Annotated in this window: 107 protein-coding genes, 1 tRNA gene, 1 other RNA gene and 1 pseudogene (2 of these 110 cut by a window edge); 61 read left to right on the forward strand and 49 right to left on the reverse strand. The window is 64.0% G+C overall.

Going from position 1 to position 113,227, the window contains the following annotated elements:
* On the reverse strand, positions 1-505 hold the start of the coding sequence (locus tag LB547_RS14305) for a PLP-dependent aminotransferase family protein (protein ID WP_140759382.1). The gene continues 989 nt to the left of window position 1, outside the view; the window shows 505 of its 1,494 coding nt (coding positions 1-505); the start codon lies at positions 503-505; its stop codon lies off the left edge, out of view.
* 251 nt (positions 506-756) lie between these two features.
* Between LB547_RS14305 and pgi the strand changes: the two genes are divergently transcribed.
* A complete protein-coding gene (gene pgi / locus LB547_RS14310) occupies positions 757-2,400 on the forward strand; it encodes a glucose-6-phosphate isomerase (RefSeq protein WP_140559713.1) in 1,644 nt (547 codons plus the stop codon).
* A gap of 5 nt (positions 2,401-2,405) precedes the next feature.
* The gene (locus LB547_RS14315) at positions 2,406-3,128 is read left to right on the forward strand and encodes an HAD family hydrolase (protein ID WP_140497010.1); all 723 of its coding nucleotides are present in this window, start codon (positions 2,406-2,408) and stop codon (positions 3,126-3,128) included.
* Here LB547_RS14315 and LB547_RS14320 read toward each other — a convergent pair.
* Both LB547_RS14320 and LB547_RS14325 read right to left on the reverse strand, forming a co-directional pair.
* Positions 3,102-3,851 carry a class I SAM-dependent methyltransferase gene (locus tag LB547_RS14320; RefSeq protein ID WP_181177963.1) on the reverse strand — a complete coding sequence of 250 codons (750 nt, stop codon included), beginning with the start codon at positions 3,849-3,851 and terminating at the stop codon, positions 3,102-3,104. The two genes, LB547_RS14315 and LB547_RS14320, sit on opposite strands and share 27 nt — an antisense overlap.
* An 8-nt stretch (positions 3,852-3,859) precedes the next feature.
* The gene (locus LB547_RS14325) at positions 3,860-5,953 is read right to left on the reverse strand and encodes a long-chain fatty acid--CoA ligase (protein WP_140759384.1); all 2,094 of its coding nucleotides are present in this window, start codon (positions 5,951-5,953) and stop codon (positions 3,860-3,862) included.
* 447 nt (positions 5,954-6,400) lie between these two features.
* Here LB547_RS14325 and LB547_RS14330 point away from each other — a divergent pair, with 447 nt between their 5' ends.
* The 5 genes from LB547_RS14330 to LB547_RS14350 all read left to right on the forward strand — a co-directional run bounded on the left by LB547_RS14330 (position 6,401) and on the right by LB547_RS14350 (position 11,661).
* Positions 6,401-7,993 carry an ABC transporter substrate-binding protein gene (locus LB547_RS14330; protein WP_140497006.1) on the forward strand — a complete coding sequence of 531 codons (1,593 nt, stop codon included), beginning with the start codon at positions 6,401-6,403 and terminating at the stop codon, positions 7,991-7,993.
* A 48-nt stretch (positions 7,994-8,041) separates the two neighbouring features.
* A complete protein-coding gene (locus LB547_RS14335; protein ID WP_140497004.1) occupies positions 8,042-9,049 on the forward strand; it encodes an ABC transporter permease subunit in 1,008 nt (335 codons plus the stop codon).
* 70 nt (positions 9,050-9,119) lie between these two features.
* Positions 9,120-9,974 carry an ABC transporter permease subunit gene (locus tag LB547_RS14340; protein WP_181169874.1) on the forward strand — a complete coding sequence of 285 codons (855 nt, stop codon included), beginning with the start codon at positions 9,120-9,122 and terminating at the stop codon, positions 9,972-9,974.
* Positions 9,975-9,976: 2 nt separating this feature from the next.
* Positions 9,977-10,834 (forward strand): ABC transporter ATP-binding protein, encoded by an 858-nt coding sequence (locus tag LB547_RS14345; RefSeq protein ID WP_140497000.1) that lies wholly within the window; start codon positions 9,977-9,979, stop codon positions 10,832-10,834.
* Positions 10,831-11,661: a dipeptide ABC transporter ATP-binding protein gene (locus LB547_RS14350; protein WP_140496998.1), complete on the forward strand. Its 831-nt coding sequence runs from the start codon at positions 10,831-10,833 to the stop codon at positions 11,659-11,661. The genes LB547_RS14345 and LB547_RS14350 overlap by 4 nt, the downstream gene beginning before the upstream one ends.
* A 234-nt stretch (positions 11,662-11,895) precedes the next feature.
* Here the strand turns inward: LB547_RS14350 and LB547_RS14355 are convergent, their stop codons facing one another.
* The 4 genes from LB547_RS14355 to LB547_RS14370 form a co-directional block, all read right to left on the reverse strand.
* Positions 11,896-13,176 (reverse strand): cysteine desulfurase-like protein, encoded by a 1,281-nt coding sequence (locus LB547_RS14355; RefSeq protein WP_140496995.1) that lies wholly within the window; start codon positions 13,174-13,176, stop codon positions 11,896-11,898.
* A gap of 47 nt (positions 13,177-13,223) precedes the next feature.
* Positions 13,224-13,898, reverse strand: coding sequence for an amino acid ABC transporter permease (locus LB547_RS14360; RefSeq protein ID WP_140496993.1), 675 nt, complete (start codon positions 13,896-13,898; stop codon positions 13,224-13,226).
* Between the two features lie 158 nt (positions 13,899-14,056).
* Positions 14,057-14,854: an ABC transporter substrate-binding protein gene (locus LB547_RS14365; RefSeq protein WP_140496991.1), complete on the reverse strand. Its 798-nt coding sequence runs from the start codon at positions 14,852-14,854 to the stop codon at positions 14,057-14,059.
* A gap of 437 nt (positions 14,855-15,291) precedes the next feature.
* On the reverse strand, positions 15,292-16,068 hold the full coding sequence (locus tag LB547_RS14370) for an HpcH/HpaI aldolase family protein (protein WP_140759386.1): 777 nt from the start codon (positions 16,066-16,068) through the stop codon (positions 15,292-15,294).
* Positions 16,069-16,193: 125 nt separating this feature from the next.
* Between LB547_RS14370 and LB547_RS14375 the strand changes: the two genes are divergently transcribed.
* A complete protein-coding gene (locus LB547_RS14375) occupies positions 16,194-17,288 on the forward strand; it encodes an LLM class flavin-dependent oxidoreductase (protein WP_140649417.1) in 1,095 nt (364 codons plus the stop codon).
* A gap of 91 nt (positions 17,289-17,379) precedes the next feature.
* Here LB547_RS14375 and LB547_RS14380 read toward each other — a convergent pair whose 3' ends face one another.
* The 13 genes from LB547_RS14380 to LB547_RS14440 form a co-directional block, all read right to left on the reverse strand.
* Entirely contained in the window at positions 17,380-17,775 is a 396-nt protein-coding gene (locus tag LB547_RS14380; protein ID WP_140496985.1) for a RidA family protein, read from the reverse strand.
* A gap of 57 nt (positions 17,776-17,832) precedes the next feature.
* Positions 17,833-18,981 carry an acyl-CoA dehydrogenase family protein gene (locus LB547_RS14385; protein WP_140496983.1) on the reverse strand — a complete coding sequence of 383 codons (1,149 nt, stop codon included), beginning with the start codon at positions 18,979-18,981 and terminating at the stop codon, positions 17,833-17,835.
* 210 nt (positions 18,982-19,191) lie between these two features.
* Positions 19,192-20,004, reverse strand: a complete 813-nt coding sequence (locus LB547_RS14390) for an enoyl-CoA hydratase family protein (RefSeq protein WP_140759388.1) — start codon at positions 20,002-20,004, stop codon at positions 19,192-19,194.
* Positions 20,001-20,471: a MarR family winged helix-turn-helix transcriptional regulator gene (locus LB547_RS14395; RefSeq protein ID WP_140513060.1), complete on the reverse strand. Its 471-nt coding sequence runs from the start codon at positions 20,469-20,471 to the stop codon at positions 20,001-20,003. Before LB547_RS14395 ends, LB547_RS14390 begins: the two co-directional genes overlap by 4 nt.
* On the reverse strand, positions 20,465-21,238 hold the full coding sequence (locus LB547_RS14400) for an SDR family NAD(P)-dependent oxidoreductase (protein WP_140759390.1): 774 nt from the start codon (positions 21,236-21,238) through the stop codon (positions 20,465-20,467). The genes LB547_RS14395 and LB547_RS14400 overlap by 7 nt, the downstream gene beginning before the upstream one ends.
* Entirely contained in the window at positions 21,235-23,529 is a 2,295-nt protein-coding gene (locus LB547_RS14405) for a bifunctional salicylyl-CoA 5-hydroxylase/oxidoreductase (RefSeq protein WP_140759392.1), read from the reverse strand. Before LB547_RS14405 ends, LB547_RS14400 begins: the two co-directional genes overlap by 4 nt.
* 139 nt (positions 23,530-23,668) lie before the next feature.
* Positions 23,669-24,268 (reverse strand): VOC family protein, encoded by a 600-nt coding sequence (locus LB547_RS14410; RefSeq protein ID WP_140496973.1) that lies wholly within the window; start codon positions 24,266-24,268, stop codon positions 23,669-23,671.
* A gap of 80 nt (positions 24,269-24,348) precedes the next feature.
* Positions 24,349-25,185 (reverse strand): ATP-binding cassette domain-containing protein, encoded by an 837-nt coding sequence (locus LB547_RS14415; protein WP_140556782.1) that lies wholly within the window; start codon positions 25,183-25,185, stop codon positions 24,349-24,351.
* Positions 25,178-26,056 (reverse strand): ABC transporter ATP-binding protein, encoded by an 879-nt coding sequence (locus tag LB547_RS14420; protein WP_140759394.1) that lies wholly within the window; start codon positions 26,054-26,056, stop codon positions 25,178-25,180. Before LB547_RS14420 ends, LB547_RS14415 begins: the two co-directional genes overlap by 8 nt.
* Positions 26,053-26,901, reverse strand: coding sequence for an ABC transporter permease (locus LB547_RS14425; RefSeq protein ID WP_140759396.1), 849 nt, complete (start codon positions 26,899-26,901; stop codon positions 26,053-26,055). Before LB547_RS14425 ends, LB547_RS14420 begins: the two co-directional genes overlap by 4 nt.
* Positions 26,894-27,901, reverse strand: a complete 1,008-nt coding sequence (locus LB547_RS14430) for an ABC transporter permease (RefSeq protein WP_140523763.1) — start codon at positions 27,899-27,901, stop codon at positions 26,894-26,896. The genes LB547_RS14425 and LB547_RS14430 overlap by 8 nt, the downstream gene beginning before the upstream one ends.
* A gap of 88 nt (positions 27,902-27,989) precedes the next feature.
* The gene (locus tag LB547_RS14435; protein WP_140556779.1) at positions 27,990-29,519 is read right to left on the reverse strand and encodes an ABC transporter substrate-binding protein; all 1,530 of its coding nucleotides are present in this window, start codon (positions 29,517-29,519) and stop codon (positions 27,990-27,992) included.
* A gap of 112 nt (positions 29,520-29,631) precedes the next feature.
* Positions 29,632-31,206 carry a phytoene desaturase family protein gene (locus LB547_RS14440; protein WP_140759398.1) on the reverse strand — a complete coding sequence of 525 codons (1,575 nt, stop codon included), beginning with the start codon at positions 31,204-31,206 and terminating at the stop codon, positions 29,632-29,634.
* Between the two features lie 118 nt (positions 31,207-31,324).
* Here LB547_RS14440 and LB547_RS14445 point away from each other — a divergent pair, with 118 nt between their 5' ends.
* The 5 genes from LB547_RS14445 to LB547_RS14465 all read left to right on the forward strand — a co-directional run bounded on the left by LB547_RS14445 (position 31,325) and on the right by LB547_RS14465 (position 38,250).
* Complete coding sequence (locus tag LB547_RS14445) at positions 31,325-32,116, forward strand: cyclase family protein (protein ID WP_140496959.1); 792 nt, start codon at positions 31,325-31,327, stop codon at positions 32,114-32,116.
* 305 nt (positions 32,117-32,421) lie between these two features.
* Positions 32,422-33,993 carry a phytoene desaturase family protein gene (locus LB547_RS14450; protein ID WP_140759400.1) on the forward strand — a complete coding sequence of 524 codons (1,572 nt, stop codon included), beginning with the start codon at positions 32,422-32,424 and terminating at the stop codon, positions 33,991-33,993.
* Positions 33,993-34,475, forward strand: coding sequence for a MarR family winged helix-turn-helix transcriptional regulator (locus tag LB547_RS14455; protein WP_140496955.1), 483 nt, complete (start codon positions 33,993-33,995; stop codon positions 34,473-34,475). Before LB547_RS14450 ends, LB547_RS14455 begins: the two co-directional genes overlap by 1 nt.
* Positions 34,476-34,520: 45 nt before the next feature.
* Complete coding sequence (locus LB547_RS14460) at positions 34,521-36,674, forward strand: indolepyruvate ferredoxin oxidoreductase subunit alpha (RefSeq protein WP_140759402.1); 2,154 nt, start codon at positions 34,521-34,523, stop codon at positions 36,672-36,674.
* Positions 36,667-38,250 carry an indolepyruvate oxidoreductase subunit beta family protein gene (locus tag LB547_RS14465; protein ID WP_140759404.1) on the forward strand — a complete coding sequence of 528 codons (1,584 nt, stop codon included), beginning with the start codon at positions 36,667-36,669 and terminating at the stop codon, positions 38,248-38,250. The genes LB547_RS14460 and LB547_RS14465 overlap by 8 nt, the downstream gene beginning before the upstream one ends.
* Positions 38,251-38,265: 15 nt before the next feature.
* Here LB547_RS14465 and LB547_RS14470 read toward each other — a convergent pair whose 3' ends face one another.
* The 9 genes and pseudogenes from LB547_RS14470 to LB547_RS14510 form a co-directional block, all read right to left on the reverse strand.
* Positions 38,266-40,005 carry a sulfatase-like hydrolase/transferase gene (locus LB547_RS14470; RefSeq protein WP_224655871.1) on the reverse strand — a complete coding sequence of 580 codons (1,740 nt, stop codon included), beginning with the start codon at positions 40,003-40,005 and terminating at the stop codon, positions 38,266-38,268.
* Between the two features lie 95 nt (positions 40,006-40,100).
* A pseudogene (locus LB547_RS14475) lies at positions 40,101-40,334 on the reverse strand (hypothetical protein); the annotation flags it as partial.
* Between the two features lie 169 nt (positions 40,335-40,503).
* A complete protein-coding gene (locus tag LB547_RS14480) occupies positions 40,504-40,800 on the reverse strand; it encodes a GCG_CRPN prefix-to-repeats domain-containing protein (protein WP_140496949.1) in 297 nt (98 codons plus the stop codon).
* Positions 40,801-40,907: 107 nt separating this feature from the next.
* Positions 40,908-41,357 carry a periplasmic heavy metal sensor gene (locus LB547_RS14485; RefSeq protein WP_140496947.1) on the reverse strand — a complete coding sequence of 150 codons (450 nt, stop codon included), beginning with the start codon at positions 41,355-41,357 and terminating at the stop codon, positions 40,908-40,910.
* Complete coding sequence (locus LB547_RS14490) at positions 41,354-41,803, reverse strand: hypothetical protein (RefSeq protein WP_140759406.1); 450 nt, start codon at positions 41,801-41,803, stop codon at positions 41,354-41,356. Before LB547_RS14490 ends, LB547_RS14485 begins: the two co-directional genes overlap by 4 nt.
* Positions 41,796-41,942 (reverse strand): hypothetical protein, encoded by a 147-nt coding sequence (locus LB547_RS14495; protein WP_181165287.1) that lies wholly within the window; start codon positions 41,940-41,942, stop codon positions 41,796-41,798. The genes LB547_RS14490 and LB547_RS14495 overlap by 8 nt, the downstream gene beginning before the upstream one ends.
* On the reverse strand, positions 41,935-42,477 hold the full coding sequence (locus LB547_RS14500) for an RNA polymerase sigma factor (RefSeq protein ID WP_140496943.1): 543 nt from the start codon (positions 42,475-42,477) through the stop codon (positions 41,935-41,937). The genes LB547_RS14495 and LB547_RS14500 overlap by 8 nt, the downstream gene beginning before the upstream one ends.
* 44 nt (positions 42,478-42,521) lie before the next feature.
* Complete coding sequence (locus LB547_RS14505; protein ID WP_140759408.1) at positions 42,522-42,965, reverse strand: EF-hand domain-containing protein; 444 nt, start codon at positions 42,963-42,965, stop codon at positions 42,522-42,524.
* A gap of 305 nt (positions 42,966-43,270) precedes the next feature.
* Entirely contained in the window at positions 43,271-43,459 is a 189-nt protein-coding gene (locus LB547_RS14510; RefSeq protein ID WP_140496939.1) for a YodC family protein, read from the reverse strand.
* A 543-nt stretch (positions 43,460-44,002) separates the two neighbouring features.
* On the opposite strand from LB547_RS14510, the gene LB547_RS14515 reads away from it, so the two are divergent.
* The 3 genes from LB547_RS14515 (at position 44,003) to LB547_RS14530 (ending at position 46,517) form a co-directional block, all read left to right on the forward strand.
* A complete protein-coding gene (locus LB547_RS14515) occupies positions 44,003-44,824 on the forward strand; it encodes a membrane-anchored protein (protein ID WP_224618237.1) in 822 nt (273 codons plus the stop codon).
* 389 nt (positions 44,825-45,213) lie between these two features.
* Positions 45,214-45,822 carry a hypothetical protein gene (locus tag LB547_RS14525; protein WP_224518983.1) on the forward strand — a complete coding sequence of 203 codons (609 nt, stop codon included), beginning with the start codon at positions 45,214-45,216 and terminating at the stop codon, positions 45,820-45,822.
* Positions 45,819-46,517: a hypothetical protein gene (locus tag LB547_RS14530; protein ID WP_140759410.1), complete on the forward strand. Its 699-nt coding sequence runs from the start codon at positions 45,819-45,821 to the stop codon at positions 46,515-46,517. The genes LB547_RS14525 and LB547_RS14530 overlap by 4 nt, the downstream gene beginning before the upstream one ends.
* 24 nt (positions 46,518-46,541) lie before the next feature.
* On the opposite strand, the gene LB547_RS14535 is transcribed toward LB547_RS14530, so the two are convergent.
* A tRNA-Thr gene (locus LB547_RS14535) sits at positions 46,542-46,617 on the reverse strand.
* Between the two features lie 362 nt (positions 46,618-46,979).
* Here LB547_RS14535 and LB547_RS14540 point away from each other — a divergent pair.
* Positions 46,980-48,131: a hypothetical protein gene (locus LB547_RS14540; protein ID WP_140496901.1), complete on the forward strand. Its 1,152-nt coding sequence runs from the start codon at positions 46,980-46,982 to the stop codon at positions 48,129-48,131.
* 24 nt (positions 48,132-48,155) lie between these two features.
* Here LB547_RS14540 and LB547_RS14545 read toward each other — a convergent pair whose 3' ends face one another.
* Complete coding sequence (locus LB547_RS14545) at positions 48,156-49,757, reverse strand: cisplatin damage response ATP-dependent DNA ligase (protein WP_140759412.1); 1,602 nt, start codon at positions 49,755-49,757, stop codon at positions 48,156-48,158.
* A 4-nt stretch (positions 49,758-49,761) separates the two neighbouring features.
* Positions 49,762-50,772 (reverse strand): ligase-associated DNA damage response exonuclease, encoded by a 1,011-nt coding sequence (locus LB547_RS14550; RefSeq protein WP_140523790.1) that lies wholly within the window; start codon positions 50,770-50,772, stop codon positions 49,762-49,764.
* A 249-nt stretch (positions 50,773-51,021) separates the two neighbouring features.
* Between LB547_RS14550 and LB547_RS14555 the strand changes: the two genes are divergently transcribed.
* On the forward strand, positions 51,022-51,318 hold the full coding sequence (locus LB547_RS14555) for a hypothetical protein (protein WP_224655872.1): 297 nt from the start codon (positions 51,022-51,024) through the stop codon (positions 51,316-51,318).
* 43 nt (positions 51,319-51,361) lie between these two features.
* On the opposite strand, the gene LB547_RS14560 is transcribed toward LB547_RS14555, so the two are convergent.
* From LB547_RS14560 to LB547_RS14590, 7 genes are all read right to left on the reverse strand, one after another.
* Positions 51,362-52,303 (reverse strand): 2-hydroxyacid dehydrogenase, encoded by a 942-nt coding sequence (locus LB547_RS14560; protein WP_140496893.1) that lies wholly within the window; start codon positions 52,301-52,303, stop codon positions 51,362-51,364.
* Positions 52,304-52,388: 85 nt separating this feature from the next.
* A complete protein-coding gene (locus LB547_RS14565; RefSeq protein ID WP_140759414.1) occupies positions 52,389-54,020 on the reverse strand; it encodes an ABC transporter ATP-binding protein in 1,632 nt (543 codons plus the stop codon).
* A complete protein-coding gene (locus LB547_RS14570) occupies positions 54,017-55,162 on the reverse strand; it encodes an ABC transporter permease (RefSeq protein WP_140657889.1) in 1,146 nt (381 codons plus the stop codon). Before LB547_RS14570 ends, LB547_RS14565 begins: the two co-directional genes overlap by 4 nt.
* On the reverse strand, positions 55,162-56,256 hold the full coding sequence (locus LB547_RS14575; protein ID WP_140496886.1) for a microcin C ABC transporter permease YejB: 1,095 nt from the start codon (positions 56,254-56,256) through the stop codon (positions 55,162-55,164). The genes LB547_RS14570 and LB547_RS14575 overlap by 1 nt, the downstream gene beginning before the upstream one ends.
* Before the next feature lie 126 nt (positions 56,257-56,382).
* A complete protein-coding gene (locus LB547_RS14580) occupies positions 56,383-58,251 on the reverse strand; it encodes an extracellular solute-binding protein (protein ID WP_140759416.1) in 1,869 nt (622 codons plus the stop codon).
* A complete protein-coding gene (locus LB547_RS14585; protein ID WP_140556752.1) occupies positions 58,251-60,128 on the reverse strand; it encodes an extracellular solute-binding protein in 1,878 nt (625 codons plus the stop codon). Before LB547_RS14585 ends, LB547_RS14580 begins: the two co-directional genes overlap by 1 nt.
* Before the next feature lie 165 nt (positions 60,129-60,293).
* Positions 60,294-60,995, reverse strand: a complete 702-nt coding sequence (locus LB547_RS14590) for a c-type cytochrome (protein ID WP_140496880.1) — start codon at positions 60,993-60,995, stop codon at positions 60,294-60,296.
* A 191-nt stretch (positions 60,996-61,186) separates the two neighbouring features.
* Here LB547_RS14590 and LB547_RS14595 point away from each other — a divergent pair, with 191 nt between their 5' ends.
* Together LB547_RS14595 and LB547_RS14600 are read left to right on the forward strand one after the other, a co-directional pair.
* Positions 61,187-61,915: a 3-deoxy-manno-octulosonate cytidylyltransferase gene (locus tag LB547_RS14595; RefSeq protein WP_140523806.1), complete on the forward strand. Its 729-nt coding sequence runs from the start codon at positions 61,187-61,189 to the stop codon at positions 61,913-61,915.
* Positions 61,916-61,950: 35 nt separating this feature from the next.
* Positions 61,951-62,814 (forward strand): prephenate dehydratase, encoded by an 864-nt coding sequence (locus tag LB547_RS14600; protein WP_140759418.1) that lies wholly within the window; start codon positions 61,951-61,953, stop codon positions 62,812-62,814.
* 1 nt (position 62,815) lies between these two features.
* Here LB547_RS14600 and LB547_RS14605 read toward each other — a convergent pair whose 3' ends face one another.
* The 3 genes from LB547_RS14605 to LB547_RS14615 are packed head-to-tail and all read right to left on the reverse strand — an operon-like array spanning position 62,816 to position 64,547.
* On the reverse strand, positions 62,816-63,115 hold the full coding sequence (locus tag LB547_RS14605) for a Dabb family protein (protein ID WP_140496873.1): 300 nt from the start codon (positions 63,113-63,115) through the stop codon (positions 62,816-62,818).
* Between the two features lie 19 nt (positions 63,116-63,134).
* Positions 63,135-64,076, reverse strand: a complete 942-nt coding sequence (gene nudC, locus LB547_RS14610) for an NAD(+) diphosphatase (RefSeq protein WP_140496871.1) — start codon at positions 64,074-64,076, stop codon at positions 63,135-63,137.
* Positions 64,077-64,127: 51 nt separating this feature from the next.
* Positions 64,128-64,547: an HIT family protein gene (locus tag LB547_RS14615; RefSeq protein ID WP_140556749.1), complete on the reverse strand. Its 420-nt coding sequence runs from the start codon at positions 64,545-64,547 to the stop codon at positions 64,128-64,130.
* 145 nt (positions 64,548-64,692) lie between these two features.
* On the opposite strand from LB547_RS14615, the gene ffs reads away from it, so the two are divergent.
* From ffs to LB547_RS14675, 12 genes are all read left to right on the forward strand, one after another.
* An RNA gene (gene ffs, locus LB547_RS14620) (signal recognition particle sRNA small type) lies at positions 64,693-64,789 on the forward strand.
* 105 nt (positions 64,790-64,894) lie between these two features.
* Positions 64,895-66,727, forward strand: a complete 1,833-nt coding sequence (locus LB547_RS14625) for a DNA polymerase III subunit gamma/tau (RefSeq protein ID WP_140759420.1) — start codon at positions 64,895-64,897, stop codon at positions 66,725-66,727.
* 30 nt (positions 66,728-66,757) lie between these two features.
* A complete protein-coding gene (locus LB547_RS14630; RefSeq protein ID WP_140496865.1) occupies positions 66,758-67,081 on the forward strand; it encodes a YbaB/EbfC family nucleoid-associated protein in 324 nt (107 codons plus the stop codon).
* A gap of 71 nt (positions 67,082-67,152) precedes the next feature.
* On the forward strand, positions 67,153-67,560 hold the full coding sequence (locus tag LB547_RS14635; RefSeq protein WP_140670846.1) for a hypothetical protein: 408 nt from the start codon (positions 67,153-67,155) through the stop codon (positions 67,558-67,560).
* A 196-nt stretch (positions 67,561-67,756) separates the two neighbouring features.
* Positions 67,757-68,716 carry a cell wall hydrolase gene (locus tag LB547_RS14640; RefSeq protein WP_140759422.1) on the forward strand — a complete coding sequence of 320 codons (960 nt, stop codon included), beginning with the start codon at positions 67,757-67,759 and terminating at the stop codon, positions 68,714-68,716.
* Positions 68,717-68,814: 98 nt separating this feature from the next.
* Complete coding sequence (gene recR, locus LB547_RS14645) at positions 68,815-69,420, forward strand: recombination mediator RecR (RefSeq protein ID WP_140513120.1); 606 nt, start codon at positions 68,815-68,817, stop codon at positions 69,418-69,420.
* A gap of 197 nt (positions 69,421-69,617) precedes the next feature.
* Entirely contained in the window at positions 69,618-70,895 is a 1,278-nt protein-coding gene (locus LB547_RS14650) for a lytic murein transglycosylase (protein ID WP_140759424.1), read from the forward strand.
* A gap of 253 nt (positions 70,896-71,148) precedes the next feature.
* Positions 71,149-72,792, forward strand: a complete 1,644-nt coding sequence (locus LB547_RS14655) for an ABC transporter substrate-binding protein (RefSeq protein ID WP_140496855.1) — start codon at positions 71,149-71,151, stop codon at positions 72,790-72,792.
* A 9-nt stretch (positions 72,793-72,801) separates the two neighbouring features.
* Complete coding sequence (locus tag LB547_RS14660; protein WP_140564874.1) at positions 72,802-73,869, forward strand: ABC transporter permease; 1,068 nt, start codon at positions 72,802-72,804, stop codon at positions 73,867-73,869.
* Positions 73,870-74,008: 139 nt separating this feature from the next.
* Positions 74,009-74,935, forward strand: a complete 927-nt coding sequence (gene nikC, locus LB547_RS14665) for a nickel transporter permease (RefSeq protein WP_140496850.1) — start codon at positions 74,009-74,011, stop codon at positions 74,933-74,935.
* Positions 74,932-75,792, forward strand: coding sequence for an ABC transporter ATP-binding protein (locus tag LB547_RS14670; RefSeq protein ID WP_140759425.1), 861 nt, complete (start codon positions 74,932-74,934; stop codon positions 75,790-75,792). Before nikC ends, LB547_RS14670 begins: the two co-directional genes overlap by 4 nt.
* Positions 75,789-76,535 (forward strand): ABC transporter ATP-binding protein, encoded by a 747-nt coding sequence (locus tag LB547_RS14675; RefSeq protein WP_140663997.1) that lies wholly within the window; start codon positions 75,789-75,791, stop codon positions 76,533-76,535. The genes LB547_RS14670 and LB547_RS14675 overlap by 4 nt, the downstream gene beginning before the upstream one ends.
* 36 nt (positions 76,536-76,571) lie before the next feature.
* Here LB547_RS14675 and LB547_RS14680 read toward each other — a convergent pair whose 3' ends face one another.
* Genes LB547_RS14680 through LB547_RS14690 form a run of 3 tightly spaced genes read right to left on the reverse strand, consistent with a single transcriptional unit; the run spans position 76,572 to position 81,729 of the window.
* Positions 76,572-79,673 carry an efflux RND transporter permease subunit gene (locus LB547_RS14680; protein ID WP_140759427.1) on the reverse strand — a complete coding sequence of 1,034 codons (3,102 nt, stop codon included), beginning with the start codon at positions 79,671-79,673 and terminating at the stop codon, positions 76,572-76,574.
* Complete coding sequence (locus tag LB547_RS14685; protein ID WP_140556731.1) at positions 79,670-80,749, reverse strand: efflux RND transporter periplasmic adaptor subunit; 1,080 nt, start codon at positions 80,747-80,749, stop codon at positions 79,670-79,672. The genes LB547_RS14680 and LB547_RS14685 overlap by 4 nt, the downstream gene beginning before the upstream one ends.
* Positions 80,746-81,729: an efflux RND transporter periplasmic adaptor subunit gene (locus LB547_RS14690; RefSeq protein WP_224655873.1), complete on the reverse strand. Its 984-nt coding sequence runs from the start codon at positions 81,727-81,729 to the stop codon at positions 80,746-80,748. The genes LB547_RS14685 and LB547_RS14690 overlap by 4 nt, the downstream gene beginning before the upstream one ends.
* Between LB547_RS14690 and LB547_RS14695 the strand changes: the two genes are divergently transcribed.
* Both LB547_RS14695 and LB547_RS14700 read left to right on the forward strand, forming a co-directional pair.
* Entirely contained in the window at positions 81,728-81,946 is a 219-nt protein-coding gene (locus LB547_RS14695; protein ID WP_224655874.1) for a hypothetical protein, read from the forward strand. The genes LB547_RS14690 and LB547_RS14695 overlap by 2 nt on opposite strands.
* Positions 81,947-82,348: 402 nt before the next feature.
* Complete coding sequence (locus tag LB547_RS14700; protein WP_140496838.1) at positions 82,349-83,626, forward strand: 4-aminobutyrate--2-oxoglutarate transaminase; 1,278 nt, start codon at positions 82,349-82,351, stop codon at positions 83,624-83,626.
* A gap of 54 nt (positions 83,627-83,680) precedes the next feature.
* On the opposite strand, the gene LB547_RS14705 is transcribed toward LB547_RS14700, so the two are convergent.
* From LB547_RS14705 to LB547_RS14715, 3 genes are read right to left on the reverse strand one after another with little or no spacing between them, the layout of a single operon-like run.
* Positions 83,681-84,001, reverse strand: coding sequence for a type II toxin-antitoxin system RelE/ParE family toxin (locus LB547_RS14705; RefSeq protein WP_181167355.1), 321 nt, complete (start codon positions 83,999-84,001; stop codon positions 83,681-83,683).
* An 11-nt stretch (positions 84,002-84,012) separates the two neighbouring features.
* Positions 84,013-84,243 (reverse strand): type II toxin-antitoxin system ParD family antitoxin, encoded by a 231-nt coding sequence (locus tag LB547_RS14710; RefSeq protein ID WP_140496834.1) that lies wholly within the window; start codon positions 84,241-84,243, stop codon positions 84,013-84,015.
* 37 nt (positions 84,244-84,280) lie between these two features.
* Positions 84,281-85,534: an NAD(P)/FAD-dependent oxidoreductase gene (locus LB547_RS14715; RefSeq protein ID WP_140663989.1), complete on the reverse strand. Its 1,254-nt coding sequence runs from the start codon at positions 85,532-85,534 to the stop codon at positions 84,281-84,283.
* 438 nt (positions 85,535-85,972) lie between these two features.
* Between LB547_RS14715 and LB547_RS14720 the strand changes: the two genes are divergently transcribed.
* The 18 genes from LB547_RS14720 to trmB all read left to right on the forward strand — a co-directional run bounded on the left by LB547_RS14720 (position 85,973) and on the right by trmB (position 103,222).
* On the forward strand, positions 85,973-87,262 hold the full coding sequence (locus LB547_RS14720; protein WP_140759433.1) for an imelysin family protein: 1,290 nt from the start codon (positions 85,973-85,975) through the stop codon (positions 87,260-87,262).
* Positions 87,263-87,370: 108 nt separating this feature from the next.
* On the forward strand, positions 87,371-87,682 hold the full coding sequence (locus LB547_RS14725; protein WP_140496828.1) for a (2Fe-2S)-binding protein: 312 nt from the start codon (positions 87,371-87,373) through the stop codon (positions 87,680-87,682).
* Positions 87,648-88,133: a bacterioferritin gene (gene bfr, locus LB547_RS14730; RefSeq protein WP_140496826.1), complete on the forward strand. Its 486-nt coding sequence runs from the start codon at positions 87,648-87,650 to the stop codon at positions 88,131-88,133. The genes LB547_RS14725 and bfr overlap by 35 nt, the downstream gene beginning before the upstream one ends.
* A 12-nt stretch (positions 88,134-88,145) precedes the next feature.
* Positions 88,146-89,741 (forward strand): di-heme oxidoredictase family protein, encoded by a 1,596-nt coding sequence (locus LB547_RS14735; RefSeq protein WP_140759436.1) that lies wholly within the window; start codon positions 88,146-88,148, stop codon positions 89,739-89,741.
* The gene (locus LB547_RS14740; protein WP_140759439.1) at positions 89,741-90,820 is read left to right on the forward strand and encodes an imelysin family protein; all 1,080 of its coding nucleotides are present in this window, start codon (positions 89,741-89,743) and stop codon (positions 90,818-90,820) included. Before LB547_RS14735 ends, LB547_RS14740 begins: the two co-directional genes overlap by 1 nt.
* A gap of 2 nt (positions 90,821-90,822) precedes the next feature.
* Complete coding sequence (locus LB547_RS14745) at positions 90,823-91,929, forward strand: DUF1513 domain-containing protein (protein ID WP_140759443.1); 1,107 nt, start codon at positions 90,823-90,825, stop codon at positions 91,927-91,929.
* Between the two features lie 109 nt (positions 91,930-92,038).
* Positions 92,039-92,716 carry a tRNA (adenosine(37)-N6)-threonylcarbamoyltransferase complex dimerization subunit type 1 TsaB gene (gene tsaB / locus LB547_RS14750; RefSeq protein ID WP_140759446.1) on the forward strand — a complete coding sequence of 226 codons (678 nt, stop codon included), beginning with the start codon at positions 92,039-92,041 and terminating at the stop codon, positions 92,714-92,716.
* A complete protein-coding gene (gene rimI / locus LB547_RS14755) occupies positions 92,716-93,210 on the forward strand; it encodes a ribosomal protein S18-alanine N-acetyltransferase (protein ID WP_140496816.1) in 495 nt (164 codons plus the stop codon). The genes tsaB and rimI overlap by 1 nt, the downstream gene beginning before the upstream one ends.
* Positions 93,211-93,231: 21 nt before the next feature.
* The gene (locus LB547_RS14760) at positions 93,232-94,032 is read left to right on the forward strand and encodes a lysophospholipid acyltransferase family protein (protein WP_140759449.1); all 801 of its coding nucleotides are present in this window, start codon (positions 93,232-93,234) and stop codon (positions 94,030-94,032) included.
* Positions 94,033-94,096: 64 nt separating this feature from the next.
* A complete protein-coding gene (gene miaB, locus LB547_RS14765) occupies positions 94,097-95,506 on the forward strand; it encodes a tRNA (N6-isopentenyl adenosine(37)-C2)-methylthiotransferase MiaB (RefSeq protein WP_140559676.1) in 1,410 nt (469 codons plus the stop codon).
* Positions 95,507-95,589: 83 nt separating this feature from the next.
* Complete coding sequence (locus LB547_RS14770; protein WP_224518987.1) at positions 95,590-96,582, forward strand: PhoH family protein; 993 nt, start codon at positions 95,590-95,592, stop codon at positions 96,580-96,582.
* 17 nt (positions 96,583-96,599) lie between these two features.
* Entirely contained in the window at positions 96,600-97,106 is a 507-nt protein-coding gene (gene ybeY, locus LB547_RS14775; RefSeq protein ID WP_140759452.1) for an rRNA maturation RNase YbeY, read from the forward strand.
* 27 nt (positions 97,107-97,133) lie between these two features.
* Positions 97,134-98,228 carry a hemolysin family protein gene (locus LB547_RS14780; RefSeq protein ID WP_140513164.1) on the forward strand — a complete coding sequence of 365 codons (1,095 nt, stop codon included), beginning with the start codon at positions 97,134-97,136 and terminating at the stop codon, positions 98,226-98,228.
* A 10-nt stretch (positions 98,229-98,238) separates the two neighbouring features.
* A complete protein-coding gene (locus LB547_RS14785) occupies positions 98,239-98,706 on the forward strand; it encodes a VOC family protein (protein ID WP_140523867.1) in 468 nt (155 codons plus the stop codon).
* Positions 98,707-98,906: 200 nt separating this feature from the next.
* Positions 98,907-100,499, forward strand: a complete 1,593-nt coding sequence (gene lnt, locus LB547_RS14790) for an apolipoprotein N-acyltransferase (protein WP_140496802.1) — start codon at positions 98,907-98,909, stop codon at positions 100,497-100,499.
* 139 nt (positions 100,500-100,638) lie between these two features.
* Positions 100,639-101,058, forward strand: a complete 420-nt coding sequence (locus LB547_RS14795) for a helix-turn-helix domain-containing protein (protein WP_140496800.1) — start codon at positions 100,639-100,641, stop codon at positions 101,056-101,058.
* Between the two features lie 169 nt (positions 101,059-101,227).
* Positions 101,228-102,493, forward strand: a complete 1,266-nt coding sequence (gene metK / locus LB547_RS14800; protein ID WP_140496798.1) for a methionine adenosyltransferase — start codon at positions 101,228-101,230, stop codon at positions 102,491-102,493.
* Positions 102,494-102,520: 27 nt separating this feature from the next.
* Positions 102,521-103,222, forward strand: a complete 702-nt coding sequence (gene trmB / locus LB547_RS14805; RefSeq protein ID WP_140523870.1) for a tRNA (guanine(46)-N(7))-methyltransferase TrmB — start codon at positions 102,521-102,523, stop codon at positions 103,220-103,222.
* 113 nt (positions 103,223-103,335) lie between these two features.
* On the opposite strand, the gene LB547_RS14810 is transcribed toward trmB, so the two are convergent.
* Complete coding sequence (locus tag LB547_RS14810) at positions 103,336-103,500, reverse strand: hypothetical protein (protein ID WP_140496794.1); 165 nt, start codon at positions 103,498-103,500, stop codon at positions 103,336-103,338.
* 294 nt (positions 103,501-103,794) lie between these two features.
* On the opposite strand from LB547_RS14810, the gene rimP reads away from it, so the two are divergent.
* From rimP to pnp, 9 genes are all read left to right on the forward strand, one after another.
* On the forward strand, positions 103,795-104,442 hold the full coding sequence (rimP, locus tag LB547_RS14815; RefSeq protein WP_140557592.1) for a ribosome maturation factor RimP: 648 nt from the start codon (positions 103,795-103,797) through the stop codon (positions 104,440-104,442).
* A 49-nt stretch (positions 104,443-104,491) separates the two neighbouring features.
* A complete protein-coding gene (nusA, locus tag LB547_RS14820; RefSeq protein ID WP_140496790.1) occupies positions 104,492-106,087 on the forward strand; it encodes a transcription termination factor NusA in 1,596 nt (531 codons plus the stop codon).
* Between the two features lie 38 nt (positions 106,088-106,125).
* Entirely contained in the window at positions 106,126-106,776 is a 651-nt protein-coding gene (locus tag LB547_RS14825) for an RNA-binding protein (RefSeq protein WP_140497289.1), read from the forward strand.
* Positions 106,773-109,346, forward strand: a complete 2,574-nt coding sequence (gene infB, locus LB547_RS14830) for a translation initiation factor IF-2 (protein ID WP_140523875.1) — start codon at positions 106,773-106,775, stop codon at positions 109,344-109,346. Before LB547_RS14825 ends, infB begins: the two co-directional genes overlap by 4 nt.
* Positions 109,347-109,460: 114 nt before the next feature.
* Complete coding sequence (gene rbfA, locus LB547_RS14835) at positions 109,461-109,871, forward strand: 30S ribosome-binding factor RbfA (RefSeq protein ID WP_140759455.1); 411 nt, start codon at positions 109,461-109,463, stop codon at positions 109,869-109,871.
* Positions 109,871-110,842 (forward strand): tRNA pseudouridine(55) synthase TruB, encoded by a 972-nt coding sequence (gene truB / locus LB547_RS14840; RefSeq protein WP_140759457.1) that lies wholly within the window; start codon positions 109,871-109,873, stop codon positions 110,840-110,842. Before rbfA ends, truB begins: the two co-directional genes overlap by 1 nt.
* A gap of 44 nt (positions 110,843-110,886) precedes the next feature.
* Entirely contained in the window at positions 110,887-111,981 is a 1,095-nt protein-coding gene (gene corA / locus LB547_RS14845) for a magnesium/cobalt transporter CorA (protein ID WP_140513174.1), read from the forward strand.
* 139 nt (positions 111,982-112,120) lie between these two features.
* Positions 112,121-112,432 (forward strand): 30S ribosomal protein S15, encoded by a 312-nt coding sequence (gene rpsO, locus LB547_RS14850; protein ID WP_281405124.1) that lies wholly within the window; start codon positions 112,121-112,123, stop codon positions 112,430-112,432.
* A gap of 413 nt (positions 112,433-112,845) precedes the next feature.
* Positions 112,846-113,227, forward strand: the 5' end (the start) of a protein-coding gene (gene pnp, locus LB547_RS14855) for a polyribonucleotide nucleotidyltransferase (protein WP_140564849.1). Its footprint extends 1,766 nt past the window's final position; only the first 382 of its 2,148 coding nucleotides appear in the window; its start codon is at positions 112,846-112,848; its stop codon lies off the right edge, out of view.

The following is a 113,227-nucleotide window of genomic DNA, read 5'->3' on the forward strand; positions in this document are numbered from 1 at the left end:
AGTTGCGGATCTCCAGCACGGCAAGCGCCATGCGGTTGCACTCGCGCCACTCGGCGGTCGGGAACAGCGCCGGATCGAACTGGCCATAGACGAAGGGGTAGGACGACTTGATCCAGTTCTCGTGCTTGGCTGGCGGCGGCATGTCGCTGGCCGCGATCTGCCGGCGTGCCTTCCAGTCGATCTCGTTGGCCTGGTCGGGCGCCTTCTGGTGCGGCTTGGCCGGCGTCGCCAAAACGTCGGGATTGACGAAATGGCCGCGCCGCTCGCGCGCCACCAGGAAGCCCTGGTCGACCAGTTGCTGGAAGGCCAGCACCACGGTTCCGCGCGCCACGCCGAGTTTTTCGGCCAATATCCGGCATGACGGAAGCGGCATCGAAGCGGCGATCTGGCGGTCGAGAATAGCGGCCACGATCGCCTGGCGGATCTGTGCCTGCAAAGTCTGGCCGGATTCGGCCGAAATCCGGAACAGGCCGGACCATATGGCCGTGTCGTTGCGCTGTGGCATGGGAAATGTTCCTCGATGGCCAGCTTTTTTCGTTTGGCTGGACCAGTCGAATGTAACGGTGGCACAAGGGGTTGCGCCAATCAATTTTTCTGATCTTTGGGATTTATGCCAGTGATCTTTCGGCCTTCGCATCCCAGTGCGTCATCGCCGCGTATTGACCGGACGGAATTCGGCTCAATAGTTTGGCGCGACGACACGCGCCGGAAACATCCGGTCTGCTAAGATAATTTAACAGTCCCAGGAGCCCGCCGGTGGATCAGTCAGCCTTCCAAAAACAGCTTGCCGCCTTGCGCGACCATCGCGCCGCGGCAGCCGGCGATATGCGCCAGGCCTTCGCCGCCGATCCGCAGCGGTTCAAGACGTTCTCCGCCAGCTACGGCGACCTGTTGCTCGACTGGTCGAAATGCGCCGTCGATGCGCGCACGATGGACCTGCTGGAGAATCTGGCTGACGCCGCCGATCTCGAAGGCCGCCGCGCCGCCATGTTCGCCGGCAAGAAGATCAACGTTACAGAGGGCCGCGCTGTTCTGCACACCGCCCTGCGCAACCTGACCGGCAAGGGCATCGTGCTCGACGGGCAGGATGTGAAGGCGGAGGTCATTGCCGTATTGGACGCGATGGGCGCCTTCGCCGACGCGGTGCGTTCCGGCAAGGCGACGGGCGCCACCGGCAAGAAGATCACCGACATCGTCAATATCGGCATCGGCGGCTCCGATCTCGGCCCGGCCATGGCGACGTTGGCGCTGGCGCCCTATCATGACGGTCCGCGCGCGCACTATGTCTCCAACATCGACGGCGCCCATATCCACGACACGCTGAAGGGCCTTTCCGCCGAGAGCACGCTTTTTATCGTCGCCTCCAAGACCTTCACCACGGTCGAAACGATGACCAATGCGCAGACGGCGCGCGACTGGGTCCAGAAGGCGCTCGGCAAGGAAGCGATCGGCAAGCACTTCGCCGCTGTCTCGACGGCACTCGACCTGGTGGCGAAGTTCGGCATCGAGCCGGACCGCGTCTTCGGCTTCTGGGATTGGGTCGGCGGCCGCTATTCTGTGTGGGGCGCCATCGGCCTTCCCGTGATGATCGCCATTGGTCCACGCGATTTCCGCGCCTTCCTCGATGGCGCGCACGAAATGGACGAACACTTCCGCACAGCGCCGCTGGCCAAAAACCTGCCGGTGCTGCTTGGCCTTTTCGGCTGGTGGCATCGCGTCGTTTGCAAATACCCGGCCCGCGCGGTCATCCCCTATGACCAGCGCCTGTCCAGGCTGCCGGCCTATCTCCAGCAGCTCGACATGGAATCGAACGGCAAGAGCGTCACCCTGGACGGCGGCCCCGTGGCGACGCCGACCGGGCCGCTGGTCTGGGGCGAGCCCGGCACCAATGGCCAGCACGCCTTCTTCCAGCTCCTGCACCAGGGAACCGATTTCATTCCGGTCGAATTCCTCGCCGCGGCGAACGGCCACGAGCCGGAGCTGAAGCACCATCACGACCTGCTGCTCGCCAACTGCCTGGCGCAGTCGGAAGCCTTCATGAGGGGCCGCACGCTGGAGGAAGCGCGCGCGCAGATGCTGGCCAAGGGCATGAAGCCGGCCGATGTCGATCGTATTGCCCCGCACCGCGTCTTCTCCGGCAACCGGCCCTCGGTGACCATTCTTTATCGCAAGCTTGACCCGCGCACGCTCGGCCGCCTGATCGCTCTCTACGAACACCGCGTCTTCGTCGAGGGAACGCTGTTCGACATCAACTCCTTCGACCAATGGGGCGTCGAGCTCGGCAAGGAACTGGCCACCGGCCTTCTGCCAGTCGTGGAAGGCAAGGAAAGTGCCGCAAAGCGGGATGCCTCGACCGCCGGCCTGGTGGAACACATCCACCATTTGCGTGGTTCGGAGTGACTGAGTTGGCAGACATCAAGGGAATATTGTTCGACAAGGACGGAACGCTTGTCGACTTCAATGCGACCTGGCTCGGGGTTGCCGACTTCATGGCCATGGACGCCTCCGAAGGCGACCGCTGGAAGGCCGACAGGCTGCTTGCGGCCGCGGGCTTCGATTTCGCCAACAGGCGCTTCAAGCCCGATTCCATCTTTGCCTCCGGCACCAATCTCGACGTCGTTGAATTGTGGTTTCCGCGCCTGTCCGACGAAGACCAGATGCTGGCCGTCGCCCGCTTCAACCAGATCACCTCGGTGCAGGGCTCGGCGATGGCGGTGGCTCTGCCGGGCATCGTCGAAACGCTCGGCACCTTGCACGCAAGGTCCTATCGGCTCGGCGTCGCCACCAACGATTCGACCAGCGGCGCGGAAAAAACGCTGGTAACGCTCGGCGTCGCGCAGCTGTTCGACGCCGCCTACGGCTATGACGCGGTGGCCAATCCCAAGCCGGCGCCGGATACGATCCAGGCCTTCTGCGATCTCACCGGCCTGAAGCCGACGCAGGTCGCCATGATCGGCGATAACCGCCACGATCTCGAAATGGCGCGTGCCGGCGGCTGCGGCCTGGCGGTCGGCGTGCTTTCGGGCACCGGCACCCGTGAATCTCTGGCCGGAATTGCCGACGTGATCCTGGATTCGGTTGTCGACCTGCCGGATTTCCTTTCAGCGCGGGTCAAGGAGACGATCTGATCTCGTCGCTAGCGGCGTCTCGGCTTCGAAGGAAAAGACGCCGCTCGGCCTGCTTGCGGCGCCCTTCGCGTCGCCGAAATCCGGCACCTGATATTCGGCGAGCAGCCTGAGCCGCGACAATGGTAGATCGGCGCGGCGCGGGTCGCCGATCAGGACCTCGACGCCAGCGGCAAGGCAGCGGTCGAGGAAGGGGATCATGCGTTGGGTGACATCGGGTCCGTAGAACACGTCGCCAGCCAGCACAAGGTCGACCGCCGGTGGCGGACCGGTGGTAATGTCTTTGCAGATCACCGAGATCGTGACGCCGTTGTCTTTTGCATTGAGACCGAGCGCGGCGACGCCGTTTCGGTCGATCTCGGCGGCGATCACTTCGCGGGCCCCGGCCTTCGCGGCAGCGATGCCGACAATGCCGGAGCCGGCACCAAGATCGAGCACGCGGCGTCCCGCCACGGTCATCGGATGGTCGAGGACATAGCGCGCGAGCACGGTGCCGCCGGCCCATGCATAGGCCCAATAGGGCGGTTGTGGCTCCGGCGCATCCTCGTCGGCTTCGTCGTGCGGCTCCACAAGCCGCCTCAATCCTGTGCCTGGATGGGGTGCGTAAAGCCAGATCTCGGGAAGCGCGGGAACAGGCACGAGGCGCATGTTGGCCTTGATGAACTCGGCCGGGTCGAGGCGCTGGCGCCGGTCTGGCGCATCGTCGCCGGCAAGATCGTGGTCCAAGCCGGCTCCTATTCGCGCAATGCGCGCCGCAGGATCTTTCCGACCGGCGTCTTCGGCAGTTCTGTCCTGAATTCGATGTATCTGGGCCGCTTGTACCCGGTCAGGTTCTCACGGCAATAGGCGGTGATGGCCTCGGCGGTCAGCGCCTGGTCCTTCTTGACGATGAACAGTTTCGGCACTTCGCCCGAATGCTCGTCCGGCACGCCGATTGCCGCCACTTCGAGCACGCCGGGATGCAGCGCCACGACTTCCTCGAGCTCGGTCGGATAGACGTTGAAGCCGGAAACGAGGATCATGTCCTTCTTGCGGTCGACGATCTTGGTGTAGCCGCGCTCGTCCATGAAGCCCATGTCGCCCGACTTGAAGAAGCCGTCCTTGGTCATCACCTTGGCGGTCTCGTCAGGCCGGTTCCAGTAGCCCGCCATCACCTGCGGCCCCTTGATGCAGATTTCGCCGACCTCGCCGAGCGGCAAATTGTTGTCCTCCTCGTCGCGGATGGCGATCTCGGTAGACGGCAGCGGCAGGCCGATCGTGCCGGTGAATTCGCCGGAGCTGAACTTGTTGGCCGTTGCCACGGGCGACGTCTCCGACAGGCCGTAGCCTTCACTGACCGGGCAGCCCGTCAGCGCCTTCCAGCGCTCGGCGACGCCCTTTTGCACCGCCATGCCGCCGCCCAGCGTCAGGAGCAGCGGCTTGAAGTCGAGCTTGCGGAAATCCTCATTGTTGAGCAGCGCGTTGAACAGCGTGTTGAGGCCTGGAAAGATATGGATCGGATACTTGCCCATTTCCTTGACGAAGCCGGGGATGTCGCGCGGATTGGGGATCAGTATGTTCTGTCCACCCATTTGCATGCCCATCAGCGCATTCACGGTCAGCGCGAAGATATGATAGAGCGGCAGTGCGCAGATGAGGTTGAGATGGGCGGGTTTTGGCTTGACCGTGTAGGCGTCCTGCAGCCACAGCGAATTCTGCGCGACATTGGCCAGCACGTTGCTGTGCAGCAGGATAGCACCCTTCGAGATTCCCGTGGTGCCGCCGGTATATTGCAGGAACGCGATATCGTCGGCCGCTACCTTGGCCGGCTTGAAACCCATGCCGCTGCCCACCTTCAGCGCCGCGTTGAACTTGACATGGCCGGGCAATGACCAGGCCGGCACCATCTTCTTGACGCGGCGCACCACCAGATTGACGATGCTTCCCTTGAGCCCGCCGAGCATGTCGCCCATGGCCGCGACGACGACGTGCTTGACCGACGTCCTGGCGATCACCGCTTGCAAGGTGCTGGCGAAGTTCTCCAGGATGATGATCGCTTGTGCCCCGGAATCCTTGAGCTGGTGTTCCAGCTCGCGCGGCGTGTAGAGAGGGTTGACATTGACCACCGTGTAGCCGGCGCGCGCCACCGCCATCATCGCCACCGGATATTGCAGCACGTTCGGCATCATCAGGGCGACGCGTGCGCCTTTGGGCAACCCGGTCGATTGCAGGTAGGCGCCGAACGCCGCCGAAAGCCGTTCGAGTTCCGCATAGGTGATCGACTTGCCCATGCAGGTGAAGGCCGGCTGGCCGGCAAATTGCTTGCAGGCGGCAACGAGGAAATCGCCGATGGAGCTGTAGGGCAGGGCGCCGATCTCGGCCGGCATGTTCTTCGGGTAGCTTTCCAGCCAGGGCTTTTCCGGCAAGCCTGCGGCAAGGGCGGTGAGCGCTTTCGGCAATCGCTTGGCGGCCGCCGGTCTCGAGGCCGCCGGTGCCGGCTTGGCCACGGATGCGGCTTGTGCGGCCCCAGTCTTGCTAGTCCGGGTCGCCCCGGTCTTGCTCGCGCCAGTCTTCGTCGTCCTGGCCTTGGTCGAACTGGTCTTTGTCGTCCCGGTTTTAGCAGTTCCGGCCTTCGCCGACGTCTTTGCGGGGACGGCTTTGGCCGCCGGCTTCGCGGCCGGTTTGACAACAGCGTCCGCCTTGCCGGCGGAAGGTTTCCCTGCGGCCTTTGCCTTTGTGCTCTTTGCGTTCTTGGCGGAGGGCGTTGGCTGCTTGTCGGCGCCCGCGGCCGGCTTCAGGGTCGCCTTGGCCGTCTTCGGCGGAGCCGTCCTGTTCGATGCTTTTGCCAACCGTCCCTCCCTGTTTTGTTCGCCCCTGCCGCGCTCGCCTCCTGCTAAGAGAGGCGTCCCCCGCTGCCGACGGTGCCTTGTCTATGTATGGCCTCTATCGGCGGGCGTGCAAGCCTTGCCCCAGCGGCAAGCCGTCGAAAGATTTGCCGCCGAAAATCTTTCCCGCCACGGGCGCAGCGGCCCTGCATCTCCGGCATCCCCGGTCATATGAAAGCGGGCGCGACGTTGATCTCGTAAGATTGGTGATCAATAAAAAAATGCGGTCGTTAATAATGTCGTGAATAGAAAAAAATACTGAATTTTTCCATTTTTTTGCGGAGAGGAGGATTTTTTTCCCGCTTACCATGGGGTAGGCAAACTGGGTGTTCCAAAGCCGGAGAAACGGTGCTTATATGCGCGCTTCGCGAGCCTGATAGAGGGGCTTGGAAAAACATCAGGGAGTGCTCAATGAGGAAGAAACTGACTTTTGCAGCCGCGTTGCTGGCTGCAAGCGTCCTGGGCGGCGTGGCCAACGCAAAAACCTTGGTCTACTGCGCCGAAGCTTCGCCGGAAGGCTTTGACCCGGCGCCCTACACCGCGGGACAGACGTTCGATGCGTCTTCGCGTACGGTCTTCAACCGCCTCGTCGAATTCGATCATGGCAAGACAACGGTCTCGCCGGGCCTGGCCGAAAGCTGGTCCATTTCCGACGATGGCAAGGAATACACGTTCAAGCTTCGCAAGGGCGTGAAGTTCGCCGCTACCGACTATTTCACCCCGACGCGCGACTTCAACGCCGACGACGTGGTGTTCTCGTTCCAGCGTCAGGTCGACAAGAACGGCCCCTGGTTCCAGTACATACCGGGCATTGCCTACCAGTATTACAATGACCAGTTCGGCGACAACATCACCAAGGTCGAGAAGGTCGACGACCTGACGGTGAAGTTCACCCTCAAGGAGCCGGCGATCACTTTGATCCCGACGCTGGGCATGGACTTCGCCTCAATCGTTTCCAAGGAATATGCCGACAAGCTGCAGGCGGACAAGACGCCTGAACTGTTCAACCAGAAGCCGATTGGCACCGGCCCGTTCATCTTCGTCGATTACCAGACCGACGCTGCCATCCGCTACAAGGCCAACCCCGACTATTGGGGCGGCAAGCAGAAGATCGACGACCTTGTCTTCGCCATCACCACCGATCCGGCGGTCCGTGCGCAGAAGCTGAAGGCCGGCGAATGCAACATCATGTCCTACCCGGCGCCGGCCGACATCGCCGGCCTGCAGGCCGATCCGAACCTGAAGGTTGACGAGCAGGAAGGCCTCAATGTCGGCGCGCTGATGTACAACACCCAGCAGAAGCCGTTCGACGACGTGCGCGTGCGCAAGGCGCTCAACATGGCCATCAACAAGAAGGCTATCATCGACGCGGTCTTCCAGGGCGCCGGCCAGGTGGCCGTCAACCCGATCCCGCCGACCATGTGGTCCTACAACAAGGACGTGAAGGACGATCCGTACGATCCGGATGCGGCCAAGAAGATGCTCGAAGAGGCCGGCGTCAAGGACCTCAAGATGAATGTCTGGGCCATGCCTGTGTCGCGCCCCTACATGCCGAACGCGCGCCGCACCGCCGAGCTGATCCAGGCCGACTTCGCCAAGGTCGGCGTCACAGTCAACATCGTCAGCTACGATTGGGGTGAATACCTCAAGCGCGCTTCGGCGGTCGATCACGACGGCGCCGTCATCGTCGGCTGGACCGGTGACAATGGCGATCCGGACAACTTCCTCGGTGTGCTCTTGAGCTGCGCTTCCGTCGGTTCGAACAACCGCGCGGAATGGTGCAACAAGGACTTCGATGCGCTCATCAACAAGGCCAAGACGGTTTCCGACCAGGCCGAGCGCACCAAGCTCTACGAACAGGCGCAGGTCATCTTCAAGGAACAGGCACCGTGGGCGACGCTCGCACACTCCAAGGTGTTCATGCCGATGCAGAAGACCGTCTCCGGCTTTGCGATGGATCCGCTCGGCATCCATCGCTTCGACGGCGTCGATATCGCCGAATAAGGTTCGCGAAACGGGGCGGCGCCACAGCGCCGTCCCACCTCGCCCGCCATGCTGCGTTATATCCTCGGCAAGCTCGCCCTCATCGTCCCGACCTTCATCGGGATAACCATCCTCGCCTTCGGCTTCGTGCGCATCCTGCCCGGTGATCCGGTGCTGGTGCTCGCGGGCGAACGCGGCCTGTCGCCCGAACGTCACGCTGCGCTGATGCACCAGTTCGGCTTCGACCTGCCGATCTGGCGACAGTACCTGACCTATCTGGCCAATATCCTCAGCGGTGATTTCGGCACCTCGTTTTCCACCAAGACGCCGGTGCTCAAGGATTTCCTGGTGCGGTTCCCGGCGACGGTCGAACTTGCCATCTTCGCCATGATCTTCGCCATCGTCATCGGCGTCGCCTTCGGCATCTTCGCCGCGATCCGCCGCGGCTCCTGGTTCGACCAACTGACCATGGGAACGGCGCTGGCAGGCTATTCCATGCCGATCTTCTGGTGGGGGCTGCTGCTGATCATCGTGTTCTCCGGCATGCTGCACTGGACACCGGTTTCCGGCCGCATCGACCTTCTCTATTTCTTCAAGCCGGTAACCGGCTTCATGACCATCGATTCCCTGATCTCCGGACAGAAGGGTGCATTCCGCTCGGCCCTGTCGCACCTCGTCCTGCCCACCATCGTGCTCGGCACCATTCCGCTTGCCGTCATCGCCAGGCAGACGCGGTCGGCCATGCTCGAGGTCCTCGGCGAGGACTATGTGCGCACCGCGCGCGCCAAGGGCCTGGCGCCTCGCCGCGTCATCGGGCTGCACGCTTTCCGCAATGCGCTGATCCCGGTCGTCACCACCATTGGCCTGCAGGTCGGCACGCTCCTGACCGGCGCCATCCTGACCGAGAGCATTTTTTCGTGGCCAGGCATCGGCAAATGGATGATCGACGCTATTTCCAAGCGCGACTATTTCACCGTGCAAGGCGGGTTGCTTTTGATCGCGCTTATCGTCATGTCGGTGAACCTCATCGTCGACGTGCTCTATGCCGTCATCAACCCGCGTATCCGGGCGAATTGACATGACCAACGAAGGCCCTGCCACAATCGAAGCCGCGACCGTCGTCAGGCCGCAGGACGCCCGGCTGCAGATGTTCGCCGAGTTCTGGCACTATTTCTCGATCAACAAGGGCGCGGTGATCGGCCTCTTCGTCTTCGCGCTGCTGATCCTGATCGCGGTCTTCGCGCCGCTGCTCGCCCCGCATTCGCCGGACGACCAGTTCCGCGACTTCTTCCTGACGCCGCCGGCCTGGCAGGCGGGCGGCAGCGCCCAGTTCCTGCTCGGTACCGACGCCGTCGGCCGCGACATTCTCTCGCGCCTGATCTACGGCTCGCGCTTCTCGCTCGCCATCGGCTTCGTCGTCGTCACCACGGCGCTGATCTCCGGCGTCATCCTCGGCCTGCTCGCCGGCTACTGCCGCGGCTGGGTGGATACGCTCATCATGCGCATCATGGACATCATCCTGGCCTTCCCGTCGCTGCTGCTGGCGCTGGTGCTGGTCGCCGTTCTCGGACCTGGGCTGGTCAACGCCATGATCGCCATTGCCTTCGTGCTGCAGCCGCACTTCGCCCGGCTCACCCGCGCCGCCGTGATGGCGGAGAAGAACCGCGAATATGTCATCTCGGCCAAGGTCGCGGGCGCAAGCCATCTCAGGCTGATGCTGGTCACCATCCTGCCCAACTGCATCGCGCCGCTGATCGTGCAGGCGACGCTGTCCTTCTCCAACGCCATCCTCGAAGCCGCCGCCCTCGGCTTCCTCGGCATGGGCGCGCAGCCGCCGACGCCGGAATGGGGCACGATGCTGGCCGAGGCGCGCGAGTTCATCCTGCGCGCCTGGTGGGTGGTGACCTTCCCCGGCCTTGCCATCCTGATCACCGTCTTTGCCATCAACCTGATCGGCGACGGCCTGCGCGACGCGCTCGACCCCAAGCTGAAGAGGTCGTGAGCATGTCCCTGCTCGAGATCAAGAACCTCACCGTTTCCTTCGACACCGCCGCCGGTCCGTTCATGGCCGTGCAGGGCATCGACCTGTCGATCGAGCCGCGCGAAGTGCTGGCGATCGTCGGCGAATCCGGTTCCGGCAAATCGGTGGCGATGCTGGCGGTGATGGGGCTGCTGCCCAACACCGCGACCGTCAAGGCCGACCGCATGGCCTTCGACGGCGTCGATCTGCTGAAGCTCAGCCCGTCCGAGCGGCGCAAGATCGTCGGCAAGGATATCTCCATGATCTTCCAGGAGCCGATCGCCAGCCTCAACCCGTGCTTCACCGTCGGCTTCCAGATCGAGGAGGTGCTGCGCTTCCATATGGGCATGGACCGCGCCCAGCGCCGCGCGCGCGCCATCGAATTGATGAAGCTCGTCGGCATTGCCGATCCGGAAGAACGGCTGAGCTCGTTTCCGCACCAGATGTCGGGCGGCCAGTGCCAGCGCGTCATGATCGCCATCGCCATCGCCTGCAATCCGAAGCTCTTGATCGCGGACGAGCCGACCACCGCGCTCGATGTCACCATCCAGAAGCAGATCCTTGATCTCCTGGTTTCGCTGCAGGCCAAATACGGCATGGGCCTGATCATGATCACCCACAATATGGGCGTGGTGGCCGAGACAGCCGACCGCGTCATCGTTCAGTACAAGGGCCGCAAGATGGAAGAGGCCGACGTGCTGTCGCTGTTCGAGAGCCCGAAAAGCAACTACACGCGCGCGCTGCTGTCGGCGCTGCCGGAGAACGCGGTCGGCGACCGGCTGCCGACCGTTTCCGACATGCTGTTCGAGCCGGCGCCCTCGGCCGCGGGAGCCTCCGCATGAGCACCACCGTCCTCGAAGGCAAGAACATCGTTCGCGACTACCATATCGGCGGCGGCCTGTTCAGCGGGCCGCGCACGGTGCACGCGGTCAAGGGCGTCTCGTTCACCGTGGATAAGGGCAAGACGCTCGCCATCGTCGGCGAAAGCGGCTGCGGCAAGTCCACGCTCGCCCGCATCATCACGCTCATCGATCCGGCGACATCGGGCGAACTGTTCATCGACGGCAACAAGGTCGACATCGCCAGGGGCGGATTGACCAGGGAGATGCGCCGCAAGGTGCAGATCGTCTTCCAGAACCCCTACGGATCGCTCAACCCGCGCCAGAAGATCGGCGACGTGCTGGGCGAGCCGCTGCTGATCAACACCGACAAGACGGCCGCCGAGCGGCGCGACCTCGCCATGAAGATGCTGAAGAAGGTCGGCCTCGGTCACGAGCACTACAACCGCTATCCCCACATGTTCTCGGGCGGCCAGCGCCAGCGCATCGCCATCGCCCGTGCGCTGATGCTGAACCCGAGCCTTCTGGTGCTGGACGAGCCGGTCTCGGCGCTCGATCTTTCGGTGCAGGCACAGGTGCTCAACCTGCTCGCCGACCTGCAGGACGAATTCCAGCTGACCTATGTCTTCATCAGCCACGATCTCTCCGTGGTGCGCTACATCGCCGACGACGTGATGGTGATGTATTTCGGCGAGGCGGTCGAATACGGCTCGCGCGACGAGGTCTTTTCAGACCCCAAGCACAGCTACACCAGGACGCTGTTCGCCGCCACGCCGCGCGCCGATGTCGCCAGCATCAAGGCGAGGCTGGCGAAGAAGAAAGCGGCGTGACTCCAATTCGTCATCCTAGGGCGGAGCGCCGCAACGCGGTGCGGAGATCCTAGGATCCATGCCGTTATCTCAGCCGAAAAGCGCTGCGGAGCAGGTTGTGCACCGTGGTAACGCTCGCATATCACGGCATGAATCCTCGGGTCTGCGCCGCGTCGCTCCGCTCCTTGCTCCGCCCGTGGATGACGAAACGGAGGCAGTCACGCCTCCGGTTTCTCTCGCGAAAAGGGTCGAGCGCTACGACAGCTTCGCGATGACAGCCCGCAGCGCTTCACCGAAACGCCTGACTTCCTCGACCGTATTGTAGTGCACCAGCGAGGCGCGGATGGCGCCGCTGTCCATCGACAGGTTGAGGCGCTTCATCAGGCGCGGGGCGTACATGTGGCCGTCGCGAATGCCGATCTGCATCTCGGCCATTTCCTCGACGATCCGCTGCGGCGACAATTTGCCGATGTTGAAACAGAAGGTCGGCACGCGTTCGTTGATCCGGGCCTCCTCGGAAACGCCGTAGATTGTTGCCCCGCAGCTCTTCAGCACAGCCAGCATCTCGCGCGCCAGCACCAGCTCGTAGTCGCGGATGGCGCCCATGCCGGCGACGATGTTTTCGCGCCGCGAGCGGTTGTTGGACGGAGCAAGATTGCGGCCGATGAGCTCGAGATACTGCACGGCCGCATCCATGCCCGACACGTTCTCGTAAATGAAGGTGCCGGCCTCGACCTTGTAGGGCGGCTCGTCGGGGATGAAGTCCTCGCGGAAGGTCGGCAGTCGCTTCAGCGTTTCGAAGCGGCCCCACAGGAAACCCATATGCGGCGAGAAATTCTTGTAGCCGGAACAGACGAGATAGTCGCAATCCCATGCCTGGACGTCGATCAGCCCATGCGGCCCGTAATGCACGCAGTCGAGGAACACTTCGGCGCCGGCGGCGTGGGCAATCCCCGCCACTGAAGCCACGTCGACGATCGAGCCGATGGAATGCGCCGTCACCGTGCAGGCGACAAGCCGGGTGCGTTCTGAAACCAGCGGGCGCAAATCGTCGACATGCAAATTGCCGTCCTCGCGCATGCGCCACCACTTGAACTTGGCGCCGGCGGATTCGAGCGCCAGCCATGTCGCGATGTTGGCGTCGTGGTCCATGTCGGTGACGACGATCTCGTCGCGCTCTCCAAGCATCTGGCCGATGCCGAGGCTGACCAGGCGGATGAACGAGGTGGCGTTCATGCCGAAGCAGATCTCGGATGGGCTGTAGGCATTGATCAGCAGTGCCACGCTTGTCCGCGCATCGGCGACCGATTGGTCAACGGTGACGCTGCGCCCATAACGGCCGCCGCGCTGCACATTGTGCGAAACCAGATGGTTGGTCACCGCATCGAGCACGCTCTGCGGAATCTGCGCGCCGGCGGCGTTGTCCAGGAAGATGAAGTCGCCTGCCCGCTGCAAGGCCGGGAACATCGCCCGGATTCTTTCAACAGGGAACGCGCCGGAAGTGCCGGTCGCATTGGCGGCTTGATGCTTGTTCATGGTCGTCTCCTGCGAAGTGCTCGGTAGAGGGGAAATTGTAGGCGCGGTCAGCGCGTCTTCTCGGTCTTGAAACGGTCTTCAAGCAGGCTGACGAGGCGAACCATCGGCCACAGGAAGATGAGATAGACCAGGGCTGCGCCGATCAGCGGCGAGGGGTTGGCGTAGAGCGACTGCGCATTGGTCGCTTCCTTCAGGAGTTCCGGCAGCGCCACGGTGGAGGCGAGCGAGGTGTCCTTGAACATCGAGACGCAGTTGCTGGTCATCGGCGGGATGACCACGCGCACCGCCTGCGGCAGCACCACCTTGCGCAAGGTCAAAAGGAACGGCAGGCCGAGCGCCTGCGACGCCTCGAACTGGCCGCGCGGAATGCTTTCGATGCCGGAGCGGAACACTTCCGCCGAATAGGCCGACATGATGATGGCGAAGGCCGTCACGGCGGAAGCCCAGGACGACAGGCGGATGCCGAGGAAGGGCAGGGCATAATAGATCAGGATCAGCACCACCAGCACCGGCAGCGCGCGGAAGATGTCGGTGTAGCCGACCGCCAGCCATCTGAGCGGCTTCGGCGCATAAAGCCGCAACAGGCTGATCACCAGGCCGATGGGGATGCCGATGCCGATGCTGAGCAGGCCGAGCAGCAGCGTGTTGAGAAAGCCGCGCAGCAGCGCCGGCAGACTGGACGCGATGACGTCGGCGTTGAAGAAGGTATCGAGCAGCGACATGGGAGGCTTTCCCGAACCGTTTGGCGTCCCTTGACGCCGGAGCAGAGGTCCGGAACAGCGAAAGCGGTTTTGCCGCGCCGCGCTGGTTCCGGGAGACTATGTATCAAACGGAACGTGCCGGCCTTTCGAGCCGGCACGTTCTCCTTGGCGGCCGCCGCTCAGGCCTTCGGCACCGGCATTTCCTTGGCGGTCGAGGAATCGGCGGGCGCGTCGCTGCCGAACCACTTCTTGTGGATCGCGGCCAGCGTGCCGTCCTTCTTCATTGCCGTCAGCGCGTCGTTGAGCTTGCCGAGCAGCGGGTGGTCCTTGGTCATCATCAGCCCGTACTGTTCGCCGGTCTTGATGCGTTCCTTGACGGTGAGATCCTTCATCTTGGTGAAGGAGTACTGCATGCCCGGAATGTCGCTGACAGCCGCGTCGATGCGCCCGGCGCTGAGGTCGAGCAAAAGGTTCTGCTGTGTGTCATAGCCCTTAACATCGCTGAGGCCATCGGCCTCCTGATGCGCCTTGACCCAGGTCTCGCCGGTCGAGCCGGACAGCACGCCGACGATCTTGCCCTTGAGGTCGGCCTCGGCCTTGATCGGGCTGTCGGTCTTGGTGGCGATGCCCATGTCGGAATCATAGTAAGGCTGCGTGAACGACTGCGACTTCAGCCGCTCCGGCGTGATGGTGATCGACGAGATGGCGACATCGATGCGCTTCGAGGTGGTGGCGGCGAACAGCGCCTGGAAGCCGAGATCGGCGATGTCGGTGGTCATGCCGACGCGCTTTGCCGCTTCGTTGACGATGTCGACTTCAAAGCCCTCGAAAGTGCCGCTCTCGTTCTTGTACTCGAACGGAGGGTTGGTCGGGTAGGCGCCGACATTGAGCACATCGGCGGCATAGGCGGTTGCCGGTCCGGCGGCGATGCCGATGGCGGCCGCGAGGAGGATGAGATTGCGACGGGTCAGGCTCATTGTTGGTCCCTCTGGGGTGTTCCCTCTGGTTGTTGATCGGGCGGGCTGATGCCCGCACGGTTTCTTGCCGCCCCACCTCCCAGCGGGGCGTCAATTCATGCTCGCCGCCATACGGTCGGGCGCTGTCCGGTCGCGGCAGACGCACATGGGCGGGAAGGCAAGGTTGGCGATGCTCTCGGTATGCGGATCGCGGATCTGGCGCGCGCACGCCATCGCACGCATGGCGCGTGTCGGAGGATGACTGGGGGCAGCATGAACGACAAGGACTGAAACCCTTTGATCCCACCCGATGCACCGATGGATGTCCGGCAAGCCCGTCCGGAACGGCAGTCGCCATCGATCGAGGAATGCTTATCCAAACCGCGGCAGTTTTCAAGGCAAAAGTTTTAAGCTTAAAAAGTTGGCGGCGACGGCGCCTGGCAAACCTTTCGATAGCGCTAGCTGCGGCCGCTACCGCCCAGCTCAGCATCCGCGCCGGCTTTGCCGGCGGCAGCGCCAGCCCCCAGAAACATCGTGTCGCTGGCCAGGATAAAGAAACTGGCGCCGAGTGTCGCCCATTGGGCGACATCCTGCGGCCTCGCGCAGAAGATCCCGGATGTCCTGCCATGCGCGATCGTCACATCGATGATCCTGTGTATCGCTTGCGCGAGCTTGTCGGCGCCTTTCGGGCCGATCGCATCGATCGATACGGAGAGATCGCCGGGCCCGACGAAGGTCACGTCGACACCCTCGACGGCGGCGATCGCCTCGATATTGGCCAGCCCTTCCGATGTCTCGACCTGAACCGCCACGACGATGCTGTCATTGGCCTGAGCGAGATATTCGGAGATGCGGTAGCCATAGCCGGCGGCCCGCCCGGGCCCGACGCCGCGCTCGCCGGTCGGCGGATAACGCGAGGCCTTCACCGCCGCCTGCGCCTGGGCAGCGGTCGAGACGCGCGGGACGAGCACGCCTTGCGCGCCGCTGTCCAATGCCGCGGCGATCGCTTCCGGTGCATGGCCGGGCACGCGCACAATGGCCGGCACGCGATGGATATCGGCCGCGCGCACCATTGTTTCGATCATGTCGCGCGAAATCTGGGCATGTTCCCAATCGATGCAGAGGAAATCGAGACCGGACTGCGCCATCACTTCGACCGCAACGGGATGCGGAATGGCGGCAAAGGAGCCGACGAGGCTTTCCCTGCCGATGCATTTGTTGCGAAACCCGCTCATCGCTCCATCCCTTTGTTGTCGTGCCGGAATTCATATCCGCAAACAGCGGCGAGGCGAAGCTATTTCAGGCTTGAAATATTTTCGCGCGGGCCTAGCGTGTCGATCTCCCGCCGCGAGTTCCGGACATGATCAAAGCGCATCCCCTGCACCGCCCAAACAGACTGAAGCTCGGCGTCTTCTCGACCAATGCCGATGGCGGCCTTGCCATATCGGATGTGCCTGAACGCTGGACGGCAAGCTGGCACGACAATCTGACGGCGGCGCAGATCGCCGACCGCGCGGGGCTGGAATTCCTGCTGCCGATTGCGCGCTGGCGCGGCTTTGGCGGCCGCAACAGGGTGCGCGAATGGTCGTTCGAGACCTTCACCTGGGCGGCGGCGCTCAGTGTGGCCACCCAGCAGATCGGCCTGTTCATGACCGTGCATGTGCCCCTCGTGCATCCGCTGTACGCCGCCAAGGCGCTGGCGACGGTCGATCATATCAGCCAGGGCCGTGCCGGCCTCAACATCGTCTGCGGCTGGAACCCGAAGGAATTCGGCATGTTCGGCACGCCGCTGGTCGAGAAGGGGTATGATCAGGCCGCCGAATGGATCGAAATTCTGGAAAGGCTTTATGCGTCGGCTGAACCTCTCGACTATGAGGGCACTTATTATCGTCTCAAGGAGGCGGTCAGCCGGCCGGCCAGCCTGCAAGTTCCGCGCCCGGTGACGATGAACGCGGCTTTCGGCGGTCCGGGCCGCGATTTCGCCGCCGCCCGTTGCGACTATCTGTTCACGACCTTTTCCGAAATGGACGATGCCGGCAAACATGTCGCCGATATCAGTGAGCGGGCCGACAAGGCTGGCCGCGAGGTCGGCGTCTACACCGTGGCGCATGTCGTCTGCCGGCCGACGATGGAGGAGGCGCAGGCCTATTACACGCGCTATGCCGTCGATCTGGCCGACCGTGAGGCGGTCGATGCCCATATGGCCGGCAAGAAGGAATTCTCGCGGTCGCACGACCCGTATGCCTATGACCGCTACCGCCAGCGTTTCGCCGGCGGCGCCGGCACCTATCCTTTGGTCGGAACGCCCGAAACGATCGCCGCCGATATGGTCGCCATTGCCGGGCATGGCTACCAGGGCATTGCGCTGTCCTTCGTCAACTACACGCAGGAACTCCCCTATTTCTGCGATCACGTGCTGCCGCTGCTGGAGCGGGCCGGCCTTCGCGGAAAATAGTCTGGCCGATGCCTTCCTGATTTCTCATCCTGGGGTCTGCGCCGTATCGCTACGCTCCTTGCTGCACCCAGGATGACGAAGCGACGGCCGATTATTCCGGAATAACCGCGGTGGCCTGGATCTCCACCTTGGCTCGGTCCTCGACCAGTGCCATCACCTGCATCGCGGCCATCGCCGGGAAATGCCGGCCGATCACCTTGCGATAGGCCTCGCCTATACCCCTGAGATTGGCCAGATATTCGCTCTTATCGGTGAAATACCACGTCATTGACGTGATGTGCCGCGGCTCAGCTCCGGCCTCCGCCAGCACCGCGACGATATTTTGAAGCGTCTGCCGCACCTGGCCGACGAAATCGTCGGTCTCGAACTGGCACTGCCCATTCCAGCCGACCTGTCCGCCGACGAAGACAAGCCGCCCGCGAGCCGCTACGCCATTGGAGTAACCGACCGGCTTGGCCCAGCCATCCGGCTGCAGAATCTCGTGCATTTCAAACTCTCCGCAATATCCGCGTTCGAAACCGTCCAAACCTTGACGTGACCGGAGTCAGGCCGCCCCCATCACCTGTCGCGCGATCACCACCTTCTGCACGTCGGAAGCACCCTCATAGATGCGCAGCGCGCGGATCTCGCGATACAGGCCTTCGACGATATGACCCTTGCGGACGCCGTCGCCGCCATGCAGTTGCACCGCTTTATCGATCACCTCTTGCGCCTTGTCCGTGGCGAACAGTTTGGCCATCGCCGCCTCGCGCGTCACCCGCGCCGCGCCCATGTCCTTGGTCCAGGCGGCGCGGTAGACCAAAAGCGCCGCGGCATCGACGTCGAGCGCCATGTCGGCGATATGGCCCTGCACCATCTGCAGCTCGGCCATCGGCGCGCCGAACAGCTTGCGTTCGGCCACCCGCTTGATGCTTTCATCGAGTGCGCGGCGAGCAAAGCCGAGTGCCGCCGCGCCGACGGTCGAGCGGAACACGTCGAGCACCGACATGGCGATGCGAAAGCCGTCGCCCGGTTTGCCGATCAGCGCCGAGGCGGGCAGGCGGACCTGATCGAAAGACAGTCGTGCCAGCGGATGCGGCGCTATGACTTCCAGGCGCTCCGCGATGCCGAGGCCCTTGCTGTCCCCGGGCACGATGAAGGCTGATAGCCCCTTGGCGGCGGGTGCCTCGCCTGTGCGGGCAAAGACGACATAGAGATCGGCGATGCCGCCATTGGAGATCCAGGTCTTTTCGCCCGACAGGACATAGCCGTCACCATCGCGGGTCGCTGTCATCTCCATATTGGCGACATCCGATCCCGAGCGCGGCTCCGACAGCGCAAAGGCGGAAATGACCTTGCCGGCGCGCGTCTTCAAAAGCCATTGCTGCTGCTGCGGCGTGCCGAACAGGCTGAGCGCTCCGGTGCCGAGCCCTTGCATGGCGAAGGCGAAATCCGCGAGCCCGTCATGCCGCGCCAGCGTCTCGCGCGTGATGCACAAGGTGCGCACGTCGAGCGGTCCCGGATTGTCGGTGTCGAGCGCCGTCGGTTTCAGCCAGCCGTCCCGGCCGAGTTTTTGCACCAGCTCGCGGCAGGCGGCGTCGACGTCATGGTGATCGACGGGTAGGTTCTTCGCGCACCATGCTTCGAGGTGCTCGGCCAGTTCGCGATGACGGTCTTCGAAGAAGGGCCAGTCGAGGAAGGAGCGGTCAGGCATGCCTATCTCCTTCTGCGCCGAGTTCCTTCACACCCCCCTCTGGCCTGCCGGCCATCTCCCCCGCAAGGGGGGAGATCATCTGGCGGTCATGTTTTCGCCAATAATAGACGTTGCCGAAGGAGCGGCGACGCTGAGGCTGCCAATCTCCCCCCTTGCGGGGGAGATGGCCGGCAGGCCAGAGGGGGGTGCCTGGGCAAAAACCGCTCATCCTCAATTCCCCTCGAACACCGGCTTTTCCTTGGCAACGAAGGCCTTGTATGCCCGCTCGAAATCGCGCGTCTGCATGCAGATCGCTTGCGCCTGAGCTTCCGCCTCGATCGCCTGGTCAAGGCCCATCGACCATTCCTGGTTCAACTGCGTCTTGGTGATGCCGTGGGCGAAGGTCGGGCCGGAGACGATGCGCGCCGCCATGTCGAGCGCGTCGGCCTCGAGCGATGCGGCATCGACCAATCTGTTGTAGAACCCCCAGCGCTCGCCTTCGGCAGCCGTCATGTTGCGGCCGGTGTAGAGCAGTTCGGCGGCGCGGCCCTGGCCGATGATGCGCGGCAGGATCGCGCAGGCTCCCATGTCGCAGCCGGCAAGACCGACGCGGGTGAACAGGAATGCCGTCTTGGCGTCCGGCGTGGCGATGCGGATGTCGGAGCTCATGGCGATGATGGCGCCGGCGCCGACCGCCACGCCGTCGACCGCCGCGATGATCGGCTTGCCGCAATTCAGCATCGCCTTTACGAAATCGCCGGTCATGCGGGTGAAGGCCAGGAGCTGCTTCATGTCCATCTTGACCAGCGGGCCGATAATATCGTGGACATCGCCGCCGGAGCAGAAATTCCCGCCATTGGACAGGAACACCACGGCATCGACATCGTCGGCATAGACGAGGTCGCGGAATGTATCGCGCAGTTCCGCATAGCTGTCGAAGGTCAGCGGGTTCTTGCGCTCCGGCCGGTCGAGCCGGACCTTGGCGATCCGGCCTTCGACCTGCCAGAGGAAATGCTTCGGCTTGAAGCCGACCATCTTGCTCATTCGCGTCCCTCCCAGTTGCTGCGGAACGAGGTCAGCATGCCGGTCAGCCGGCGTGCGTCGTCCTCGCTCACCTTGCCCAGCAATTCGCCGACCCAGCCCTCGTGAGCGGCAGCGATGACGGCGAAGGATTTGGAGCCTTCATCCGTCAGCCGCACCATCGAGGTGCGGCGGTCGCCATTGCGGCGGGCGCGGGCGACCAGCCCCTCGGATACGAGCCGATCGACGATGCCCGTGACATTGCCGTTGGACACCAGCAGGAAGCGCGACAGATCGCTCATCAGCATGCCTTCGGGCGCACGGTAGAGCGCGGCCATCACGTCGAAGCGCGGCAACGTCGTGTTGAATTCCTTCTTCAGCCGCTCGCGCAGTTCGGCCTCGATCGTGCGCGAGGCGCGCAGCAGCCTGATCCACAGCCGCAAGCGGTCCTTGCCGGGTCCCGACGGCGCGGGCAGGGGGCCGGCTACCATGTTTCGCCTCCTGAGATCGAAATTGCCTGTCCGGTGATCGACGCCGCCGCATCGCCGCACAGCCACAGCACGGCAGCGGCAATTTCCTGCGGCCGGATGAAGCGGCCTTGCGGATTGGTCGCGGCAAGGCTCGCCCGCGCCTGTTCAGTCGAGCGGCCGGTTTTTTCCACGATCCGCTCAATGGACTCGTCCAGCATGTCCGTCTCGACAAACCCCGGGCACACCGCATTGACGGTCACGCCGGATTTCGCCGTCTCGGCGGCCAGCGCCCTCATCAGACCGACGACGCCATGCTTGGCCGCCACGTAAGGCGCGACATACGCGTAGCCCTTCAGTCCGGCGGTAGACGCGATGAAGACGATGCGGCCTGCCTTGCGCGCGGCCATGCCGGCGAGCGCTGGCTTCACCGTCAGAAAGGCGCCGGTCAGGTTGACATCGAGCGTGCGCTGCCAGTCGGCCAGCGTGGTCCTGTGCGCCGGCGTGCTGCCCGCCATGCCGGCATTGGCGACGACGATGTCGAACGGCCCACGCGCGGCCTCCGCCGTCTCGTAAAGCGATGCCATCGCCGCCTCACTGGTGACATCGGCAGTGATGGCGAAAATGCCTTTGCTTTCGCCAGCTACCTTGGCCAGCTCCGCCTCGCGCCGGCCGCAAATCGTGACGTCCATGCCGGCACCAGCCAGCGCCAGAGCGATCGCTCGGCCGACACCAGACCCGCCGCCGGTGACAAGGGCATGGCTGCCGGCGATCATCGCGGCGGCCGTCATACTTTCAGCCCCGCTGAGGCGTCGCGTTCGGCCAGTCGGTAGATCTGGTCGCGCCCCGGCAGATAAGGATCCGGCCATTTCACGCCACGGTCGCCGAGCGCCACCGCCGCATGCAGCGTCCAGTAGGGATCGGCCAGATGCGGCCGTGCCAGCGCCACCAGGTCGGCGCGGCCGGCCATCAGGATCGAATTGACATGGTCCGGCTCATAGATGTTGCCGACCGCCATCGTCGCCATGCCGACCTCGTTGCGGATGCGGTCGGAAAACGGCGTCTGGAACATGCGGCCATAGACCGGCTTTGCCAGCACCGAAGTTTGTCCTGCCGAGACGTCGCAAATGTCGACGCCGGCCTCATGCAACAGCCGCGCGATCTCGACGGCGTCGGCGGGTGTTACGCCTTCGATGCCGACCCAGTCATTGGCCGAAATGCGCATTGAGATCGGCTTCTGCGCCGGCCAGGCGGCGCGTACGGCGCGAAAGATTTCAAGGGGATATCGCATGCGGTTTTCCAGCGAACCGCCATACGCATCCGTGCGCCGGTTGGTGACCGGCGTGATGAAGGACGACAGGAGATAGCCGTGCGCGGCGTGGATCTCGAGCATGTCGAAGCCGCAGCGGTCGGCCATCTCAGCCGAAGCCACGAACTCGTCGCGCACTCTGTCCATGTCGGCGCGGTCCATCGCCTTCGGCACCTGATTCTGCGGCGACCAAGCGACCGCCGATGCCGCCATGACTGGCCAGTTACCCGAGGCGAGCGGCACGTCCGTGCCTTCCCACCCAACCTGGGTCGAACCCTTGGCGCCGGAATGGCCGATCTGTGCGCAGATCTTCGCCTCGGTCTCGGTATGGACGAAATCGACCAGCCGTTTCCACGCCGCCTCATGTTCGGGCGCATAGAAGCCCGGGCAGCCGGGCGTGATCCGCCCTTCGGGGCTGACGCAGGTCATCTCGATATAGATGAGCCCGGCGCCGCCCTTGGCACGCTCGGCATAGTGCGTGAAATGCCAGTCCGTCGGGCAGCCGTCGACGGCCTTGTACTGCGCCATCGGCGAGACGACCACGCGGTTGCTGAGCCGCATGTCGCGCAGCTTGAAGGGCGCGAACATTGGCGCGCGGCGCAGCCTGTTGGCGCCGGCGCCCGCCTGGCGCTGGAACCATTCCTCCGCGCTTTCAAGCCACTCCGCGTCGCGCAGCCGTAGGTTTTCGTGGCTGATGCGCTGCGAACGGGTCAGCAGCGAATAGTTGAACTGCACCGGATCGAGGCCGAGATAGCGCTCGACTTCCTCGAACCATTCGAGCGAATTGCGTGCCGCCGACTGCAGCTTCAGCACCTCGGTGCGGCGCGCATCCTCATATTTGCGGAAGGCGGCGTCGAGGTCCGGTTCGGTTTCGACATACTCGGCCAGCGCAACCGCGCTTTCCAGCGCCAGCTTGGTGCCGGAGCCGATCGAGAAATGCGCTGAAGCCGCCGCGTCGCCCATCAGCGCCAGATTCTCAGACGACCAGCGCTCGCACAGCACGCGCGGGAAATTGATCCAGGCCGAACCCCTGATGTGGTTGGCATTGGTCATCAGCTTGTGGCCGCCAAGATGCTTTTCGAAGATGCGCTCGCAGACGGCGATGGATTCCTGCTGCGTCATGGCGCCGAAGCCGAAGGCGGCCCAGGTCTGTTCGCTGCACTCGACGATGAAGGTCGCGGTGTCGCTGTCGAACTGGTAGGCGTGCGCCCACACCCAGCCATGCTCGGTCTTTTCGAAGATGAAGGTGAAGGCGTCGTCGAATTTCTGGTGGGTGCCGAGCCACACGAACTTGCATTTGCGCGTGTCGATGTCGGGCTTGAAGATGTCGACGAAGCTGTTGCGCGCCCTGGAATTCAGCCCGTCTGCGGCGACGACCAGGTCATGCGTCTCCATATAGGGCCGGGGATCGGCGATGTCGGTCTCGAACATCAGCCTGACACCGAGCTCGCGTGCGCGCCGTTGCAACAGGATCAAGAGCCGCTTGCGGCCGATGCCGCAGAAGCCATGGCCTGAGGATACAGTGCGCACGCCGTCATGGACCACGGCGATGTCGTCCCAATACGCAAAATGCTTCTTGATCCAGACGGCGCTGACCGGATCGTTCCTGGCCAGATTCTCGAGCGTTTCGGCTGACAGAACGACGCCCCAGCCGAACGTGTCGTCGGCGCGATTACGCTCGAAAACCGTCACATCGTGCGCGGCGTCCCTCAGCTTCATCGAAATGGCGAAGTAAAGGCCGGCTGGTCCGCCGCCGAGAACCGCAACCTTCATCTGTGCGATCTCCTCTTCGCTTGCTTGGTTTCAGTATCGCGCCGGGGCCAAGATATTTCAAGCTTAAAGTTTTATATCGAAACGATTATGCGAAATAGCGGGCCGCGCGCTCGCGCATCGCCGCGCGCGGCCCGTGGGGTCACTTTTCCGGGTTCTTCGGGCTCCACAGCACCGTCTCGGCACCCTTCTCGTAAGCCATGCCGTCGGGATAGCTGATCGCTTCCAGCTGCAAGCCCCAAGGCGCCTGGAAGTAAAGGATGGTCTGGCCGGCGGCGGGTCCTTCCTTGACCGGCAGCGGCCCCAACCTGGTCTTTACGCCCTTGGCCTCGAGATAGGCTTTCGCCGCCGCGACGTCGTCGACATAGAAGGCGATGTGAAAACCGCCAATGTCGCTGTTCTTCGGTGTCAGGTCCTTCTGGTCCGGCGCGGTGTATTTGAACAGCTCTATGTTCGACCCCGTGCCGCAGCGAACCATGGTGACCTGCTCGATGACAGCCTTCGGATCGACGCCGAGAAGATCCTGCATGAAGGTGCCCTTGTCGTCGGCGAACGGGCCGAACGACATTGCCTTCTTGCAGCCGACCACGTCGGTGAAGAAATCGACCGCCTGCTTCATGTCGGGAACCGTGATGCCGGTGTGGTCGTGCCCGCGCATGCCGGGGATCGAGCTTGCTGCCGCCATACCGGTGCTGCCGAGGATGGCGGCAGCGAGTGCTGCATTTCGAATTATTGTCTTCATGTCAGTTTCTCCTCCATTTGGCGGGGCTTTGTCATTGGCCGGTCGCACATCCGAGCCCGCTTTTCGGCGTGCGTATGCATTCATGTCGGAGCCTTGGCAGCGGAAGGAATATCCAGCCAGCCGTCGTCGATTTCGGGCAGTGGGATGGCCGCGATCAGGTCGCGCGTGTAGGTCTGTCGGGGATTTTCGAAGAGAGCGTCCGTCGCGCTCGCTTCGACGATCCTGCCTTCGCGCATGACGATGACCTGCCGGCACAGCCGCCGGATGACCGACAGATCGTGGCTGATGAAGGCGACCGTCAGCCCCATCTCCTCCGCCAGTTTCTCCAGAAGGGTGAGGATCTGCGCCTGCGTCGAGACGTCGAGGCCGGAGACGATCTCGTCGGCCAGCACGAATTTCGGCGCCAGCGCCAGCGCGCGCGCTATGCCGACGCGCTGGCGCTGGCCGCCCGACAGTTCGTGGCGGTAGCGGCCGGCGAAGCTCTGCGGCAGGCCGACGCGCTGCAAGGCCTCGGCCACGCGGTCCCTGAGATTGTCGCCAAGCCCGTTCTGCTTCAGCGGCGCGGCAATGATGCTGGCAATGGTGCGGCGCGGGTTGAGCGACGACATAGGATCCTGGAAGATCATCTGCAGATCGCGGCGCAGCGGCCGCAACTCCGCCTCCGGCAGATGCGTGATGTCGAGGCGCTCGAAGCTGATGCTGCCGGCGCTGGGCTCCAGCAGTCGTACCAGGGCACGGCCGAGCGTCGACTTGCCGGATCCGGACTCGCCGACGATGCCGGTCACCGATCCCTTGGGCAGGTCAAAGTCCAGGCCTTTTAGGATTTCCGCCAGCGGCGCGCGGCCGATCAGCGGCTTGCGGGTCATGTCGGGCAGCGCGACTTTCAGGCCGCGCACGGAAAACAGCGGCTCAGCCATGCGGTCGCCTCCACGCCTGGTCCGCGGCCGCAATCTCCGCGGCAAGCCCGGCCAGCACTGCCTCGTCGACCGGCTTTAGCGAGGCGAGGGGATCGGTGTAGCGCGGCGTTGCCGCCATCAGTGCCCGTGTGTAGGGGTGCTGCGGTGCCGCGAAGAGGGCAGCTGTTGCGGCCTCTTCCACGACCTTGCCGGCATAGAGCACCGAGACCTTCTGGCTGATCTTGGAGACGACGCCGAGGTCGTGGGTGACGAACAGGATCGCCGTGCCGTGCTCGCGCTGCAACGCAGCGATGAGCCGCAGGATCTGCTTCTGCACGGTGACGTCGAGCGCCGTGGTCGGCTCGTCGGCGACGATCAGCCGGGGCTCGGCGGCGAAGGCTGCGGCGATCAGCACGCGCTGGCGCATGCCGCCGGAAAGCTCGTGCGGGTAGCTTTTCAGTACCCGGTCGGGGTCACGGATCTGCACCTCGTCCAGCAATTGCCGGATGCGGGTTTCGGCCCTCTTGCCGCTCCAGCCGAGGATGCGCACCAGCCGGTCGGTCGTTTGCGGGCCGATGCGGCGCGACGGGTTGAGCGCGGTCAGCGGATCCTGCGGGATCAGTGCGGTGCGCGCGCCGATCAGCGTGCGCCGTGCCTTCGGGTTGAGCTTGCCGAGGTCTTCGCCCTCGAGCCGCATATCGCCCTCGACGATGCGCACGCTCGACGGCAAGACGCCAAGTACCGCCTTGCCGATCATCGTCTTGCCGGCGCCGCTTTCACCGACCAGTGCTCGCACTTCGCCGGGCTGCACGGCAAGCGACACCGAGCGCAGCACGCGCTGGCCGTTCGGCAGCACGGCGCTCAACTCCTTGATATCGAGACAGGCGCTCATCGCAGCACCGGATCGAAACGTGTCTTCAGCGCCTCGCCGAACTGGCTGAACGACAGCACGGTCAGGATCAGCGTGATCAGCGGGAATACCAGCACCCACCAGGCCTGGTGGATCGACAGCCGGCCCTCGGCGATGATGCCGCCCCAGGTCGGGTCGTCGGTCGAGATCGACAGGTTGACGAAAGACAGGATCGCCTCGACGATGACGGCGATGCCCATTTCCAGCGACAGCAGCGCCACGATCGATGGCACCACATTGGGCAGCACTTCGCGCAGCATGATGCCGATGCGGCCATAGCCGGCGATGCGGGCGTTCTCGACATAGTCCATGCGCGACTGGCCCATCGCCTCGGCGCGGATGACCCGGCAGAAACGCGTCCAGTCGATGATCGCGATCGCCAGGATGACAGAGCTCAAACCCGTGCCGAGTACAGCAACCAAAAGGATGGCGAACAGCACCGGCGGGAATGCCATCCAGACATCGACGATGCGCGAGATGATGCGGTCGGCCCAGCCGCCGAAATAGCCAGCGATCAAGCCCAGGGTCGAGCCGACAAGGCAGGCGGCGCTGGCGGCGGCGAACGCAACGATGAAGGCGATGCGCCCGCCGAAGATCAGGCGTGACAAGAGATCCCGGCCGAGGCTGTCGGTGCCCAGCCAATAGCCGGGCTCCGCGCCATCGAGCCAGAACGGCGGCAAACGTTCGAGCATAAGATCCTGCGCAAGCGGGTCCTGCGGCGCGACCAGCGGCGCCAGGATCGCCGCCAGCAGCGCCAGCAGCAGCCAGCCGCCGGCCAGCCAAAGCCTGGCGCTTGAGCCGTGTCTCGAGATGCGCCTCTCATCCATGGCGCAGCCTCGGATTGAGCAGCGCATACATCATGTCCACGGCGAGATTGATCAGCACGAACAACAGCGCGAAGACCAGCACGATGCCCTGGATCAGCGGCAGGTCGCGGTTGATGACGGCGTCGATCGCCATGTTGCCGAGGCCCTCATAGGAAAACAGCCGCTCGACGATGACCGTGCCGCCGATCAGGAAGGTGAACTGCACGCCGACCAGCGTCAGCGTGGGCAGGGCGGCATTCTTCAGCGCCTCGCGTAGGATGACCTGCGTTTCCGAAAAACCCTTCACCCGCGCCAGCACGACATAGTCGAGGTCGAGCACTTCCTTCAGCGACTGTTTCAACAGCTGCGAGATGATCGCCCCCAGCGGCAATGCCAATGCCACCGCCGGCATCAGCATGTGCTTCAGGAGATCCCATGTGAGATCGAGGCGCAGCCGAAGCAAGCTTTCGAACAGATAGAACTGGCTGACGAAGGGCAGGTCTAGCTGCGGCGAGACCCGCCCGGAAATGTCGAAGATCGGCACCAGCACGCCGAACAGCAGGATCAGCACCAGGCCCCAGAGGAAATCGGGAATGGAAAGTGCTGCCCCGCTGGCGATGTCGATGCCGGCTTCCACCGCCGTGCCTCGTTCGCGGGCGCCGAGGATGGCCGTCGTCCCCCCGATCGCCACCGCCATGACAAGCGCGACGATGGCAAGCTCCAGCGTTGCCGGCAGCCGGTTGAAGACAAGCCCGAGCACGTCTTGCCGAAGCGAGATCGAGGTGCCGAAATCGCCTTTGACGACGCCGGACAGCCAGATGAAGAACTGCTCGATGATCGTCTTGTCGAGGCCGTAGAGCGCCCGCAGCCGGGCGATATCGGCATCGGATGCGCCGGGCGGCAGCATCATGGCTATCGGATCGCCGGGAGCGATGCGGATCACGACAAAGACGACGACGGCCACGCCGAACAGCGTGATCAGCATCGTCAAAAGACGGATCAGGAACCGTTGCAGGAGCATGTAAATCTTTGCTGGAGCCCGGAGGCTCGTATGCCGAAAGAAGATGCGCGCCGACGCTATGGACGGCGCGCGGCAAGCCCGGCCGATATCAGGCCGGGGTCATCAGGGCCGGCAACAGCGCGCCGGACACATGCTGCACGACGTTGACGCCCTTGGCATGCACGATCGGCTGCGCATACTGCATCAGCGGCAGCACATAGGCTTGCTCGGCGATGTATTTGTCCACCGCCTTCCAGCCGGCGATGCGCTTGGCCTCGTCCTTCTCACCCCACAGCGGGTTGATCATGTCGATCAGATCCTGGCTGTCCCACACCGAGTGCGGGCTCGGTCCATACATGGCAAAGCCGGTCGAGGTGGTCGGGTCGCCGATGGCGTTGCCCCAGTTGTAGAAGGCCGCCGGCGCCAGCTTGTCGGCGGCGCGCAATTCGTAATGCTTGGCGATCTCGTAGACTTCAATGGTGGCCTCGATGCCGACCTTGCGCCACATGCCGACGATCGCCTGGATCATCTCGTAGTCCTTGGGCTTGAAGCCCTTGGTCGTCTGGATGGTGAACTTGACCGGCTTCTCCGGCGAATAGCCGGAAGCGGCCAGCAATTGCTTGGCCTTTTCCGGATTGTGCTCGACCTTGATCGACGCGTCGTAGGCCGCGTATTCCGGCGTTTCCAGCGTGGCGAGCGGCTGGCCGTAGCCGCGCAGCAGCCGCTTGACCAGAAGCTCCTTGTCGACCGCCATGACGGCTGCCTGGCGCACGTTCTTGTCCAGCATCGCCTCGACGTCGTTGAAGAAGATCATGCCGATGTCGGAAACATTCTTGATCGAGCCGGCAAGACCGTCCTTGGCGATCAGGCGGTCATACTCCTCATAGGGAATCTCGAGCGTCACCTGCGAGGAGCCGGACTCGATTTCGGCGACACGGCTCGCCGCGTCTGTGACGAATTTGATCGTCACGTTCTCGAATGCCGGCTTGCCGCCCCAGTACTTCGGATTGGCCTTCAGCCGCAGGAAGGCGTTGCGTTCGAACTTCTCGACCATGTACGGGCCGGTGCCGATCGGAGCCTTTTCGAAACCTTCGGCGCCCACCTTCTCGTAATAGGCCTTCGGCATGATGTAGCCCGTGAGGAACGACATCCACTTGAAGTAGACCGGGTCGAACTGCACGACATCGCCCGTGATCTTGTTGCCCTCGATCTTGAAGTTGTTGACGTTCTTCCACACGAACTGGATCGGGTTGCCGGTCTTTTCATCGCCGGCCCGCTGCAACGACCAGACCACGTCCTCGGGCGTGAACGGCGAGCCGTCATGCCAGGTTACGCCCTCGCGCACCGTCATCATGATCTTGGTGCGGTCGTCATTCCAGCCCCACTCGGTGAGCAGCCCCGGCGCGAAGGACAGGTCCGGCTTCTGCGGGATGAACTGATCGAACACCGACTGGTAGAGGCCCTGGATGGTCGGGTTGACCGCCGAAGGTCCGGTGGTCGGATCCCAGGACGGCAGGTTGACATTGTAGGCGATGGTCAGTTCGCCGGCCGCCGCCCCGGCGATCTTCGGCAGGCCGATGGCCGTCGCCCCGAGTGCGGCGGCACCGTATCCGAGCAATTCGCGTCTGTTGATTGTCATGGTCGTTCCCCTTGTTGGTTTTTCTGTTTTCCGTGCACGGCTTCGTTGTTTGATCAGTGGGTTCCCTGGGCAACCGTACCTTGCCTTGCTCCACCCCAATGCCTTTCGGCTGCTACCTCCCGCCAAGCTGTTGCGCCAGCATGAAGCCCGAGGCGGCACCCGTGCCGGCGCCCGGCCATGTGGCGGCACCGGTGAGATGCAGATTGGCCACAGGCGTGTTCCAACCGGCGTAGCCGCGTGCCGGGCGAAACAGGAAATTCTGTGCCAGGTGGTGGCTACCACAAACCTGGTCGCCGCCGACGAGGTTCGGGTTCTCGCGCTCGAGGTCGATGGGCGAGAACACGGCCTGGCCAAGGATCTTGGCTCGCAGGCCGGGCGCGTAGGTTTCGACGATGTCGAGCACGCGCTCGGCATAGCGATCCTTGACCTGATCCCAATGCGCGGGCGTGATCTTGCCGGCGGCGTCGCCAAGGATTTCTGCCGGCAGCATGCGCACCTGCACCCACAGCACATGCTTGCCTTGAGGCGCGCGCGACGGATCGACCGCGGTTGGTTGGCCGAGGACCAGCACCGGCTCGTCCGGCAGCACGCCCGCCATCGCCTGCTGATAGGTGCGCGACATGGCGTCGAGCGACGGTGACAGATGCACATAGGCGAACTGCCGCAACTCGGCGCCGGCGCGCCAGTCCGGCAGATCGTCCAGCGCCAGATGGATCATCATGGTGCCCGGCGCGTGGCGGAATTTTTGCATCGCCGTGTCGAAGCCGGCGTCGCCGGAACCGTTGGGCAAAAGCGTGCCGGCCAACGCCTTGGGTGCAACGCCGGCAATGACCGCCCTGGTGGCCGTGTGCGTCTCACCGGACTTGAGCCGCACACCCGTCGCCTTGCCGGCCGAAACCGTGATTTCGGCCACCTCGGCGTTGGTGAAGATCTTGCCGCCGGCGCCCGTGACCATCCCCGATAAGGCACGAATGATGGTGTGGGCGCCGCCCTTGCCCAGCACCATGCCGAAACTCTGGTTGGCCATGGATTCCAGATAAGGGAACACGGCACCGCCTGCGATGTCGGGCGCAAAGTCGAGATGCATGCCCCAGGTGGCGAGCGTCGCCCGCACATGGGGCGACTCGAAAGTCTCCTCCAGCCACGCGCGGGGCGAGGAAAGCAGCAGGCGCCCGGTGTCGAGCGCGCCGGCGAGGCCCTTCTTGCGCCAAAGGTTCCACACCGTGCCGGCAAGGGCGCGGGCGCTCATCGGTGACCCCAAGAGGCGAAACAGATGCTCTGCTTCCGCCGGGAAGGCGGCGACCAGCTTGCGCCACGTGGCGGCATCGGCGGCGGAGAAGGCAGCCATGCGCGCGGCCGTCTTTTCCAGATCGTTGCTGACGCCGAACCAGCGTCCGTCCGGGAAGGCGCTGGCGAAACAGTCGGCGACCGGCGCGAATTCCAGCCCGTGGGCGTTCAATTCATTTGCATATTTCCGGTGGAAGGCCGAGCCGGCGAACAGGCTCAGATTCATCGCACCGAAATCGTGCCGAAAACCCGGCAGCGTGAACTCGCGGGTCTGGACGGCGCCGCCGATCGTTGCACTGCGCTCAAAAACCCCGGTTTTCCAGCCTTTGAGTGCCAGATGCGCGGCGCAAGCCAGACTGTTGTGGCCCGCCCCGACAAAGATGGCGTCGAACTCGCTCACGCCCCGCACCCATTTCCTTTATGCTTAAAGATAATTGCAGATGCATATGTTTTCGTCTAGTAGGATATTAAGGGCCGAAACGAGTCTTCAGCACATCAGACAAGAGGGAACAGAGACCATGGACACGCAACAACTCCTCGGCGAAGTCGCCGGCCAGCTTCTTTCAGGCGCCATCAAGGTGGTCGACCTGTCGGCGCCGCTCGGTCCTGACACGCCGCTGATCAAGCTGCCGCCGGAACTTGCCGTCGACACGCCGAAGGTCGAGATCCATAACATCTCCCGTTACGACAAGAATGGTCCCTGGTGGGCCTGGAACTGGCTGAAGCTCGGCGAACACTCGGGCACGCATTTCGACGCGCCGCAGCACTGGATCAGCGGCAAGGATTATCCGGATGGCGCCACCGACACCATTCCGGCGCAGAACTTTATTGGTCCGGTCAATGTCATCGACTGCTCCAAGGAAGCCGCCGCAGACCATGATTTCCTGCTCACCGTCGATCACATCAAGGCGTGGGAAGCCAAGCATGGCGCCATCAACGCCGGCGAATGGGTGGTGATGCGCACCGACTGGTACAAGCGCAACGGCTCGGAAGCCGAATTCCTCAACGCCAACGAGACCGGCCCACACACGCCCGGCCCGACGGCGGAAGCAATCCAGTTCCTGATCAGCAAGGACATCAAGGGCTGGGGCTCGGAGACGATCGGCACCGATGCCGGCAAGGCCGGCGGCATGGAGCCGCCATTCCCGGCCCACACGCTGATGCACAAGGCCAACCGCTATGGTCTGGCCAGCCTGTGCAACCTCGACCAGTTGCCGCCGAAGGGGGCCATCCTGATCGCCGCGCCGCTCAAGATCGAGCACGGCACCGGCAGCCCGATCCGCGCCCTGGCGCTGGTGCCGGGCAAATAGGGCGAAGTGGATCTTCGGGAGAAGATCATGCGCGCGGGCGATTATGCAGTGACGAGGTGGGAGAAGGGCAACGCTGGCGCTCTACGGCGCCCCCCTCTGTCCTGCCGGACATCTCCCCCACGAGGGGGGAGATTGGCTGCTTCCGCGCCCCGCTCATTCCTTCAGCGCTGGAGATTGGCGAAATCCGAGACGACATTCGATCTCCCCCCTTGTGGGGGAGATGTCCGGCAGGACAGAGGGGGGCGCGACGGAACTCGACATCGCGTGTTTGAACCCTACCTTCGGCCGGCCGGGGGCAGCCACCCATGAACGCCCCCGACCACATCATCGTCGGCAGCGGCATCAACGCGCTGGTGTGCGCGGCGATGCTCGGCGGCAAGGGCGCCAAGGTGCTGGTGCTGGAGCGCAACGACCGCATCGGTGGTTGCATGCGCACCGAGGAAATCACCGCGCCCGGCTTCATCCATGATGTGATGGCGACGACCTTCGTGCTGTTCATCACCTCGCCGGCCTATGCGGCGCTGGGCAAGGATCTCGCGCGGCACGGGCTGGAATTCTGCCACGCGACGACGCCGACCGGCGTGCTGCGCCCGGACGGCAGCCATGTGGTGCTTAGAACCGACCGCGCCGCCAACATCGCCGCCCTCAACGCCCTCGCGGCAGGCGACGGCGACCGGCACGCCGAGGATGTCGGCGGCATCGAGCGCAATGCCGGGCTGCTGTTCGGCCTGCTCGGTGGCAGCCTTTGGTCTTATCCGACAATGACGCTGCTCGCCGGTGATGCCTGGCGGCGGAGCCCGCGCGGGCTGGCCGCCTTTCTCGGCGATGCGCTGGTGCCGGCGCGCGGATGGCTGGAAAGCACCTATCGGTCCGAAACCATACGGGCGCTATGGGCACCGTGGGTGCTGCATGCCGGACTTGGGCCGGAAGATGCTTTCTCCGGCCAGATCGCCAAGGTCATCGCCTTCGCGCTGGAGGCTGCGGGCGCGCCGATCGTCAAGGGCGGGGCGAAGAACCTGCTGTCGGCGTTCGAGGCGCTTGTCAAAGAGCGCGGCGGGGTCATCTCCACCGAGGCCGACGTTGCCTCGATCATCCTGACCGAAGGTCGCGCCACCGGCGTGCGGCTGGCCTCGGGCGAAACCGTCCATGCGAAGAAGAGCGTCATCTGCTCGGTCACGCCAACGCAGCTTTACGGTCGGCTGCTCGGCAGTGACGGCCCCAAAACCGACGTCGAAGCGACGCAAAAATACCGCTACGGCAAAGGCAATTTCCAGATCCACTATGCCCTCGACAAGCCGCCTTCATGGCGAGGCCAGGGGTTGGACAAGGTGGCGCTGCTGCATCTGACGCCTGGGTTGGACGGGGTATCGAAGGCCTGCAACGAGGCGGTGCGGGGCATGCTGCCCGAAGTGCCGACCATCTGCGTCGGCCAGCCGCACGCGCTCGATCCCTCGCGTTGCCCACAAGGCAAGGCGATCCTGTGGCTGCAACTGCCCGAGGCGCCCCGTCACATCAAGGGTGATGCCGCCGGCAAGCTGCAGGCGCCGGCGGACGGGCAATGGACCGACGCGCTGCGCGAGGCCTATGCCGATCGCGCCGAAGCGATCCTTGCCAGTCATATCGATGGCTTCAAGGACAGCGTCATCGCGCGCCGCGCCTATTCGCCTGCCGATCTCGAAGCGATGAACATCAATCTGGTCGGCGGCGACCCCTATGGCGGGTCCTCGACCGTCGACCAGTCCTTCCTGTGGCGGCCGTTCAAGACCAGCCGCAATCACCAGACCGGCATCAAGAACCTCTACCATATCGGCGCCTCGACCCATCCGGGCGCGGGCCTCGGCGGCGGCTCCGGCTTTCTCCTGGCGGGGAGACTATGATGGAGCAGAAAATCGCGGAAAAGCGCCAGCGCATATCGACCTTGGGTCAGATCGGCCTGCAGCAATTCGCGCCCTATCTGATGAACCGCATCATGGGCCGCTACAACGCCACCTTGCGCGACGATTTCCGCAAGCAGGGCCTGACCATTTCGCAGGTGCGGGCGCTCGCGGTGCTGTCGGTCACCGACGGCGTCACCGTCAACGACCTCTCGGTCTATACGGTGATCGAGCAGTCCACCTTGAGCCGCACGCTCGACACGCTTGAGGGGCAGGGGCTTGTGCGGCGCGAGCAGGGGGTTAGCGACAGTCGCATCCGCCATGTGTTCCTGACCGACGAAGGCCGCACCGAGTTCACCCGCGCCTGGCCGGCCATGCATGACGCTTTCGAGGCCATGTTCGACGATGTCGACGACGCCGAATATGCAGCGCTGATCGCGACATTGCAGAAGATGCTGAAGAACATTCGCAAGCACGACATCTAGAGCTACGCGCCGCCGAAGCCGGGCGGCAACGGAAGGAGGCCAAAAATGGCCGAACGGTCTTTTGCCAAGGAAGTCGAAAAGCTGAGGCTCGGCGCCGGCGAGGAATTTGCCGGCGAAGGCATCCTCGCCATCACCAAGGCGCTGCTGCAATGCGGCGTTGGCTATGTCGGCGGCTACCAGGGTGCGCCGATCAGCCATCTGATGGACGTGCTGGCCGACGCGCAGGGCATTCTGGGCGAGCTTGGCGTGCATTTCGAGGCCAGCGCCTCGGAAGCCACCGCCACCGCCATGCTGGCGGCCTCGGTGCATTATCCGATCCGCGGCGCGGCGACCTTCAAGTCGACGGTCGGCACCAACGTCGCCTCCGACGCGCTCGCCAACCTCGCCTCCGGCGGCGTCACCGGCGGTGCGTTGATCATCGTCGGCGAGGACTATGGCGAGGGCTCCTCGATCATGCAGGAGCGCAGCCATGCCTTCGCCATGAAGAGCCAGGTCTGGCTGCTCGACCCGCGCCCGAACCTGCCCTCGATCGTCAAGGCCGTGGAAGACGGCTTCGAGTTGTCCGAGGCCTCCAACACGCCTGTCATGCTGCAGGTGCGCATCCGCTGCTGCCATGTCCACGGTCATTTCACCGCCAAAGACAACAAGCGGCCGCCGATGACGGTGGCCGATGCGCTGGAGGCGCCCCGCCGCGACACCGGCCGCATCGTGCTGCCGCCCGCTTCCTTCCTGCACGAGAAGGAGAAGGTCGCGAAGCGCTGGCCGGCGGCGGTGGATTTCATCAAGAGCCGCAAGATCAACGAGATCTTCGGTTCCGATCACGGCTCCGTCGGCATCGTCATGCAGGGCGGCATGTACAATTCCGTCATCCGCGCTTTGCAGCGGCTCGGCCTTGCCGACACCTATGGCGAGACCGACGTGCCGCTCTACGTGCTCAATGCCGTATATCCGTTGATCGACGACGAGTTTCTGTCCTTCTGCGAAGGCAAGCAGGCGGTGCTGGTCGTCGAGGAAGGCCAGCCCAACTACATCGAACAGGCCTTTGCCGCCATGCTGCACAAGGCCGGGCGTGGCACCCGCCTGGTCGGCAAGGAGCACCTGCCGATGGCCGGCGAATATACCGGCCAGGTCATGCTCGACGGCATCGGCGCCTTCCTGCGCACCGAGGCGCCGCATCTTCTGCCCGGCGAAGTGCGGGCTCCCAACAAGGTCGGCGACGGCGTCGACACGGCGGACCTGATCAATGTCGTTCCAGGTCGACCGCCCGGTTTCTGCATCGGCTGCCCGGAGCGGCCGATCTTTGCCGCGACAAAACTGGTCGAACAGGAACTCGGCAAGCACCATATCGCGTCCGACATCGGCTGCCACCTGTTCTCGATCATGCCGCCCTTCGAACTCGGCGCCACCACAATGGGCTACGGGCTCGGCCCGGCCTCGGCCTCGGCCTTCAATTCGCCCGACGCCAAGCGCCGCTCGATCTCCTTCGTCGGCGATGGCGGCTTCTGGCACAATGGCCTGACCTCCTCGATCGGCAACGCGGTGTTCAACAAGAACGACGGGGTCATCGTCATCGTCGACAATTTCTACTCGGCCGCGACGGGAGGGCAGGACATCCTGTCGTCCCGCGCCGGCAACAAGACCAAGTCGACGAAGCATCCCATCACCGAGGCCGTGAAAGGCATGGGCGTCAAGTGGCTGCGCCATGTCGACCGCACCTATGACGTCGGCAAGATGCAGGACACGCTGCGCGAGGCGCTGACCACGGACGAGAAAGGCCCGAAAGTCGTCGTCGCCTCGTCGGAATGCATGCTCAACCGCCAGCGTCGCGAAAAGCCTCTGGTCGACAAGGCGATCAAGGGCGGGACGCGCGTCGTCAAACCGAAGTTCGGCGTCGATGAGGATATCTGCACCGGCGACCACGCCTGCATGCGGCTGTCCGGCTGCCCGTCGCTGTCGGTGAAGTCGCTCGACGATCCGCTGCGCGACGATCCTGTCGCAAGCATCGACCAGAACTGCGTCGGCTGCGGCAATTGCGGCGAGGTGGCGGACGCGGCGGTGCTGTGCCCGTCCTTTTATCGCGCCGACGTCGTGCACAATCCGAGCCGTTGGGACCGCGTCCTCGAGAGCACCCGGCGCGCGGTCATTGGCCTTTTGCAGCGTCGCCGCGAGGGCCGCCGTCTGATGTTCGCCGATGCTTGATCCCAACGCTACACTGCGCCCGAAGGCTGGCGCCGCCGCCGACGAACGCGTTATCAAGCTTGCGGTGCTTGCCGTCGGCGGCCAGGGCGGCGGCGTGCTTGCCGACTGGATCACCGACGTCGCGGAGCGCAACGGTTACGTCGCGCAATCGACCTCGGTGGCCGGCGTCGCCCAGCGCACCGGCGCCACCATCTACTATGTCGAGATGGCCCGTGACACCGGCCGCCTGCCGGTCTTCGCGCTGTCGCCCTCACAAGGCGACGTCGACATTTTGATCGCTGCCGAGCTGATGGAAGCCGGCCGCGCCATTATCCGCGGCTTTGTCACTCCCGACCGCACGACGCTGATCACTTCCTCGCACCGCATCGCCGCCGTATCGGAAAAGATCGAGCCCGGCGACGGCAGGGCGTCGTCGTCGAAGGTGCACGCGACGGCTGAAGCCGCATCGAAGCGCTTCATCGCTTTCGATATGGAAAAGATCGCCGCCGACAGCGGCTCGATGATCTCGGCCAGTCTGCTTGGCGCGCTGGCCGGCTCCGACGCTCTGCCGTTCACGCGCGAAAGCTACCAGGAGGCGATCGGCGCCGGTGGCCGCGGCGTCAAGGCCAGCCTCGCCGCCTTCGCCGCCGCCTGTGATCGCGCGCGCGGCACGGCATCATCGGCTGCGCCAAAACCGGCGGAAGCAGCTGTCGTCGGCTCCGCCCTGGCCGCTGGACAGGTGAGTGGCCCGCAAGACCTCCTGCGGGGCTGGCAGGCCCTGGCCGCCCGCATCGACGTGATGCCCGTGGCGGTGCGCGACATGGCGCTGCGCGGTCTGCGAAAGGTCGTGGACTATCAGGACATTGCCTACGGACGCGAATATCTCGACCGCCTGGACAAAGCCGTCGTGCTGGACGGGCCTGATCGAGCCTATGCCCTCTCGATCGCCGCCGCCAAGCATTTGGCGAACGCCCTATGCTACGACGACATGATCCGCGTCGCCGACCTGAAGACGCGCTCGACCCGCGACAGGCGCGTGCGCAAGGAGGTCGGCGTCAGGGATGGCTCGGTCCTGCAGGTGACCGAGTATTTCCATCCGCGCATCGAGGAGTTCTGCGGCACGCTGCCGGCGGGGCTGGGCAGCTACATCGAGAACCGGCCGAAGCTCGCCGCCTTCCTTGACCGTCGCATCAATCGCGGCCGGCGCATCCGTACCGATAGTTTTGCCGGTTTCACCGCTCTGTGGTTCATCGGCGGCCTGCGCCGCTGGCGCCGCCGCCTGCTGCGCCACAAGGTAGAAGCCGCGCATCTGGAGAGCTGGTACGCGCTGGCGCTGGGCCATGCGCGTGAGGACTATGCGTTGGCCGTCGAGATCCTGAACTGCCGCCGGCTGATCAAGGGCTACAGCGACACCCATGTCCGTGCCCAGTCGAAGTTCGACCGCGTGCTGTCGGCGCTCGACCTGCTCAAGGGGCGCGCCGACGCCGCTGACTGGATCAGGCGGTTGCGCGAGGCGGCGCTGAAGGACGAGAAGGGCGACATGCTCGACGGCGCCCTCAAGACGGTGGCGACGCTGGGGGCCGGGCCGACACACTGAGGCCGCGTCGCGCCGTCACCGTGTTTCGACTTGTGAATGAAGCGGCGCAGCTTGCGGGAAAAGATGCAGCAGTCCTGAATCGGCGCGGCGGCGCAGATGTGCATCCACCTCGGCCCGGTCAGCACAGCCATGGAACCTGCCGCCGCAATGGTCACGCAACCGCACCAGATCAGACATGACGGGTGACATCGGCAGGCCGGCGGCATCGAGCAGGCTTGCGCTGAGAAAGGCAATATCGAGCGACGCCATATCGGGCATCGGGTGACGCAGTGGATGATGGAACGTCGTGAGGGTGTAGAAGGTGCGATAGGCGAGCGAGTCAAGCTTGGCCAGCGCGTCACTGCCTGCGGTCGCATCGACAAACGGTTTGGTCGCCGAGGACTGGTGGTCGCCGAATTCGAGCACCACGGCGCCGCGCGTGCCGGCCTCCGCTTCCCGTTGCTTGAGAAAATCCTGAAGGTCGCCGCGCGCGATCGCCATGCGGCGCAGATATTCGCCGACCTGGAAATCGTCCGCGAAAGGCTCGCCTTCCATCTTCAATCCCGGCTCCATCCGCCCCTCATAGGGCGAGTGCGGAAACATGGTCTGGATTTCGAGGAACAGTGGCCGGCCGTCTTCCCGGCGGTGCCTGGCGATGAATGCCTCCGCCGCGTGGTAATAGAAACTGTCGCGCAGATGGTAGAAGGGCGCGGCGATATCCTTGATGTCGAGGACGTTCTCGAACCCGATCGACTTCAAGAAAGGCCCCTCGTTGACGAAGGTAAAGTCCATCGGCGTCATGGCGGCCGTTCGATAGCCGCAGCGCGCCAGCAACTCCGGCAACGCGCCGGCGACCTTATCCTGTAGCGTGATCGTCAGATAGGGACTTCGCCAGCCGAAATCGCTGGCCGAAACCCCGGTCATCAAGGACAAATTGCTGATCCAGGTGCCGCCGCCGAACGTCTCGACCTGCATCGGGCGGGGCTCGCCGGCGGCAGGTGCAAATCGCTGCAGGAATCCCGGGCCACTGGCGATCTGCGGAAAATAGCTTGGATCGGACTGGCTTTCGCTCAACACGAAGAAAATATCGGGAAGCGCTGCCCGGTCGCCGCAGTCGACCGTGTCGGCGAAGGGTGGCTGTGGCGCGACGGCCTGCAGCCGCTGCTCGAACGCCGGCTCGACGACCAGGTTGCGCAGATCCACCAGTGAGATGAAGAAGGCCGACATGTGCCGGCCCTGCATATAGTAGAAGTACCGGTCCTTCGAAGCCTCGGCGGGAAAGGTCAGCGGCACCAGCGTGACGAGGACGGCCAGAAGCAGGGCGCGCGCCGATGCGGGCCAGCCAAGCTTCCGGTCGGCGCGAAAGATCAGGATCGCTGCGGCGATGCCAAGCACCAACACCGCGGCGACAGGCAGGATGAGGTGGAGATAGGAGCCGAGCAGGAAGCGATACACTCCCGGATCCGTGGACACGAAGATCGTGTCGTAGAAGTGCAGCGAGAACCCCTTCATCCGGAATTTGACCGCCGAGATCAGCGTCACCAGGGCAACGGCCATCCAGGCGAGATAGACGGAAAAGGCAAGGCGCCCCGATGTCAGGAACACCGCTCCCGCGAGCGCCGCCACCAATGTCAGCGAGAACGGCACCGACAGCCATTCATGCTCGGCCCGGCCGGCGCCAAAAACGCCCGCAAGGCTGATCAGCACCAGCGCCAGCGGATGGCAGAAGGCCCGCAAAGACCCTTGAAGTCGAGATATGGCTTTCCCCACGAACATGTCTGTGCGTTCCTTTGGGGGGAGCTTTGTGTCATTTGCAGCTTTCGAACAATTCCATAGTAAATTTAACCTTAATCGCCGTGTGCAACGGCAATTCAGACGACCAGATCGCGCATCGGCTTCATCGCCGCGGACTCCGGGAACACCTTGTCGCCGAGCACCGCCGCCGAAAGCCCGAACTGGTCGGCGAGCAGGCCTTTCAGCACCGCCCTGACATCGCTGGTCGGCGCCAGGTCGCGCTGCTCGTAGAGCTGGGCCGGCTTCAGGCCCGGCCAGTCGGCTATGACGCGGCCGCCCTTGATCGCGCCGCCGGCGAGCAGCACCACCGACCAGGGCGGCGTCCGGCGGCATGGAGCCTTTGGCCGGGATAGCCACGTCAGCTCCTTGTTCAGGCCCAGCGCGGCGCATGAACCCGTTTTCGGCGCGATGCGCTCAGGTCGGATCGGTTGCTGCGGTCGAGGGGGCCAGGCCGGTGAAGCGGCTGGCCCCCGCGCACGCTTACCAGTGACGCCAGCGGTGCCAGACCCGATGTGGGTGCCAGACAGGATGGGGGTGCCAGACGTGGAAGACCGGGCCGGGCCGGTAATAACGCGGATACACAACCCCCCGATTGGGCACGCAGCGCCCCCAGTGGTTGGGATGCCAGCCGGGGCCGCAACCCCATGCCACATGCTCGATCAGCGCCGGGGCGCTTGGCTGGGCCAGCATCGGCGTGGCGGATGCCGCCGCAACGGTCGCGGCCGTTCCGGTCAAGGCAAGCGCGGCGGCGGCCGCGTATTGTGTCAGACGGTTCATGACGATACTCCAAATGGTCTCGAAGTTGAAAACCTGTTCGCACCAAGCTGTCCGGCAGGTGTGCCCTTCTTGCCTTAAACGGCGGCTTCGGCGCATTCCGTCGGTGCTTATGGCGATTTTTTTGGCGCCGGCGGCAACCCGGCGCGTCTTGTCAGCCCCTCAGCCAGAACGCCGCGATCCTCTGCCGAACTTGCCGCGGCGAACTCGACGATGCGCTGCTCCAGCCGCATGCGCATGGTGACGTCGGCGTTGCGGGCCCGCTCGAGCGCGGCTGTCAGGGCTGCCGTGTCGAGGGTGGGCTGCCGCAGCAGGTCGGCGGCCTCGCGCCTGGCCTGCTGGCCGTCGAGGATGACCTGGCGGGATTCGCGCCGGACCTCACGCAACGCCTTGCGGAATATCCTGCGTTCCTGGTCCGGAAGCCGGCCTCCGACCGCTTCCAGCGAATAGCCCTGGCCCGCCTTGCCACTTCTCAGCCAGACTGCGCCGCCGGCAAGGGCGCCGGCCAGGAAGACGTTCAGCGCCACGGACGCGATGAGGAGCTTGCGGCCCGTGCTCATAGGTTTTCCTCGATCGTGTCGTCGGGACCGGCATCGCCGAACGCCGTCGTATTGGCGTCCAGCACATACTGATCGGGCTGAACCTCAGGCGTGGCGACGATCACCAAAGCCGATCCGGCAACCGCGCCGGCCAGGCCGATGCCGGCAAGTCCCAGTCCCAGCCACCACAAACGCTGGCGCGAGCGTTGGGCAAGATGCCGGTCGGCAGCCCTCACTATGCCGCCGTGCAGCGCCTTGCCGGGCGCCTCGACGCGATAGCTGTCGAGCAGGGCGTCGAGCTTGCCGGCATTCCTCAGAATAGCCGCGCCCGCGTCGCTTGCGGCAAGGATGCTGCCCGCCGCGCGTTCGGCCTGTGGCCATCGCCGCAAGTCGCCGCCATAGGCTGCCGCCAGCACGGCAAAGCGTTCGGCATCCATCGTCGGTGCGTCCCTGGATCGGTCAGACATCGGTCTTTCCCTTGCCTGTTGGCCCCTTGCCCGCTGGCATCGCGTGCCCGCACGGCGCGGCGATCATCGGAGCCGGCCGCCAGGCGGTGTCGGCAAGGCGCGAACGCTGCGCCTTCATGGCGGCGCGGTTTTCATTCATGGACACCGTCCCTGGCCAGGATCGCCTGCAACGCCCTGCGGCCGCGCGAAAGCAGGCTCTCCAGGGCATCGACGCTGATCTCCAGGGTCGTGGCCGCCTCGATGTTCGACATGTCCTGATAGTAGACCAGGATGATGGCTTCGCGCTGGCGCGGGGCGATGGCTTGCAGGGCCTGTTCGACGCGCTGCGCGTCTTCCCGCGGCTGGGCATCCGGAAGCGGCGCCGGGTCCATCACCTCCGGCAGATCGTCTGTCACCCATTCGCGGCGGCGGCGCAGCCGGTCGTAGCAGAGGTTCAGCGTCACCCGGTGGATCCAGGTGTCGAAGCGTGCATTGCCGCGCCGCCAGCCCGAGGCATGGCGCCAGATTCGGACGAAGGTCTCCTGCGCGACATCCTCGGCTTCTGCCGTGTCGCCCAGCATGCGCACGGCAAGCGCCAGGATACGCGGCAGTTTGCGCGCGACGAGCGTTTGCACGGCCGCCGGATCGCCGGCGCCGACACGGCGAACCAGCTCCTCGTCCGGATCCGCGCTCATCGGCTGGCGCACCCCTGATGGTCATCGCGTGCCATTACCCCCGTTCATTGCTCCGCCTTGGGAGCGGTTTTATGGCCCGGCATTTCGTCGACGCTCAGAACGCCGTCGCCATTCTTGTCCAGCCTGGCGAAGCGCTGGGCGAAGAACGCATCGAGCTCGGCGCGGTCGATGAAGCCGTCATGGTTCGAGTCCGCGCGCGCGAAGGACTGTGTCGGGTCGCCCTTGGTGCCGCGCTTTGCCTGGAGGGCCTCCCATTCCAGCAGGCTGATCTTGCCGTCGCCATCCGTGTCGGCGGCCATGATCGCCTTCTCACGCCGCTTCTGGAACTTGGCCAGCGTGATTTCGGGCCTGGTCTTTGACGTGGCTGGCGCGGCAGCGGGGGGCGGTGCAGAAGGGGACGTCGCGGCCGGAGGCTGTGTCGCCGTCTGGGCGAACGCCGTGGCGGTCAGCAGGCTCAAGGCAGCGGCAAGGATCGAACGGCGTATCATGCTGGCGTCTCCGGTTGGCGCGCTGCCATGGCATTGTGCCGTGGCGACGCTTCTCCCGTTAAACGCAGCGGCGGTAGAAATCCGTCGGTGACTTTTGGGCCAGCAGGCGCATGCCGCAACAACGCGCCCGATCGGGCGCTGCTTGCGCCATGTTCGAACCCTTCAGCCGAAGGGCAGGAACTAGAGCAATTCCAAGAAAAGTGTGTACGGTTTTCCCGGGAAAAGCGCGTAGCGCTTTCCCTATGGAATTGCGTAAAAACAAAGAGATAGAGCGTTTCGCCGCTTCCGCGAAACGGTGAACCGTTCTATGTCGATTGGTCCGCCACCACCAGCTGGTCCGGCTTGAAGCCGGCATGCTGCGGGGTCCATACATCGCCCTCGCGGTTGAACCAATGGCACATATATGTGCCGGAGGCGGCACCGTCGCTTATCGTCATCTTCGGGCCTCCGGACTTCAGCTTGACGACGTCTCCGGTCTTGAAACTGTTGGGCATTTTGACCTCCCATGCTGACGCCGGGAGTTTCACATCAAACCTCGGTCTCGACAATGGCGGATGCATTCGGCCAGCATCGCGATCCACAGTGCCAGGCGGCGTTTTGAGGTCGGGTCTCGGTCCCAGTTGTAGATTCGGTCGCAGTTGCAGCAATGTGTCTTGCCGTTTGCTGTCGAAATTGGATGTTGAAATTCCTGTTCGGCTGGTGGAGATTGATCCTCTGCTGAGTATTGAGCGCGGCTATCGCTTCGGCGATGCTGCCGATCTGGCACCATGAGTTTCGGACGGAGTTCTATCGAACCGTGATCAGAAGCAACAAACAACAGCAACCCGCATGCAGTCTCGTGCCGAATACAGTAGAGTTGCGACATTGAGTGAGAGAGGCTTGAAGCGCTTGGGGAAAAGCGAAGGGTTCCCATCAGAGCGCCGGAGGAAATGATTCGTCACGTTATGGTTGCTGCCTGCCCCAACGATCAAGCCGCTGATCAACGCCGGCTGGCAGGGGGGAGTACATGCCCGGGAAAGCATTGAGAGGAGGCCGGTTTGGCGAAGGCCAAGGGGATCGCTCTGGAGATTGCAGAGCATAGCGCAGCGAATCCCGATGCACAGAAGCCGCTGCGCAAGCGCTTGTTCGATCACCCGCTTCTGGTGGTTAAGCGGAAACTGTTATATCGCCTGCTGCATCCCCAGGCGCCACGGCACCCTGTGCCGCTTACAAAGCCGGTCCTCATCGTAGGCTCCGCGCCGGTCTCACACCCGCCGGTGGGTTTTCAGCGCGATGCTTTCACACTCTTTACCGTGAATGGCTCGCAGACCGTCACGGCCCGCTGGGGGATGGGTACCCCTGACGCGACATTTCTTTACGTCAACCAGCTTGACGCGACCAAGCCAAACGCTGTGGCCGTGCGCGCCGTCTTGACCGGCCAGGAGACCGATCTGCTCTGGATTGTGCGCGCACACCGCACGATGGAGGAATTGCGCTGCAACATCGCGGCCTTCAACTACCGCTGTCGCGACCTGCGCACGATGACCCGTCACCAGCGCATGGCGCTCTACGAAGCAGTGATGGGTGTGCCCAATTTCGAGATGCATCTGGAGGAGAAGTTCTCGACCGGGATCACGGCGGTCCTTTACGCCTTGCATAACGGCGCGCCGGCCGTGATCATCACGGGTATTGACCCGGGTTCGCACGGCCATGTGTACAACAAACTGAACATCGACCGGATGCACGTCGGTTCCGACCGTGCCACCCTGCTGGCGCTGTTGGCGCTCGGTTTCCCCCTTTATACGAGCGATCCGCATGTGGCGGGCTCGCTCGGTCTGCCACTCTGGACAGGCCAGTTCGGGAGATGTGAGGTCAAATAACAACGGTCGATGTGGCTTGCTGGTGAGCTGTCTCAAATGTGAGTGCGACGATCCGCTCGACAGCTCCGTCGTGAAGAGGTGCGATGCCGGTTGCTTGGCACTTGTCGCGCAAAAACACCATCGACACCTTCAGAGATGAAACGCTCGTGGCAACCCGGACACACGGCATTGCGAATGTGCTTCTGGTCTTCCGCGTGCAGTGCTGCCATGCTAGATTCGTCTAAATTCACATCAGATTATAGAACTGCCACATGATACCAATCTACATTGGCTATGATCCGCGCGAATCCCGAGTTCTGGACGTGGCGCGATGGAGCGCCTATCGGCGGACAAGCACCCCGTTGCAGATACAGCCGCTCGTGCTCAAGGACCTTGTAGCCCAAGGAATCATGACGCGACCGATGGAAGTACGTGACGGTAAGCTCTGGTGCCCGATTTCCGAGGCGCCGATGGCGACCGAGTTTGCCATATCGCGCTTTGCCGTTCCGTTCATGGGGCAAAGCGGCTGGGCCATGTTCTGCGATTGCGACGTCCTGTTTCTGAAGGATCCGGTCAAACTGCTCGATCTGCTCGATCCTTCCTACGCGATCATGGCGGTCAAGCACCAGCAACGCGAATCCGAAGCGGTCAAGATGGACGGACAAACGCAGACGTTCTATCGCCGCAAGAACTGGTCGTCGGTCGTTTTATGGAATCTGGATCATCCCGCCAACAAGCGGCTGACCAACGAGATGCTCAATACGTGGCCCGGACGTGACCTCCACGCCTTCAAATGGCTTGAGGACCACGAGATCGGCGAATTGCCCCTGGCGTGGAACTACCTCGTCGGGGCTTCGGCTTCCGAACTCGATCCCGCCGATGTCTCGCTGGCGCATTATACGCTCGGCGGCCCTTGGTTTGCGGGTTGGTCCGGCACCACGCAATGGGACGAATTGTGGAGCCGGGAAGAGAGCATCCTGCGCGCGTTTGAGGAACAGGCGGTTCAGATTCCCGGATGAAAACTCCGCTTTCGGATCTCTTGCCAATCTTCCAAAAACCAATTCTTCGCCTGCCCAGGGCCACAGGTCCCGCCTTGGTGATGGGGTCGGCGCCGAATTTTCGCCTCCCGCAGGGATATGATGCCGATTGGGCACTTGTGACCGTCAATGCTTCCCAGCTTTTGGCGGAAACCGTCGGCCTCCCCGTTCCTGATATCGCCGTTATCCGCCGCGGCATTTTTGTCGACGCCAGCGAACAGGATTTCTACAAGCGTGATCTGTTAAACGGACGCCAGGCAAAGCACCTGATCATCCCGGTTTGGCCTGATGTCGAGGACAAGCTGAAAGCCGGTTGTCGCACCTTCGACTATCGTTATGAAACCTTGCAGGCGCTTACCAAATGGCAGCTTGCCAACGTCGTCTGGCAGCTTAGCGGCAAGTATCATATGTTCCGCGGCTGGCACCGGAAAATCTCCACCGGAGCCTTCGCGATCATACTGGCGCGTTTCGCCGGTTTCGCCCCTGTGGTGGTCAGCGGGTTTTCCCTGTCCCAGGCCGGGCATGGATACGACACCCGAAATGCCTTTCGATATCACGCCAACGAAGATGCGGCCCTGCTTCGACGGGTGGTGAGAAGAGGCGAACCGATCTACGCGGAGGACAAAGACTTCGCTGCCGAAAGTGGATTACCCTTGTGGCAGGGACAGATGTCATGACGACGACAGCAATGGCTGGGGAAGTGGTGCCGCTTGCGTGACTCGAACACGCGACCCCATCATTACGAATGATGTGCTCTACCAACTGAGCTAAAGCGGCCCGGGAAGCGTTAGGCCTCCAAGATGGGCTGGGTGATAGACTCAACCGACGGCGAATTCAAGATGGACGATTGCGAATTCAGGATGCGGCCCGGCAATTCGTGTTGCGCGTCGTTCCGCCCCGACGCATCGCCGACAAAGCCGGCTGCACGCCCTTTGCCCGTCGGCCGGTACATGGCGCCTGTCCCGTGCCTCCATCCCGGCAAAGATCGATGAAGCATGTTGATTTCGTTGCCGGAATACCGCCAAGATGGACTTTGGACACTCCAACGAGGCAGAATGCGGACGCTCGCCCGTTGATTGATTGGTCGGCTGCGGCTAACGATCATGGCGAGGTTTGGGCAACGCACAGAGGGATCTCGCTTGGACGCAATCGAAAAAGCGATCCGGAACGCCCTCGAAAGAGGCAATGCCGAGGACCGCGCGTACCGCGAGAAGGTCTATCGCTCGGCTTTCGCCGCGCTCGACCGTGCGCTCCAGGCCAATCCCGGCGTGACGGTGGAAGTCGCCATCAAGCGCCGCAAGGCGATCCAGGCCAAGATCACCGAAATCGAATCCGAGTTTCTGCCGGCGGTGCCGGATGTCGCTCCCCAGGCTGAGTCCGATGCACCGGCGGTCGAGCTTCCGGCGAGCCCGGCCGCACCCGCCGCAACCGGCGAGAGCGCCGCACCGCCCGCAGTTTCCGTCGACGAGCCTGCGCAGCCGGCTGCCGATGCCCCGCGCTCACGCGTCTTGCCGGTCGTTCCAGACATCATGCCCGACGCGACCCTTTCCGGCGTGCCGTCCATCGACATGTCGGCTCCCGCTTCGTCCGAGGCGACGGCTGAAGTGGCGCCCGATCGCGACGAGAGGCGCATCAGGGGCCGGCGGCTGCCGCTGACCGCCATCTTCCTCACCGTGACGCTGCTCGCCGCGGTCGGCATCGGGCTGTTTTTCGCCATGCAGACCGGCGTCTTCAAGACCCAGGCTCAGCTCGACACCGCGCCGCCCGAAGCGCCGCCGACCGTCGAGGACGACGATTTCACACCGGCCGATGGCGAGACCGGGCCGGAAAAGCCTGGCGCTGCCGATCAGGCGCGCAACTGGATCAACGTGTTTTCGCCCACCGACCCGGCGCATGTCAGCGCTCCGTCGGACGCCAAGGCGGAAACGATGAAGGACGATTCCGGGCCATTCCTGCGCATCCAGTCCGGCGCTTCCGGTTCGGCGATCAGCTTCGATGTCGGGCAAGGCGTGCTGGAGAAGCTCGCCGGCAAGCACGCCGTGTTCGATATTGTCGCCCGCGCCGAGGACGGCAAGGACACGCAGATCTCGGTCGACTGCAATTTCGGCGAGCTTGGTGATTGCGGCCGCAAACGCTATGCGGTCGGCCAGCAGCGCAACGAATATCTCTTCGACGTGAAATTCCCCGACAAGCGGCCCGGCTCGGCCGGAACGATCGCCATCAACTCCGATTTCGACAAGCAGGGCAAGGCGGTCAACATTTACGAGATCCGCGTCTCCGTCGAGCCTTGAGCGCCGGCACCGGAGAGGGTGCGATCAACGATCGAGCAGCGCCTGCAGCGTCTCGATGCGGTCGGCCTCGTTGGCGGGCTTGTCCCAGCGCAGCCGCGAGATGCGGGGAAAGCGCATGGCAACGCCGGATTTGTGACGCGTCGAACGGTTGAGCCCTTCGAAGGCGACTTCCAGCACCAGCCCGTTGTCACGGTCGGCGCGCACCGAGCGCACAGGCCCGAAACGCTCGATCGTGTTGTCGCGGACATATTTGTCGATCTGCCTCAATTCCTCGTCGGTGAAGCCGAAATAGGCCTTGCCGACCGGCACCAGTTCCTCCTCGCCTTCCGCTCCGGACCAGACGCCGAACGTGTAATCGGAATAGAAGCTCGAGCGCTTGCCGTGGCCGCGCTGGGCGTACATGAGCACGGCGTCCACCGTGTGCGGGTCACGTTTCCATTTGAACCAGGGCCCCTTCGGCCGGCCGGCGACATAGGGCGAATCCCAGCGCTTCAGCATCACGCCTTCGATGATCGGGTGCGGCGGCGCCCGGCGCAGTTCCTCCAGCGCCTGCCAGTCCGAGAACGCGACGAATGGCGAAAGATCGAAGCGGCTCGGGTCGAGCGTTTTCACGAAGTTTTCAAGGCGGACGCGCCGCTCCCGGAAGGGCAATCCCCGCAAATCCTCCGCGCCGACCTGCAAAAGGTCGTAGCAACGCATGAAAGCCGGATATTGCTGCTGCATCTTCAGTGACACCGTCTTGCGGTTCAACCGCTGCTGGAGATCCGAGAATGTCCCTGTCGCTTCCCGGGGATCGCCGACCAGCAATTCCCCGTCGAGCGTGGCCGAGAAAACCATCGCCTCGGCGAGGTCGGGAAAGGCGCCGGAGACATCGTCGCCGGTGCGCGAATAGAGCCGGCGGATGCCGCCTTCCGACACCGCCTGGACGCGGATGCCGTCCCACTTCCACTCGGCCGCGTAATCGGCGGGGTCGAGCCTCTCGAGATCGCCGTCGCCGACCGGGTTGGACAGCATCACCGGCCGGAACAGTGCCCGCGCGGCCCTCTCGGGCTTTGCGGCCTTGCCTTCCAGCCATGCGAACAAGGCTGTGTACGGCGGCGACAGCCCGTGCCAGAGTTCCTCGATCTCAGCGACGTCGACCTTGCCGAAATCCGCCAGCGCCTGCTTGGCCAGCCGCGCCGACACGCCGATGCGCAACCCGCCGGTGACCAGCTTGATGATGGCGAAGCGGGCCGAGATGCCGGCACTGTCGAGCAGGTTTGCCAGCACTTTCGGCCCGTCGGAGCGGCTCGCCGCCTGCAGCTTCGCAACCACCTCGCCGAGCGTCGGCTCACGGTTCGGTATGGTTCCGGGCATCTGCGGCCAGACCAGCGACACGGTCTCGGCGAGATCGCCGACATAGTCGTAGGAATAGCCGAACAGCACCGGGTCCATGCGTTCGGTCACCAGCATGCGCAGCATCGCCGGCTTGATCGCGGCGATGTTGAGATCGCCGGTGATGGCAGCCAGCGCCAGCCCGCGATCGGGATCCTCGACGCTGCGGAAATAATCGGTCAGCAGCGTCAGCTTGCCGTTGCGCGACGGCGTCAGCACAAGGCGGTCGAGCAGTTCGGCGAAGCGATTCATGCCATCAATCGCCCTCGTCCTCATACCCCACCAGATGCAGTGGCCGCGCCGCGATGCCTTCGAGTTCGCACCAGCGCACCAGCGCCTCCTCGCGGCCGTGTGTCACCCAGATTTCCTCTGCGCCGGTCTCCTTGATCGTGGCGGTCAGTTCGTCCCAGTCGGCATGATCCGAAATGATCAGCGGCAGCTCGACGCCGCCCTGCTTGGCGCGCTGGCGGATGCGCATCCAGCCCGAGGCGAAGCAGGAGATCGGATCGGGAAAGCGCCTCGCCCAGCGATCGGCGAAGGCGGCCGGCGGACCGACGACGATGGCGCCGGTGAAATCATCCTTGCTGGCGCTCTCCACTGTCGCCGGCTCCAGCGTACCGAGATCGATGCCCTGGCTCTGGTAGTAGTCGCTGAGCTTGGCCAGCGCGCCGTGGATATAGATCGGCCTGTCGTAGCCGGCGTCGCGCAACAGACGCATCACCCGTTGCGCCTTGCCCAGCGCGTAGGCTCCGATGAGATGCGAGCGTTCGGGGAACTGCGCCGCCGATTTCAGGAGCCGCGCGATCTCCTCCTCGTCCGGCGGGTGGCGAAACACCGGCAGGCCGAATGTTGCCTCGGTGATGAAGACGTCGCACGCGATTGGCTCGAACGGCAGGCATGTCGCGTCCTGCTGCCGCTTGTAGTCGCCGGAGGCGACGATGCGCATGCCCTGATGCACGACCGCGATCTGCGCCGAGCCCAGCACATGGCCGGCCGGATGAAAGCTGATGTCGACGCCGTTGAGGGCAATTCGCTCGCCCAGTCCTGCCGTCTGTGTCGTGCCTGCAAAACCCTCGCCATAGCGAAGCTCCATGATGTCCAGCGTCTGCTGCGTCGCCAGCACCGACCCGTGGCCGGAGCGTGCGTGGTCGGAATGGCCGTGCGTGATCAGCGCCCGGTTGACCGGCCGCACCGGGTCGATGAAGAAGTCGCCCGGCGGGCAGTAAAGGCCCTCGGGCCGGGGATGGAGCAGGTCGCTGGCGCGCATTGTTCCAAGATAGTGGCTAATTCGGGCGCGGGAAGCCTGTTGCAAGAGACTGCTGACTCGGCCTACAGCCAAGCGCCGGGCAGCAGTCAGGCGACGCGGTCTGAGGCCTGTGGGTGCCTCTGCTGCGAAAAAGCCCCAATCGCATGCCGGATTATGTCGGGGCAGTGTCGTACGGAGGGATTTTCCATGCGCTGGAACATGATGGCCTTGGCCTCTTGCCTCGTTATGGCGGGCTGTGTCGGCAACTCCATGTCCGAGCGCCAGGACGAAAACGTCCAGTCTTCACTGCAATATGACAGCGTGCCTTGCGGCCAGTTGCTGGCGCAACGCAACGCCCTGGCTCGGCAATACAATCTGTCCCAGCAGGCCAAGCCGACATTCTCCAACCCCGCGATGGGCTTCGGCCCGTTCATTCCGGATATCCGCTCCAAGACCAAGCGCGATGCCGACAAGGCAAGCGGCGAGATCGACGCCATGAACCGGTCTATCGAGCGCCGCGATTGCGGCAAGCCGGACAAGCAGAAGAAGTTCGCTCTGCCCGGCTGACGCATGTCGCCTAAGGCGATCCCGATGACCACATGCCAGCGGCCTAATATCCCGCTTTGCGGTCCACCAGGTTCTCCAGCTTTTCGCCCCGCTCGAAGGCGTCCATCTGGCGCAGCATGATCGGCGCCAGGTGGACGGGATCGGACGTGGCCGCGGCATGCGGCGTCACGAATACTTTCGGATGGGCCCATAGCGGGCTGGTCTTCGGCAGCGGTTCGACCTCGAACACGTCGAGGCTCGCTTCCTTCAGCGTGCCGTCGTCCAGCGCGCGCACGATGTCGGCATCCTTCTGCAGGCGGCCGCGACCGGCATTGATCAGCACCGAGCCACCAAGACCGTTGCGCTTGCGCAATTCCTTCAGCACGCCGTAATTGATGATACCCTTGGTATCCGGCGTCAGCGGCAGCAGCACGACCAGTATGTCTGTGGCATTGAGGAACGGGATCAGCCCGGCCTCGCCGCAATAGGTCGCGACACCTTCCATCGGCCGGTCGGTGCGCGACCAGCCATTGACCGCGAAGCCGAGCGACAGCAGCGCCGACGCCGCCGCGCGGCCGAGACTGCCGAGCCCCATGATGCCGACAGAGATATCTTCAGCGGTGCGCTGCGCCGGCTCGCGCCATATCTTCTTCGGCTGCTGCGACCGGTACAGCAGGCCCTGGCGGTGATGATCGAGCACCCGCCAGACGACATATTCGGTCATGTGCTGGGCCAGGTTGCCGGCGACGACCTTGACGATCGGCACGTCCGGCAGGCTGGGATCGGAGAAGATGTGGTCGACACCGGCGCCGATCGAGAAGATGGCGCGCAGATTGGGCAGCGACCCCAACAGGTTCGGCCGCTGTTTCCACACCACCGCATAGGTGATCGAAGGATCGCTGGCGCCGTCCGGCTCGAGCACCACCTCGCGCTCTGCGGACAGCAGTTCGCGCCAGCGCTGCGGGTGAAAGCCGGTGACGGCAAGCAGGATTTTGCCTTTTTCCATTTATGGATTTTGTCCTGTTGTTCGGTTTGGAGCAATTGCGGGAAGGCGCAAGGCGGCTTTCCGTCCGGAATTGCGAAGGAAGGAGTCACTCGCTGACGACCCCCGTCGGGGCGGTTTCTATCTTGAAGGCGGCCGAGATCAGCGCCCGAGTATAGTCGGTTTGCGGCTTTTCAAAAATCTGTTCGGAAGGACCGGCTTCGACGATCTGGCCATTGCGCATGACGATGACATCGTTGGCCAGGGCCCGGATGACCTTGAGGTCATGGCTGATGAAGAGATAGGCGAGGTCATGCTTGGCCTGCAGGCCGCGCAGGAGGTCGACCACCTGCGCCTGCACGCTCATGTCGAGCGCCGAGGTAGGCTCGTCCAGCATGACGAAACGCGGGTTGAGCACCATGGCGCGCGCAATGGCGACGCGCTGGCGCTGGCCGCCGGAGAATTCGTGCGGATAGCGGTTGCGCGTGGCCGGGTCGAGCCCGACTTCCTTCAGCACGTCGACCACCTTGTCGTCGCGCTCGTCGAGCGACAGCTTCGGCTCGTGGATCTTCAAGCCTTCTTCGATGATCTCGGCGATGGACATGCGGGGGCTGAGCGACCCGAAAGGATCCTGGAAGACGATCTGCAGTTCGCGCCGGAGCGGGCGCATGGCGTTGAACGAGAGCTGGTTGATGTCGCGCCCGTTGAACTGGATGGTTCCGCTCGACGAGATCATCCGCGCCAGCGCCAGGCCGAGCGTCGTCTTGCCCGACCCGGACTCTCCAACCACGCCCAGCGTCTGGCCGGCCCGCACGGTGACATCGATACCGTCGACCGCCTTCACATGGTCGACGGTGCGCCGGAAGAACCCCTGCTTGATCGGAAACCAGACTTTGATGTCCTTGCCGGTCATCACGGGTGCCGCGGCGCTGTTGGCCGCGGGTGGCTTGCCCTTGGGCTCGGCCGCCAGAAGATGGCGCGTATAGGCGTGCTGCGGATTGGCGAAGATGTCCTTGGTAGGCCCCATCTCGACGATCTTGCCCTTGGTCATCACGCACACCCGGTCGGCGATCTTGCGCACGATGCCGAGGTCGTGGGTGATGAACAGCATCGACATGCCCTTGCGGCTCTTCAGGCCGGCCAGCAGCTCGAGGATCTGCGCCTGCACGGTGACGTCGAGCGCGGTCGTCGGCTCGTCGGCGATCAGGAGTTCCGGCTCGTTGGCCAGCGCCATGGCGATCATGACGCGCTGGCGCTGGCCGCCGGACAGCTGGTGCGGGTAGGCGTCGAGCCGTTTCTGCGGATCACGGATGCCGACCTCGTTGAGCAGGGCCAGCGTGCGCGCCTTGGCCGGGCGGTCGGCCATGCCCTGGTGCAGCTTCAGGATCTCGACGATCTGCTGCTCGATCGTGTGCAGCGGATTGAGCGAGGTCATCGGCTCCTGGAAGATCATGGTGATCTTGTTGCCGCGCACCTGCCGCAGTTGCTTCTCGTTCATGGCGAGCAGGTCGGCGCCCTGGAACAGGATCCTGCCCGAGGGGTGGCTCGCGCTGGGGTAGGGCAAGAGCTTCAGCACCGACAGCGCCGAGACCGATTTGCCGGAGCCGGATTCGCCGACCAGCGCCACCGTCTCGCCCTTGGCGATGTCGAAGGAGATGTGATCGACGGCCAGCGACTGCTGTCCGCCTTGCGCAAAGGCGACGCTGAGGTCCCGGACCGAGAGCAGGGGAGGCTCGCTCATCGGAACGTCTTGCGCGGATCGAAGGCGTCGCGTGTCGCTTCGCCGACGAAGACCAGCAGCGACAGCATCAGCGAGATGACGACGAAGCCGGAAATGCCGAGCCACGGCGCGTTGAGATTGCGCTGCGCCTGCTTGAGCAATTCCCCAAGCGAGGCCGAGCCCGGCGGCAGGCCGAAACCGAGATAGTCTAGCGAGGTCAGCGTCGAGATCGAGCCTGAGAGCAGGAACGGCAGGAAGGTCAGTGTCGCCACCATGGCGTTGGGCAACAGGTGCCGGAACATGATGGTGCGGTTGCGCACGCCGAGCGCGCGCGCCGCGTTGACGTACTCGAAATTGCGCGCGCGCAGGAATTCGGCCCGCACCACGCCGACCAACGCCACCCAGGAAAACAGCAGCATCAGCCCGAGCAGGATGAAGAAGCCCGGCGGCAGTATGGCGGCGACGATGAGCAGGAGATAGAGCACGGGAATAGCCGACCATATCTCGATGAAGCGCTGGAACAGCAGGTCCGTCCAACCGCCGAAATAGCCCTGTAGGGCGCCGGCCGCGACGCCGATCAGAGCCGAGCCGGCGGTCAGGATCAGTCCGAACAGCACCGAGATGCGGAAACCGTAGATGACCCGCGCCAGCACGTCGCGCGCCTGGTCGTCGGTGCCCAGCCAATTCCAGTTACCGACGCTGCAGGCCGGATCATCAGCCCCTTGCGGGTACTGGTTGCAGCGCGTCTTGGCGTCATACTGCCAGGACGGCTTGGCCGGGGCTGCTTCGGGAATGGCGTTGTTGACGGTCTGGTATGAATAGCGGATCGGCGGCCAGATCATCCAGCCATTGGCGTTGATCTCGTCCTGGATCACCGGGTCGCGATAGTCGGTGACGGCATAGAAGCCGCCGAACTTCTCTTCGGGATAGGCGACCAGCACCGGAAACAGGATCTCGCCCTTGTAGGAGGCGATGATCGGCTTGTCGTTGGCGATGAATTCGGCGAACAGCGACAGCACGAACAGGACAAGGAAGATCCACAGCGACCAGTAGCCGCGCCGGTTGGCCTTGAAGTTCTGCAGGCGGCGCTTGTTGAGCGGCGACAGAAACGGCCGCGGCATCCGCTCCGGCACGACCCCGGCGGTAACACTTGCCTCCGACATCAAACGTCTCTCCGCTCGAAATCGATGCGCGGATCGACCCAGGTGTAGATGAGGTCGGACAGCAATCCGACGAACAGGCCGAGAAGCGAGAAGATGTAGAGGTTGGCGAACACCACGGGATAGTCGCGTTCGACCACCGACCGGAAGCCGAGCAGGCCGAGCCCATCGAGCGAGAAGATGTTTTCGATCAGCAGCGAACCGGTGAAGAAGGCCGAGATGAAGGCGCCGGGAAAACCGGCGATGACGATCAGCATGGCGTTGCGGAAGACATGGCCATAGAGCACCTGCCGTTCCGAGAGGCCCTTGGCGCGGGCGGTCACCACATACTGCTTGCGGATTTCCTCCAGGAAGGAATTCTTGGTCAGCAGCGTCGTCGTGGCGAAAGCCGACAGCACCAGCGCCGTCAGCGGCAAGGTCATGTGCCAGAGATAGTCCCCGATCTTGGCCGGCCATGACAACTGGTCCCAATTGTCCGAGACGATGCCGCGCAGCGGGAACCAGTCCCAGAACGAACCACCGGCAAACAGCACCATCAGCATGATGCCGAACAGGAAACCCGGAATGGCATAGCCGACGATGACGACGCCGCTGGTCCAGATGTCGAAGGGGCTGCCGTCCTTCACCGCCTTGCGGATGCCGAGCGGGATCGAGATCAGGTAGGACAGGAGCGTGATCCACAGCCCGATCGAGATCGACACCGGCATTTTTTCCAGGATCAGGTTGAGCACCGAAATGTCGCGGAAATAACTGTCGCCGAAATCGAACCGGATATAATTCCACAGCATCAGGCCGAAGCGCTCGAGCGGCGGCTTGTCGAAGCCGAACTGCTTCTCCAGCTTCTTGATGAATTCCGGATCGAGCCCCTGCGCGCCGCGATATTTTGAACCGACGTCACCGGCGGCATCGAAATTACCGCCGCCCGCATCGCCGCCGCCACCGCCCAGACGGTCGCTGCCGCCCTGGTTCGTCAGCTTGGCGATGACCTGCTCGACCGGGCCGCCGGGCGCAAACTGGATGACGGCGAACGAGATCGCCATGATGCCGAACAGGGTCGGAATCATCAAAAGGATGCGGCGCAGGATATAGGCGCCCATCAGATGGTGCCCTCCCGACGCATGTGATTGGCGAAACCGTCGATGAACGCGCCTCTTTCCCCGTCACTATACGGGCCGAGGATGCCGGCAGGCAGGTGAGGGGCGGTGCTTACGCCCGCAAGAAATTCAGCCTTTGCCAATTTTTGCCGCCTTGCCCTTGTCGAACCACCACAGCGTCTCGACCGGAAAGCCGAAATCGGGCTTTTGCTCGACGAAGCCGAACATGTCCCAATAGGCGACGCGGTGATTCGCCAGATAGTATGTTGGAATCCAGTCCAGCCGCGCGCGCAAGACCCGATCGAGCGCTCTGAGCGCGGTGACGAGTTCGGACCGGCTTTGCGCCTTGCCGGCTGCCACGATCAACGCGTCGATGGCCTTGCTTTCTGTTCCGGGGTAGTTGCGCTGCCCCGGGATTTTCGCCATTCGAGAATCATAGAGCATCTCCAGGCTGTCGTCAGTCGGCGTCGCCCCGATCGACCAATGCAGCACGGTAATATCGAAGTCGAAATCGCTCTGCCGCTGTTCATATTGCGCCGAATCGACCTGCCGGATCGAAGCGTCGATCCCGATCGCCTTCATATTCTCGGACCATGGGGTGTAGATGCGAACGATGCCGTCATCCTCCGTCAGCATTTCCACCCGCAGCCGCTCGCCCTTGTCGTTGACGACGAAATTGCCCGCCCGCTTCCAGCCGGCTTGCGCGAGCAATCTCGAAGCCTCGCCCAGCAGCTTGCGGTCATGGCCTGACCCGTCGGACAGAGGCTGCGTCACGGCTTCGCCAAAAACCTCCGGTGGCAACTCGGCCCGGAATGGCTCCAGCAGGACCAATTCCTCAGGCGAGGGCAAGCCTTCGGCCTTGTAATCCGACCGTTCGAAGTTCGATTGAGAGCGCTCGTAAGAGCCATAAAACAACGCCCGCTTCATCCATTCGAAATCGAAACACCGGGCGATCGCCCGTCGCACCCGCTCATCGCGGAATTGCGCACGACGCTGGTTCAGTGCGACGCCCTGCATGTCTGGCGTCTTCTCGCCGGGAAATTCCCGTTTGACGACCTTGCCGTCCTTGAGCGCCGGAAAATCGTAGCCGGTCGCCCAGACCCGCGCGGTAAACTCCTCGCGAAAATGCGTGTCACCCTTCTTGAAGGCTTCGAACGCCGCCTGCCGGTCGAGATAGAAGTCGATGCGGATACGGTCGAAATTATACTGGCCGCGGTTCACCGGGAGGTCGCGGCCCCAATAGTCGGCCACGCGCTCATATTCGACTGTCTGTCCCGCGGCCACTCGCCCCATTTTGTATGGTCCCGAGCCGAGCGGCGGCGTCATCGTCGAAGCATTGAAATCATTGGCCGCATAAAAGGCCTTGGACACGATCGGCATCGCCACGATCCTGAGGATGTTTTGCGCGGACTGTTCGCCGTTGAAGGTAAGGTTGAGGGTGAGCGGATCCTCGGCGACCGCGTCGGTCATATACCGCAACGCCTGGGAAAGGTTCGGATGCCCTTGCTCTTTGTAAAGCTTCAACGCGAAGACGACGTCTTCGGCGGTCAGCGGCGAGCCGTCGTGGAAACGCGCTTGCGGTCGCAGCGCGAAGCGGAAGCCGTTGCGGTCTTGCGACAAGGTGACAGACTCGGCAAGCAGGCCGTAGACCGCATCCGGCTCGTCGAGCGCGCTTGCCATCAAGGAATCGAAACAGAGTTCGGTGCGCGGCGGCGCATCTCCTTTCAATACCAGGGAATTCAACGTGTTGAAGGTCAGGAAGCTTTGGTTGAGCGTGGCGTTCGGCGGCGCGAAATTCATCTGGCCGCCCTTGGGTGCATCCGGATTGACGTAGTCGAAATGCGTGAAATCCGGTTTGTATTTGAGGTCGCCGTAGGCGGACAGGCCGTGCAGTTTGGTGCCGGTCGCAATATTGGCAAAGGCTTTTCCGGGCAACAGGGCGGCGACAGCGGCGGCACTGCCCAGGCCCAGGAAATCGCGACGGGGCAGCACCGCCATCAATTGTTGCCCTTGTATTTGGCCGCCAGCGCCTTTTCCTTCTCCGGATCGATCCACCAGGAATTCTGGTCGGCGCCGATATAGCTCGGCTGTTTGGCGGGAATGCCGAATTTGTTCCAGTAAGCCAGCCAGACCACGGCTCGATAGTACTGCGGCACGACGTAGTAGTTCCACAGCAGCACGCGGTCGAGCGCGTGGGTGGCGGCAACCAGGTCCTCGCGGTCGGTGGCGAAGATGATGCGATCGACCAGGGCATCGACGACCGGGTTCTTGATGCCGGCGTAGTTGCGCGATCCCGGCCTGTCGGCGGCCTTGGAACTCCAGAAGTCGCGCTGCTCATTGCCAGGCGATTCCGACTGGCCGAGTTGCCCGATAATGACATCGTAGTCGAAATTGTTGACGCGGTTGACGTACTGGGTCTGGTCGATGATGCGCAACGTGGCGTCGACGCCGATCTTGCGCAGATTGGCGATATAGGGGCTGGAGATGACTTGGTCGGTGTCGTTCCAGCCGAGTATCTCGAACTTGAACGGCTCGCCGGTCTTGGCATTGACCATCTTGCCGCCCTTGATCACCCATCCAGCCTTGGCGAAGAGGTCGACAGCCTGCTTCAGGTATTTGCGCTCGGCTTGCGGCGAATCGTAGACCGGCAGCTTGAATTCCTGGGTGAACAGTTCGGGCGGCAGCTTGTCGCGATACTGTTCAAGAATTTCCAGCTCCTTGCCTTGCGGCAAGCCGCTGGAGGCCAGTTCAGTTCCCTGGAAATAGCTGCTGGTGCGAGTGTTGAACCCGTAGAACAGCGTACGGTTCATCGTCTCGAAGTCGAAAGGATAGGTCAGCGCGGCCCGCACCAGGCGGTCCTGGAACAGCGGGCGCCTCTGGTTGAGCATGAAAGCCTGCATCGGCTCTGGCGAGGTGGTCTTGAATTCCTGCTTGATGACATCGCCGGCCTTGACCGCCGGGAAATCATAGAATGTTTTCCAGCGCTTCGAACTGTTTTCCGGTTTGATGTCGTCAAGTCCGCCCTTGGTGAAGGCCTGCCAGGCGGCATTGTCATCAAGGATGTAGGTGAAACGCTGCCTGTCGAAATTCTCGCGGCCGACCTTCACCGGCAGCTTGGCACCCCAATAGTCCGGCACGCGCTGCCAGACGATTTCCGAGCCAGGCTTGAAGCTGGCGATCTTGTAGGCGGCGGAGCCGAGCGGCGGCTCCAGCGTCGGCCTGGTGACGTCGCGCTTCTTGCCGTTGGCATCCGTGCCTTCCCACCAATGTTTCGGCAGCACGGCGAGGTCACCCAGGATTTTAGGCAGCTCGCGGTTGCCCTTCTGGCTGAAATGAAACTCGACTTCGCGATCCGAGACGGCCACGGCATCCGTGACATTCTCGAAATAGCGGCTGTACATCGGGCTGTTCGCCTTCAGCACCTGGAATGACCAGATCACGTCGTCGACGGTGATAGGCTGGCCGTCATGCCATTTCGCGCGGGGGTCGAGCCGGTAAGTCGCCGAGGAAAAGTCGGCCGGGTATTTGTAGGCGTCGGCGATCAGCGGATGGCTGACACTGCCTTCGTCGGTCGCCTGCTCCATCAGCGTGTCGTAGAGCAGGCCGCCGCCGAACCCGACCAGGCCGGCGGCCGGTGAACCCTGCACGATATAGGGATTGAAGCTGTCGAAAGTGCCCAGTACCACCGAATTCAGCGTGCCGCCTTTGGGTGCGTTGGGGTTCACGTAGTCGTAGTGCTGGAAATTGTCGCCATATTTGGATTCGCCGATCAGCGATGAGGTGGTGCGCCACTCATCGGCCAGGGCCGCCTGCAACCCCGCGGCCAGCAGGGCTGCCGCCAGCAACGATTTGAGAAGCACTGGGCCAAGCGTCATCCACTGTCCTCTTCGCGATGCGTGCCATCATCCAGAAAGGCAATCTAGATGATTTGCCGCGCGTGAAAACCGCCATGCGCGGCTTTGTCGCCGTAGAGGCGGTTTTCCTAACGAAAAAGCCGGGCAGAACCCGGCTTTTTCAAGGTCGTCGAGACTATATCCGATTTATTGAGCAGGCGCCGGTGCCGGGGCGGCCGGAGCTGGTGCGGCGGGAGCCGCAGGCGCCGCTGGCTTGGCAGGAGCTGCGCCTTCGGCCGGCTTGGCCGGTGCGGCCCCTTCGGCGGGCTTGGCGGGGGCGGATGCATCGGCGGCAGCGCCCGGCGCGGGCAGCGGCTTGGGATTGTCCGACAGCGTGCGCAGATAGGCGATGACGTTGGCGCGGTCTTCTTCCTTCGGCAGGCCGGCAAAGCCCATCGCCGTGCCTTTCACGAATTTTTTCGGCGAGGTGATGAAGTGGTTGATGTTGTCGTAGGTCCACTTCTCTGTGCCGCCCTTGGAAAACTCCTTCATGCCGGCCGAATAGGCGAAGCCCTCATGCTCGGCGACCGGGCGGTCGATGAGATCCCACAAATCCGGGCCGACCTTGTTGGGGCCGCCCTTCTCGCCGGAGTGGCAGGCCTGGCATTTCTTGAAGATGGCAGCGCCCTGTTCGGCACTTGCGTTGGCCAGAAGATCCGCGATCGGCTTTTCGGCGGCTGCCGGAGCGGCGGGGCCGCCCTCGGCGGGCTCGGCGGCCTCGATGGCGAAGCCGGGCTTTTCCGGAGCGGGCGAGGCAAACAGCGCGTCCGACACGATGCCGACCGAGAACACCACGAAAACGGTTCCGAGCAATCCGGCGAGCAGCTTGTTGACTTCGTTGGAATCCATACGCCCCTTGCTCCCTTTTCCGGCGGACCGATCCGTCCACTCCGTCCGTCGGTATCGAGACCTGCCCTCCAGAGCCGGTCAAATCGCGCGGAAACTAGGTCTTTTGCTCCGGTGTTGCAACACCTATAAGGGCGCTTCCAGTGAGACCTTTTGCCACTTTCCCCTCCTCGTTTCGAACGCCCGCCAAACCGATGTCCACCTTGATCCTGATCCCCGCCCGCATGGCCTCGACCCGGCTCCCGGGCAAGCCGCTGGCCGACATTGCCGGCGCCCCGATGATCGTCCATGTCGCGCGCCGCGCCGCCGAGGCCGGGCTTGGCCGTGTGGTGGTGGCGACCGACACGCAAGGCGTGGCGGAAGCGGTGCGCGCGCATGGTTTCGAGGCGGTGATGACGCGCTCGGACCACGAATCGGGTTCGGACCGGATATTCGAGGCCCTGACGGTGCTGGATCCGGCAAACAAGGTCGAAACCATCGTCAATGTGCAGGGTGACCTGCCGACCATCGATCCCGCGATCATCGTGGCCTCGCTCAGGCCGTTCGAGGACAGGGCGGTGGACATCGCCACGCTCGGCGTCGAGATCGAGCGCGACGAGGAAAAGACCAATCCCAACGTCGTCAAGATCGTTGGCTCGCCATTGTCGGCCACCAGGCTGAGGGCGCTTTATTTCACCCGCGCCACCGCGCCCTGGGGCGAGGGCGCTCTCTATCATCACATCGGCCTCTATGCCTATCGCCGCTCGGCGCTCGAGCGCTTCGTGGCGCTCAAGCCGTCGCCGCTGGAGCGCCGCGAGCGGCTGGAGCAGTTGCGGGCGCTGGAAGCCGGCATGCGCATCGACGCCGAGATCGTGCGGTCGCTGCCGCTCGGCGTCGACACGCCGCAAGACCTGGAACGGGCCAGGACGATCCTTTCAAACTGAGCGCCGAACCGACACCCCTTCAACGAGAATTGGCCATGCCTGAAAAGACCAACAGAATATCCTTCCAGGGCGAGCCCGGCGCCAATTCCGACACCGCGTGCCGTAACGTCTATCCCTCGATGCAGCCGCTGCCGTGCCCGACCTTCGAGGATGCGTTCAACGCGGTCGAGACCGGCAAGGCCGATCTCGCCATGATCCCGATCGAGAACACCATCGCCGGGCGCGTCGCCGACATTCACCATCTGCTGCCGGAATCGAGGCTGCACATCGTCGGCGAATATTTCCTGCCCATCCATTTCCAGCTGATGGTGCTGCCAGGTGTGAGGCGTGACGAGATCAAAACCGTGCACAGCCACATCCATGCGCTCGGCCAGTGCCGCAAATACGTCCGCAAGAATGGCTGGAAGGCGGTTGTCGCCGGCGACACGGCGGGCGCGGCCAAGATGGTCTCCGAGGTCAAGGACCGCACCATGGCCGCCCTGTCTCCGGCATTGGCCGCAACGCTCTACGGCCTAGACATCATCGAGGAGAATGTCGAGGACACCGATTCCAACGTCACGCGCTTCGTCGTCCTGACCAAGAACAAGCAGTGGGCCGAACGCCCGTCGCCTGACGCCAAGATGATGACGACCTTCATCTTCCGCGTCCGCAACGTGCCGGCCGCGCTCTACAAGGCGATGGGCGGTTTCGCCACCAACGGCATCAACATGACCAAGCTCGAGAGCTACCAACTCGGCGCCTTCACGGCGACACTGTTCTATGCCGACATCGAGGGCCACCCCGACGATCCGCTGGTCGAGCTGGCGCTGGACGAGCTTCGCTTCTTCTCGCGCGAGGTGCGGATCCTCGGCGTCTATCCGGCGAGTGAGTCACGCGAGCAGTGGAAGGTAGCGGATTGAGCTACCAGCCAAGGGGCACATAGTCGATCTCCATGAAGGTCTCGACTTCAGGAATCCAGCGGTCGCGCACGAAGGCGACGTGGTCGGGATGGTCGTTGTACCTAGTATAGGCGGCCTGGTCGGCGAATTCCATGGAGAAGCCGAACTGGTAGTCGTTCTTGGGGCTGACCTGACGCAGCTGTTCGAAATGGGTGACGCCCCTGATCGCCGAGAGGATTTTCCTGGCGTCGACCAGGAACCTTTTTTCCTCCAGCGAGTGCGGCGGATGCTTCAGCGTGAACACGACGGTATGGCGGATCATTTCCCTCTCCTGATTTCCCTTATTCGCTGTCGACCCAGGCGCGGATCAGGTGATGCGCTATGGCTCCCTTCGGCGGCGTGATCAGATTGCCCGGATGCTCCCTGGCCAGCATCAGGCGGACCTCGTCGCGCAAGAACCAGCGGCAGTCTTCCAGCTCGTTGAGGTCGGCCTGGATGTCTTCATTGAGCGGCTCGCCGAAGCAGCCGATCATCAGCGAATAGGGGAATGGCCAGGGCTGGCTGGCGTGGTAGACGACGCGGCCGAGCCGGATGCCGGCCTCCTCCAGCGTCTCGCGGCGCACCGCCGCCTCGATCGTCTCGCCCGGCTCGATGAAGCCGGCAAGGGCGGAGTACATGCCCGGCGCGAAATGCCGGCCGCGCCCGAGCAGGCATTTCTCGCGCGTCGCCGTCAGCATGATCGCCACCGGATCCGTGCGCGGAAAATGCTCGGTGCCGCAATTCGGGCAATGGCGCTTGTAGCCGCCGGCCCGCATTTGTGACTCGGTCCCGCATTTGCTGCAGAAACGATGGCTGGCGTGCCAGGCGAGCAGTGCGGCGCCCTGCGCCATCGCTCCGGCGGCCGCTTCGTCGATCAGGCCTTGCATGTAGACCGAGCGGTAGTCGATGGCCTTGACTGTTTCGGGAAGCTGTTCCGGCTCGAGACCGGCGGTCACCGCCAGCACCGGGCCCTGGTCGGAGAATCCAAGCAGCACACCGCTGCCGGGCAAGGTCTGGAAGGGCAGGCTTTCGGCGACGCCGAACCAGGGATCGAAGCTGCCGTCACGAACCTTCAGGTAGAGCCGGCCGCCCTGCATCAAAAGCAGCCTGGTTCCGGGATCGGCGAGCGCTTTGTCGACCGAATCGTCGGCGCGGTTCTCGGATTGTCGGTCGATACTGTTGCCGGCGAAGCCGACGAATTGGCTCGGCTCGCGCAAGGGCGCGTCAAACAGGCTAAAGCTCATGCGGACTCTGGGCGTTCGGGATGGACATGTTCGGGATGGACACGGGAAGGCTTATAGCGCCGCCCTTATCGTTTCGGCAAACCGGCGCAGCTCGGAGCGCTGATAGGGCTCGCGCAGGCCGTGTCCCCACACCGGGCCGGGCCAGCCGGGATCGCCTTCCGAACGGGCGATGACGTGGATGTGCAGCTGGCGCACGATGTTGCCGAGCGCGCCGGTGTTGATCTTGGTGCAGCCGGTCACCTTCTTCAGCGCCTGCGCCACCATATTGGTCTCGAAGGTCAGCATTGTCTGGTCGAGCGGCGTCATGTCGTGGATTTCCTCCACGCCCGGCCGCTGCGGCACCAGAAGCAGCCATGGCCAGCGGCGGTCGTTCATCACGCGCAGTTCACACAGCCCAAGCCACATCAACTGCTCGCTGTCCGCCTCCAGCCGGGTATCCAGCGTGAATCCGGCCTTCAGGCCCGGCAGCATCGGCGTTTCCCTTGCTTTTGGTGTTTTCCTCAGAGTCATGAACGCTAGAGCGGCTGCATCGAGGCTGCAAGCGAATCTCGTGGCTGATGCAGCCGATTTGCCTGCGCCCTTGCATTTCGTCGCCGAATTGCCGATATGGACGGCGGGAGGTTGGTGGTGGACGATCCACTCGCCAACCGGGTCAGGTCCGGAAGGAAGCAGCCCTAACGAGCCCGGAACGGGTCATTGTTCCAGCCTCCCACCTCATCGGCCCTTCTCGCGACGTTGACGACGCATTGCAGCGCGGGCGAAACTATGCGCAGGAATCGGCCGCCTTTTGGCGCGGCCATTTGGAGTTTTGCGGGCGAATGAGCGAAGCCGGAAATTCGGGACCAAAAAGCCTGGAGATAGGCAAGGCCGGCGCCTATCGCGTGCTGGCTCGCAAGTACCGTCCGGCGAATTTCTCCGAGTTGGTCGGCCAGGAGCCGATGGTGCGCACGCTCACCAACGCTTTCGCCACCGGCCGCATCGCCCAGGCCTGGATGTTGACCGGCGTGCGCGGCGTCGGCAAGACCACGACCGCGCGCATTCTCGCGCGGGCCCTGAATTATAAAACGGCAACAATCGACCAGCCTTCCGTCGACCTTGCCGTGCTCGGCGAGCACTGCCAAGCGATCATGGAAGGCCGCCATGTCGACGTCATCGAGATGGATGCCGCCTCGCACACCGGCATCGATGATATCAGGGACATCATCGAACGGGTGCGCTACGCGCCGGTCTCGGCCCGCTACAAGGTCTACATCATCGACGAAGTGCACATGCTGTCGACGCAGGCCTTCAACGGCCTGTTGAAGACGCTGGAAGAGCCGCCGCCGCACGTCAAGTTCATCTTCGCCACCACCGAAATCCGTAAGGTGCCGATCACCGTGCTGTCGCGCTGCCAGCGCTTTGACCTGAGGCGCATCGATGCGGCTGTGGTGAAGGCTGATCTCGCCCGGATAGCGGGCCTGGAAGGCATCGAGGCGGAAGACGACGCGCTGGCGATGATCGCGCGCGCGGCCGAGGGGTCGATGCGCGATGCTCAATCGATTTTCGACCAGGCCATCGCGCATGGCGGTGGTGCGGTCAGCGCCGAAGCCGTGCGCGCAATGCTGGGTCTCGCCGATCGCGCCCGCGTCGTCGATTTGTTCGAACATGTCATGAAGGGTGACGTTGCCGCGGCACTGGCGGAATTGCGCGCGCAATACGACACCGGCGCCGATCCGGCCGCCGTGCTGACCGACCTTGCCGAATTCAACCATCTCGTCACCCGGCTGCGTTTCGTGCCGGCCGCCGCCGACGACGCGGCGCTGTCGCAGGACGAGCGCGAGCGCGGCGCAGATTTCGCTCGGACGCTCTCGATCAAGGTGCTGTCGCGGACGTGGCAGATGCTGCTCAAGGGCATCCCGGAGGTGCAGTCGTCCAACCGCCCTGTAAGTGCCGCCGAGATGGTGCTGATCCGGCTGGCACACGCGGCCGACCTGCCGACGCTGGACGAGGCATTGAGGTCGCTGGAGAACGGCCTGCCGGCGCCGGGCGCCGCGCCGCGTTCGAACGGCGCGCCGGCGAGCCCCGGTAATGGCGGCGCTCCTGGTGGCAACGGCGCCAGCGCAGTGGCGCAGGCGCGCATGCCCGGCGGGTCGGGCGGCGCGCAGACCATGCGGCTGGTGGAAGCCGCGCCCGCTCCGGGCGCCTTCATTGCGCCTGTGCAGCCGGCGCCGGAGGCGCAGCCAATTTCGCTGAAATCGCTGGCCGATATTGTCGCCCTTGCCGACGCGCAGCGCGACATCGCCTTCAAGGTGCTGGTCAAGCGCTGCATCCGCCTCGTGCGCATCGAGCCCGGCCGCATCGACGTCAGCCTGACCGACGATGCGCCCAAAATGCTGCTCAACGATTTGACGACCAAGCTGCGCGCCTGGACCGGCCGCAACTGGCTGGTGTCGCTGTCGAAGGAAGAGGGCGGCCAGACGCTGGCCGAAATGGAATCGACCAGGCGCGAGAACGCTTTGCTCGATGCCAAGAGCGATCCGACGGTCGCCGCCATCCTGGCGCGTTTTCCCGGCGCCAGGATCATCGACGTGCGCATCCCCGACGCGCCGGAAGCCGACGCGGTCGAAGCCGAAGTGCCGGTCGAGCCGCCGGCGGACGACGACGAACTCTGACGAAACCACGACTCTGCAAAGGATCGGACCATGAAAGATCTTCTCGGCCTCATGGGCAAGGCGAAGGAAATGCAAGCCAAGTTCCAGGCTATGCAGGACGAGATCGCCACGGTCGAAGCCGTCGGCCAGGCCGGCGGCGGCCTGGTCATTGTCACGTTGACCGGCAAGTTCGAGATGAAGTCGCTGAAGATCGACCCGTCTCTGTTCAAGGAGGATGAGGTGGAGATCCTCGAAGACCTGCTTCTGGCCGCTCACAATGACGCCAAGGCCAAGGTCGAGCAGATCATGCAGGAAAAGACCAAGGCGCTGACCGCCGGCCTGCCGATTCCGCCGGGAATGAAACTGCCGTTCTAGATGCATGTCGCCCAAGAGTGTGCGACGGTTTTGGGGATAACGACATGCATAAAGCCAAAGACTAGTTGGCCATGGCCGAAGAGCCGTCCGAAAGGCTGATCGAGCAGCGTATCCGCAACAGGATCTACGAGATCCTGGAAATCCTGGCCGATTCTGATGCCGGCGTCGATCTCGTCGGCATCAAGGGCTATTTCAACCTGTTCGAGGATTTCGTGCATCGCCCCTCGATCGAAGCCGGCACTTCGGCGCTCTCGAAGGAAGAACGCGCCATCGTGCTGGAGATCGCGGATTTCCTGGAGGCTGCCGGGGAGGCCAACCCCGATTTCACCAGGTCCGAGTTCATCGACAGCGACTGGCCGGGAAAGATCGCGCCGGTCGCCCGCAATGCGCGAGCATTGTTCCTGAGGCGCGGGCTGTTCTCGGAGAAATTCGAAGAAATTGAGCCAGGACGGCCGGCTGCGATTTCAGCCGGGCGATAATGCATGTCGCCCAAAAGCGGTCTCGGCATGGACAAGGGCGTGCATAAAACAAAGGCTTGAAGCCCGGATCTTGCCACGTAACTGTGCCAGTTTGGCAACAGCATCTCGCCAATAACGTTTTAGCCATCATTTTGCCCGAAAGTGTCTCATTCTTGCCGCAGCCTGGGGGCGGGCATCGAAGTGAGAGGGTTACCTGTTGATTGCCACGCGATGGAAGACGCCGCTGTTGCTCGGCGTCGTCACGTCTCCCCTGTTCCTGGCCGCTTGCAGCCAGACCGCGTCACACGGCATGTCCAGCCTGACCGACGCCATCACGCCGAGTTTCCTGAGCTCCCGCGGCTACCACACGCCGAAGGACAGGGAATGCCTGGAAAGGGCGATGTTCTTCGAATCCAACCGGTCGAGCCGCGATGGCATGATCGCCGTCGGCACTGTCGTGATGAACCGGCTGCGCTCCGGCAAACATGGCGACACCATCTGCGCGGTGGTGGGCGAGCGCGGCCAGTTCGCGCCCGGCGTCATGACCAGGCCGATGAATTCGCGTGCCATGCCCGATGTCGAGGAAGCCGCCGACGCCGTGCTCAAGGGCGAGCGCAAGGCCAAGCTCAAGAACACGATGTATTTCCACACCGCGGGCCTGCGCTTCCCCTACAAGAACATGCATTACACCATGGTCGCCGGCGGCAATGCGTTCTACGAGAAGCGCGGCCGCAACTGGCAGCCGCTGCCGGACGAGCCGACGGTCGCGGTCGCCTCGGCCGAGCAGCCAGCAGCCTTGCCCGGAGTTGCCGCGACTCGCGTCGCTTCCGCCGAGCCGACGGCCAAGACATCCGATCGCACCGCTGCGGCGTACGTGACTGCCGCGGCGGAGCCGATGCGCTCCGGCAAGGCGGCCCAGCAGACCTACGTGACGGCATCGGCTGCGCCGGCCGCAAAATCCACGCGCGTCCAGGAAAAGCCGACGATGGTGGCGATGCAGGAGCCGATGGAGGAACCCGATGCCGCTCGCTTTGGCGGGACCTTGAACACAAAGGTCATTTCCTCGGTGCAGGGCGCGCCGCAGGAAGCGGCGATGGGGTTCCAGTCGACGCCTGAGAACACCGATGCCATCGGCGCGATGATCGTCAGCCAGAGCCGTCCGCTCGAAACCAACTGAGGCGGGCCGCACTTGACGGCCTGCCGGTGCTGGTTGGAGATGCGGTCCGGACGCAAAACCGCTTCGCACTTTTCGCGGAATTGCTCTAGATCAGGGCAATGTCCAAGCGAATCGCGGGTCCCGAGATCGAACGTCTCATCCAGCTCCTGGCCAAAGTGCCGGGGCTCGGTCCCCGCTCGGCCAGGCGCGCCGCGCTGCATTTGATCAAGAAGAAGGAACAACTGCTGTCGCCGCTCGCCGCCGCCATGGGCGAGGCGGCCGACAAGGTGCGCATCTGCTCGACCTGCGGCAATGTCGACACGTCGGACCCCTGCATGATCTGCACCGATCCACGCCGTGACGCCGGCACGCTGATCGTCGTCGAGGACGTCTCTGATCTGTGGGCGCTGGAGCGGGCGGCGGCGATGAACGTGCGCTACCATGTGCTGGGCGGCACGCTGTCGCCGCTCGACGGTATCGGCCCCGATCAGCTCAACATCCGCTCATTGGTCGACCGCGTCGCCGGCGGCGAGGTCAAGGAGATCATCCTGGCCGTCAATGCCACGGTGGAGGGCCAGACCACGGCCCATTACCTGACCGATCAATTGTCCGGTTTCGAGGTGAAGATAACGCGGCTGGCGCATGGCGTGCCGGTCGGTGGCGAACTCGACTATCTCGACGAAGGCACGCTGGCGGCAGCGCTGCGCTCCAGGACGGCGTTTTGACGCGATTGCGGGGAAGGATGCTTGTCACGATGATCCCGCATCCTCAAAAGTTGGCGTTCCGTGGCGCCCCCCTCTGTCCTGCCGGACATCTCCCCCTCAAGGGGGGAGATTGGCAATTTCGCAGCCGCCATTTCCTTTTCAACGGCGGTGTTTGGCGAAGGCAGAGACAACAGTCGATCTCCCCCCTTGAGGGGGAGATGGCCGGCAGGACAGAGGGGGGCGCCACGGAACGCGGCCTCCGCAAGTTCTGCTTTGCGTTTTTCCTGGCGATACTGGCTGCACTGTTCCTCTCCACCCCCGCCTCGGCCGCCAAGATCGACGACCAGTTCCGCGCCTGGCTGCGGAGCGATCTGTGGCCTGACGCCAAGGCCAAGCGCATTTCCAAGCAGACCTTCGATGCCGCTTTCGACGGCGTCAAACCCAATCTCAAGCTGCCCGATCTTGTCATGCCCGGCGAGAAGCCGAAGACGCCGCAGAAGCAGCATCAGGCCGAGTTCGGCTCGCCCGGCGCCTATTTCGCCGAGAAGACCATCCGCGCGGTCACATCGGGCGGGCGGACGCGCGAGGCGGCCAACGCCAGGACACTCGCCGCGATCGAAAAGCGCTATGGCGTGCCGGGCGAGGTCCTTTTGGCGATCTGGGGCCGCGAAACAGGGTTCGGCGCGGCGAAGATGCCTTACGACGCCTTCGAGGTGCTCGGCACCAAGGCGTTCATGTCGACGAGGAAGGACTTCTTCCGCACCGAGCTGCTGGCGGCGCTCGAGATCGTCCAGCGCGGATTGGCCCCGGTGGATGCGATGAAATCGTCCTGGGCCGGCGCGCTCGGCCAGCCGCAATTCATGCCGACGTCGTTCCTCAAGCATGCCGTCGATTTCGATGGCGACGGGCGCGTCGACATCTGGAGCTCGACGCCTGACGTGCTCGCCTCCATCGCCAACTATCTCGTCCATTATGGCTGGGTGAGGGGACGTGGCTGGGGATTCGAAGTGACCGTTCCCGAGAGCGTCTCCTGTTCGCTCGAAGGCCCCGACCAGGGCAAGACAATCTCGCAATGGGCCGCAATGGGCATCAAGCGTGTCGGCGGCAAGGCATTCCCGGCGAGCGAGCTGAAGGCCGAGGGCTTCCTGCTGATGCCGGCCGGCCGCAGCGGCCCGGGCTTCATCGCCACGCCCAATTTCTACGTGCTGAAGCAATACAACACCAGCGACCTCTATGCCCTGTTCATAGGCCATGGCGCCGATCGCATCGCCCATGGCGATGCCAATTTTTCCGGCAACTGGGGCGCGGTCGGTGACCTCCACCGCTCCGATATCGCCGCCCTGCAGCGGGCGCTGGAGGCCAAGGGCTATGATGTCGGCAGCGCCGACGGGCTGCCCGGCTTCAAGACCCGCCGCTCGATCGGCGCCTGGCAGGAAAAGAACGGCAAGCCCGCCACCTGCTTTCCCGATGCCGGCCTGGTCGCTGCTCTGAAGTAACTCTCAAGTCAGGGTTTTTTCTCGACTGCTGGCCTCTGTTGGCCTTCGCATGCTCCCGCTCGCCCGCCTGCCACTATGATCCAGTGAGCCGACGCATAAATGCTCGTTGCCCGCCGCGAGGCCGCCGGATATGCTGTTGACCAACTGGACAAAAACCACGACGGTAAGTGGTCAAAGGGGGCCCTTGTCGGCCTGGAAAAACACCGCAACCCTGAGCCGGGAACTCAGGTCAACAAAACAGGGAACAATCACCATGATGATGGAAAAGCTTGCTCTACGATCCCGCATTCTGCTTGCGGGTGCCGCAATGTCGGCGCTGCTTCTCGCGGGAGCGCCGGCTGGCGCGGTCACGCCAGCCGACACGCTGGTCGAAGGCTTTGCCATCGACGACATCATCTCCATGGATCCGGGCGAGGCGTTCGAGCTGTCGACCGCCGAGGTCACCGGCAACACCTATGACCTGCTGGTCCGGCTCGACCTCAGCGACACCTCCAAGGTCAAGGGCGACCTCGCCGAAAGCTGGACCGTCTCGGACGATGGCCTGACCTACACGTTCAAGCTCAAGCCCGGCCTGAAATTCGCCTCGGGCAACCCGATCACCGCGGCCGACGTCGCCTATTCGTTCGAACGCGCCGTCAAGCTGGACAAGAGCCCGGCCTTCATCATCGACCAGTTCGGGATCAGCGGCGACAATGTCGCCGAAAAGGCCAAGGCGGTCGATGACACCACCTTCCAGTTCATCGTCGACAAGGCCTATGCGCCGAGCTTCGTGTTGAACTGCCTGTCGGCCACCGTCGCCTCGGTCGTCGACGCCAAGCTGGTCAAGGAACATGTCGCGGCGGTCACGCCGAGCGCCGACTACAAATGGGACAATGATTTCGGCAATGCCTGGCTGAAGACCGGCTATGCCGGCTCGGGCGTCTACAAGCTGCGTGAGTGGCGCGCCAATGAGGCCGTCGTGCTCGAACGGAACGACAATTACTACGGCGAAAAGGCAAAGCTTGCCCGCGTCATCTACCGCAACATGAAGGAAAGCTCAGCACAGCGCCTGGCGCTTGAGGCCGGCGACATCGACGTCGCCCGCAATCTCGAGCCGAACGACCTCGACGCCATTGCCAAGAACGCCGACCTCACCACAACCAGTGCGCCGAAGGGAACTGTCTACTACATCAGCCTCAACCAGAAGAACCAGAACCTCGCCAAGCCCGAAGTCCGCCAGGCCTTCAAATATCTGGTCGACTATGACGCGCTGAGCTCGACCATCCTCAAGGGCATCGGTGAAATCCACCAGACTTTCCTGCCCAAGGGCGTGCTCGGAGAACTGGACAAGAACCCGTTCAAGCTCGACGTCGCCAAGGCCAAGGAACTGCTGGCCAAGGCAGGCCTGCCCGACGGCTTCAGCGTGACCATGGATGTGCGCACCGGCCAGCCGACAACCGGCATGGCGGAATCGATCCAGCAGACGCTCGGCCAGGCCGGCATCAAGCTTGAGATCATTCCCGGCGACGGCAAGCAGACGTTGACCAAGTACCGCGCCCGCAACCACGACATCTATATCGGTCAGTGGGGCCAGGACTATTTCGATCCGAACTCCAATGCCCAGACCTTTGCCTCGAACCCGGACAATTCGGATGAGGGCAAGTCCAAGACGCTGGCCTGGCGCAACGCCTGGGATATTCCGGACCTGACCAAGCAAACCGAAGCCGCTTTGCTGGAGAAGGATTCGGGCAAGCGCGCCGACATGTACAAGGATCTGCAGCAGAAGATCCTGGACACCAGTCCCTTCGTCATCATCCATCAGCAGCTGGAAGTCGCCGGGTTGCGCAAGAACCTCAAGGGTTTCGCGCTCGGCCCGAGCTTCGACACCAATTTCGTTGGGCCGGTTTCCAAGGAATAGCGCCGGCGGATGAGCGTAGCTGAAAATCAGGCGGCGGCAGGGCGCGGCAGCGCCCGCGCCGTCACCATTTTCTCATCGATCGGCCGCTTCCTGGTGATCGCGATCACGACCTATCTCGGTCTGCTCGCGGTGACCTTTTTCATCGGCCGCGTCATCCCCATCGACCCGGTATTGGCCGTGCTCGGCGACCGGGCGCCGGCCAATGTCGTGGAGCGCACGCGCCGCGAGATGGGTCTCGACCTGCCGCTGATCGAGCAGTTCTACATTTACGTCAAAAATGCTCTCAACGGTGATTTCGGCACCTCGGTGCTGACCACCAATCCGGTCATGACCGACATCCGCCGCGCCCTTCCGGCAACGACGGAACTGGCGACGTTGGGGACACTGATCGGCGCGCTGTTCGGCGTGCCGCTGGGTGTGCTGGCTGCCGTCAGGCGCGGCAGCCTCATCGACCAGGTGGTCCGCGTCATCGGCTTGATCGGCTATTCCGTGCCGATCTTCTGGCTTGGCCTGCTCGGGCTCGTCCTGTTCTACGCCAAGCTGCAATGGGTGGCTTTCCCGGCGCGGCTCGACGTCGTCTACGAATACACCTTCACGCCGATCACTGGCTTCTACCTTCTCGATTCGGCGATGCAGGGGCAGTGGGATGTCTTCTGGGACGCGTTCCGCCACATCATCCTGCCGGCCTCGCTGCTCGGCTATTTCTCGCTCGCCTATATCAGCCGCATGACGCGCTCCTTCATGCTCAACGAACTCACGCAGGAATACATCGTCGCCGCGCGCGCCAAGGGCCTGTCGGAAACCCGCATCATCTGGGCTCATGCCTTGCGCAATGCCGCCGTGCCGATGGTGACCGTGATCGCGCTCTCCTATGCCGGACTTCTGGAAGGCTCGGTGTTGACCGAGACGGTCTTCTCCTGGCCCGGCATCGGCCTCTACATCACCAATTCGCTGCAGAATGCCGACATGAACGCGGTGCTCGGCGGCACCATCGTCATCGGCTCGGTGTTCATAGCCATCAATCTTCTGTCCGACCTGCTTTACCGCGTGCTCGACCCGAGGACCAAGGTAAGATGAGCAGAGGAATCCCACTTTCAGGCTCGGCTGCGGCCCACCCCGGCCCTTCGGGCCACCTTTCCTCTCCCCCGTCGAACGGGGCAGAGTTGGTCTGCGAAGCAGACCGGAGTGGGGGCCGACAGCGCCAAGAGGCATCGTCATGACCGCCTCCGACGCCGCCCCCCTCTCCCGCCGCGACTGGCTGCTCAGCGAGCGGCCGGCCTCGCGCATGCAGGCGAGGCTCGGCCGTGCCTATGTCGCGTGGCGGCGTTTTTCCGCCAATCGGCTGGCCTTTCTCGGCCTGCTCATCATCATCGCGCTGCTGGTCATTGCCGCCCTTGCAGGGGTACTGGCGCCTTATTCGCCGACCTTCGGCGATCTGAAGAATGCGCGCCTGCTGGCGCCAAGTGCTGAGCACTGGTTCGGCACCGACGATCTCGGCCGCGATATCCTCTCGCGCATTCTCTACGGCTCGCGCTGGACGCTGTACGTCGTCATCCTGGTCGCCATCATCGCCGCCCCCATCGGCCTCGTGGTCGGCACCGTCGCCGGCTATGCCGGCGGCTGGACCGATGCCATACTGATGCGCATCACCGACATCTTCCTCGCTTTCCCCAAGCTGATCCTGGCGCTGGCCTTTGTCGCGGCCCTCGGCCCCGGCATCGAGAACGCGGTGCTCGCCATCGCCATCACCTCCTGGCCGCCCTATGCCCGCATCGCGCGTGCCGAAACGCTGACTGTGCGCAATTCCGATTACATCAAGGCGGTGGAGCTGATGGGCGCCTCGCCCTTCCGCATCGTGCTGCGCCACATCATGCCGCTCTGCATCTCCTCGCTGATCATCCGCGTGACGCTCGACATGGCCGGCATCATCCTCACCGCCGCCGGCCTCGGGTTCCTCGGCCTCGGCGCGCAGCCGCCGCTGCCCGAATGGGGCACGATGATCGCTTCGGGCCGCCGCTTCGTGCTCGACCAATGGTGGGTGGCCGGCGCGCCGGGCTTCGCCATCCTGATCGTCAGCCTCGGCTTCAACCTGCTGGGTGACGGCCTGCGCGACGCGCTCGACCCGCGGAGCGGCGACCAATGAACGGCGAAACGAGGACACGGCCGGAACGCGCATTGCTCGAAGTCGACGATCTGCGCGTCACCTTCCCGACGCGCACCGGGCTGATCGAGGCGGTGCGCGGCGTCTCTTTCTCGCTCGGCCGCGAAAGGCTGGGCATTGTCGGCGAGAGCGGCTCGGGCAAGTCGCAGACCGGCCGTGCCATCATGGGGCTGACGCCGCCACAGGCGCGGATATCAGCCAATAAATTGGCCTTCGACGGCCTCGACCTGCTCGGCGTCTCGGCGCGCGAGCGCCGCGCGCTGCGGGGCAATCGCATCGCCATGATCCTGCAGGATCCGAAATATTCGCTCGACCCGGTGATGAGCATCGGCCGCCAGATCGTCGAGACGCTGCGCACCCATGAGAAGGTCTCCAAGGCCGAGGCGCGGGAGCGCGCGCTGGCCATGCTGGAGGCGGTGCAGATCCGCGACCCCCGGCGTGTCTTCGACCTGCATCCGCACGAGGTCTCCGGCGGTATGGGCCAGCGCGCCATGATCGCCATGATGCTGATCGCCGGGCCGGAAATGATGATCGCCGATGAACCGACCTCGGCGCTCGACGTCACCGTGCAACTCGACGTGCTCGGCATTCTCGACCGGCTGGTCGGCGAGCGCGGCATGGGGCTGATCTTCATCTCGCACGATCTGCGCCTGGTCTCGTCCTTTTGCGACCGCGTCATCGTCATGTATGCCGGCAAGGTGGTGGAGCAGCTCAAGGCCTCCGAACTCGGTCGCGCCCAGCATCCCTACACGCGCGGCCTGCTCAACTGCATGCCCAAGATCGGCGCCGATCGTCACCCGCTGCCGGTGCTCGACCGCAAGCCGGAGTGGGCGGCATGACGTCAGCAATTGCCGTCGACGGGCTGGAGGTCATCTTCGACCGCTTTCGCGCACTGAAGGGCGTCAGCCTGGACGTGCAGCCGGGCGAATCCTTCGGCCTGGTCGGTGAATCTGGCTCCGGCAAATCGACGCTGCTCAGGGCGATCGCCGGCCTTGCGCCGGTCGCTTCGGGCAGCATCACGGTCAACGGCAAGAAGCTCGGCGCGCGCCGCGACAAGGCCTTTTACCGCGAAGTGCAGATGGTGTTCCAGGATCCGTACGGTTCGCTGCACCCGCGCCAGACCATCGACCGCCTGCTGCAGGAGCCGCTCGCCATCCATGGCTTTGCCGACGGCGAAAAGCGCATCCAGCGGGCGCTCGACGAGGTCGGCCTCGGCAACGGCTTCCGCTTCCGCTACTCGCATCAATTGTCGGGCGGCCAGCGCCAGCGCGTGGCGATCGCGCGCGCGCTGATCCTCGAACCGTCGGTCCTGCTGCTCGACGAGCCGACCTCGGCGCTCGATGCCTCGGTGCAGGCCGAGGTGCTCAACCTGCTCGAGGAAGTACGCCGGCGGCGCAAGCTGACCTTCCTGATGGTCAGCCACGACCTCGCCATCATCACCCATATGTGCGAGCGCCTGATGGTGATGCAAAGCGGCGAGGCGGTGGAGAATTTGACGGCGGGTGACTTGGTCGAGCGGCGCGTGACGAAGGATTACACGCGCAATCTCTTGCGGGCCAGCGACGGGTTTGTGAGGGTGTAGCTGAACTTTCAACGCGACGCTGATCGCCCCTTGTCTTCAGGCCCTGCCGCTTTCCGGGATGGCATCATCGGCCGGCGCAGTGCTTTCCTGCCCTCGCTTCGGCTCCTTGATCCTGAACCACGTCACATAAAGCGCCGGCAGGAACAGCAGCGTGATCGCAGTACCCGCGATGATGCCGCCCATCATCGCGTAGGCCATCGGTCCCCAGAACACTTCGCGCGCGATCGGGATCAGCGCCAGGCTGGCGGCGGCGGCCGTCAGCGCGATCGGCCGCATCCGGTGTTCGGTCGCCTCGATAACGGCGGCCCAACGGTCCTTGCCCTCCGCGACAAGGTCCTCGATCTGCACGATCAGGATGACCGAGTTGCGGATCAGGATGCCGATCAGGGCGAGCACGCCGAGGATGGCGACGAAGCCGAGCGGTGCGCCACTCGGCACCAGGGCCGCCACCACGCCGATCAGCCCGAGCGGCGCCACCGCAACGACCAGAAACAGGCGCTGGAAGCTCTGCAGCTGGACCATCAGGATGGTTGCCATCACGAAAAGCATCAGCGGCACGACGGCCGCGATCGGCCCCTGGCTCTTGGCGCTTTCCTCAACGGAGCCGGCGGTCTCGATCGAATAGCCCGGCGGCAGCTTGGCGATGAAGGCATCGACCGAAGGCTTCAATTCGTTGACCACCGTTGCCGGTAGAACGTCGCCGACCAGGCCGGCCCGCACCGTGATGGTCGGGATGCGGTCGCGTCGCCACACCGTCGGCTGTTCGAGCTCGTAGCGGAAGTTGGCCACCGCCGCGAGCGGGATGGCCTCGCCGGTGCTGGTCGGCAGTTGCATGTTCTGCAACGTCTCGATCGAACCGCGTTCGGCCTCGCGCGAGCGCGCCACCACATTGATCAGATAGGTGGCATCGCGCACTTGCGTGATGGTGGCGCCGCCGACGGTGCTGTTGAGCGCGCTGGCGATGTCGGAGGAGGTGATGCCGAGCTGCCGCGCCTTGTCCTGCAGCACGTCGACCCTGAGCACGCGCTGCGGCTCGTTCCAGTCGAAGGTCGGCGCGGCGAGCTTGGGATTGGCCGAGATGACGCCGGCGAATTGCTGCGCCAGCGCGCGCACCGTCTGGATGTCGGGCCCGCCGACGCGGTACTGCACGGGGCGGCCGACAGGCGGTCCGAGTTCGAGCAGCTTCACGAAGGCGTCGGTGCCGACGAATTCCTCGCGCAGCAGCTTTTCCAGCGCCGGCTTCACCCGGTTGCGAGCCTCGATGCTTTTGGTGACGATGACCGTCTGGCCGAAATAGGGATTGGCCGGTTGCACGTCATAGGCGAGCACGAAGCGCACCGCGCCCTGGCCGATATAGGACGAGAAATGGTCGATGTCGGGATTGCCGACCAGCGCCCGCTGCTCGAACCGCTCCATCTGCTCGCGCGTGTCGGCGATCGAGGAATTCTGCGGCAGATTCCAGTCGACGATCAGCTCCGGCCGGTCCGATGGCGGGAAGAACTGCTGCTGCACCAGGCCGAAGCCGGCGATCGACGCGGCAAACAACAGCACCGTGGCGATGATGGTCAGCCAGTGATGGCGCACCGAGCCGACAAGGGCACGCCGGAACAGCGAGGTGAAGCGGCCCGGCTGGTCGTGATGCTTCGTCTTCATCGTCGCCGGCAGAATGGTGACGCCGAGCAGCGGCGCGAACAGCACCGCCACGATCCACGACACCAGCAGCGACACGGCGATGACGACGAACAGGGTGAAGGTGTATTCGCCGGCGGCGCTGTTGTTGAGGCCGATCGGAATGAAGCCCGCGACGGTCACCAGCGTGCCGGTCAGCATCGGGAAGGCGGTCGATGTGTAGACATAGGTCGCCGCCTTGCGCAGGCTATCACCGACCTCCAGCCGCGCCACCATCATCTCGACCGCGATCATCGCGTCGTCGACCAGAAGCCCGAGCGCGATGATCAGCGCACCGAGCGAGATGCGCTGGAGCGAGATGCCGAGATAGGACATGACCGTGAAGGTGATGGCCAGCACCAGCGGGATCGACAGCGCGACGACGAAGCCTGCGCGCATGCCGAGACTGATGAAGGACACGGCCAGCACGATGGCCACCGCCTCGAACAAGGCGCGCGTGAAGCCCGAGACCGCTTCTTCGACGATGACCGGCTGGTCGGCGACCAGATGCACGCCGACGCCGACCGGCAGGTCTGCCAGCACCTTGTTCATCGCCTCATGCAGCGCCTCGCCGAATTTGAGCAGATTGGCGTTGGGCTTCATGCCGATGGCAAGCCCGATCGCGTCCTGGCCGTTGAAGCGGAACAGTGCCGTTGGCGGATCGGCATAGCCGCGCGTGATCGTCGCCACGTCGCTCAGCCGGAAGAAGCGGTCGTTGACGCGAAGATTGATGGCGCGAAGGCTCTCTTCGGAGGTAAACTGGCCGCCGACCCGTACGCTGATGCGTTCCGGGCCGGACTGGATGACGCCCGACGGCGTGATCGCGTTCTGCGCCTGCAGGCTTGCCACGATCGCCTGCTGGTTGAGGCCGAGGGCCGCGATCTGGCGGGTCGAGAATTCAAGATAGATCGCCTCGTCCTGGGCACCGACCAGGTCCACCTTGCCGGCATTCGGCACGGTCAGGATTTTTGTCCTGACATCTTCGACATAGTCGCGCAGCTGGCGCGGCGTCAGCCCGTCCGACGTAAAGGCATAGATGTTGCCGTAGACGTCGCCGAAACGGTCGTTGAAGAACGGTCCCTGGACGCCTTGCGGGAACTGCGCCTTGATATCGTTGACCATGTTGCGCACCTGAATCCAGTTCGGCACGACGTCGCGCGCCTTGGTAGTGTCCTTCAGGTTGACGAAGATGACGGTCTGGCCGGCTGTGGTGACGGATTTGGTGTAGTCGAGGCTGTCGAGTTCCTCGAGCTTCTTCTCGATGCGGTCGGTCACCTGCTGCACCGTCTCCTTGACCGAAGCGCCGGGCCAATTGGCCTGGATGATCATGGTCTTGATGGTGAAGGCGGGGTCTTCCTCGCGGCCGAGGTTGAGGTAGGAGAAGATGCCGGCCGCAACGAAGACCAGCATGAAATACCAGACCATCGAGCGGTGGTTGAGCGCCCAGTCGGAGAGGTTGAAGCCCTTCATGAGGCCCCTCCCGCGGGCAGTTTGACCTTCTGGCCTTCGGTCAGGCTGTGGACGCCGGCGGTGACGACGCGCATTCCCGCTTCCAGTCCCTGAGCCACCGTGAAGGTTCCGCCGTTCCTGGAGGCAACCTTGATCTCGCGCGTGCTCACGCTCGATGTCTGCGCATCGACGATCCACACCCTGTCGGAGCCGTTCCTCTGGAAGAGCGCCGACAGCGGCAGTTCGATCGTCGGCTCCACCGTGGTCATGCGCGTTGCGGTCACGGTCGAGCCGAGCCGGAAGGCCTGCGGCGGATCGGTAAGCGTCAGCCGCACGCGCCGCGTGCGCGTCGAGCCCTCGGCCTGCGGCGCGATCTCGCGCAGCTTGGCCTCGGTCCGGATCGTCGGCAGCGATTGCAGGATGACCTGGAACGGCGTGCCGGCCGTGAGATCGCCGGTCAACTGGTCGGGAATATCGACCACCGCTTCGCGCGGGTCCGAGCGCGCCACGGTGACGACCGTCTGGCCGGGGGAGACCGTCTGGCCGACCTCGGCGCCGACAGCGGTGACGACGCCGTCGAAATCCGAGAACAGCCTGGCATAGCCGAGCTGCTCCTGCGATTTGGCCAGCGAGGCCTTGGCCCGCTCGACACTGGCCTCGGCCGCCTTCCTCGCCTGCTGCGCGGCATCGAACACGGCTTGCGTGGTGTTGGCGCTGGCAAGCAATTGGCGTTGGCGCTCCTCGCTGGCGGCGGCGTTGGCAAACTGTGCCTCGGCATTGGAGAGCTCGGCCTTGGCCGCCTGGACCGACAGCTCCAATGCGGTCGGGTCCAGTGCCGCGATCGTCGTGCCCTTGCTGACGATGTCGCCGACATTGACGTCGCGGGACACGACCCGGCCGAGCAGGCGAAAGGCGAGATCGGCGCTGACCTGCGGCTCGACCGATCCGGCGAAGCCGAAGACCTGCGTGGTGCGCGGCTCGACCACCACCGACAGCACCGGGCGGATGATCTCCGGCGGCTTCTCCTCCGATTTCGAGCAGGCGGCGAGCGCGCCAAGCGCGATCACGCCAAGCAGGAGGCGCGGCAGCCGGCTCATTGGCCCGCTCCCGATATCTCGATTTTCTGACCCGCACTGAGCAGCTGTCCGCCCGCGGTGACGACGCTTTGGCCCTCCTCCAATCCCCTGGCGATGACGACGGTGCCGGAATTGAAAGCCAGCACCTCGACCGGTGCCATCGTCACCGTACCGGTCGAGGGATCGACGATCCAGACCGCCGGCTTGCCGGCGCTGGACGTCAATGCCTGCCAGGGCAGCAGGATCGCCTTGGCCGGTTTGGCGCCGACCGAGCCGATGACGGCCGCGCCCAGCGGCATGCCGGCGGGCGTATCGGCAATGCCGACCTTGACCCGGATCGAGCCCGACGCCGGATCGACCGCCGGGGAGATTTCGCGCACCTTGCCCGTTGCCCTGATCTGCGGGTCGGACAGGAGCGTGATCGTCACCGCCGGCGACGTCGGCGTCCTGGCGACCAACGTCTCCTGGACGTTGAACACCGCGTCGCGGTCGCCGTCCTCGGCGACGGTGAAGACGGTCTGCGCAGCCTGCACCACCTGGCCGGTTTCGACTTGGCGGGCGGTGATGACGCCCGCGGCGCCAGCCTTGAGTTCGGTGAAGGACAGGTTCTGCTTGGCATTGGCGAGCGCGCTCTGCGCCGCGTCGAGGCTGCCTTGCGCCACCTTCAATGCCTGATCGGCGGCGTCATAGTCGCGCCTGGTGGTGTAACCCTGGGCAAGCAGCGTCTTTTGCCGCTCGAAGGCGGCGGCGGACTGGGTCAACTGCGCTTGCGCCGCGTCGAGATCGGCCTGCGCCGAGCGCAAATCGGATTCCTGCTCCTGCGGGTCGATGCGGGCAAGCACCGCGCCCTTGTCGACATGCTGGCCGACATCGGCAAGCCGTTCGGCGACGCGGCCGCCGACCCGGAACGACAGATTGTTCAGCGTGCGCGCCGCGATCACCCCGGTCAGCGCGGTTCTCGGCGCATAGTCGGCCATCGCCACGGTCTCGGTGCGCACCATGATCGGCAGCTTTTTCTCGGCCGCTTCCTGTTTCTGGCAGCCGGCCAAAAGCAGGGCGGCCGTGCAAGTGAAAAGCGCTACGCCGATGGAAAAAGTCGAAAAATTGGAAGGTTTGACCGATGGCGGCGAGACGGACGATGTCGCGTTCCTGCTCATGGGCTCCCTCAGCCGCAGGCCGCTCGCCGATCGCGATGCCTCGCGGATCCCGGCACGATAGTCGATCTCCCGAAAAAGGAAACCGGACTCGTACCCGTGTCAGGCATCCGACTCGGGTTTGCAAAGGCCTGACGACGGCCAGTCCCGGCCGGGCAGCTTTTCGTGATAGGAATTTTTTCCTTGACGAGGTGAAGGCAACTATGATAGATATTTGGATATGGTGCTGAGTTGCGCCAGGGACCCGCCGCACAGGCGGTTTTTCCGCTCAATGATCCTCAACAGCGCGCCGCGAGGGCTCCGAACCCTTCAACGCAGTCCGTTGCCTGGTAGGGATATCGCCGGCTGGTCAGGCCCGATACCTCAGGCCCAATCGCCTGCCGGCGGTGCCGACTTGAGGAAGCATGAAATAAGCCCAGAAGACATCTGATCAAGCAGAACGGGCGCCGGCCCTATGAGGGACATCATGAAGAACTCAGCCATTTCCGAACGCAAGAGCCAGTCGATCTCGCGCGGCGTCGGTATGACCACGCAGATTTACGCCGACCGGGCCGAGAACTCGGAGATCTGGGATGTCGAGGGCCGCCGCTACATCGATTTCTCCTCCGGCATCGCCGTCGTCAACACCGGCCATCGCCACCCCAAGGTCATCGAGGCGGTCAAGGCGCAGCTCGACCGCTTCACCCACACCTGCCACCAGGTGGTGCCCTATGAGAGCTATGTAAGGCTGGCCGAACGGCTGAACGGCATTCTTCCGGGCAAGTTCGAGAAGAAGACAATCTTCGTCACCACCGGCGCCGAGGCGGTCGAGAACGTCATCAAGATCGCCCGCAATGCCACCGGCCGCCAGGCCGTCATCGCCTTTGCCGGCGGCTTCCATGGCCGCACCTTCATGGGCATGGCGCTGACCGGCAAGGTCGTGCCCTACAAGGTCGGCTTCGGCGCCATGCCGGCCGACGTCTTCCACGCCCCGTTCCCGGTGCCGCTGCACGGCGTGTCGGTGGCCGATTCGCTTGCCGCGCTCGATCGCCTGTTCAAGGCCGACGTCGATCCGGCCAGGGTCGCGGCCATCATCGTCGAGCCGGTGCAGGGCGAGGGCGGCTTCTACGAAGCGCCGCGCGATTTCATGACCGCGCTGCGCAAGATCTGCGATCAGCACGGCATCCTGCTCATTGCCGACGAGGTGCAGACCGGCTTCGCCCGTACCGGCAAGATGTTCGCCATGGAGCATCATGAAGTGACCGCCGACATCACCACCATGGCCAAGGGCCTGGCCGGCGGCTTTCCGCTGGCTGCGGTCACCGGCCGCGCCGAGATCATGGATGCGCCTGGCCCCGGCGGGCTGGGCGGCACCTATGGCGGCAGCCCGATCGGCGTTGCCGCCGCGCATGCGGTGCTTGACGTGATCGAGGAAGAGAAACTGTGCGACCGCGCCAACTCGCTCGGCGCCAGGCTGAAGCAGCGCCTGGGATCGATCCGCGACGACGTCCCGGAAATCGTCGACATCCGTGGCCCCGGTTTCATGAACGCGGTCGAGTTCAACGACGTCAGGAAGGGCTTGCCATCGGCGGAGATGGCCAATGCGGTCAGGCTGAAGGCACTCGACAAGGGGCTGATCCTGCTCACCTGCGGCGTCCACGGCAACGTCATCCGCTTCCTGGCGCCGCTCACCATCCAGGACGGCATCATGAATGAGGCGCTCGACATTCTGGAAAGCTCGATCCGCGAGGTTCGCGCTGCCTGAAAGGGCGGCGCCCATTTCTCCTGACGGCTTACACCGGACCCGGTGAACGTGCCGTCAGGAGCTCGGATTCTGTAACCAGGCTGGAATGTCCATCTTGGCGTGCAGCACCCGCCAAACATCGATATGGTCGGTCTGTTCAAGATAAAAAATCAGGTATGGATAGCGCCTGACTTGCACGCTACGCAGACCAGGCAATCCAATTTCGTAGCCATATCTCAGAGAGCCCGATGCCGGATGGCTGGCTAGCAGTTTGTAGGCGTTTTGAAGCTCCTCGATGTAGCCCAATGCCGCGCGCGAACCAGCTTCTCGCGTATAGTAATCGACAGCATCCTCGACATCCCGCAGGGCTAGTTTTCGAGGAATGATCGCCTTTATGGGCACTTACTCTATTGGCCCTGCGCCCGTTTCCGCAGCGCGGCGAAATAGTCGTCGTCAACCGGAGCGCCCGGGGCGGACGATGCGCCCTCAAGGAGCAAGCCGCGCAGAAGCTGACGATCCTGATCGCGGCGGATCAATTCACGCACATACTCGCTGCTCGTGCCATAGCCGCGATCGGTCACTTGCTGATCGACAAAATGCTTCAAGCTTTCCGGCAGGGAGATGTTCATGGTGCTCATTCAGGCATTTTATAGTCTATGACAAAAATTGGCAATCTTAGGCACTGGCCTCGGCTGACTCTTTGTTCTGGAACGCGGCCAGCGCCGCTTTCAGTCCGTCCGGCCCCGCAGCCACCGTCTGCGGCGCCGGCGAGAAGCCGGCGCTCAGCATCTTGCGGCCGAGCATGTGGTCGCCGGGGCGGTTGACCGATTCGATGCCGAGCAGCCTGTCTGCGGCATAGTGGTAGATCGAGAACTTGTTGTCGGCGAGATCGCCCAGCACGACATGGCTGTCGCCGCCGGATGTCAGGCCGACCATCTGCAGCTTCATGTCGCCGATGTCGGACCAGAACCAGGGCACGGCCGAATAGGCGTCGGCATGGCCCGTTATGGTGCGCGCGGCAAGCCGCGCCTGGTCGGTGGCGTTCTGTACCGATTCCAGCCGCACGTCGCCGCCGGTGAACCAATGCCGATAGGAGGCGGCGTCGCCGATGGCGAGGATTTCCGGCACCGAGCTACGCATCTGGTTGTCGACGCGAATGCCGTTGGCGATGGTGAGGCCGGCTTCCCCGGCCAGTTCGACATTGGGCACGGCGCCGATGCCGACGACGACCATGCGCGCCGGCAGCCTTTCGCCTGACGAGGTGATCGCGGCCGTGACATGGCCGTTTTCGCCTTCGAGCCTTGCGATCGTGGTGCCGGTTAGAATGTGCACGCCGGTCGCTTCCAGCCGCTGGCGGACATGGCCCGCCACGATCGGCGCCACGGCGCGGCCAAGCAGCCGGTCGACCGCTTCCACGACCGTTACGGTGCGGCCGGCCGCGCGCAGCGTCGCCGCGATCTCCAGCCCGATGAAGCCGCCGCCGAGGATGACGACGTCTTCGCTCCGTGTGCTCAAGTCCCGGATCAGCCGCGCATCGGAAAGCGAGCGCAGCGACACTACACCGGACAGATCCGCGCCGGGCAGCGGCAGCAGGCGCGGGCGCGAGCCGGTGGCGAGGATCAGATGATCGAAGGCAAGTTCGCCGCCGCCTGATATCTCCAAACGGCGACGTCCGGCATCGATGCGGTCGATCCGAACGCCCGGCCGGTAGTCGACGGCGCTGCCGGTGTAAAATGCCTCGCCACGCAAGGGTTGTGGCTTGGCCTCGGCATCCTTGATGAAGGTCTTCGACAGCGGCGGCTTGTGATAGGGCAGCTCGTTCTCATCGCCGACGAGGATCACCGGCCCGTCATAACCGTCCTCGCGCAGGCTTGCCGCCGCCTGCACGCCCGCATGTCCCGCACCGACAATGACCACGCCGTTCTTCATCGCATTCCGATCCCGAACTTGATTTTAGGATGTCTCGCCACGTGGCAATTGTCTGGCGCCGCCGCAAGGGGGCATTTGCGGGTCGCACCCGGAACGGCGGCTGTCAATCGGACAGTTCGGCGATGAAGTCGGCACACGGGGCAGGCGGCTAAAGTTGACTATTGCAGTTTAGAATAATTCTAAACTGTTGTTTCGATTGAGTTTTCCTGTCGATTTTCGTTGACTTCCATCGGTCCTGAAGCTTTATGGGGCCTCGCGCATCGGCGCATCCCTTTGATGTCTGGGCCTTGAACCCTTTCGATTGGAGGCATTTTGGTGTCTTTCTTCTTCGACCCGCGCGACAGCGCGGCATGCCCCGCGAATGACGGCCTGCACATGGCCTGGCGCCGGTTGTCGCGCGCGCCGTTCACAAAATTCCCGAAAAACTGGAGAGCGATAATGACGGCACGACATGGCAGCAGGCTTGCGGCGATCGGGGCCACGGCGCTGCTGACGGCGGCGGTGTTCGTGCTGCCGGCCAAAGCCGAGAGCGATCCCAAGGCGGTCATCAAGACCTATGCCGACATCGCGCTTGCCAAATACGAGGATTCGCTGACCACCGCGCAGGCGCTCGACAAGGCGGTCGACGCGCTGCTGGCCAAGCCTTCGGCCGAGACGCTCAATGCCGCCCGCGAGGCCTGGAAGGCATCGCGCGTTCCTTACCAGCAGACCGAGGTCTACCGCTTCGGCAACAAGATCGTCGACGACTGGGAAGGCAGGGTGAATTCCTGGCCGCTGGACGAAGGCCTGATCGATTATGTCGCCAAGAGCTACGGCACCGAATCCGACGCGAATTCGCTCTATACGGCCAATGTGATCGCCAACAAGGAGATCGAGATCAACGGCAAGAAGGCCGACGCCTCGAAGCTTTCGCCGGAATTCCTCGCCGGCACGCTGCAGGAGGTGGGCGGCGTGGAGGCCAATGTCGCCACCGGCTACCATGCCATCGAGTTCCTGCTCTGGGGCCAGGACCTGCACGGCACCGGACCGGGCGCCGGCGAGCGCCCCTACACCGACTATGATCTCAAGAACTGCACCGGCGGCAATTGCGACCGCCGCGCGGAATATCTGAAGTCAGCCAGCACGCTTTTGGTGTCCGACCTCCAGGAGATGGTCGGCGACTGGAAGGAAGGCGGCGCTGCGCGCAAGAACCTGGTCGACGGCGAGCCGAACGCCGCCATTTCGGCCATCTTCACCGGCATGGGCTCGCTCTCCTACGGCGAACTCGCCGGCGAGCGCATGAAACTCGGCCTGCTGCTGCACGATCCGGAAGAGGAGCATGACTGCTTCTCCGACAACACCTACAATTCCCATCTCTATGACGCCGTCGGCATCCGCGCCGACTATCACGCCAGCTACACCAGGCTGGACGGCACCGTTATTTCAGGGCCGTCGGTGGCGGACATGGTCAAGGCGGCTGATCCGGCCATCGACAAGGAACTGTCAGACAAGCTCGATGTCACCGTCGCCAAGATGGAGGCGATCAAGGCCCGCGCCGAAGGCGGCGAGGCTTACGACCAGCAGATCGCCGAAGGCAACACCGAGGGCAACGCCACGGTGCAGGCGGCAATCGACGCACTGATCGACCAGACCAAATCGGTCGAACGCGCCGTCGGCGCGCTGAAGCTCAACGCCATCGCCTTTGAGGGTTCAGACAGCCTCGATGCGCCGGACAAGGTGTTCCAGTAAGCGTCGAAGCCTGGAAGCCCGGGCCGAAGTCACAAAGGGCTTCGGCGCGGGGAAGATAGAGTCAAGCCACACGGCGCGGAAGGCGCCGTCAGCCATCCGAGCAAGTTTATGCTGATCTGCCATTGCAACATCATCACCGAGAAGGAGATTGAGCAGACGATCGTCGGGCTGCTGGACCAGGATCCCTGGCAGCTCATCGTGCCGGCAAAAGTCTATCACGCCATGCACAAGCGCGGTCGCTGTTGCGGCTGCTTCCCAAATGTGGTCGAAGCGATCATTCGGGTCACCGAGAACTACCACGCCCGCTCGCAGGCGAGCGGCGTGGACATCGTTTCACATCTGGATCGCGTCAGAGGCCTGCGCGTCCAATACGGGAGCAGAACCCATGAAAGGCGAACCACAGATCATCGAGCGGCTTAACGAGGCTCTGTTCCTGGAGCTTGGTGCCGTCAATCAGTATTGGGTCCATTTCCGTCTGCTGGAGGACTGGGGATACGCCAAGCTCGCCAAGAAGGAACGCGCCGAATCGATCGAGGAGATGCACCATGCCGACAAGCTCGTGGCCCGGATCATCTTCCTGGAAGGGCACCCCAATCTGCAGTCCGTGGCGCCGCTGCGTATCGGACAGAACGTGAAGGAAGTGCTCGAATCCGACCTTGCCGGCGAGTATGACGCTCGCACCGCCTACAAGCGCTCGCGCGAGGTCTGCAACGAAGCCGGCGACTATGTCAGCATGAAACTGTTCGAGGAACTCTTGGCCGACGAGGAGGGGCACATCGACTTCCTCGAGACGCAGCTCGATCTGCTTGCCTCGATCGGCGAGGAAAAATACGGCCAGCTCAATGCCGCATCGGCGGACGAGGCGGAGTAAGGGCATGCGGGAATGCGGCGCACCCTAGCATTGCTGCGCCGCTGGCGGCGGGCCAAAGGGCTGTCGTCAAACAGAAAACCGGGAAGCGTCGTGCTTTCCGGTTCGGCCGCCATCATCCTTTTGGCCTTCGCCACGGGCGGGTCCGGCTCGCAGCAGCCCGCCAATTTCGCCGCCACGCGCACCGACCTCAGCCCGAAGGATCAGGCGCGCGTCACAGCCGTTACCAGGCCGACCAAGGACTTCTCGAAACCCGAGCAGTTCGAATTGATGCAAGGCGGCGCCGGCACATCCAGGAAGGACGTCAACCGCGATTCCTTCTCGCAATCGTCGGCCAACATCACCTTCGAGGAAGAAGGCACCTTCAAGCTGGGCAACGCCCTGTTCCGCAAGAATTGGGTCTCGTCGCCGTCCTCGACGCAGGCTTCCGACGGGCTCGGACCGCTGTTCAACGAAGGCGCCTGCCAGAACTGTCATCTGAAGGACGGCCGCGGCCGTCCGCCGCAAGGCACCGGCAGCACGTCGATGTTCCTGCGGCTGGCGCGAGAGGCGAGCACCGAGGAGGAGAAGGCTGGGCTTGCCGACCACAGGCTGCTCAACATCCCCGATCCGGTCTACGGTTCGCAGCTGCAGGATCTTGCCGTCCCCGGCCTGCGCGGCGAGGGCCGGATGCGCGTCGATTACAGCGAGGAAAAAGTCGGGCTCGGCGACGGCACCGTGGTTTCGCTGCGCAAGCCCACTTACGCGGTCGATGATCTGGCCTACGGCCCGCTCGATCCGCGCACCACGCTGTCGCCGCGCCTGACGCCGCCGATGATCGGGCTTGGCCTCATCGAGCAGATCGCGCCCGCTGATATACTCGCCCATGCCGATCCGAACGACCGGGACGGCGACGGCATTTCCGGCAGGCCGAACATCGTGCGCGACGGCATGAGCGGCGAGCTCACCCTTGGTCGTTTCGGCTGGAAGGCGCAGACCGCGTCGATCCGCCAGCAGGCCGCGGATGCCTTTGCCGGCGACATCGGCATCTCGACGCCGGAGGAGCCCAAACATTGGGGCGACTGCACCGCCGCCGAGAAGGATTGCTTTGCCATGCCGGATGGCGTGCAGGAGCGGCTCGGTCAGGCCGAGGCGCCGGCGCCGGTCATGGACCTCGTCACCTTCTATTCGCAGAACCTGGCCGTGCCGGCACGCCGCGACCTCGGCGCCCCTGATGTGCTCGCCGGCAAGAAATTGTTCTACGAGATCGGCTGCGTTTCCTGCCACGCGCCGAAATTCGTAACCCGCCGCGACGCGCCCAACAAGGCGCAGGCCTTCCAGCTTATCTGGCCCTATTCCGACTTCCTGCTGCACGACATGGGTCCCGGCCTTGCCGACGGCCAGGCGGTGGGCGAGGCGACGGGCAACGAATGGCGCACGCCGCCTCTATGGGGCATAGGCCTCACCGAAACGGTCAACGGCAACAATTTTTATCTGCACGATGGCCGCGCCCGCAGCCTGGTCGAGGCGATTCTTTGGCATGGCGGCGAGGGCCAGAAATCGCGCGACCGCTTCGCCGCCGCCGATGCGGCCGACCGCGATGCCTTGGTCAAATTCCTGGAGTCCCTGTGATGTTGAAGCGTTCCGCGCTGGTAATCCTTCTTCCTCTGGCCTTGCTGGGTGTCAGCCCCGCATCGGCGGCTGTGAAGGCCACCGACGTCATCCAGCGGGCAATCGACGGCTTTGTCCGGCCGGCCTACGCCAGTCTGCACGACCGCGCGGCGGGCTTGAACAAGGCGATGCACGCGCTTTGCGAAAAACCCTCAAAGGGCGATCTCGATGCGGCACGCGCCGAATTCTCGCGCACGGTGGATGCCTGGTCGTCGGCCGAGATCATCGGGTTCGGCCCGGTCAAGGAAAACAATCGGCTGGAACGAATGCTGTTCTGGCCGGATCGCAAAAGCATCGGCCTGAAACAGGTGCAGGCCGCGTTGGCCGCCCAAGACCCGAGCGCCACCGATCCGGCACAGCTTTCCGGCAAGAGCGTCGCCATGCAGGGGCTCGGCGCCTTGGAATTCGTGCTCTACGGTGACGGCGCCGATGCGCTTGCCGGCAAGAACGATCCCTATCGCTGCGCCTATGGTGCGGCGGTTGCCGGCAACATCGAAACCATGGCCGGCGATGTCGCCGACGCCTGGAACAAGCCGGACGGCTTTGCGGCGCTCTGGGCCAATCCGGGGCCGCAGAATCCGCTCTATCGCGACGGCACAGAAGCGGCGACGGAACTGGTCGGCATCTTCATCAACGAGCTGGACATGGTTCGCGACGTGCGCCTGAAAGGCTTCCTGGGCGGCAAGCCGGAGGCGGACAAGCCGAAACAGGCGATCTACTGGCGTTCGCAAAACACCACCAATTCGCTGGCTGGAAACCTTGCCGGCATCGACGGGCTGTTCGAGGCCTCGAAGCTCGGCGATGCGCTGCCGCCCGATGCGCGCTGGATGGCGGAATCGATCCACATCCAGCTGCTCAACGGCTTCGCCGCCGCGAAGTCGGTGCAGGGGCCGATCGACAAGGCGCTCGCCGACCCGGCGCTGCGCGAAAAGCTCGAGCATTTCGCGCTGATCACCTCCAGCCTGTCGACCCTGTTCGGCACAAGGCTGACCGCCGAATTCGGCCTGACCGCCGGGTTTTCCTCGCTGGATGGGGACTGAGCGTGAAAACCTCCTTCATTGACCGTCGCGATTTCCTGAGAGCCGCGGGCATCGGTTTTGCCGCCGCGATGGCGCCGCCGGCCTGGGCAAATACGCTTGCCGCCGATGCCGTCTTCGCCACCGCCTTCGTCAAGCGCGACGGCAGCTATGGCGCCGCAATCCTGTCCGAGGCCGGCAAGCTCCTGCACGCGATCGACTTGCCCGACCGCGGCCACGACGTCACCTTCGATTCCATATCGAAGCGCTCAGTGGTGTTCGCCCGCCAGCCCGGCACCTTCGCCGTGGTCTTCGATCACGCCGGGCGCGATGAACCGCTGACCATCGCCAGCATCACCGGCCGACATTTCTTCGGCCATGGCGTGTTCTCCCCGGACGGCGCCTTGCTTTATGCCACCGAGAACGATTTCGACAACGCGGCCGGCGTCGTCGGCGTCTACGACGCGCGGGCGAAATTCAAGCGCCTTGGTGAATTCCCGACCTATGGCATGGGACCCCACGAGCTTCTGCTCCTGGGCGACGGCAGGACGATCGCCGTTGCCAATGGCGGCATCGAGACTCATCCCGATTATGGCCGCGCCGAGCTCAACATCGCCACCATGAAGCCATCCTATGTGCTCATCGACCGTGTCACCGGCGATCTGGTCGAGAAGCACGAATTGCCGGCGGCGCTGCACCAGCTGTCGATCCGCCACATGGACACCGACCAGACCGGCACCGTCTGGTTCGGCTGCCAGTACAGGGGGCCCGGCACCGACCGTCCGCTGCTGATCGGCCGCGCGGCGCGCGGCAAGGATTTGCAGCTCCTCGACATGCCGCGGGATGTCCTGTCCGGCTTCCGCAACTATATCGGTTCCGTCGCCGCCAATCCGGCTGCCGGCACCGTCGCCGTCTCTTCGCCGGAAGGCAATTCGCTTGTGGTGATCGAGGCGGCGAGCGGGCGGCTCGTCTCGTCAAGCGCGCTCGTCGAGGTCTGTGGCGTGGCGCCCGACGGGACGGGTTTTATGGCCACCACCGGAGCCGGCGAAATCGTCGAATGCAATGGCGCGACACGGTCCGAACCGTACTACGTCTGGGACAACCATATGCTGCGCATAGAGCCGGCCGCATAGACACCTTCCCGCTGCGTCGGAGCGAAGCCGCTTAAGAAATTATGCGCTTTCCCCTTGCGGTGGCGCGCTGTGGCAGGCACAGGGAATTGTTTTTCGAACCGGTCGTTTCATGAAAGTGCTCGCCATCGACTGTGCCGCCAACCTCTGCGCCGCCTGCGTCTATGATGCCGTGGCGAGGCAGGAACTCGGCCGCGCGGTGCTCGATTTAGGCAAGGGCCATGCCGAGCATCTGATGGCAGTCATCGCCGAGGCGCTGAAGGCCGGCGCAACCGCCTATGCCGGCCTTGGCGCCATCGCCGTCTCCGTCGGCCCCGGTTCCTTCACCGGTCTGCGTGTCGGGGTTTCCACGGCGCGTGGCCTGGCGCTGGCGCTCAAGGTGCCTGCAATCGGCGTGACGACGCTCGAGGCGCTGGCGGCCGAGACGGCAGGGGCATTTCCCGGCCGCGCCGTGCTGGTCGCGCTCGATGCCGGCCGCGAGGAGATCCATGCCGCTCTCTATGATGAAATGTCGGTTTTGACTTACGGTCCGGCCGTGGTCACGCTGGCGGATGCCGTGGCCATGGCGAACGAGCGGTCTTCGGTGCTCGCCGGAACCGCCGCGACGCGGATCGCGGCATCCGCCGGCCGCGCCTTCGACATCGGACCCGAGACGGCGACCGCGGACATTCTCACTTACGCCCGCCTGGCGGCCGCCAAGGGCGAGGGCGAGAGGCCGAAACCTCTTTATCTGCGCGGCGCCGACGCCAAGCCGCAGGCCGGGTTCATACTTTCCAGGCAAGGGAAATAATGCGCATACCTTTTCTCCAGCCGCGCCGCCGCGATTACGCGCTCGAACCGCTCAGGACCACCGACAGTCCGGCGGTCTCGCTCCTGCACCGCGAGGACTTCGTCCGCCCATGGACCGATGGCGAGTTCGCGGCCTTGCTCGAACAGGACACCGTGTTCGGCTATGCCGCGCGCGAAACCGGGCAGGGCGCCAAGCCGCCGGTCGGCTTCGTGCTGGCCCGGCTGGCGGCCGGCGAGGGCGAGATCCTGACCGTCGCGGTGGCGCGGTCGCATCGCCGCCAGGGGCTCGGCTGGCAGCTGATGGACGCGGTGCTGCGCGAACTGCACGCGCAGCGCGCCGAAGCGCTCTTCCTCGAGGTCGACGAGACCAATGTCGCTGCGATCGCCCTCTACAGGCGTCTTGGGTTCCGCGAGGTCGGCAAGCGCCCCAACTATTACAGGTCGCCCGAGCATGGCCCGACCGGCGCGCTTGTCATGCGCCGCGATCTTCGCTAGCCAGGGTTTCGGGGTGGAGCGATGATCGGAAAAATCAGGGTTTTCCTGGCGATAGGGCTGGTCGTCGCCGGTTCGCTGATCCTGGTGCCTTTGCAGGTCCTGTCGATGAAGACCGGCTGGTGGCCGGAAACCTTCATCCTCAAGATCTGGCACAGGCTGATCGTCAGGGCGCTCGGCATGCGCATCCATGTGAACGGCACGATGTCCGACCGCCGCCCCTTGCTGATTGCCTCAAATCACATCTCCTGGACCGACATCATGGTGCTGGGCTCGTTTGCCGATGTGAAGTTCATCGCCAGGGCCGACATGGAAGGCTGGCCGCTGATCGGCATGCTGTCGAAGCTGCAGCGTACCCTCTTCATCGAGCGTGAGCGCAAGCGCTCGTCCGGCGACCAGGCGAGCGAGATCGCCAACCGCATGGCCAAGGGCGATGCCATGGTGCTGTTTGCCGAAGGCTCGACGGGCGACGGCAACATCGTCCTGCCCTTCAAGAGCACGCTGTTCGGTGCCGCCTCAATGGCGATTTCGGAGGGCGCGGCGGAGCAGGTCTTCATCCAGCCGGTAGCGATCGCCTATACCCGGCTGCATGGCGTGCCGCTCGGCCGCCGGCACCGGCCGATCGCGGCGTGGATCGGCGACGAGGATCTGATGCCGCATCTCAAAGTGCTGATGGCGGAAGGCGCGCTCGATGTCGAGGTGCATTTCGGCGAACCGATTGCCTTCGCCAAGGGGTCGAACCGGAAGGAAACGGCGAAGCTGATGGAAAGCCGCGTGCGCGAAATGATGCAGGCGGCACTGGCCGCGCCGCGCCCGAGCCGCTGAATCCCGAAGGCCCCCAGGCAGAATCGTCTGTTTTTTGTCGCGGAAAGGCGTTAGAAGCCGCCGGATGGACTTGAACACGGTTGAAAGCGACGACATCGGGACTGCGGCTGGAGAGCAGGCAGTAATTTCCGCGGCGGCGAAAAAGGTCTTCGTCAAGACTTATGGCTGCCAGATGAACGTCTATGATTCACAGCGCATGACAGATGCGCTGGCCGCCGACGGCTACACGGCGACGCAGACCATCGGCGAAGCCGACCTGGTGCTGCTAAACACCTGCCATATCAGGGAAAAAGCGGCTGAAAAGGTCTATTCCGAGCTCGGTCGCATTCGCGAGATGAAGGCCGAACGCGCCGCCGCCGGCCGCGAATTGCTAATCGGCGTCGCCGGTTGCGTGGCGCAGGCCGAAGGGGCCGAGATCATCCGCCGCTCGCCCGCCGTGGACCTGGTCATCGGCCCGCAGACCTATCACCGGCTGCCGGACGTACTGGCCAGGGTGCGCGGCGGCGAGAAGATCGTCGAGACCGACTACGCCATCGAGGACAAGTTCGAGCACTTGCCGCAGCCGAAGCGCGCCGAGGTGATCAAGCGCGGCGTCACCGCCTTTCTCACCGTCCAGGAGGGCTGCGACAAGTTCTGTACCTTCTGCGTCGTGCCCTACACCAGGGGGGCCGAAGTGTCGCGGCCGGTGGCACAGATCGTCGCCGAAGCCGAGCGCCTGGCCGAAGCCGGGGTGCGTGAGGTGACGCTGCTTGGCCAGAACGTCAATGCCTGGCATGGACAAGGCGAAAACGGCGAGGAATGGGGCCTTGGCCGCCTTCTGTTCAGGCTGGCCGAAATTCCCGGGCTGGCGCGCCTGCGCTACACCACGAGCCACCCGCGCGACATGGACGACGAGCTGATAGCGGCCCATCGCGACCTGCCGGCACTGATGCCGTATCTGCATCTGCCGGTGCAATCCGGGTCCGACCGCATCCTGAAGGCGATGAACCGCAGGCACACGGCGGTTGATTATCTGGCGCTGCTCGACCGCATCCGCGCCGTGCGGCCCGATATCGCGCTGTCGGGCGATTTCATCGTCGGTTTCCCCGGCGAGACCGAGACGGATTTCGAGGCGACGATGGAGCTGGTGCGCCAGGTGAACTACGCCTCGGCCTTTTCGTTCAAATATTCGCCGCGCCCCGGCACGCCGGGCGCCGAGATGGCCGGCCATGTGCCGGAAGCGGTCAAGGACGAGCGTTTGCAGCGGCTCCAGGCGCTGCTTTTGAAGCAGCAGCAGGATTTCGGCTTGAGTCTCGTCGGCCGCACCATAGATACGCTGATCGAGAAGCCAGGTCGCCAGGCCGGCCAGAAGGTCGGACGCTCACCTTGGCTTCAGCCCGTTATTGTTGATGAAAAGGCCGGCGAAATCGGTGACATTATCCAGGTGCGAATCACGAAGACGGGTTACAATAGCCTGTTCGCCGAATTGGTCTGATGACCTCGGCAGATGAGGAGAGACGGTTGAGCGCAGCGGAGCTGAAGAACCTGCCCCCGGTACCGGCATCTGGGGCTTCTGACATGGCGCACATCGTACTGACTTTCGACAACAACAAGCTTGCCAGCGCCCTCTACGGCCAGTTCGACGAGAACCTCGCCCGGCTCGAGCAGAAACTGGGCGTCGACATCCGCTCGCGCGGCAACCAGCTCACCATCAAGGGATCGGCTTCCGCCGCCGAGCAGGCCCGCCGGGCGCTCGACAATCTCTACGGCATTCTCCAGAAGGGGGTGGATATCGGCCAGTCCGATGTCGACGGCGCCGTGCGCATGGCGGTCGCCGCCGATGACCAGCTCACGCTGCCGACGCTGGAGCGCAAGGGCAAGGTTTCGGCCGCCCAGATATCGACGCGCAAGAAGACGATCTACGCCCGTTCGCTCACGCAGGACGCCTATATGCGGGCGCTGGAGCGCTCGGAACTGGTGTTCGGCATCGGCCCGGCCGGTACCGGCAAGACCTACCTGGCGGTGGCGCATGCGGCGATGCTGCTCGAACGCGGCATGGTCGAGCGCATCGTGCTGTCGCGGCCTGCCGTCGAGGCCGGCGAGCGGCTGGGCTTCCTGCCGGGCGACATGAAGGAGAAGGTCGATCCCTACCTGCGGCCGCTCTACGACGCGCTCTATGACATGATGCCGGCCGACAAGGTCGAACGCGCCATCGCCGCCGAGGTGATCGAGATCGCACCGCTCGCCTTCATGCGCGGCCGCACGCTGGCGCATGCCGCCGTCATCCTCGACGAGGCGCAGAACACCACGCCGATGCAGATGAAGATGTTCCTGACCCGTCTGGGCGAGAATTCGCGCATGATCGTCACCGGCGACCCAACGCAGATCGATTTGCCGCAGAACACCAAGTCCGGCCTTGTCGAGGCGCTCCGGATCCTCGACGGTGTGACCGGCATGGTGACGGTCCGCTTCAATGAAGGCGACGTCGTCAGGCATCCTCTGGTCGCCGAGATCGTCAAGGCCTACGACCGTGACGGCAAGCTCGCCCGCGGCCTGGGGACCGAAGGCTGATTTGATCGAGCGACCTCATGGTTGAGCCCGAAACGCCGAACGGGCTGGCTCCGCCGCTGCCCGTCGACATTGATCTGACGGTCGAGGCTGGGCATTGGCCGGACGAAGCCGAGCTTGTCCGGCTGGTCGCCGCCGCCGCCGCCGCTGCATTCGCCGAGACGGGTGCGGCTGGCCGTTCCGAACTCAGCGTCGTTTTTTCCGACGATGCCCATGTCCAGGCGCTCAACGCCGGCTGGCGCGGCAAGGACAAGCCGACCAACGTCTTGTCTTTTCCGGCATTTCCTTTCCCCAAGGGCGGTCCCCTGCCGCCGATGCTCGGCGATGTCGTGCTGGCCGCGGAGACGGTGGCGCGCGAGGCGGGACTGGAAGACAAGCCGCTGGAGAACCATATTTCCCATCTCGTCATCCACGGCCTGCTGCATCTCATGGGCCATGATCACGAGACCGATGCCGAGGCCGAGGAGATGGAGGCCGTCGAGCGCGCCGCGCTCGCCAGACTTGCCATTCCCGATCCCTACGCGTAACTACTTCTAACCAATTGACGGACGAAGATGAACGACAAACCTGAAACTGCCGTCCGCCCCGACGCCGGCAGTGCGACCAAGGCTTCCGACACGTCGGAAGAGGGATCAAGTCCGAGTACCGTTACCCCTGGTGTTGCCAACACCGGCAGCGTCGCCGGTGAGCCGTCGCCTGCCGGGCCTTCCCTGTTCAACCGCGTTCTGGGCCTGTTCAGGCAACGCAACGGAACCAGCCTGCGCGAGGAGATCGCCGGCGCGCTCGCCGAGACGACGAGCGATGTCGAATCCTTTTCGCCGGGCGAACGCGCCATGCTCAACAACATCCTGCGGCTGCGCGAGGTGCGCGTCGAGGACGTCATGGTGCCGCGCGCCGACATCGAGGCGGTCGAGATCACGACCACGCTTGGCGATCTGCTTGGCATGTTCGAGCAGTCCGGCCATTCCCGCATGCCGGTCTATGCCGAGACGCTCGACGACCCGCGCGGCATGGTCCATATCCGCGACGTGCTGGCCCATATCACCAAGATTGCGCGCGTCAGGAAAGGCCGGGCGACCAGGAAGACACCCGCCGCCACGGTTCTCGACCTCACCCAGGTCGATCTCTCGCGCACCATAGGCGAACTGAACCTGATCCGGCCGGTGCTGTTCGTGCCGCCGTCCATGCTGGCCTCCGATCTGATGGGCCGCATGCAGACGACCCGCACGCAGATGGCGCTGGTCATCGACGAGTATGGCGGCACCGACGGGCTCGTCTCGCTCGAGGATATCGTCGAGATGGTGGTCGGCGACATCGAGGACGAGCACGACGACGACGAGCCGATGATCACCCAGACCGGTGAAGGCGTGTTCGTCGTCGACGGCAAGGCCGAGATCGACGAGGTCGCCAAGATGATCGGCGGGGATTTCGCCGCCGGCGAACATGGCGAGTATGTCGACACCATCGGCGGCATGATCTTCAACACGCTTGGCCGGGTGCCGGCGCGCGGCGAGGTGGTGCAGGCCATCCCTGGCTTCGAGTTCCATGTGCTCGACGCCGATCCGCGCCGCGTCAAGCGCGTGCGCATCGTGCAGAACCAGAAGGGCGAACGTCGCCGCCGCGCCGCGGCGCGCACCGAGCAGGCTTAAGCGCCTGCGGATGACCGAAGACCCCTTCAAGCACGCCGCCTTGGGATCCGGCGTGTTCTACAGGGATCCGCAGGCCGCGCTGGATTGGCTGGAGGCAGCTTTCGGCTTCGAGCGCAGCATGGTGGTCAGCGATGCCGACGGCAAGCTCGTCCATTCCGAGATGCGGTTCGGCGACTGCTACATCATTGTCGATTCCGAATGGAGCGACTACGTCGCCAGCCCGGCCTCGGTCTCGGGCAAGAACACGCAGTCGGTCTATGTCAGGCTGAAAGACGGCATTGATGCACATTGTGAGCAGGCGCGGACGGCGGGTGCCGGTATAATCCAGGAGCCGGCGGACCAGTTCTACGGCGAGCGCCAGTATCGGGCGCGCGATCCCGAGGGCCATGTCTGGACCTTCACCCAGACCATCCGCTCCGTTCCGCTGGAAGAGGCCGAACGGCTCGGCGACGTGCGCATAGAAGGGTGGCACCGCTGATCCATGTCGCCCTAAATAACTTCGGTTTTGGGAGGAGGACATGCACAAAAACAAAGACCTAAGGCGTGTCGTCTGATCAGTTCAAACGCGATGCGCTCCAGCAGTGGTGAGTGGGTTTCACGGCAGACCACCCGAAGTTTGGAGCGCAGGCCGCGGCCTGATAAATCTGCTGCCGTGATTCGCACGACTCGGAACAATGCATGAACCGCCTGGCCGGCCGGATAATTCTGTTTTGGGGTTGGCGGCGTGCGCTCGTGGCGTTCCTCGCGGGCGCCCTGGCGGTGCTCGGCCAGGCGCCGTACGATTTCTTTGCCGCTTGTTTCATTTCGTTTCCGCTGCTGGTCTGGCTGCTCGACGGGGCGACCGGTGAGGCCTCGGGCAGCCTGTTTGCGCGGCTGCGGCCGGCCTTTGCCGTCGGCTGGTGGTTCGGCTTCGGCTATTTCCTCGCCGGCCTGTGGTGGATCGGATCGGCGCTGCTTGTAGAGGCCGACAGTTTCGCCTGGGCGCTGCCCTTCGCGGTGGTCGGCATCCCCTTTGCATTGGCCTTCTTCTACGGCTTTGCGGCCATGGTCGCCCGGCTCCTGTGGAGCAACGACATCGGCCGCATCGCGGCCCTGGCCGCCGCCTTCGGGCTGGCCGAGTGGCTGCGCGGCTTCCTGTTCACCGGCTTTCCCTGGAACGCGATCGGCTACGCGGCGATGCCGGTGCCCCTGCTGATGCAGAGCGTCTCGGTCACCGGGATGGTCGGCATGAACGTGCTCGCCGTGTTCGTCTTCTCGCTGCCGGCGCTGCTGGCGGCGCGCACGCATCTTCGTCTTGGCGTCGCGCTGCTTGTCGTGCTCGTGGCCGCTCATGCCGGCTTCGGCTATCTCAGGCTCAACGCTCCGGCCGCGCCTGAGGCCCGCACGATCGATGTGCGCATCGTCCAGCCGGCCGTCGACCTTTCGGAAAAGTGGGACGCCTCGGTGCGCGACCGTATCTTCGCCACCTTGATAGGCCTGTCGGCCAAGGCGCCGGACCCCGGCCATGAAAAGCCGCAACTGATCCTGTGGCCCGAAACCTCGGTCCCGTTCCTCCTCACCGAGCGGCCGGACGCTTTGACCGCACTGGGCGACATGCTGGACGCCGGCCAGATGCTGATCGCCGGCGTCGTGCGCGAGGAAGGCGGTGCGGCGGCCGGTGCCGGCAGCCGCTACTACAACTCCGTGGTGGCGATCAACGACAAGGGCGAAATCGCTGACGCCGTCGACAAGGTCCATCTGGTGCCGTTCGGCGAATACCTGCCTTTCGCCGACCTGCTCGATCGTTTCGGCATCGAACAACTGGTCGCTGGCCCGGTGACCTTCACGGCAGGCAATGAGCGGCATGCGATCACGCTGCCGGATGGCGTCCGCGCCTTGCCCTTCATCTGTTACGAAGTGATCTTTCCCGAACTGGTGGCGGTTGACGCAACGTCAGCGCAGCTTATTGTCAACGTTACCAACGATGCGTGGTTCGGCGATACGCCGGGTCCCTATCAGCATTTCAGGCAGGCTCAGATTCGCGCGGTGGAGAACGGGTTGCCCTTGTTGCGTGCGGCCAACAACGGCATCTCGGCGGTTGTCGACCCACGGGGGCGCATCGTCGATGCGCTGGCGATCGACGCGCGCGGGGCCATCGACGTCCGTGTGCCAATCTCGCGGCAAGCGGTCGTGTCCGCCGGCCAGCTGCGCATTAACGGAATGCTGATCATGTTGCTGTTTGCCCTGGCTGCCGTCCTGTTCAATGTAAGGCAAAGGCTACGGGTGAATTGACAGTCGACACATTAGAAACTCATACTGTAACGCCTGAAAATTTCTCGAAGCCGGTGGATCGTTCTGTTGGGGCAGTCGCCTCCGGCTTTGTTTGGGTAGGAAAAAAATCACAAAGCCGAAAAAATTCGGCGAGGAAAAAATGACAGAAGATAACAAGAAGAAACCGAATCCGATCGACATCCATGTTGGAAGTCGCATCCGGCTTCGCCGCAATATGTTGGGAATGAGCCAGGAAAAACTAGGCGAGAACCTCGGCATCACATTTCAGCAGATACAGAAATATGAAAAGGGCACCAACCGGGTCGGCGCAAGCCGCCTGCAGGCGATAGCATCCATACTCGGCGTGCCTGTCGCCTTCTTTTTCGAGGATGCGCCGGGCCAGGAGAGCCCGGCCGGCCGCGGTTTCGCGGAGGATGCTTCGATGGCTTTCGCCGTGGAATTCTGCGGCAGCCCGGAGGGCCTTCAACTCAACCGGGCCTTCGTTAAGATCGCCGACGTCAAGGTGCGTCGCAGGATCATAGACCTGGTGAAGTCGCTGGCGTCCGAAGATTCCGACTGATCCGCAACAGGACTCGACCGGCGGCATTTCGGCCGCTGGTGGTACAAAATATCGACATCGACATTCATGCCAGAAGGGCGGCACCGCTTGACGAGCGGCGCTTCGCCCCGCTAACACGTGGCGCGCCAAATCGGCAGCCTGCCGATCGTTTTTTCAAGAGGGGACACCCGTGACGCGGCAGAACTACTTCTTTACCTCGGAATCCGTTGCCGAGGGCCATCCCGACAAAGTCTGTGACCGGATATCCGACGAGATCGTCGACCTGGTCTACCGTGAGGCCAAGAAGACGGGCATGGATCCGTGGAAAGTCCGCGTCGCCTGCGAGACGCTGGCGACCACCAACCGCGTCGTCATCGCCGGCGAGGTGCGCGTTCCCGAGACGCTGCTGAAGAAGGACAAGGAAGGCAACATCCTGAGGGATGCCGCCGGCCATCCGGTCGTCAACCCGGCGAAGTTCAAGTCGGTCGCCCGCAAGGCGATCCGCGAGATCGGCTATGAGCAGGCCGGCTTCCACTGGAAAAAGGCCAAGATCGACGTTCTGTTGCATGGCCAGTCGCCCGACATCGGCCAAGGCGTCGACAATGCCTCCGACCGCCAGGGCGAGGAGGGTGCCGGCGACCAGGGCATCATGTTTGGCTATGCCTGCCGCGAGACGCCGGACCTGATGCCGGCGCCGATCTACTACAGCCACAAGATCCTCGAACTTCTGGCCGCCGCCCGCCACCAGAACAACGGCGATGCAGGCAAGCTCGGGCCGGACGCCAAGAGCCAGGTCACCGTCCGCTATATCGACGGCAAGGCCGCCGAAGCGACGCAGATCGTGCTGTCGACCCAGCACCTCGATGCGAGCTGGGATTCCAAGAAGGTGCGCAAGGTCGTCGAGCCCTATATCCGCGAGGCATTGGGTGACCTCAAGATCGCCGACGATTGCATGTGGTACATCAATCCGACCGGCAAGTTCGTTATCGGCGGGCCTGATGGCGACGCCGGGCTGACCGGCCGCAAGATCATCGTCGACACCTATGGCGGCGCCGCACCCCATGGCGGCGGCGCTTTCTCGGGCAAGGACACCACCAAGGTCGACCGTTCGGCCGCTTATGCGGCGCGCTACCTGGCCAAGAACGTTGTGGCGGCGAAACTTGCCGACCGCTGCACCATCCAGCTTTCCTACGCCATCGGCGTCGCCCAGCCCTTGTCGGTCTATGTCGACCTGCACGGCACCGGTAAGGTCGACGAGGCAAGGCTCGAGGAGGCGCTGCGCACTGTGATGGACCTGTCGCCGTCCGGCATCCGCCGCCACCTCGACCTTAACAAGCCGATCTACGCCAAGACCTCGTCCTACGGTCATTTCGGTCGCAAGGCCGGCCGCGACGGATCTTTTTCCTGGGAAAAGACCGATCTCGCCAAGGCGCTCAAGGATGCTGTCGCTGCCTGAGGGCGGCGACAGGACCTTGATCAGCCGATGAGTTCCGGGGACAGGCCAAGCCGCGCGACAGAAGCCTTCTTCGGCCGTCGGCGCGGAAAGCCGGTTCGCCCGCAGCAGGCGGCGGCGCTGGAAAGCGGCCTCGACACCTATCGGATCGATCTGACGACCGAGGCGCCGTCGGATCTGCGGGCTCTGTTCGAAGCCGATGTTTCCGCCGTTCGCCTCGAAATCGGCTTTGGCGGCGGCGAGCATCTCCTGCATCGCGCGACCGAAGCGCCGATGACCGGCTTTATCGGTGTCGAGCCCTTCGTCAACGGCATGGCCAAGATGATGATGGCGGTGCGGGAAAAGCCGCTGGCCAACCTCAGGGTCTACGACGACGACGCCACGCGGCTGCTCGACTGGCTGCCGCAGGCCTCGCTCGATGGCATCGACCTGCTCTATCCCGATCCGTGGCCGAAGAAGAAGCACTGGAAGCGCCGTTTCGTCAGCCCGGTCAATCTCGAGCGTTTCGCACGCGTTGTGAAGCGTGGCGGCGAATTCCGTTTCGCTTCCGACATCGACACCTATGTGAACTGGACACTGCTGCATTGCCGCGCGCATGGCGGTTTCGCCTGGCAGGCTTCAGAGGCCGTCGACTGGCATCGCCCCTACGATGGCTGGCCAGGCACCCGCTACGAGGCGAAAGCCGTCCGCGAGGGCAGGCGGCCGGCCTATCTTACCTTCATCAGGACCTAGGCATCAGGTCCCAGGCATCGGGATTTGGGCATCAGGATCTGGGCCCTTCGTGAGGGAGAGATCTTCAATTGTTGCGGGGACACAGAAATCGAATGTCGCCCGTTGGCCGGAGTTCAGAAACGGCCGATCTTGTCGAAAGCCGTCGGATCCATGCCGAGGCTGCGCAGATCCTGGGCGCGCGGCTTGCGGCCGGCTTCCACCGCCCGCGACGCGGCTACGGCGCTGCCGAATGTGGTGAAGAGATCGCCTATGGCGGAAAAAACCTTGCGGCTGTTCATTGTCATGTCCTTTCGCGTGCGGTGACGCGCTATCGCTGTCGTTTTGTGCAATGCAACATAGATAGGAGCGCGGCTTGAGGACCAACAAGGGCCGTTGCCGCATGGATGGCATGCACCTGGCGCAACCCCAATGCGCCAGGACATTCGCGCAGTTGGGACGGCGGGCTTGAAACACCGGGGCGGATCGTTTATATCAGCCTCAAATTCTTGGTCGGTATGACGAAGAGTGGGTCCACCCGGTCCCGCTCTTTTTTATTACCTGCCGACGGCTAGAGAATGATCGACAGGAATCGAATGACGTCAACGGCAAGCGAGAGCGACGATCGCATCATCCGCGAAAGCGGCATCGATGCGCGCATCGCGCTGATCGTCCAGCCGGTGCTGCGCGGCATCGGCTTTCGCCTTGTACGCGTGCATCTGTCCGGCCAGAACGGGCTGACGCTGCAGATCATGGCTGAGCGCGAGGACGGCACCATGACGGTCGAGGATTGCGAAGAGGTGAGCCGTGCGGTGTCGCCGGCGCTCGACGTCGACGATCCCATCGAGAAGGCGTATCATCTCGAAGTCTCATCGCCCGGCATTGACCGGCCGCTGGTGCGCAAATCGGATTTCTCGACCTGGACCGGTCATCTGGTGAAGATGGAAACATCGGTCGTTGTCGCGGATCGCAAGCGCTTCAAGGGCAAGATCGCCGAAGCCGGTGAGAACGATGTGCTGATCGAGCGCGACAAGGCGGCCTACGGTGAGGAGCCGACAGTGCGCGTGCCCTACGACGCCATTGCCGAAGCCCGGCTGATCCTGACCGACGACCTCATCCGTGATGCGTTGTCGAAGGACAATAGGGCGCGCAAGGAAGCCAAGAAACGCCGCGGCGAACCGGACGACGACGTACCGGAGGGTACGGAACCGGGCGCTACGGAAGAACACGAACAGGAAAGTTGATTGAGCTGCCAGGCCCCAGGGGCCGGCAAACAGGCTCGGGAGAAAAAACATGGTTGTAAGCGCCAACAGACTTGAACTGCTGCAGATCGCCGACGCGGTCGCGCGTGAAAAGTCGATCGACAAGTCGATCGTCATCGCCGCCATGGCTGATGCGATCCAGAAGGCGGCACGCTCGCGTTATGGCCAGGAGACCAACATCCGCGCCGACATCAACCCCAACACCGGTGAGATGAAGCTGCAGCGGCTGATGGAAGTGGTCGAGAAGGTCGACGACTATGCCACGCAGATCGCCATTTCCTCGGCGCGCGAGCGCAATCCCGACGCCCAGCTCGGCGACTTCATCGCCGAACAGCTGCCGCCGATGGATTTCGGCCGCATCGCCGCCCAGTCGGCCAAGCAGGTCATCGTGCAGAAGGTGCGCGAGGCCGAGCGCGACCGCCAGTATGACGAATACAAGGACCGCATCGGCGAGATCGTCAACGGAACCGTCAAGCGCGTCGAATACGGCAATGTCATCGTCGATCTCGGCCGTGGCGAAGCGATCATCCGCCGCGACGAGCTGATCCCGCGCGAAAACTACAAATATGGCGATCGCGTCCGCGCCTATGTCTACGACGTGCGCCGTGAGCAGCGCGGCCCGCAGATCTTCCTGTCGCGCACCCATCCGCAGTTCATGGCCAAGCTCTTCACCATGGAAGTGCCGGAGATCTATGACGGCATTATCGAGATCAAGTCGGTCGCCCGCGATCCCGGTTCGCGCGCCAAGATCGCCGTCATCTCGCGCGACAGCTCGATCGATCCGGTCGGCGCCTGCGTCGGCATGCGCGGCAGCCGCGTCCAGGCGGTCGTCGCCGAATTGCAGGGCGAGAAGATCGACATCATTCCGTGGTCGCCCTCGGCCGCATCCTTCATCGTCAATGCGTTGCAGCCGGCGGAAGTCGCCAAGGTCGTGCTCGACGAAGACGCCGAGCGCATCGAAGTGGTGGTGCCGGACGACCAGCTGTCGCTGGCCATCGGCCGCCGCGGCCAGAATGTGCGCCTCGCTTCGCAGCTCACCGGCTGGGATATCGACATCCTGACCGAGGCCGAGGAATCCGAGCGCCGCCAGAAGGAATTCGTCGAGCGCTCGGCGCTGTTCATGGAAGCTCTCGACGTCGACGAGATGGTCGGCCAGGTGCTCGCCTCCGAAGGCTTCACCAGCGTCGAGGAAGTCGCCTATGTCGATGCCGGCGAAATCGCCTCGATCGACGGCTTCGATGAGGATACCGCCTCGGAGATCCAGACCCGGGCCCGCGAATATCTGGAGAAGATCGAAGCCGAGCACGACGAAAAGCGCAAGGCGCTGGGCGTCAAGGACGAGCTGCGCGAAATCCCCGGCATCACCACCGCCATGATGGTGACGCTCGGCGAGGACGGCGTGAAGACGATCGAGGATTTCGCCGGCTATGCCGCCGACGACCTCACCGGCTGGAAGGAACGCAAGGACGGCGAGACCAAGGTGTATCCGGGCGTGCTGGCCGATCATGGCGTTTCGCGCGCCGATGCCGAGCAGATGGTGCTCGCGGCCCGTCTCAAGGCCGGCTGGATTTCCGAAGACGAGCTTGCAGCCGAAGAAGCGCCGGCTGACGAAGCCGTTGGTGCGTGAGGTGAAACCGCATCGCACAGAAACCGCCCTTGGACGAGATGAACGATCGCACCTGCATCGTCACCCGCAAGCAGGCCGAACCGGATGAACTGATCCGGTTCGTCGTCGGCCCGGATTCGGCCGTCGTTCCGGATCTCAAGAGAAATCTGCCCGGCCGTGGTTGCTGGGTGAGCGCCGACCGCCTACATATCGACAAGGCGGCGGCCAAGAACCTTTTTAGCCGCGCCTTTAAGGCACAGGTGGTCGTGCCGCCCGATCTCGGCGGCATGGTCGATGGGCTGCTTTCCAGATCCGCCCTTGGCATGCTGGGTCTCGCTCGCAAGGCAGGGGCGATCGCGCTGGGCGCCACCAAGGTGGAGAGCGCGGTGCGCGGCGGATTGGCGCTTTTCGTGCTCCACGCGACCGAAGCCTCAGACGATGGCGTGCGCAAGATCAGCCAGGCGCGGCGGGCGACCGTCCATATTGGCGGCCCCTCCATCCTTGCCTACAAACTTTTCTCCGAGGCCGAGTTGAGCTTGGCATTGGGGGGTACAAATGTGATACATGCTGCCGTCCTCGCGGGAGACGCGGGTAAGGCGGTCCAGAAGCGCATGGTTGCGCTCGACCGATATCGGGGCGGTACCCCGGACGATCTGGCAATGCTTGCGGCCGTTGCTGACGAAGATGAGGCCGCAGAGGATATGGAATGAGCGATACGAAATCGGGCGACGACAAGACGTTGAGTGTTACGCCGAAGAAGACCTTGACGCTGAAGCGCCCCGGCATGGAACAGGGCACCGTGCGCCAGAACTTCTCGCACGGCCGCACCAAGTCGGTCGTGGTCGAGACCAAGAAGCGCAAATTCTCGCTGCCCGGCGACAAGCCGGAGCCGGTGGTGGCGGCACCCGTGTTCACCCCGAAGCCGGTGGTCGCGGCGGCTCCCGTCGTGCAGGAGGCACCCAAGGCGCCGCCTCCACCTCCGCCGGCACCGGTCGAGCGTAGCGGCATGGTGTTGAACGAACTGTCGCGCAGCGAAATGGAAGCGCGCCGCAGGGCGCTCGAAGGCTCCAAGGCGCGCGAGGTCGAGGACCGGCAACGCGCCGTTGAGGAAGCCAAGCGCCGCGCCGAGGATGAGGAGCGCCGCAAGCGCGAGCGCGAGGAATCCGCACGCCGCCAGGCCGAGGAAGAAGCGCGGTTGCAGGCCGAGGCCGAATCCCGCCGCCGCGCCGAGGAAGAGGCGCGTCGCCGCGCGCCGCAGGCCGCCGAACTGGCGACCGCCGACGAGGAAGAAGAGGTCAAGCCGAAGCGGACTGGCGCCGGTGCGCCGGTGCGCCGCCTGGTGACGCCCGAAGTGGCGCGTCCGGCCAAGCCGACCAAGGGCGAGGAAGACCGCCGTCGCGGCAAGCTGACGCTGAACTCCGCGCTTTCCGACGAGGATGCGCGGGCCCGTTCGCTGTCGTCGATGCGCCGCCGCCAGGAAAAGTTCAAGCGCGCGATGCACAATGAGCCGCGCGAGAAGGTTATGCGCGAAGTGATCCTGCCCGAAACCATCACCATCCAGGAACTGGCGCAGCGCATGTCCGAGCGCGCCGTCGATGTGGTCAAGTTCTTCATGAAGCAGGGCCAGATCCTGAAGCCGGGCGACGTCATCGACGCCGACACGGCGGAACTGGTCGCCACCGAATTCGGCCACACGGTCCGCCGCGTCGCCGAGTCCGATATCGAGGAAGGCCTGTTCAACATCGCCGACCGTCCGGAAGACCTGGTGTCGCGGCCGCCTGTCGTGACCATCATGGGCCATGTCGACCACGGCAAGACCTCGCTGCTCGACGCGATCCGCAACGCCAATGTCGTCTCCGGCGAGGCCGGCGGCATCACCCAGCATATCGGCGCCTATCAGGTCGAGAAGAACGGCCAGAAGATCACCTTCATCGACACGCCCGGCCACGCCGCCTTCACGGCCATGCGCGCCCGCGGCGCCCAGGCCACCGACATTGCCATCCTGGTGGTGGCGGCCGACGACAGCGTGATGCCGCAGACGATCGAATCGATCAGCCATGCCAAGGCGGCCGGCGTTCCGATCATCGTGGCGATCAACAAGATCGACAAGCATGACGCCGATCCGCAGAAAGTGCGCTCCGAGCTGTTGCGCCACGAAGTGTTCGTGGAATCGATGGGCGGCGAGGTGCTGGACGTCGAAGTGTCGGCGACCAAGGGCACCAATCTCGACAAGCTGCTCGAAGCGATCCTGCTGCAGGCCGAAATCCTCGACCTCAAGGCCAATCCGGACCGCACCGCCGAGGGCGTCGTCATCGAGGCGCAGCTCGACAAGGGCCGTGGCCCCGTCGCCACCGTGCTGGTGCAGACCGGCACGCTGATGCCGGGCGACATCCTTGTCGCCGGCAATGAATGGGGCCGGGTGCGCGCGCTGGTCGACGATCGTGGCGAACACGTCAAGGAAGCGCCGCCGGCGATGCCGGTCGAGGTGCTCGGCCTCCAGGGCACGCCGCAGGCCGGCGACCGCTTCGCCGTGGTCAACAACGAGGCCCGCGCCCGCGAGATCACCGAGTACCGCCAGCGTCTGGCCCGCGAGAAGGCGGTTGCCCGTCATGCCGGCCAGCGCGGTTCGCTCGAACAGATGATGTCGCAGCTGCAGACGAGCGGACTGAAGGAGTTCCCGCTGGTCATCAAGGGTGACGTGCAGGGTTCGATCGAGGCGATCAACGCAGCGCTCGACAAGCTCGGCACCGACGAGGTGCGTGCGCGCATCGTCCATGCCGGCGCCGGCGCCATCACCGAAAGCGACGTGTCACTGGCGGAGACGTCGGGCGCGGCGATCATCGGCTTCAACGTCCGCGCCAATGTGCAGGCACGCGCCGCTGCCGCGGCCGCTGGCATCGAGATCCGCTACTACTCGATCATCTACAACCTCGTGGATGACGTGAAGGCGGCTCTGTCGGGTATGCTCTCGCCGGAGCGTCGCGAGACCTTCATCGGCAATGCGCAGATACTCGAGATATTCGACATCACCAAGGTCGGCAAGATCGCCGGCTGCCGTGTCACCGAAGGCAAGGTCGAGCGTGGCGCGGGCGTGCGCCTGATCCGCGACAACGTCGTCATCCACGAAGGCACGCTGAAGACGCTGAAGCGCTTCAAGGACGAGGTTTCGGAAGTCCCGGGCGGCCAGGAATGCGGCATGGCCTTCCAGAACTACGAGGACATGCGCGTCGGCGACATCATCGAGTGCTTCCGCGTCGAGATGGTAACCCGCACGCTCTGAGTTCGTGTGACGTACGTCATGCCAGGCGGTGGCCGAGAGGCCGCCGCCTGGCAAACATTTGAGACATGAGGCACGGTCCTATCCCGCGCCCCACGCTTTCAGGATCGAGAAAAAATGCCCCGTTCGACCACATCAGGCCCATCCCAGCGCATGCTGCGCGTCGGCGAGCAGGTGCGCCATGCGCTGTCCGAAACCTTGCAGCGCGGCGAGATCATCGATCCGCTGGTCGAGAATGCCGTGGTTTCGGTGTCGGAAGTGCGCATGTCGCCCGACCTCAAGATCGCAACCGCCTTCATCTCGCCGCTCGGCGCCACGGACGCCGGCGCCGTGGTCGAGGCACTCAACAAGCATGCCAAGTTCGTCCGCGGCCGTGTCTCCGGCGCGCTGCGGCAGATGAAGTACATGCCCGAGTTTCGCTTCCGGCTCGACACCTCCTTCGACAATTTCGCCAGGATCAACGATCTCCTGAAATCGCCGGAAGTGGCGCGCGATCTGGATGCGGACGACGACAAGGATAGTGAATAATGGCGCGCCGCGGCAAGAAGAAAGGCCGGCCGGTCTCGGGCTGGGTGGTGCTGGACAAGCCGGTCGGCATGGGCTCGACCGAGGCCGTCTCCAAGATCAAGTGGCTGTTCCAGGCGGAGAAGGCCGGTCACGCCGGCACGCTCGATCCGCTCGCTTCCGGTATGCTGCCGATCGCGCTCGGCGAAGCCACCAAGACCGTGCCCTACGTCCAGGACGGCGCCAAGATCTACCGCTTCACCGTGGCCTGGGGGCAGGAGCGCTCGACCGACGACCTCGAAGGTCCGGTGACGAGGGGCTCCGACGGGCGCCCCGTGGAGGCCGAAGTGCAGGCGCTGCTGCCGAAATACACCGGCGTCATCATGCAGACGCCGCCGCAATTCTCGGCCATCAAGATCGCGGGCGAACGCGCCTATGATCTCGCCCGCGACGGCGAGACGGTCGACATTCCCGCGCGCGAGATCGAAATCGGCCGCCTCGACATCGTCGAGCACGGGGCCGATCACACGGTTTTCGAGGTCGAATGCGGCAAGGGTACCTATGTGCGCTCGCTGGCCCGCGACATGGGCCGCGATCTCGGCTGCTTCGGCCATATTTCTGAACTGCGCCGGATCGAGGTCGAGCCGTTCACCGCCGAGGATTTCGTCACCGTCGCCGAACTGGAGGCGGCGCGCTTCGGCGAGCAGGGTCATGGCACGCAGCAACCGTCCCCCGATTCGATAGAAGCGCCGATCGATTTTGCCGCGATCGACGCGCTGCTTGTCGACACCTCGGCGGCACTCGACTGCCTGCCGCAGATAGCCATCAGCGACGATGCGGCGACGAAGATCCGCCTCGGCAATCCCGTCATCATCCGGGGCCGCGACGCGCCGGTGGAGGCCGAGGAAGCCTGCGCGACCGCGCGCGGCAAGCTGGTGGCCATCGGTGCCGTCGAGCAGGGCATGTTCAAGCCCAAACGGGTCTTTGCCGGGTGAGGGCCCTCGTCTAATCTCTATGCGACATCTATCCGAGGGACCGCATGGCAAAGGTTGAGGCGATCAAGACGCGGGCGCCGCTCAGGGCCAGGCGGCCGCCGGTCGGTGCATCGCCCGGAACGCTGATCGCCGATCCCGCGGCGCGACGCTCGGAACTGCGGCTCACCCTGATCTCGCCGCAAAAGTCCAAAACGATCGACAATGCCAGTATCGACGACGTCAATGCCAATTGCGAAAAGTGGCCGGTCATCTGGCTGGACTGCACCGGCCTGGCCAATATCGAGCTGATCAAGGAGATCGGCCGCATCTTCAGCCTGCATCCGCTGGCGCTGGAGGACGTCGTCAACACTGGCCAGCGGCCGAAGGTGGATTTTTACGAAGACCATGCTTTCGTGGTCGTGCGGATGATCGACGACGTCGCCTCGCACCGCTACGAGCAGATCGCCGTTTTCCTTGGCAAGAATTTCGTCGTCACCTTCCAGGAGCGCGAAGGCGATCCGTTCGATCCGGTGCGCAAGCGCATCGAAAGCTCGGCGCCGAACCGGCTGCGCGCCCGTGGCGCCGACTATCTCGCCTATGCGCTGATCGACGCCATCGTCGATAGCTACTTTCCGCCGATCGAGGCGGCCGGCGAACTCGTCGACAGCATCGAGGACCAGATGCTGCACGCACCGCACAAGCATCAGATGCAGCAGCTTCATGGATTGCGGCACGACGCCAATGTGCTGAAGGGGGTGCTGTGGCCGGTGCGCGATGCGCTAGCGACGCTGATCCGCAACGACGTGTCCTATGTGAAGGCCGAAACCAAGGTCTTCCTGAACGATACGCTCGACCACGCGCTGCGGCTGATCGAGCTGGTCGAGAACCAGCGCGACATGCTGACCGGCCTGATCGAGATGCATCTGTCGCTGAGCCAGGCACGCACCAACGACGTCATTTCCTATCTGACGATCGTCTCGGTCATCTTCATGCCGCTCACGTTTCTGGTCGGCGTCTGGGGCATGAATTTCGATCCGGAGACGTCGCCTTGGAACATGCCTGAGCTGAAGGCCTATTACGGCTATCCCTTGTCGCTGCTGTTCATGGCCGTGGTCGCGGTTGGGCTGATTGCCTTCTTCAAATGGAAAAAATGGCTTTGACAGGGATAACTTGCCGTTTTGGCGTGAAAAGCCGGCTTCGTGAATTGGGCTGGTGTTTTCTTGGGAATTGCACTATATGCGCCGCAGCTTAGCGCTATGACGCTCTGCTTGCACCGGCCCCTGCTGGACGACATCCCGGCTGAGGGCGACCCGTTTCCTCGAACAGATAAGGAAAAACACGATGTCGATTACTGCCGAGCGCAAACAGGAATTGATGACTGAATTCGCAACCGCCAAGGGCGACACCGGGTCTCCGGAAGTTCAGGTAGCCATCCTTTCCGAGCGCATCAAGAACCTGACCGACCATTTCAAGGACCACAAGAAGGATAACCATTCCCGCCGTGGTCTGCTCGCTCTCGTCTCCCAGCGCCGAAGCCTGCTTGATTATCTCAAGCGCAAGGACGACACGCGCTACCAGACGCTGATCGAGAAGCTCGGCCTGCGCCGTTGACGAATTGACCGGCGGGCCTCACAAGGGCCCGCCGGTCGCGCATTTGAGCACCGGACCAATCCGATCTCGAATGCAGGTACTGGAGCGCCGCGCACCCATCCGGATGCCGGACGGACGCTCCAACAAGTTGAGTTTGCGCGTGACGCATTCCACAAGCCGCTGCTTGTGGGGTCATGCGCAGGGCCAGTCGGATCGATTGGCCAAATCCGGTTTCGAGCGTGCAGAGGGCCCCCTCGAAGCCACCCCATGGACGGTCATGGGGCAGGATTGCAGGACGCTCGCGCGGCCATCCGGCCGACATGGATCGAGCTTCCCGTTGTCTTGCCCGTGGCTGCCCGAGAAAGGAAGCCAGGGGAAAGGGCACCCGCGCACGCTGAAACGGCGCGGCCCTTTCCTCATATGAAGGACAAGACATGTTCAATCACCACAAAGTGGAAATCGAATGGGGCGGTCGCCCGCTCATCCTCGAAACCGGCAAGATCGCGCGCCAGGCCGACGGCGCCGTGCTCGCCACCTACGGCGAGACCAAGGTTCTCGCCACGGTCGTTTCGATGAAGGAGCCCAAGCCGGGCCTCGACTTCTTTCCGCTGACCGTCAACTACCAGGAAAAGACCTACGCAGCCGGCAAGATCCCGGGCGGCTATTTCAAGCGTGAAGGCCGTCCGAGCGAAAAGGAAACGCTGGTTTCGCGCCTCATCGACCGCCCGATCCGCCCACTCTTTGCCGACGGCTACAAGAACGACACGCAGATCGTCGTCACCGTCGTCCAGCATGATCTCGAGAATGATCCGGACA

It is taken from the genome of Mesorhizobium sp. B264B1B (assembly GCF_020165765.1).
Taxonomy (GTDB): domain Bacteria; phylum Pseudomonadota; class Alphaproteobacteria; order Rhizobiales; family Rhizobiaceae; genus Mesorhizobium.

What these genes read in the sequence shown, in the direction of transcription:
- LB547_RS14330 (WP_140497006.1), top strand. Translation starts at nt 6,401, where the DNA reads ATGAGGAAGAAACTGACTTTTGCAGCCGCGTTGCTGGCTGCAAGCGTC.
- LB547_RS14335 (WP_140497004.1), top strand. Translation starts at nt 8,042, where the DNA reads ATGCTGCGTTATATCCTCGGCAAGCTCGCCCTCATCGTCCCGACCTTC.
- LB547_RS14340 (WP_181169874.1), top strand. Translation starts at nt 9,120, where the DNA reads ATGTTCGCCGAGTTCTGGCACTATTTCTCGATCAACAAGGGCGCGGTG.
- LB547_RS14345 (WP_140497000.1), top strand. Translation starts at nt 9,977, where the DNA reads ATGTCCCTGCTCGAGATCAAGAACCTCACCGTTTCCTTCGACACCGCC.
- LB547_RS14350 (WP_140496998.1), top strand. Translation starts at nt 10,831, where the DNA reads ATGAGCACCACCGTCCTCGAAGGCAAGAACATCGTTCGCGACTACCAT.
- LB547_RS14355 (WP_140496995.1), bottom strand. Translation starts at nt 13,176, where the DNA reads ATGAACAAGCATCAAGCCGCCAATGCGACCGGCACTTCCGGCGCGTTC.
- LB547_RS14360 (WP_140496993.1), bottom strand. Translation starts at nt 13,898, where the DNA reads ATGTCGCTGCTCGATACCTTCTTCAACGCCGACGTCATCGCGTCCAGT.
- LB547_RS14365 (WP_140496991.1), bottom strand. Translation starts at nt 14,854, where the DNA reads ATGAGCCTGACCCGTCGCAATCTCATCCTCCTCGCGGCCGCCATCGGC.
- LB547_RS14370 (WP_140759386.1), bottom strand. Translation starts at nt 16,068, where the DNA reads ATGAGCGGGTTTCGCAACAAATGCATCGGCAGGGAAAGCCTCGTCGGC.
- LB547_RS14375 (WP_140649417.1), top strand. Translation starts at nt 16,194, where the DNA reads ATGATCAAAGCGCATCCCCTGCACCGCCCAAACAGACTGAAGCTCGGC.
- LB547_RS14380 (WP_140496985.1), bottom strand. Translation starts at nt 17,775, where the DNA reads ATGCACGAGATTCTGCAGCCGGATGGCTGGGCCAAGCCGGTCGGTTAC.
- LB547_RS14385 (WP_140496983.1), bottom strand. Translation starts at nt 18,981, where the DNA reads ATGCCTGACCGCTCCTTCCTCGACTGGCCCTTCTTCGAAGACCGTCAT.
- LB547_RS14390 (WP_140759388.1), bottom strand. Translation starts at nt 20,004, where the DNA reads ATGAGCAAGATGGTCGGCTTCAAGCCGAAGCATTTCCTCTGGCAGGTC.
- LB547_RS14395 (WP_140513060.1), bottom strand. Translation starts at nt 20,471, where the DNA reads ATGGTAGCCGGCCCCCTGCCCGCGCCGTCGGGACCCGGCAAGGACCGC.
- LB547_RS14400 (WP_140759390.1), bottom strand. Translation starts at nt 21,238, where the DNA reads ATGACGGCCGCCGCGATGATCGCCGGCAGCCATGCCCTTGTCACCGGC.
- LB547_RS14405 (WP_140759392.1), bottom strand. Translation starts at nt 23,529, where the DNA reads ATGAAGGTTGCGGTTCTCGGCGGCGGACCAGCCGGCCTTTACTTCGCC.
- LB547_RS14410 (WP_140496973.1), bottom strand. Translation starts at nt 24,268, where the DNA reads ATGAAGACAATAATTCGAAATGCAGCACTCGCTGCCGCCATCCTCGGC.
- LB547_RS14415 (WP_140556782.1), bottom strand. Translation starts at nt 25,185, where the DNA reads ATGGCTGAGCCGCTGTTTTCCGTGCGCGGCCTGAAAGTCGCGCTGCCC.
- LB547_RS14420 (WP_140759394.1), bottom strand. Translation starts at nt 26,056, where the DNA reads ATGAGCGCCTGTCTCGATATCAAGGAGTTGAGCGCCGTGCTGCCGAAC.
- LB547_RS14425 (WP_140759396.1), bottom strand. Translation starts at nt 26,901, where the DNA reads ATGGATGAGAGGCGCATCTCGAGACACGGCTCAAGCGCCAGGCTTTGG.
- LB547_RS14430 (WP_140523763.1), bottom strand. Translation starts at nt 27,901, where the DNA reads ATGCTCCTGCAACGGTTCCTGATCCGTCTTTTGACGATGCTGATCACG.
- LB547_RS14435 (WP_140556779.1), bottom strand. Translation starts at nt 29,519, where the DNA reads ATGACAATCAACAGACGCGAATTGCTCGGATACGGTGCCGCCGCACTC.
- LB547_RS14445 (WP_140496959.1), top strand. Translation starts at nt 31,325, where the DNA reads ATGGACACGCAACAACTCCTCGGCGAAGTCGCCGGCCAGCTTCTTTCA.
- LB547_RS14450 (WP_140759400.1), top strand. Translation starts at nt 32,422, where the DNA reads ATGAACGCCCCCGACCACATCATCGTCGGCAGCGGCATCAACGCGCTG.
- LB547_RS14455 (WP_140496955.1), top strand. Translation starts at nt 33,993, where the DNA reads ATGGAGCAGAAAATCGCGGAAAAGCGCCAGCGCATATCGACCTTGGGT.
- LB547_RS14460 (WP_140759402.1), top strand. Translation starts at nt 34,521, where the DNA reads ATGGCCGAACGGTCTTTTGCCAAGGAAGTCGAAAAGCTGAGGCTCGGC.
- LB547_RS14465 (WP_140759404.1), top strand. Translation starts at nt 36,667, where the DNA reads ATGCTTGATCCCAACGCTACACTGCGCCCGAAGGCTGGCGCCGCCGCC.
- LB547_RS14470 (WP_224655871.1), bottom strand. Translation starts at nt 40,005, where the DNA reads ATGTTCGTGGGGAAAGCCATATCTCGACTTCAAGGGTCTTTGCGGGCC.
- LB547_RS14480 (WP_140496949.1), bottom strand. Translation starts at nt 40,800, where the DNA reads ATGAACCGTCTGACACAATACGCGGCCGCCGCCGCGCTTGCCTTGACC.
- LB547_RS14485 (WP_140496947.1), bottom strand. Translation starts at nt 41,357, where the DNA reads ATGAGCACGGGCCGCAAGCTCCTCATCGCGTCCGTGGCGCTGAACGTC.
- LB547_RS14490 (WP_140759406.1), bottom strand. Translation starts at nt 41,803, where the DNA reads ATGTCTGACCGATCCAGGGACGCACCGACGATGGATGCCGAACGCTTT.
- LB547_RS14495 (WP_181165287.1), bottom strand. Translation starts at nt 41,942, where the DNA reads ATGAATGAAAACCGCGCCGCCATGAAGGCGCAGCGTTCGCGCCTTGCC.
- LB547_RS14500 (WP_140496943.1), bottom strand. Translation starts at nt 42,477, where the DNA reads ATGAGCGCGGATCCGGACGAGGAGCTGGTTCGCCGTGTCGGCGCCGGC.
- LB547_RS14505 (WP_140759408.1), bottom strand. Translation starts at nt 42,965, where the DNA reads ATGATACGCCGTTCGATCCTTGCCGCTGCCTTGAGCCTGCTGACCGCC.
- LB547_RS14510 (WP_140496939.1), bottom strand. Translation starts at nt 43,459, where the DNA reads ATGCCCAACAGTTTCAAGACCGGAGACGTCGTCAAGCTGAAGTCCGGA.
- LB547_RS14525 (WP_224518983.1), top strand. Translation starts at nt 45,214, where the DNA reads ATGACGCGACCGATGGAAGTACGTGACGGTAAGCTCTGGTGCCCGATT.
- LB547_RS14530 (WP_140759410.1), top strand. Translation starts at nt 45,819, where the DNA reads ATGAAAACTCCGCTTTCGGATCTCTTGCCAATCTTCCAAAAACCAATT.
- LB547_RS14545 (WP_140759412.1), bottom strand. Translation starts at nt 49,757, where the DNA reads ATGAATCGCTTCGCCGAACTGCTCGACCGCCTTGTGCTGACGCCGTCG.
- LB547_RS14550 (WP_140523790.1), bottom strand. Translation starts at nt 50,772, where the DNA reads ATGCGCGCCAGCGACCTGCTCCATCCCCGGCCCGAGGGCCTTTACTGC.
- LB547_RS14555 (WP_224655872.1), top strand. Translation starts at nt 51,022, where the DNA reads ATGTCCGAGCGCCAGGACGAAAACGTCCAGTCTTCACTGCAATATGAC.
- LB547_RS14560 (WP_140496893.1), bottom strand. Translation starts at nt 52,303, where the DNA reads ATGGAAAAAGGCAAAATCCTGCTTGCCGTCACCGGCTTTCACCCGCAG.
- LB547_RS14565 (WP_140759414.1), bottom strand. Translation starts at nt 54,020, where the DNA reads ATGAGCGAGCCTCCCCTGCTCTCGGTCCGGGACCTCAGCGTCGCCTTT.
- LB547_RS14570 (WP_140657889.1), bottom strand. Translation starts at nt 55,162, where the DNA reads ATGTCGGAGGCAAGTGTTACCGCCGGGGTCGTGCCGGAGCGGATGCCG.
- LB547_RS14575 (WP_140496886.1), bottom strand. Translation starts at nt 56,256, where the DNA reads ATGGGCGCCTATATCCTGCGCCGCATCCTTTTGATGATTCCGACCCTG.
- LB547_RS14580 (WP_140759416.1), bottom strand. Translation starts at nt 58,251, where the DNA reads ATGGCGGTGCTGCCCCGTCGCGATTTCCTGGGCCTGGGCAGTGCCGCC.
- LB547_RS14585 (WP_140556752.1), bottom strand. Translation starts at nt 60,128, where the DNA reads ATGACGCTTGGCCCAGTGCTTCTCAAATCGTTGCTGGCGGCAGCCCTG.
- LB547_RS14590 (WP_140496880.1), bottom strand. Translation starts at nt 60,995, where the DNA reads ATGGATTCCAACGAAGTCAACAAGCTGCTCGCCGGATTGCTCGGAACC.
- LB547_RS14595 (WP_140523806.1), top strand. Translation starts at nt 61,187, where the DNA reads ATGTCCACCTTGATCCTGATCCCCGCCCGCATGGCCTCGACCCGGCTC.
- LB547_RS14600 (WP_140759418.1), top strand. Translation starts at nt 61,951, where the DNA reads ATGCCTGAAAAGACCAACAGAATATCCTTCCAGGGCGAGCCCGGCGCC.
- LB547_RS14605 (WP_140496873.1), bottom strand. Translation starts at nt 63,115, where the DNA reads ATGATCCGCCATACCGTCGTGTTCACGCTGAAGCATCCGCCGCACTCG.
- nudC (WP_140496871.1), bottom strand. Translation starts at nt 64,076, where the DNA reads ATGAGCTTTAGCCTGTTTGACGCGCCCTTGCGCGAGCCGAGCCAATTC.
- LB547_RS14615 (WP_140556749.1), bottom strand. Translation starts at nt 64,547, where the DNA reads ATGCTGCCGGGCCTGAAGGCCGGATTCACGCTGGATACCCGGCTGGAG.
- LB547_RS14625 (WP_140759420.1), top strand. Translation starts at nt 64,895, where the DNA reads ATGAGCGAAGCCGGAAATTCGGGACCAAAAAGCCTGGAGATAGGCAAG.
- LB547_RS14630 (WP_140496865.1), top strand. Translation starts at nt 66,758, where the DNA reads ATGAAAGATCTTCTCGGCCTCATGGGCAAGGCGAAGGAAATGCAAGCC.
- LB547_RS14635 (WP_140670846.1), top strand. Translation starts at nt 67,153, where the DNA reads ATGGCCGAAGAGCCGTCCGAAAGGCTGATCGAGCAGCGTATCCGCAAC.
- recR (WP_140513120.1), top strand. Translation starts at nt 68,815, where the DNA reads ATGTCCAAGCGAATCGCGGGTCCCGAGATCGAACGTCTCATCCAGCTC.
- LB547_RS14650 (WP_140759424.1), top strand. Translation starts at nt 69,618, where the DNA reads ATGGCCGGCAGGACAGAGGGGGGCGCCACGGAACGCGGCCTCCGCAAG.
- LB547_RS14655 (WP_140496855.1), top strand. Translation starts at nt 71,149, where the DNA reads ATGATGATGGAAAAGCTTGCTCTACGATCCCGCATTCTGCTTGCGGGT.
- LB547_RS14660 (WP_140564874.1), top strand. Translation starts at nt 72,802, where the DNA reads ATGAGCGTAGCTGAAAATCAGGCGGCGGCAGGGCGCGGCAGCGCCCGC.
- nikC (WP_140496850.1), top strand. Translation starts at nt 74,009, where the DNA reads ATGACCGCCTCCGACGCCGCCCCCCTCTCCCGCCGCGACTGGCTGCTC.
- LB547_RS14670 (WP_140759425.1), top strand. Translation starts at nt 74,932, where the DNA reads ATGAACGGCGAAACGAGGACACGGCCGGAACGCGCATTGCTCGAAGTC.
- LB547_RS14675 (WP_140663997.1), top strand. Translation starts at nt 75,789, where the DNA reads ATGACGTCAGCAATTGCCGTCGACGGGCTGGAGGTCATCTTCGACCGC.
- LB547_RS14680 (WP_140759427.1), bottom strand. Translation starts at nt 79,673, where the DNA reads ATGAAGGGCTTCAACCTCTCCGACTGGGCGCTCAACCACCGCTCGATG.
- LB547_RS14685 (WP_140556731.1), bottom strand. Translation starts at nt 80,749, where the DNA reads ATGAGCCGGCTGCCGCGCCTCCTGCTTGGCGTGATCGCGCTTGGCGCG.
- LB547_RS14695 (WP_224655874.1), top strand. Translation starts at nt 81,728, where the DNA reads ATGATCGGCAGCTTTTTCTCGGCCGCTTCCTGTTTCTGGCAGCCGGCC.
- LB547_RS14690 (WP_224655873.1), bottom strand. Translation starts at nt 81,729, where the DNA reads ATGGTGCGCACCGAGACCGTGGCGATGGCCGACTATGCGCCGAGAACC.
- LB547_RS14700 (WP_140496838.1), top strand. Translation starts at nt 82,349, where the DNA reads ATGAAGAACTCAGCCATTTCCGAACGCAAGAGCCAGTCGATCTCGCGC.
- LB547_RS14710 (WP_140496834.1), bottom strand. Translation starts at nt 84,243, where the DNA reads ATGAGCACCATGAACATCTCCCTGCCGGAAAGCTTGAAGCATTTTGTC.
- LB547_RS14715 (WP_140663989.1), bottom strand. Translation starts at nt 85,534, where the DNA reads ATGAAGAACGGCGTGGTCATTGTCGGTGCGGGACATGCGGGCGTGCAG.
- LB547_RS14720 (WP_140759433.1), top strand. Translation starts at nt 85,973, where the DNA reads ATGACGGCACGACATGGCAGCAGGCTTGCGGCGATCGGGGCCACGGCG.
- LB547_RS14725 (WP_140496828.1), top strand. Translation starts at nt 87,371, where the DNA reads ATGCTGATCTGCCATTGCAACATCATCACCGAGAAGGAGATTGAGCAG.
- bfr (WP_140496826.1), top strand. Translation starts at nt 87,648, where the DNA reads ATGAAAGGCGAACCACAGATCATCGAGCGGCTTAACGAGGCTCTGTTC.
- LB547_RS14735 (WP_140759436.1), top strand. Translation starts at nt 88,146, where the DNA reads ATGCGGCGCACCCTAGCATTGCTGCGCCGCTGGCGGCGGGCCAAAGGG.
- LB547_RS14740 (WP_140759439.1), top strand. Translation starts at nt 89,741, where the DNA reads ATGTTGAAGCGTTCCGCGCTGGTAATCCTTCTTCCTCTGGCCTTGCTG.
- tsaB (WP_140759446.1), top strand. Translation starts at nt 92,039, where the DNA reads ATGAAAGTGCTCGCCATCGACTGTGCCGCCAACCTCTGCGCCGCCTGC.
- rimI (WP_140496816.1), top strand. Translation starts at nt 92,716, where the DNA reads ATGCGCATACCTTTTCTCCAGCCGCGCCGCCGCGATTACGCGCTCGAA.
- LB547_RS14760 (WP_140759449.1), top strand. Translation starts at nt 93,232, where the DNA reads ATGATCGGAAAAATCAGGGTTTTCCTGGCGATAGGGCTGGTCGTCGCC.
- miaB (WP_140559676.1), top strand. Translation starts at nt 94,097, where the DNA reads ATGGACTTGAACACGGTTGAAAGCGACGACATCGGGACTGCGGCTGGA.
- LB547_RS14770 (WP_224518987.1), top strand. Translation starts at nt 95,590, where the DNA reads ATGGCGCACATCGTACTGACTTTCGACAACAACAAGCTTGCCAGCGCC.
- ybeY (WP_140759452.1), top strand. Translation starts at nt 96,600, where the DNA reads ATGGTTGAGCCCGAAACGCCGAACGGGCTGGCTCCGCCGCTGCCCGTC.
- LB547_RS14780 (WP_140513164.1), top strand. Translation starts at nt 97,134, where the DNA reads ATGAACGACAAACCTGAAACTGCCGTCCGCCCCGACGCCGGCAGTGCG.
- LB547_RS14785 (WP_140523867.1), top strand. Translation starts at nt 98,239, where the DNA reads ATGACCGAAGACCCCTTCAAGCACGCCGCCTTGGGATCCGGCGTGTTC.
- lnt (WP_140496802.1), top strand. Translation starts at nt 98,907, where the DNA reads ATGAACCGCCTGGCCGGCCGGATAATTCTGTTTTGGGGTTGGCGGCGT.
- LB547_RS14795 (WP_140496800.1), top strand. Translation starts at nt 100,639, where the DNA reads ATGACAGAAGATAACAAGAAGAAACCGAATCCGATCGACATCCATGTT.
- trmB (WP_140523870.1), top strand. Translation starts at nt 102,521, where the DNA reads ATGAGTTCCGGGGACAGGCCAAGCCGCGCGACAGAAGCCTTCTTCGGC.
- LB547_RS14810 (WP_140496794.1), bottom strand. Translation starts at nt 103,500, where the DNA reads ATGAACAGCCGCAAGGTTTTTTCCGCCATAGGCGATCTCTTCACCACA.
- rimP (WP_140557592.1), top strand. Translation starts at nt 103,795, where the DNA reads ATGACGTCAACGGCAAGCGAGAGCGACGATCGCATCATCCGCGAAAGC.
- nusA (WP_140496790.1), top strand. Translation starts at nt 104,492, where the DNA reads ATGGTTGTAAGCGCCAACAGACTTGAACTGCTGCAGATCGCCGACGCG.
- LB547_RS14825 (WP_140497289.1), top strand. Translation starts at nt 106,126, where the DNA reads ATGAACGATCGCACCTGCATCGTCACCCGCAAGCAGGCCGAACCGGAT.
- infB (WP_140523875.1), top strand. Translation starts at nt 106,773, where the DNA reads ATGAGCGATACGAAATCGGGCGACGACAAGACGTTGAGTGTTACGCCG.
- rbfA (WP_140759455.1), top strand. Translation starts at nt 109,461, where the DNA reads ATGCCCCGTTCGACCACATCAGGCCCATCCCAGCGCATGCTGCGCGTC.
- truB (WP_140759457.1), top strand. Translation starts at nt 109,871, where the DNA reads ATGGCGCGCCGCGGCAAGAAGAAAGGCCGGCCGGTCTCGGGCTGGGTG.
- corA (WP_140513174.1), top strand. Translation starts at nt 110,887, where the DNA reads ATGGCAAAGGTTGAGGCGATCAAGACGCGGGCGCCGCTCAGGGCCAGG.